The sequence below is a fragment of the Saccharomonospora sp. CUA-673 genome (assembly GCF_001942305.1).
GTDB lineage: Bacteria > Actinomycetota > Actinomycetes > Mycobacteriales > Pseudonocardiaceae > Prauserella.
On record NZ_MKKE01000011.1, the window covers coordinates 168,736 to 283,169 of the forward strand.

Below are 114,434 nucleotides of genomic sequence, written 5' to 3' on the forward strand. Positions count from 1 at the left end.
GCAAGCGGACCGAGTAGAGGCCCTAGCACATGGGGCCGACAGTGTCGGACGTTCGACGGCGCCCGCAGCCCGAACCATCCACACCGGCACTGCCTGTCCACAGATTTCGGCTCGGCCCGCCGACGGGCCTTCTCGCGGTGCACGGTGGAAGCCATCCAGCACATCCGTCGAGAAAGGCAGTCCCATGGCGATCGGTGAAACCGTCGTGACGGTGGTCGGCAACATCTCCAGCGAGCTGAGCAGCAGGCAGACCGACAACGGCCGCGTGGTCGGCTTCTGGCTCCGCAGCAACGAACGGCGCTACGACAAGGACGCCGACGAGTGGGTCAACGGCCGTTCCCTGGGCGTGCGGGTGTCGTGCTGGCGGCGGATCGCCGACAACGTCGCGGCGTCGCTGTCGAAAGGCGACCCCGTGGTGGTTACCGGACGAATGCACACGAACGAGTTCGTCACCGACGGCCGGTCGCGCAGCGTGGTCGAACTCGAGGCGCAGGCGGTCGGGCCGAACCTGGCGTGGTCCAGAAGCAACGTCCAGCGCCGGCCGCCATACCCGAAGCCCGAGTTCGACTCCGGCACCGGAACCGTTGCCTCCCCTGGTCACGAGGTCGCGGCGGCGCGGGAACCGACGCCGGTGCCGGCCGCGTCGGTGTGATGGACCCCGCCCGGGCACGGGCCGTGGTCGGCCCGGATGGTGACCGCCGTCGGCCGACTCGCGGCACGGCTCTACGATCGTTGTATGGCCGAGTTCATCTACACCATGAAGAAGGTGCGCAAGACCGTCGGGGACAAGGTGATCCTCGACGATGTCAGCACCGCGTTCTTCCCCGGCGCCAAGATCGGTGTCGTGGGCCCGAACGGTGCGGGCAAGTCGACCGTCCTGAAGATCATGGCGGGACTCGAGCAGCCCAGCAACGGCGAGGCGTTCATCCAGCCGGGTGCGAGCGTGGGCATCCTCCAGCAGGAGCCTCCGCTGAACGAGGAGAAGACCGTTCGCGGCAACGTCGAGGAGGGCCTCGGCGAGATCAAGGTCAAGCTCGACCGCTTCAACGAGATCGCGGAGCAGCTCGCGACCGACTACACCGACGAGCTCATGGCCGAGATGGGCAAGCTGCAGGAAGACCTCGACCACGCCGACGCATGGGAGCTCGACTCCCAGCTGGAGCAGGCGATGGACGCCCTGCGCTGCCCGCCGAGCGACGAGCCGGTGACGCACCTGTCCGGTGGCGAGCGCCGCCGGGTCGCCCTGTGCAAGCTGCTGCTGTCCAAGCCGGACCTGCTGCTGCTCGACGAGCCCACCAACCACCTGGACGCCGAGAGTGTCCTGTGGCTGGAGCAGTTCCTGGCCAGCTACCCGGGCGCCGTCCTCGCGGTGACGCACGACAGGTACTTCCTGGACAACGTCGCCGAGTGGATCATGGAGCTCGACCGCGGTCGGGTCGAGGGTTACGAGGGCAACTACTCGACGTACCTCGACAAGAAGCGCGAGCGACTCGAGGTCCAGGGCAAGAAGGACGCCAAGCTCGCCAAGCGCCTCAAGTCGGAGCTCGAGTGGGTGCGCTCCAACGCCAAGGCGCGGCAGACGAAGTCGCGCTCGCGTCTCGAGCGGTACGAGCAGATGGCCGAGGAGGCCGAGAAGACCAAGAAGCTCGACTTCGAGGAGATCCAGATCCCGCCCGGCCCGCGGCTGGGCAATACGGTGGTCGAGGTTGAGAACCTGGTGAAGGGCTTCGACGACCGCGTGCTCATCGACGGTCTGTCGTTCACCCTGCCGCGCAACGGCATCGTGGGCGTCATCGGCCCGAACGGCGTCGGCAAGACCACGCTGTTCAAGACGATCGTCGGTCTGGAGAGCGCCGACAAGGGCGACGTCAAGATCGGCGACACCGTCCAGCTGTCCTATGTGGACCAGAGCCGTGGCGGCATCGACCCGGACAAGACGGTGTGGCAGGTCGTGTCCGACGGCCTCGACTACATCAACGTGGGTCAGGTCGAGATGCCGTCCCGCGCCTACGTCAGCGCGTTCGGCTTCAAGGGCCCCGACCAGCAGAAGCCGGCCGGCGTGCTCTCCGGTGGCGAGCGGAACCGCCTCAACCTCGCGTTGACCCTCAAGCAGGGCGGCAACCTGCTGCTGCTCGACGAACCGACCAACGACCTGGACGTCGAGACCCTCGGTTCGCTGGAGAACGCCCTTGAGCAGTTCCCCGGGTGCGCGGTGGTCATCTCCCACGACCGCTGGTTCCTGGACCGCGTCGCCACGCACATCCTCGCCTGGGAGGGCAACGACGAGAACCCCGCCAAGTGGTTCTGGTTCGAAGGCAACTTCGAGGGCTACGAGAAGAACAAGATCGAGCGCATGGGGCCGGAGGCGGCCCGTCCGCACCGGGTGACTCACCGCAAGCTCACCAGGGACTGATCACCCGGGCCGGCCGCGGGTGACGCATTGGATATGGTCGGTCACCCGTGAGCCCGAGACGGGGCGTCGGTGCCGGCGACCGGGCCGGACACGGTCCGGTCGCTCGCTGGCACGTCGTCCTCACCGAATGTGACGCCTTCACAGAGCGGAGTTCCCGTGGTTGCCACTGAGTCGGCCAGCACGAACGCGGCTGCCCGCCGCGATCCGGCGGTTCCTCATCGTGGGTCCCGCGGCACGCACGGTGCTGGGGACCTGCAGGCCGTGGAACGGCTGCTCGAGCGCGCCGACGCCATGGAACTACGGGCCCCGGAACTGTCGGTGGTCCTCGGTGAACGTGCGGCGTCACTGGCCGAGGCCGCCGGCGCCAACAGCCTGTGGGTGCGGGCCGAGGCCACCGCGGTGCACGCGCGGGTGCGGCTGGGACATCGGGCGTCGACCGTCGGCCGGGCCGTCACCGCCCTGCGCGCTGCGGAGGACGCCGGACTGCACGCCGTCGCGGCCGGGTTACGCACCGACCTCGCGGTCTGTGCCCGCAGCGTCGGTGCTCCGCTGACCGGGCTGGCGATCCTGCGGCCCGTGTTGACCGTGGGCGGACTGTCGGCGGGCCAACGGGCGACGGCGCTGTGTCACCTCGTCGGTTGCCTCGGCACGCTCGGCCGCAAGGCCGAACTCGACCGCGTGCTGCTCGAAGGCGACCGGCTGGTCGCCTCGGACGGCTCGATCGGCGAGGACGACCGGCTGATGACCCGGGCGCTCATCCGGCTCGCGGTGTCCGGACATCGCCGCCGGCACGGCGACGTCATGGGCGCGGCCGACGCCGCCCGGACCGGCATCGGCTTCCTCGACAAGCTGTCCGACCCCGCCACGGACGGTGGACTCGCCCGGATCCGACTCGTCCTCGAACTCGTGTGCTCGCTGCTCGACCGCGGTGACGGCGAGATGGCGCTGGACGCCGCCCAGCCGTTGCTCGACGCGCCCGAACGCGCCGCGTCGGTCGCGCCGGCCGCCTGGCTGCGCACCGCCCTCGCCACGCGTGTGCTGATGCGCGGCGGCTCCGCCGAATCGGCGGCCACCATGCTGCGCGACGCCCTGTACAGCGTCGGCAGGCACGACCTGGACGCCCTGTCCGCACGACTGTGGCTGGAGCTGGCCAACGTCGAGGAACACATCGGCAATCCGGCCGAGGCCGTGACCTGCCTGCACAACGCCCGCGCCGCCGAACAGCGCTACGCCCGCGCCCGCAGCCAGGCCCGCGCTGTCCTGCACGGCGAGTTCGGTTCCGGGGAACAGGCACCGGTCGACCTTGCCGAGATCGTCACCTCCGCCCGTCCCTCCGCGCCCGCCTCGACCACCGCCGCCGCGCAGGCGCACCCGCGTCCGGCACGAACGGCCACGCCGTGCGCAGCGCCGAACCGGACTTCGGCGGCCACGAGAGCACCCACCGGGCGGCCGCGAACGGTGCCGCCGCGCACGCCGCCGGGACCAACGGCGCAGCGACCAACGGTGCCGCGGCTCGCGGTGCCGGATCCGACGGCGCAGCGGCGCACGGTGCCGGGACCAACGGGGCAGCGAGCAACGGGGCAGCGGCTCGCGGTGCGGCCCGGGCCGGGACGCCGGCCGCCGGGACCAACGGGCACGCGCCGGCGGAGCGCAACGGAGCCCGGTCCGGCACGTCGTCCACGGCGCCGGAGGAGACACCTGCCGAGGCGACCACGGTGATGCCCGCGCTCTCCGCGTTGCCCGACCTCCCGAAACCCGCCGACCCCGCCGAGCTGCACGCCCCCGCCGAGCCGACCGACGCAGCGGACCTGAACGACGCAGCGGAACAGGACGACGCAGCGGAGCTGAACCGTCCTGCGGAGTCGGCCGCGATCCTCGCGCCGGAACCCGACCCGGAGCAGGAGGACCGTGCGGCGTCGGAACCACGGCGACGTCGTCGGCACGACACCGAGCACGGGTCGGTCACCGCACGGTCGGTGCTCGACCGGCTCGGGATCTCGGCGTCCGGAGGTGGTCGCCGCCGCGCATCCGCCGAGGCCGAGGGACGCGAGCCCACCCCGGCCGAGACCTCCGAGCGCGGCCTCGAACCCGCCGCCGACACACCCGCGTCGACCCACGCCGCGTCGCGCACGTCCTCGACCAGAGCCGAGGTACTCGACTCCGGTGCGGCGGGGGCGAGCGTCGAGCCGATCCTGGCGGCCGCAACGGCCTACACCCCGGCCTCCACGCCGGAGCAGGCGCCGGAGCAGGCGCCCGAGTCGACGACGGTGCTGCCCGCGGTCACCGACCACGACGCATCCGGAACGACGTACGACGGCGCAGACGGCTCGGACAACGTAGACGGCGCGGACGACAACGGTGCCGGCGGCGCTCCGCACGACGGCGACACGTGGTTGCCGCGACTGAAACTGCCGCCGCCCCTGCTGCCGCTCGAATCGCTCGTCGACGACCACACCGGCGCGACGACACGCCCGATCACGCCGACGCTGCCGCAGCGACCGAAACCGCAGCGACCGAAACCGCAGTGACCGAAACCGCAGCGACCGGAGCGGTGCCCTCGGAAACGCCGTCCTACGACGAGGTGTTTCACGAAGCGCCGTCCCACGACCTGCCGAGCAGCGATCTGCCCGCCGGTGACGTCCGAACCAGCGACATCCCGAGCTACGACATTCCGGCCTACGACATCCCGCTCGAGGAACCCCCCGAGGACGCGGGCCTGGCCGAGCTGCTCGCCCGAGCGCTCGCCGAGCACCACAACTCGTCGAGCGCGCTGGCCGGCACCGGAGCCTCCGAACGGGACCGGCCGACGAGCAGCGCAGCAGCGGCAACGGCGTCGACGGCGTCGACGGCGTCGACCGCCTCGGCGGCGCCGGGCAGCGGCGGCATGAACGGCAGGCGTCGCCACGGCACGTCGAACGGTCGGGGTTTCGGCGGCTCGTCCAACGATCGGTAGCTGCGCGCCCATTGCCGTCCCACTCCCGTGGCACACAGATACAGTGGCCACGACAGAAGGCACGATGCCGTGCCATCGCCAGAGTGGAGAGTTGCGTTGCCCGACATGAGCTCGACCGGTGTGCACGTCCCCGCCAACGGGCGGAGCGAGACAGGCCATCCGCCCAACCGGCGCAGCCCTGAACAACTTCGTGACGACCTCGTCGACACGGCCGCCGCCCACGCTCCCGACATCGCCGATCTCATCGGTGTGTACTACCGGCTGATCCCGGCCGAGGAGATCGTCGGCGAGGAGCCGGAGGACCTGGTCGGCGCCGTGCGCTCGCATCTCGACCTCGCGCGCAACCACGTGTCCGGCCGCCCCGTGCTGCGCCTGTTCAACCCGACGGTCGCCGAGGACGGCTGGTCGAGCGAATCCACCGTCATCCAGGTCGTCACCGACGACATGCCCTACCTCGTCGACTCGGTCGTCGCCGAACTGTCCCGCGGCGGTGCCGCGGTCCAGCGGGTCGTGCACCCGATCATGATGGTCACGCGCGACGTGTCCGGCACGCTCCAGCAGGTGCATCCCGACGCCGACGTCGCCGCGCCGGGGTCGGCCGCGACGATCGAGTCGTGGATGTATTTCGAGATCGACCTGATCACCGACCCCGCGCGTGCCCGTGACCTGCAGGCACGGCTGCTGACCGTGCTCGAGGACGTGCGGGAGGTCGTCGAGGACACCGAACGCATGGAAGCCGCGGCCCTCGGACTCGCCGACCAGCTGGAGTCGAGCCCGCCCCCGGTCGACGACCAGGACGTCCAGGACGCCGCGCAGCTGCTGCGCTGGCTGGCCGACGGTCACCTGACCTTCCTCGGCTACCGACACTACGAGGTGATCGACGACGAAGGGCACCCCGCGTTGCGGGCCGTGCTCGCCTCGGGGCTCGGCGTCCTGCGGCACGACAACCTCGCCGCGGGCAAGCTCACCGCGGGCCCGGATTCCACCGCACAGGCGTTGAAACCGGAACTGCTCGTCCTCACCCAGGCAGGCGCACCGTCCACAGTGCACCGTCCGATCTATCCGTACTACATCGGCGTGAAGACGTTCGACGACGACGGCAACGTCACCGGCGAGCACCGGTTCCTCGGCATGTTCACCACCACGGCGCTGCACGAGGACGTGCTCGACATCCCCGTCGTGGAACGCCGGGTGCGCGAGGTCATCCACCGCGCGGGCTTCCCCATGCAGTCCTACTCGGGCCAGCGGATGCTGGAGGTACTGCAGAACTGGCCGCGCGCCGACCTGTTCTCCGCCGACCCGGACTCGCTGTACTCCACCGCGACGGGCGCGATCACGTTGGCCGACCGGCGCAGGCTCCGCCTGTTCCTGCGCCGCGACTCCTACGGACGTTTCTACTCGTGCCTGGTGTTCCTGCCGCGCGATCGGTACACCACCCGCTCGCGGCTGGCGATGCAGCAGGTCCTGCTCGACGAGCTCGACGGCACGCACCTCGAGTACGCCACGCGGCTGGGGGAGACCCAACTCGCGCAGGTGCACTTCACGGTGCACACCGACCAGGGCGCGATCTCCGAACCCGACACGCTCCACATCCAGGAGCAGCTGGCCGAGGCGATGCGCACCTGGGACGACCTGATGGTCGAGGCCATCCTTGACGAACGTCGCGGGCGCGCCGACGACGGCAAGGCGGTCACGTTCGCGGGCGAGGAATCGGCGACCCAACAGGCGCAGCGGTACGCCACGACGTTCCCCGAGGCGTACAAGGAGGACTTCGACGCGACCGCGGCGCTACGCGATCTGCGGCTGCTCGAATCGCTCGAGGGGCCCGACGACGTGCGTATGTCGTTCTACCTGCCCGAGGGCGCCGCGCCGGGGGAGCGTCGGTTCAAGCTCTACACCGAGGGTGAGGGCGTCACGCTGTCGACGATGCTGCCGTTGCTGCAGCGCATGGGCGTCGAGGTGATCGACGAGCGGCCGTACGAGCTGACCGGTGAGGACGGCACGCGGCTGTGGGTCTACGACTTCGGGTTGCGCATCGACCCTGCGGTGCTCGACGCGGTCGACTCCGAGGACGACCTGCAGGTGCGTTTCCAGGACGCGTTCGCCGCCGAATGGCGCGGGCTCACCGAGGTCGACGGGTTCAACGCGCTCGTCCTGCGCGCCGGCCTCGACTGGCGTCAGGTCACCATCCTGCGCACGTACGCGCGGTACCTGCGGCAGGCGGGCTCGCCGTATTCGCAGGACTACATCGAGACCACGGTGCTGGCGCACACCGACATCGCCACGGCGCTGGTCCGGTTGTTCGAGACCCGCTTCGGCGCCGACGACACCGACCGGCAGCGCCGGTCGGAGGAACAGATCGCCGAGATCAACACGCTGATCGACGAGGTCACCAGCCTCGATCAGGACCGCATCCTGCGGCGGCTGCTCACGTCCATCATCGCGACGCTGCGCACCAACTACCGGGTCACCGCGCGACGGGCAGCCGCATCCGTACCTCGCGTTCAAGCTGGACCCGCAGCAGATCCCGGACCTGCCCGAACCGCGGCCCGCGTACGAGATCTTCGTCTGCTCGCCGCGCGTCGAGGGCGTGCACCTGCGGTTCGGGTCCGTCGCGCGCGGCGGTCTGCGCTGGTCGGACCGCAAGGAGGACTTCCGCACCGAGGTTCTGGGCCTGGTGAAGGCGCAGGCGGTGAAGAACTCGGTGATCGTGCCCGTCGGCGCGAAGGGCGGTTTCGTCGTCAAGCGGCCCCCGGCCGCGACCGGCGACCCGGGCGCCGACCGCGACGCGCTGCAGGCCGAGGGCATCGCCTGCTACCGCATGTTCATCTCCGGACTGCTCGACCTCACCGACAACCTCGTCGACGGCGTGACGGTGCCCGCCAAGGACGTCGTGCGCTACGACGGCGACGACAACTACCTCGTGGTCGCCGCCGACAAGGGCACCGCGACGTTCTCCGACATCGCCAACGAGGTCGCGCAGAGCTACGGTTTCTGGCTCGGCGACGCGTTCGCGTCGGGCGGCTCGGTCGGCTACGACCACAAGGCCATGGGCATCACCGCCAAGGGTGCGTGGGAGAGCGTCAAGCGCCACTTCCGCGAGCTCGACATCGACACGCAGAGCCAGGAGTTCACGGTCGTCGGCATCGGCGACATGGCCGGCGACGTGTTCGGCAACGGGATGCTGCTCTCGCGCCACATCCGGCTCGTGGCGGCGTTCAACCACCTGCACGTGTTCCTCGACCCGAACCCGGACGCGGCGACGTCGTACGCCGAGCGGGCGCGGTTGTTCGAGCTGCCCCGGTCGTCGTGGGAGGACTACGACCGTTCGCTGATCAGCGAGGGCGGCGGGATCTACCCGCGCAGCGCGAAGACGATCCCCATCACCCCGCAGGTGTCGGAGGCTCTCGGCCTGCCGGAGGACGTGACGAGCATGTCGCCCGCCGAACTCGTGCACGCGACCCTGCAGGCGCCCGTGGACCTGCTGTGGAACGGCGGCATCGGCACCTACGTCAAGGACTCCGAGGAACGGCACGCCGATGTCGGCGACAAGGCCAACGACGCCGTCCGCGTCAACGGTGCCGAACTACGGGCCAAGGTCGTCGGCGAGGGCGGCAACCTCGGACTCACCCAGCGCGGGCGCATCGAGTTCGCCCGCCACGGCGGCAAGGTCAACACCGACGCGCTCGACAACTCCGCCGGCGTCGACTGCTCCGACCACGAGGTCAACATCAAGATCCTGCTCGACAAGCTCGTCGAGCAGGACCAGCTCGACACCGCCGCGCGCAACGAACTGCTCGAGGTCATGACCGACGAGGTCGGCGAGCTGGTGCTGCTGGACAACTACACGCAGAACCGGGTGCTGGGCGTGGCACGCCACCACACCGAGGCGATGGTGTCGGTGCACCGCAGGCTCGTGAGCGAGCTGGAGGGCAAGGGCGCGCTGGACCGCGAACTCGAGGCCCTGCCGCTCGATGCCGACTTCGGCGACCTCGAGAAGGCGGGCCGTGGGCTGACCTCGCCCGAGCTGGCGACGCTGCTGGCGCACGTCAAACTCGACCTCAAGGACGAGGTTCTCGCCAGCGAACTGCCCGACGCCGAGGTGTTCAGCCGCCGGGCCGCCGAGTACTTCCCGACCCCGCTGCGGGAGCGGTTCGGCTCCGCGGTCGACACGCATCCGCTGCTGCGCCAGATCACCACGACGTGGCTCATCAACGAGGTCGTCGACGGCGCGGGCATCACGTACGCGTTCCGGCTCGCCGAGGAGCTGAACGCCACGGCCACCGACGCGGTGCGCGCCTTCGCAGTCGTCACCAACGTCTACGGGCTGCGGGAACTGTGGCGGGCCATCGCCGACCTGGACAACGTCGTGCCGACCGGGATCGCCGACGAGATGATGCTGGAGACGCGCCGTGTGCTCGACCGGGCGTCGCGGTGGTTCCTGACCAACCGGCCGCAGCCACTGCCGGTCGGCGCCGAGATCAGCAGGTTCGGACCGCCGATGCGGGCGCTGGCCGGCGAACTCGGCAAGCTCGTGCGCGGCAGGCAGGCCGAGAAGGTGCGCGCCGAGACGGACCGCCTGATCGCGGCCGGGGTCCCGGAGAACATCGCCGCGCGGGTCAGCGAACTGCTGCTCAGCTACGCGCTGCTCGACATCACCGAGGTCGCCGAGCTCGCCGACCGCGACGGCGACGGCGCGCCCGTCGACGTCGCGGACCTGTACTTCGCGCTCTCCGACCACCTTGGTTTCGACCACATGCTCGCGTCGGTCAACGAGCTCGAACGGGACAACCGCTGGCATGCGCTCGCCAGGCTGGCGCTGCGCGACGACCTGTACGGTTCGCTGCGCAGCATCACGCTCGACGCCCTGCGGCACAGCGACCCCGGGGACGCAATCGAGGACAAGATCGACAAGTGGGAGCAGGCGAACGCCTCACGTCTGGCCCGGGCCCGCGTGACGCTCGACGAGATCTCCCGGTCCGGTCGCATCGACCTGGCCACGTTGTCGGTCGCGGCACGGCAGATCCGCAGCACCGTCGGGTGAGGCGGCGCGGCATGACACCCCACGGCACGACACGGAACGGCATGGCACAGCACGCCACGAACGGACCCGACATGAACGAGTACGTGACCCAGGTGCGGCCGAGATGGTCGGACATGGACGTGTTCGGGCACATCAACCACGCCCGCACGGTGACCCTGCTCGAAGAGGCGCGGGTACCGTTGTTGTTCGACGACGCGACCGCGAAAGGGCTCGGCGACTTCGCCAAGGGCACCGTCGTGGTGCGCCTCGGAGTGGACTACAAACGGCCGATCGTCGTCGACGGACAACCGCTGCGCGTGGGCATCACCATGACGCAGCTGCGCACCGCGTCGTTCACGCTCGCCTACAGAGTCCACACCGGACCGTCCGAACAGGACCCGGTCGCCGTCACCGCGTGGACGCTCCTGGCGCCCTACGACACCGGAGCGGCCCGGCCGCGCCGCCTGAACGAGGAGGAACGAGCCTTCCTCCTCGCACACATCCCGGAGGTATCCGGTGCCTGAACTGAGAATCCCCGACCCCGCCGACCGCGAATCCCTGGGCGCATTCATCGCCAGGGCCGTACGCCTCGACGCACAAGCCGCCGTACGCCTGCGCATGCGTAGGCCCGGCGTCCTCGAAGCCTGGGCCGCCACCCCGTTCGAAGTGCTCGTCACCCGAGCCGTCGAGGGCGACATCGACCCCGGCGACATCACCGTGTCCGGCTCGGAACTGCTCGCGGCACTCACCGTCACACCCGGGCCCGTCATGGACCCCGGACCCGCACGCGACCTGCTGTGGCGCTCCGACCTGCCCACCGGCACCACCGGCTGGCGCGCCGTCGAAACCCTGCCCGCCACCGTCGTCGCCGACCTCGCCGACCGCGGCGTCACCGTCGCCAGGGAGAACGTCGGCCCCCAAGGCACCCCGCCCGCCTCCCTCATGGACCAAACCGTCCTGACCGTCTCCGACGACGACCAGAAATCCATCGAAGTACCCATGCGATTCCTGTTCGCCATGTCCGGCATGGGATTCGTCGACTCCTCCATCGACGGCGACGTGGTCCGCATCACCGCCAGCGACGCCTGGCTCCGCCTCGACGCCCGCTACGGCGCCGTCGTACGCCGCCGCCAGGCCCTCCTGCCGCTGTTGTTCTAGGCCTCGGGGCGGGTTGGGGCGGCCGGCGGGGGTGCGGTGCGGGTTGGGTGCCGTGTCAGCACCTCACGTCGCCGTGTTGGCATCCTGCGTCGCCGTGTCAGCATTTCGCGTCGTTGTGTTGGCAGTTGGTGGCGCTGTGTTGGCGTTTCGGGGGCAGAGGGGTGCCTCGCCGGCGGGCAGGTCTCCGGGATGTTGGGCGGCGTTGCCGCCGGGGAAGTGTCATCCCGTCGACTTCGGCTTTGGGGTATCACACTGCAGTCAGGGCGCAAGGTTTTCGTTTCTTGGTTTCTGTTTGGGGGGTTGGTTGCGCCTGACTGCAGTGTGATTGTTGCTGTTTAGGTCGACGGGATGACGCTTCGGGGTGCGGTTTTGTGGGTGGGGTGGTTGGCGGGGGTGCCTTGCTTCGCTTCGGCGGTGGGCGTTTGTTTGTGGGGTGTTGGGGTTACTTTGGGTCAGGGGTTCTGTCACCTAGTGGGTGATGTGCCTCGCTCAATTGTTCGGTAGTGTTGGTGTTGTGAGAGATGTTGAGGGGATCGTTGATGAGGCTCGGTCGGTGCTTGCTTTGCGGGCTCGGGCTGATGCTGCTGAGGTGTCGTTTCTGGCCTCGTTGGATGCTGGGTCGTCGTCGGATTCGTGGGAGCGGCGGTCGTTGGCTGAGGCGTTGGCGCCTGAGCTTCGGTTGTCGCCTCAGGGGGTTTTGGATCGGATTCATACCGCGCTTGCTTTGACTTATCGGATGCCTCGGCTGTTGCAGGCTATGCGGGAGGGGCAGGTGGATCGGTATGGCGCCGAGCGGGTGCTGAATACTGTCGCGCCGGTTTCTGATTCTGATGCTCTTGAGGTTGATCGGCTGTTGGAGGAGAAGCTTTCCCGGTTGTCGTTGACGGCGTGGCAGCCTCGGAATATGGCTTGGCATGCTTCGCAGATCGTCAAGCAGGTTGATCCTGGTGCCGAGACCGCTGCCGCTCGCATGGCGCATGAGGGACGGAAGGTCACGTTGGATCACGGGGTCTACGCGCAGTCGCGCCTGTCGGCAGATCTGCCGTCCGACGTCGCCTCGGCCGCTTACGCCCGCGTCGACGCCATGGCTCGCAAGCTTCGACTCTCCGACTCGGCGCGCAATCTCGACCAGCTGCGAGCGGACGTCTTCGCTGACTTGTTGCTGGGCAACGATCCTGGTGTGACCGTGCCTCAGTCGGCGGCGATGGTCTATCTCCACATGCCCATCGACACCGCGCTCTCGATGTCCGAGACCGGAGCGTCGATCGACGGGATCGGGCCCGTACCCGCTGCTTACGCGCGGGAGATCATGACGAACCCGAAGTCGGTCTGGCGGAAGGTGCTCTGCGATCCCGCCACCGGCAACCCTGTCGATCTCGGCCGTACCTCGTATCGTCCGAACTCGACGATCCGCAAGCTCGTCGAGGTCCGCGACCGGATGTGTGTCGTGCCCTGGTGTCGACGTCCCGCCCGGCACTGCGACTTCGACCACCAACAACAGTGGTCCAAAGACGGCGGCACCACCGCCGTCGACAATGCCGCACCCCGCTGCCGCCGACACCACCGACTCAAGAACGCACCCGGTTGGATCCACGCCTACGACCCCACCCACGGCACCTCGGCGGTGACCACACCGCTGGGCGTCACCTACGAAACCGAAGGCGACACCGTCCTGCCACCACGATCGTCGGATCCCGACAACGAAGCCGACAACGAACCGCCACCGTTCTGACCTCGCCGAATCGGTGGTCACGGCAGCATCCAGGTGGGATCGTGGAGGCATGACCGACGACACGCGCCCCTCGGGTTCGCCGACGCCGGAACCGGAGGAGGGGGACCCTACGGCCGAATTCCTCGACCAGGTTCGGCCCGAAGAAACGCCGTGGCGGGTAGACCGCACGCCCGACACCGCACCCGACGGGAACGGCGCCGAGCAGTACGAACCGCAGTCGTACTTCAACCGCGCCACCGACGCCGTCGGGCGGGCCGCGCCGATGATGGCGCTCGGCGGCGTCGCCGGAATCGCCGGCGCCGACGCATACCACCGATTCAACCGGGCCGACCACACCCAGGACGCAGCCGACGGAGACCACGGCGACCCCGACGACCTCGGTGACCTCGACATGGGCGGCGGAATCTGACACCAAACGTCAACCAGCGGTTGACGAAGGCGACCGGGTCAACCTATGGTTGACGCATGTCCGAAACACGCCAGCCCGCATACCCCATCAAGCTCGACGACCTGATCAACGCGATCAAGAACGCGCGCAGCGACGTCCTGGAACAACTGTCCGACGCAGTCCTGGCCGGGGAACACCTCGGCGAGATCGCCGACCACCTCATCGGCCACTTCGTCGACCAGGCCCGCCGATCGGGTGCATCGTGGACCGACATCGGCGCCAGCATGGGCGTCAGCAAACAAGCCGTGCAGAAACGCTTCGTCACCAAAGGCGACGACGTCATGAACCCCGACGAAGGCTTCGCACGGTTCACCCCACGCGCCCGCAACGCCGTCATGGCCGCCGGCGACGCCGCCCGCGCACACGGCAACACCACCGTCACCACCGAACACCTCGTGCTCGGCCTGCTCAGCGAACCCGAATCACTCGCCGCCAAAGCGCTCGCCGACCACGGAATCACCGACAACGCCCTGCGCGAGGCGGCCACCGCCGCCCTGCCCGACGCCGCCGGCGACGAAGCACCCGAACTGCCGCCGTTCTCGGCCGACGCGAAGAAAGCACTCGAACTGACCTACCGCGAAGCACTCCGCCTCGGCCACAACTACATCGGCACCGAACACATCCTGCTCGCCCTGCTCGAGAACGAACACGGCACCGGCGTACTCAGCGACCTCGGCATCGACAAGGCCCGCATCGAGGACTTCGTCAACGCGGCCCTGCAACAACTCCTGCCTGAGGCCACCGACGACTGACGGCCGGACGCGTCAGAGTCGATCGAGGATCCGCTCCATGTGGCCGATCTCGCTGGTCTGACTCGTCACGACATCCTGCGCCATCGTGATCGCCCGCGGCTCGATACCGTTCGCCAACTGATCCTCGGCCATCGTCAACGCACCCTCGTGATGCGTGATCATCAGCTCGAGGAACAACCGATCGAAGTCGGCACCCTCGGACTCCCGCAGTTCCTGCAACTGCTCCGGCGTCGCCATCCCCGGCATGTCCGCATGATCGTGCCCGCCATGATCCCCATGGTCGCCGTGATCACCGTGATCACCGTGGTCGTCGGGCGCGTGGCCGAAGTCCTCGAGCCACGTCGTCATCAACGTGATCTCGGCGTCCTGGGCGGCCGCGATCCGGCTCCCGAGTCGCTTCACCGCATCGTCCTGCGCCCGTCCCTCGATCATGTCGGTCATCACCACCGCCTGCTCGTGGTGGGGAATCATCATCTGCACGTACTCGACGTCGGCATCGCTCGCCCGACCCTCGCGGTCGTCGTCGCCCGCCGCCTCGGCAGCCGGCATCGTCGACGCCTCCTCGCCGGGAGCGCCGGGGACGATCACGTCGGGACCGGCCGACGCGGCGTCCTGCTCACCGCTGCCGGTGCACGCAGCGAGCGAGAGGCAGCACACGGCTGCGAGGACAACGGGAACGGTGGATGCACGCCTGGTCATGCGAGCCAGGGAACCGTCTCGAACGCCGGCCGTCAATCGACAGGTCGGCGGTTTCTACCACGAGTGGCCCTATGCAGCAGCTAGTTAGCAAAAAACCATCCTTTCGTATCTAGATTTCATCCTTTCGTAGGGCGAAGGATGGTTGCTTCGCCGGAAAACGGAGAAGGAGCCAGGATGCGAAGGACGCGATGGCGCCGCTTGGGCGCGCTCGCGGCAGGTGCTGCGGTGGTGGCCGCAAGCGTGGTGACCCCCGCTGCTGCCGCTCAGGACGAGATCCCCGACGTGGGCGAGATCGTCCACAGCGACAACATGCAGCACCTAGCGAACGTGCCGAAGCAGCCGCCGTTCGACAACCAGGATGCCTACAACAGCGACATCGCGTTCACCGGGAACTACGCGATCGTCGGCAACTACGACGGCTTCACGATCTTCGACATCAAGCAGCCGCGGAAGCCGGAGATCGTCAGCACGGTGCACTGCCCCGGTGGGCAGAACGACGTGTCGGTCCACGGTGACCTGCTGTTCATGTCGACCGACTATCCGCGGACCAACGACACGTGCGTCAGCGAGCCCACGGAAGGATCCGACCCGAACGGCTGGGAAGGCATCCAGGTCTTCGACATCAGCGACAAGACCGCGCCGAAGTACGTCTCGGCGGTGCGCACCGACTGCGGCTCGCACACGCACACGATGATGCCCGACGGCGACTCGGTGAAGCTGTACGTCTCCTCCTACAGCCCCGCGCCGGAGCTGCCGAACTGTCAGCCGCCGCACGACAAGATCTCCATCGTCGACGTGCCGATCGACACCCCCGAGGACGCCAAGGTCATCGCCACGCCCGTGGTGTTCCCCGACGGCGGCAACCCCGGTGGGGAGAACCCCGACGGAACGCAGCGGTCCGAGACCACCGGCTGCCACGACCTCACGGTCTACCCGGAGAAGAAGATCATGGCCGGCGCCTGCATGGGTGACGGCGTGCTGTTCGACGTGTCCGACCCGGCCGACCCGAAGGTGACCGAACGGGTCCAGGACAACGAGAACTTCGCGTTCTGGCACTCGGCGACGTTCAACAACGACGCCACGAAGGTGATCTTCACCGACGAGCTCGGCGGCGGTGGCCTCGCGACGTGCAACGACACGTTCGGACCCAACCGCGGTGCCAACGGCATCTACGACCTGACCGGCGAGGGCAAGCTCGACTTCCAGAGCTACTACAAGATCCCGCGGAACCAGGCGGACACCGAGAACTGCGTCGCGCACAACGGTTCACTGATCCCGGTCCAGGACCGCGACATCATGGTCCAGGCCTGGTACCAGGGCGGGGTGTCGGTGTTCGACTTCACCGACGCCGCCAACCCCGAGGAGATCGCGTTCTTCGACCGCGGACCGCTGTCCGAGGACGAGAACATCACCGGCGGATCCTGGTCGGCGTACTACTACAACGGCTACATCTACTCGGCCGACATCCAGAAGGGTCTCGACGTGCTCGAGATCAGGGACCCACGGACGGCACCGGCGAAGTCCGTGAAGTTCGACGAGTTCAACCCGCAGACCCAGCCCAGCTACTGACGGGCAGGGCCTCGGAGCGGGCTCGGACGACTCGATGACAACAACGAAGGGGCGCTGTGGTCACGTGCCACAGCGCCCCTTCGTGTGTCGGTCGACCGTTCAGACCCAGCTGTTCATCATCGACTGGGCAGCCATCTCCATGTAGTTCCACAGCTGGGTGCGGTACGGCTCCTCGATGCCGCTCTCGTCGACGGCGATCCGCATCGCGCGCAGCCACGCGTCCCGCTCGATCGGGCCGATCTTGTACGGCGCGTGCCGCATCCGCAGACGCGGATGTCCGCGTTGATCGGAGTAGGTCTGCGGACCGCCCCAGTACTGGATGAGAAACAGCCGCAACCGCTCCTCGGCAGGGCCCAGATCCTCTTCCGGGTACAGCGGTCGCAGGACCTCGTCCTCGGCGACCTCCGCGTAGAACCGGGCGACCAGGGCGCGAAACGTCTCCGCACCGCCCACCGCGTCGTAGAACGTGTGCGGGCCCGCGGGATCGCCGCCGGACACCTGGGACATCTCGGCCACCTTTCGACTCGAGTCCGTTGATTAGGGGTTGCCGGCTCCGGGGAACAGGCGCTTGAGCGGAGGTTGGAAACCGGCCCGTTCGAACGCGGCCATGGCGTCGGCGCGCAGCGCGCGCTGCACCGCCCACTGCCGACCCGGCCGCACCTTCACCGTCAACCGCAGCTGCACCGCCTCGGGCGTGACGCCCTCGACGCCGAGCACCGTCGGCGGTTCGAGGATGTCGGCCGCGAGGTCCTCGCGTTCGGCCGACTCGGAGACGACCTCGTTGAGCAGTTCCGTCGCGCGGCCCAGGTCCGCGTCGTAGGACACCGGGATGTCGACGACGCCCACCGCGAAGCCCTGACTGAAGTTGCCGACGCGCAGCACCTCGCCGTTGCGGACGTACCAGACCGTGCCGTTGAGGTCGCGTAGCGTCGTGATGCGCAGTCCGACCGCCTCGACCGTGCCGGTCGCCTCGCCGACGTCGACGACGTCACCCACGCCGTACTGGTCCTCCAACATCATGAAGATGCCGGACAGGAAGTCGCGGACGAGGTTCTGCGCACCGAAACCGACGGCGACGCCGACGATGCCCGCCGATGCGATGATCGGCGCCAGGTTGATGCCCAGTTCGCCCAGGATGAGCACGAACGCGATCGAGTAGACGACCACGGTGGTGATCGACTTCAGCACCGAGCCGATCGTCTTGGCCCGCTGCCTGCGCCGTTCCACGACCGCCGGTCCGACCAGTTCGGGGGCCTTCTCGCGCAGCGGCTTCAGCAGGGCCGGGGTCTTCTTGGGGTCACCGTCCTCGGGTTCGCGCGTCGTGCGGTCGATGACCCTGCGGATCGCGAAGCGCACCACGAAGGCCAGGATGGCGATCAGCAGGATCGTCAGCGGCTTGGCGATGAGCCAATTCGCGGAGCCGGCGAGCCATTCGTTGTGCGTGATCTGCCAGACCTGCTGGCACCACGTCCCGCCCTCGTGAATGCAGGACGGCGGCTCGCTGAGCAACTGGTCCACTTGGCGAACGAGTCCTTCCCCTGAGTTTGTGACGCCGCCCACTTCGCTTGCCTCGGAAGGGCGCCGGTGAGGCATGTTGACCACGTCGAGTTCCACAGTCACGGTACTGGCAATCGACACGTGTGTTCACACACGTGCGTTTCGGTGCCGATGTGTGGTCGACTAGGGCAGCACCGGTGGAGGTGGTCGCGTGCCAGACCGACAACCGAGCCCTCACGGCGCTCATTCCCGGCAGCCGGCCGGGCAGGCGTCGGAGGTGATGTTGTGCGCGCCGGGATCCGGCGTGAACCGCGGAACGGTCCCCAGCGGACCGCAGCCGACCGGGCCCCCGCGGGCCGGCCGGGTCACGCGGTCGCACGGCCCGTGGCGTTCCCGCGAGGCCGGCTCCGGTTCGTCGGGCCCCGGATGGGGCAAACGCCGTGTGCTCCTGCTCAACGCGACCTTCGAGCCGCTCACCGCGCTGCCGTTGCGGCGCGCGATCGTCCTGCTCGTCTGCGGCAAGGCCGAGGTCGTCCACGAGGATCCGTCCGGACTCACGCTGCATGCCGCCACCATGACCGTCGACGTTCCGTCGGTGATCAGGCTGAGCAACTACGTCCGCGTACCTTATCGCGCGCAGGTTCCGCTGACTCGTGCAGGGTTGATGCACCGGGACCGGTTCCGGTGCGCCTACTGCGGAGGGCGCGCCGAGACGATCGATCACGTGCTTCCCCGCAGTCGCGGTGGACCCCACTCGTGGGAGAACTGCGTCGCCAGCTGCGCCAAGTGCAACCACCGCAAGGCCGACAAGCTGTTGTCGGAACTCGGCTGGAGCATGCGGACCGTGCCGCGCGCGCCGCACGGTCCGCACTGGCGGCTGCTCGCGCACGCCAAGGAGACCGACCCGTTGTGGCACCGGTACCTGGGAGCGCCCGCGGCCTGATCGGTTTCCGATACCCGCACGAACATCCCGACTCACACGTCGCAACGTGTGGGCCGGGATGTTCGCGGTGATTTTCCGGCGCGGTGATTCCTGGCGCGGTGGTTCCTGTTGCGGTGGGCTCAGGCGGTGACGCGGGTGCCCATGGTCACGCGGGTGCCGCGCGTGACGCGCGTGCCGCGGGTGACCCGGGTGCCCATCGTGACGCGGGTGCCGCACGTGACGCGCGTGCCGGCCTCGGCCGTGACCCGAGTCCCGGCCTGGGAGGTCACGCGGGTGCCGGCCTGAGCCGTGACCCGGGTACCACGGGTGACGCGCGTGCCCATCGTGACGCGCGTGCCGGCCGTGACCCGAGTGCCGCGCGTGACGCGGGTGCCATCGTGACGCGCGTGCCGCGGGTCACTCGAGTACCGCGCGTGACGCGGGTGCCCATGGTCACCCGGGTGCCGCAGGTGACGCGAGTACCGCGCGTGACGCGTGTTCCGAGCTCGGCGGGGCGGGCGATGTCGAACGTGGCGGCGTTGTTGCTCGTCTCGGCGGGGCTCAGAACGTGAAGCATGTGGTCCTCCTGTGGCCGGCGGAAAATCAGCGGGTTTGAGAGCTTGGGCACAAGAACCCGTACAGGTGAAAAACCTACGAGGCCGATCGAAGGGGTACAAGCGCGCGGCGCCGGGTGCGGCCGGGTGTACGTCGAGCTGCAACCTTCTGCGAACACGTCTTCGGCCGGGCGTGCTATCCCGCGTCCGTCAAGCGGCGGACGGTGGGTCAAATACGACGAGCGGTCGTGAAATCGACTCCAGGTGGTACCGAGACGGGGCAGGTCAGATACCCTGCGGCCGTGAGCATCCTCGAGACGACCCTGGTCTACGTGGGTATCCCGTTCGCTATCTGTGCCGTCTTTGTCCTGGCGACCATGCGTTCCCCGTTCGCAGGTCGGCCACGGTATCGCCCGGGACAGGAGTGGGACCACCCTCCTACGTGGTGGAGTGCCAACCCGGTCAGCGCCGGTGGATCCGGCCGACCTTCGACGGAGCGAGGAGGTGCCCGTGGCAACTGGTGAAGCGACCCGCTATGAACCCGTCGACCCCGCCGACCTGCCGGTCGGTTCGGTCGTTACGGGAAGTGGACGCATCTCGAGCGCGGAGATGTACGAGCCCACTGCTCCGAACGGTCCATTCACGACCAAGCAGCTCAGTCGCCTCGACGAGGCCCTGGCGCTCGCGACCCGTGACACCGGCATCGAGTTCAGCATCTACCTCGGCCCGCTCGGCGAGGACAGCCGCGCCGGTGCCGAGCAGCTGCACGACAAGCTCGGTGACTCCGGTGACGACGCGATCGTGATCGCCGTGTCGCCCGGCCAGCGGGTCGTGGAGATCGTGACGGGCGCGAAGACGACCCAGCGCGTCCCCGACCGTACCGCGAAGCTCGCCGTGATGAGCATGTCGGCCTCGTTCAAGGAGGGCGACCTCGTCGGCGGTCTCGTCAGCGGTCTGCGCATGTTGGCCGACCAGGCCGGCACGACGGTCTGAGAGCTCCCACCTCGAACCACAGTCCGCACCAAGCACAGCGCCCCCGGCACCGCATCGGTGCCGGGGGCGCTGCGTTTCGCGGTCGCTTGCGGGTCAGCTCTCGTCGAACTCGCGGGCTGCCAGCGCGCGCACGACGCCCGCCCGGCCCTCGGACACGAGTCGGTACAGCGCGGGGGAGTGCTCGCCCTCCAGCCAGGCGTCGGCGGCGGCCACGCACTCGCGCGTCACCGCGTGCGACGGGAACAGGCCGACGACGGTCGGCTGGGCGCGCTCGCTGGAACTCGCGACCACATCTCGTCGAGCATCGCGAAGTACTCCTCCACGTAACCGCCCAGCAGATGCTTCTGCGCGGGGTGCGCGAAGCCGGTGATGATGGCCTCGTTGACCGCGTTCGGCAGTTCGTCGTCGTGGACGGCGCGTTGCCACGCCTCGGCCTTCGCCTCGGCGGTCGGGCGCAGCGCGCGGGCACGTTCGGCGTGCCGGCGGCCCGCGGCCGTGTCGTCGCGTTCCTGCTCGGCGGCGATCTCCGCCTCGCCGGCCCGGCCGTGGGCCACGAGGGCGTGCAGGAGCCGCCACCGCAGGTCCGTGTCGACGACGAGACCGTCCAACGGCGCCGATCCGTCGAACCAGCCGGCCAGCACGTCGAGCGTCGCGTCGTCGAGCATCGATCCGGTGAGCGCGTTGGCGAACGCCAGCTGGTGGTCCGAACCGGCCTCGGCCTCGCGCGCCAGCTCGAGGATGCGCGTGGTGAACGCCGCCCAGCCCTGCTCCTGGGCCCACGTCGGCTGGGCGTAGGAGTTCAGGGCCGTCTGCGCCTGCATCAACAATCGCTGCACCACGCCGACCTCGGTCTCGGCGCCGATCCCGCGCAGCACCAGGGTGACGAAGTCGCGGGCCTTCAACTCGGCCTCGCGCGTCATCTCCCACGCCGCCGACCAGCACAGTGTGCGGGGGAGCGGGTCGGTGATGTCGCCGATCCGGTCGATCAGCGTCACGAGCGAGTCGGGGTCGAGGCGCATCGTGCAGTAGGTGAGGTCGTCGTCGTTGACGAGCACGAGCTTGCCGCGGCTCGCGCCGACGAGCTCGGGCACGTCGGTGCGCTCGCCGTCGACGTCCAGCTCGACGCGCTGGATGCGGACCAGCTTGCCGTCGACGTCGTCGTAGATGCCGACGGCGGTGCGGTGCGTGCGCAGCTCACCGGCGCCGGGCTTCGCGCCGCCCTGCACGATCGCGAACGACGTGAACGCGCCGTCGGCGTCGGTCTCGAACGACGGGCGCAGCGAGTTCAGGCCCGTGGTCTCGAGCCACTGGGCGCTCCACCACGACAGGTCGCGTCCGGAGGCCTCCTCGAGCGCGGCCAGAAGGTCGGCCAGCGTCGCGTTGCCCCACGCGTGCCGGTCGAAGTACACCTTCAGGCCGGACAGGAAGTTGTCCTGACCGACGTAGGCCACGAGCTGCTTGAGCACGCTCGCGCCCTTGGCGTAGGTGATGCCGTCGAAGTTCACCTCGACGGCCTGCAGGTCCACCATGTCGGCGGCGATCGGATGGGTCGAGGGCAGCTGGTCCTGCCGGTAGGCCCACGACTTCTCGATGTTGGCGAAGCTCGTCCACGCGCCCGTGTACTCGGTGGCCTCGGCCTGGGCGAGCACGCTGGCGAACGTCGCGAACGACTCGTTCAGCCACAGGTCGTCCCACCAGCGCATCGTGACCAGGTCGCCGAACCACATGTGCGCCATCTCGTGCAGCAGCGTCTCGGCACGGCGCTCGTAGGAGTAGCGGGTGACGCGGCTGCGGAACACGTAGTCCTCGCGGAACGTCACCGCGCCCGCGTTCTCCATCGCGCCGGCGTTGAACTCGGGCACGAACAGTTGGTCGTACTTCGAGAACGGGTAGGCGACGCCGAAACTGCGGTGGAAGAAACCGAAGCCCTGCTTGGTCTCGGTGAACAGGCGGTCGGCGTCCATGTACTCCGCCAGCGAGCTGCGGCAGTAGATGCCGAGGGGAATGGTGCGGTGCTCGTCCCGGTACTCGTCGCGCCACTCGGCGTACGGGCCGGCCACGAGCGCCACCAGGTAGGTCGAGATGCGTTCCGACTCGGCGAACACGGTGCGGACCGCGCCCTCCGGCGTCTCGGTCTCCGACTCGACCAGTGCGTTGGACACGACCTTCCAGTCCTTCGGCGCGATCACCGTGAGGCGGTAGGTCGCCTTGAGGTCGGGCTGGTCGAAGCAGGCGAACATGCGCTTGGCGTCGGCCGTCTCGAACTGGGTGTAGAGGTACACCGCCTCGTCCACCGGGTCGACGAAGCGGTGCAGGCCCTCGCCGGTGTTCATGTAGCTGCAGTCGGCCTCGACGACGAGCTCGTTGGTCTCGCGCAGGTCCGGCAGCGTGAGCCCGTCGTCCTCGACGTAGCCCTCGACGTCCAGCGTCGTGCCGTTCAGCGTCGCCGAACGCACGCCGTCGGCGACGATGTCCACCCAGGACTCCGCGCCGGCCTCCGCGGCGGAGAAGGTGATCGTCGCCTGCGAATCGAACGTCTTCTCGCCGGGACGGCCGTGGCCGTCGGTCAGGTCGAGGACGATGTCGTAGGACTGGACGTCGAGCAGCGCGGCGCGTTGCGTCGCTGCGTCACGCGTCAGGTTGGGGGCGGGCACGGACACCTCGGTCTTCGGTCGTGGGTGGACATCGGACGATTTCCCGATCCAATCATGCGCGCCGGGGCCGGTGTGACGGGGAACAACGGATCCGCGGGTGATGTTGGCCGGGATGTAGTCCCGAGTGAGGAGCCGTGTGCCATGACCGAGTCCCGTACCCGCGTCGACTTCTACTTCGACCCGATGTGCCCGTTCGCCTGGATCTCCTCGCGGTGGATCCTCGAGGTGGAACAGCAGCGGAACATCGACCTGAACTTCCGCGTGATGAGCCTCGCCGTGCTGAACTCCGGTCGCGACCTTCCCGAGGAGTACGTCGAGCTGATGCAGCGGGCGTGGGGCCCGGTGCGCGTGGCCGTCGCTTTGGCCCAGCAGCAGGGCGAGCAGGTGCTGCGCGACTACTACACCGCGTTCGGCACGCGCTATCACAAGCAGGGCAACCGGGACGTCGACGTCGTGCTGAAGGAGGCGCTCGCGGAGATCGACGCGCCCGCGAACCTGATCGAGGCCGCCACGTCCACCGAGTACGACGAGGCGCTGAAGAAGAGCCACCACGAGGGCATGGACCCCGTCGGCATGGACGTCGGCACCCCGACACTGCACGTCAACGGCGTCGCGTTCTTCGGGCCGGTGCTCTCGTCGATCCCGCGCGGCGAGGACGCGGTGCGCATGTTCGACGGCGCCGTGGCCATGGCCAGCTACCCCGACTTCTTCGAGCTGAAGCGCACCCGAACCGGCGACCTCAACTTCGACTGACCCGTCCCACTCGGTGCTCCCGAGGGCCCCATAGTCGCGTTGAACGCGACTATGCCCTCGGGAGCTTCTTCCTGACCGCGTGCTACTCATAATGTGGAAAGGAGTTCCACTCATTCGGGTGGCGCAGTAGCCTCGGCGGGGTCCGATATGTCCGACACCTCGCGTTCGGCCGGTGTCGGCGTTGGCCCACGTCAGGGAGCTGCGATGTCCCCATCCGAATCCGACCGCGGCGAGGTCGGCCGCGCGAACCGCATCCATCTGAACGAGGACTGGCTGGCCACGATCGTCGGCCTGACGCTGTTGCTACTGGTGCTGGCCGGCGTCATCCCGCAGGGACTGGTGCCCTGATGAGCGGCGGCGAGCAGGAGACGGCACACGAAGCCGACGAGGAGGCTGCCGAGCCTGCGGGGTCGGCGTGGTGGGTTGTCGGTGGCCTCGCGGTGGTCCTGGGGCTGGCGGGGCTGACCCGGTATCTCGAGAGCGCGGTCCCGGAGTGGACCGAGGGCACGGGGCTGGCGAACCTCGGCGACAGCATCGAGTTCCCGGTGTACGCGATCATCCTGGGCCTGCTCGGGAACCTGGTGTTGACGGTGACGGGGGTGCGTGCGCGGTTGGCGCCGGCGTTCCGCACGGAGTTCTTCATCAAGACCGGCCTGGTGTTGCTCGGTGCGTCGGTGAACCTGTCGGTGATCGTCACGGCGGCGGGGCCGGCGATCGGGCAGGCGATCATCCTGATCACGGTCGTGTTCGCGTTCACCTGGTGGCTCGGCGGGAAGGTCGGCCTCGGGGACAAGTTGCGGGCCCTGTTGGCGTCGGCCGCGGCGATCTGCGGTGTGAGCGCGGCGATCGCGGCGGCGGGTGCGGTCCAGGCGAAGAAGGAGCAGCTGGCCTACACCGCGAGCCTGGTGATCCTGTTCGCGTTGCCGTCGATCTTCATCATGCCCGCGTTGGCGAGCGCGTTCGGGTTGACGCCGGAGGTCGCCGGCGCGTGGATCGGCGGCAACATCGACACCACGGCGGCGGTGACGGCGGCCGGTGCGTTGGTGGGCGAGGAGGCGCTGCAGATCGCGGCGATCGTCAAGACCACGCAGAACGCGTTGATCGGTCTGGTCGCGGTGGCGTTGGCGGCGTTCTTCGCGCTGCGGATCGAGCGCAAGCCCGGTTCGGCGCGCCCGACGGCACGTCAGCTGTGGCAGCGTTTCCCGAAGTTCGTGCTCGGCTTCATCGCCGCGTCGATCATCGCCACGATCTACCTGGGTGCCGTCGGCGAGCAGGCCGGTGAGCCGGTGATCGACGTGGTCAACGATCTGCGGACGTGGTTCCTGATCCTGGCGTTCGTCAGTATCGGACTGGAGTTCCGCGCGGCGTCGTTGAAGGAGGCCGGCTGGCGTCCGATCGGGGTGTTCGGCGCGGCCACGGTGGTGAACGTGGTCGTCGCACTCGGCACCGCGAGCCTGCTGTTCGCGACCGTCTCGGTGCAGTGACCGGTGCGCTCCGGCCGGCGTCGACAGCGCCGGCCGGAGCGAAGCCGGTGTCAGCGGCGCAGGGCCCGGCGGGATGCGTAGTTGCCGAGGAACTGCACGAGCTGCACCAGGATCACGATGATGATCACCGCGGTCCAGGTGACGACCGTGTCGAACTGGCGGTAGCCGTACTGCTGGGCGAACGTGCCCAGACCGCCTGCGCCGATCAGCCCGGCCTGTGCCGAGAAGTCGACGATGGCGACGAACGCGAAGGCATAGCCCAGGATCAGCGGTCCCAGCGCCTCGGGGATGAGGATGGTGCCGATGATCCGCAACCGGCTCGCGCCGGTGGCACGTGCGGCCTCGATGACCCCCGGGTCGACCGTCACGAGGTTCTGCTCGACGATGCGGCTGATGCCGAACATCGCGGCCAGGGTCAACGCGAAGATGATCGCCGGGGTCCCGATGCCGGTGCCCACCACGACGCGCGCCGCGGGCTGCACCGCCGCGATGAAGATGACGAACGGGATCGGCCGGAAGAAGTTCACCAGCAGGTTCAGCACGAAGAACACGGGCCGGTTCTCGTACAGGCCGCCGCGGCGCGTCACGTACAACGCCATGCCGAGCGCCAGGCCCAGTGCGCCGCCCAGCACGATCGTCACGCCGACGATGTAGAGCGTCTCTCCCACGGCCTGCCACAGCAGCGGCCACAGCTCGCCGAGTTGCGTGTCCATCAGCGCCCTCCGCTCGCGTCGGTCAACGCCGAGTGCGCCGCGATCGCGGCGTCGATGTCGGCGTCGCTGCCGCGCAGCGACAGCGTGAGGTTGCCGAACGTGCTGCCTGCGACCTCGTCGACGCCGCCGTGGACCACCTCGAACCGCACGCCGCGCGCCGCGAGGTCCGCGAACACGTCGGCCTGACCGACCTGCGGATCACGCAACGCCAGCCGCGCGATGCGGCCGCCGTGTTCGGACCGCAACTGCGCCAGCTGCTCGTCGGTCGGCGCGCCGTGTACGGCCGACCGGACGAACCGTTGCGTCACCGGCTGCTGCGGCCGGGCGAACACGTCGAGCACGCGGCCGTGTTCGACGACGCGGCCGCTGTCCATGACCACCACCGAGTCGGCGATGGCCTTCACCACGGCCATCTCGTGGGTGATCACCACGATCGTCACGCCCAGTTCGGCGTTGATCCGCTGCAGCAGCGCCAGCATCTCGTCGGTGGTCTCGGGGTCGAGCGCGCTCGTCGACTCGTCGGCGAGCAGGACCTTCGGCGACGTGGCCAGCGCCCGCGCGATCCCGACCCGCTGCTTCTGCCCACCGGACAGTGCGGACGGATACGCGTGCGCCTTGTCGGTGAGGCCGACGAAGTGCAGCAGTTCGGAGATCCGCCGCTGATGCTCGGACTTCGGCACCTTGGCCACCTGCAACGGGTAGGCGATGTTGCCCCACACCGTGCGGGAGCGGAACAGGTTGAACTGCTGGAAGATCATCCCGATGTTCGTGCGCACCGCACGCAGCGCGCGATCACGTTGTCCGGTCAGCAGCGTGCCGTCCACCGTCACCGTGCCTGACGTCGGTTGTTCGAGCGCGTTGATCAGGCGCACCAATGTGGACTTGCCCGCACCGGAATAGCCGATGACACCGGTGATCTCGCCCTCGGCGATGTCGAGCGTGACATCGTCGAGGGCGAGCACGGGTCGTTCCTTCCTGGACGCCGCGGGGAATTCCTTGCGGACGTCGCGGAACTCGATCAGAGCCATTTACCGCGCGGCCCTCGCATCGGCCTCGGTGTCGTCGAGGGACTTCTGCAGCGTCTCGACGGGGGTCTGCTCGAACTGCGCGGTGCCGCCGTTGACCTCCTGCACGCCGTCCTTGACGGCCTGCGAGTTCTGGAAGATCTCCACGAGCTTGCGGTACGTCGGGTTGTCGCGGTCCTCGGCGCGGACGGCGAAGATGTTGACGTAGGGCAGGGCCTTCGGGTCGGCGGGGTCGTCCTTGGCGATGGCGTCCTCGAACCGCAGGCCGGCCTTCTCGACGAAGTCGTTGTTGATGATCGCCGCCGCCACGTCGGGCAGCGAGGTCGGCGTGAGGTCGGCCTTGATGGCGCGCACGTTGACCTTGGAGGCCGATTCGTCGATGTCGGCGATGGTGGAGAAGGCATCGCCGCCACCCTCGAGCGTGATCAGCCCGGCCGCCTGCAGCACGAGCAGACCGCGCGCCTGGTTCGAGTCGTCGTCGGGCACGACGACGGTGTCGCCCTCGGCGATGTCGTCGACCGAGTCGACCTTCGACGAGTACAGGCCGAGCGGGTAGGTGGCCGTCGCCCCGATCGGGGCGAGGTCGTCGCCGGAGGCGACGTTGTGCTCGGCGAGGTAGACGAGGTGCTGGAACTGGTTGATGTCGATCTCGCCCTCGGCCAGCGCGGGGTTCGGCTGGGCGTAGTCGGCGAAGTCGCGGATCTCGAGGTCGATGCCTTCCTTCGCGGCTTCCTCGACGTAGGTGTTCCAGAACGGGTCGCTGGCGCCGACGGTACCGAGCGTGACCGTGGTGCGGTCGGCGGCCGCGTCGTCGCTGCCCGTGACGGAGTAGATGCCCACGACGGCCGCGATCACGACGACGGCCGCGATCGCGATGACGATCGGCGTCCGCCGCGATTTCGGCGGCTCGACCTGCGGGATCTGCTCGGGCTGGTCAGATTGGTCAGTCATAGGGGTCTCCTCGCTGCACGCAAAACTGCCATCAATCTAGGTCACTCTGCGTGGCAGCGGGAAACCGTTTCACACTATAGGATTGATGTGGTCCAGGGCACTGTGCGGCCCTGTCTCGGGGTCAGGCGACCTGGACGGTCACGTCGGTCGGGTTGGTCAGCGCGTCGAACACGGCCGAGCGCTTCTGCGACTGGGCGACGAGCGCCTCGATGTCCTCGGTGGAGGCGTCCGCGTCGATCCGGAACGTCACCGCGATGCCGTTGTAGCCGTTCCGCACGTCGCTGTCGGCGCCGAGGATGCCGCGGATGTCATGGGCGCCCTCGAGGGTGGCCTCCACCGAACGCAGCTGGATGCCGCGGTTCTGAGCCACCGACGCGACGCCCGCGGTCAGGCAGCTGCCCAGGCCGACGAGCAGGTACTCGATCGGGGTGATGCCGTTGTCCTCCGCCGCGAAGACCTCGGGGTGATCGGCGGTGAACGTCGACTCGCTCTTGTGGGACTGCTCGGCGCCGAGGCCCGCGAAGTCCTTGACCGTGGACGTCGTGTGCACGCCGTTCTTCCAGCGGGTCGTCGAGCGCCAGGTGAACTGCGCCGCCTCCGGGACGCCCTTGAGGGTTTCGCGCGCCTCGAGCAGCGCCGGCACGTTGACGCCGTTGTCCACACTGTCGGTGTTGCTGGGGCTCTGCGTGGTGGTCATCCGAATCCGCCTCCGTCGGTGTCGTGAGTGTTGTGCGGCGACCGTAACTCGGCGCGCCGCATCGTGAGATGTCATCTCATAGTGCGGCATGAGATGGCATGGGTCGATCGTACTTCCATAGTGTGGGAAGCAGTCCCGCAGAATTGACGACGTGGCGGCGGGCTGCGACGGTCGGGCCGATCCGACCCCGTTCCCAGGAGGTTTCGATGAGCAGTCCGGCATCCACGACCGCGGCCGGCTCCACAGTGGACGATTCCGGCGTCGAGGTGTATGCGCCGGTCGACGGTCCGGTCCTGCGCGGCCTGCTGTATCCGCGCCGGCGCCGATGGACCGCCTCGCAGCTGCGCGAACTGACCACTCGTGCCACCGACCTGCTGCGCGACGAGCTGACCGGCGCCGCGCGCTACGTGCCCGATCAGCGGTGGTGGGCGCGGCTGGCGTTGACCGACGGCGTCGAACTGTGGCTGCTGACCTGGCTGCCGGGCCAGCACACCGAACCGCACGACCACGGCGGTGCATCCGGCTCGTTCACGGTGCTGTCGGGCGAGCTGGGCGAGTCGTACCGGCTGCCGCCGGACCGGGTCCGCGAGGCCGACCGGACGGCGGGGGAGACGGTGGCGTTCGGTCCGTACTACGCGCACCAGGTGCACAACCGGTCGGCCGCGCCGGCCGCGAGCGTGCACGCCTACTCGCCGCCGCTGCTCGACACTCGCACCTACGCCAGCCTCGCCGACGTCCCGACCCCGGCCGGCCGCGACTCGGGAGTGCAGCGGTGATGGGCTCGGGGATCGGGATCGACGGGTTCGTCGCGCAGGCCAGGGCCGAGCTCGACCGGGTGGAACCGGAGGAGGCGGCCGCGCGGCAACGTGACGGGGCGCTCGTCGTCGACATCCGCCCCGAACGCAATCGGGCGGCCGAGGGCGAGATCCCGGGCGCGTGCCCGTCGAACGGATCGTGCTGGAGTGGCGGCTCGACCCGCGCGGCGCGCACCGGCTGCCGCAGATCGACGTCGACACGAGCGTCATCGTCGTCTGCAACGAGGGGTGGGCCTCCAGCCTGGCGGCCCGCGATCTGCAACGCGTCGGCCTGGCCGACGCGACCGACCTCGTCGGTGGGTTCCGCGGCTGGGCCGCGGCGGGCCTGCCGGTGTCGCGGGAGCTCTCGCCTGTCGTGTCGTGATCGCGGAACGACTTACCGACGATGTGAAAAGATGCCGCTGTGGCAGAACCGACCAGGACCCGTTCCGGTGCGCAGGCGATCGAGCGCGCGCTCGCGGTGTTGCACTGCGTCGAGACCGCGGACGATCCGGTCAGCGTCACGGAACTGGCGCAGCAGACAGGACTGACGGTCTCGACCGCGCACCGGTTGGCGCGTGCGCTGACCGACGGCGGGTTGTTGTCGCAGGAGGCGCGCAGCGAGCGCTACCAACTCGGGCCCGTGCTCGTCGTGCTGGGCCGCAAGGCCGAGCAGCGCCTCGGCTACGGCCAGGCCCTGCCCGCGTTGGAGGGACTCGCCGCGTCGACGGGCGAGTCGGTGAACCTCGGCATCCGCACCGGCAGCGAGGTGCAGGTCGTGCTCGACGTGCCGTCGAGTCAGCCGCTGCGGTTCGACCAGGCGTCGGGGACGCGGGTGCCGATCCACACCTCGGCGATGGGCAGATGCCTGCTGGCGTTCGGCGACGACGTCGACGCGCGGTTGACCGAGCTCGACGACCTGCCGCAGTTCACCGAGCGCACCATCACCGACCGCGAACGCTTGCGCGAGGAACTCGACACCGTCGCCGCCCGCGGATGGGCGCTCAACGACGAGGAACGCAACCCGGGTGTGCGCGCCATCGCCGTCCCGGTGCGTGACCCGGACGGCCGCGCGCTGGCCGGGATCGCCCTGCAGGGACCGACCGTGCGCCTCACCGACGACCGCCTCGACGCGCTTGCCGCCGAGCTGCACCGGACCGCGGCCGACGTCGCCCCGATGCTCACCGGCCACCGCACCCCCCGCTGAGCTACTCCTCGAGGAGGCCGGTGGTGTCCTTGAGGCGGATGCCGGTGGCCTCGATGCGCCGGGCGCCGGTGATCAGCCGGGCGAGGGTGCGGGCCGCGGCGGCGTGGTCGAGGCCGTGGGGCGGGCGGATGTTGGACACGCAGTTGCGCGCCGAGTCCGCGACCCCGGGCGCGGGCGCCCACGTGAGGTAGGCGCCGAGGCTGTCGTGGGCCGACAGGCCGGGGCGTTCGCCGATCAGCACGAGCGCCAGCGTCGCCTGCTGTGCCGCGCCGATGTGGTCGCCGATCGCGACCCTGGCCTGCGTCGCGATCACCGGCGGGCCGATCACGGCGTCGTCGCCCGCGGAGCGCAACTCGGGCAGCAACGCGGTGAGGACCCCGGTCGCGTGCCGGGCGGTGGCCTCGGCCGACAGTCCGTCGGCGACGATCACCGCGAGGTCGGCGGCAGGCAGGTCGCGGGGTTCGGCGGCGGGTCGCCTGCCGAGGTCGGGACGGCTCAGGTACGTCGCACGGTCCGGGGCCGCCGACGGCACGTGCACCGGTTCGCCGAGGCCGAGTCCGCGCAGGTCGCCCGCGAGCGCGTCGACGTCGAGGGCGCCGTGCACGGCGTCGCGGGCCAGGGCGAGGGCCTCGGCGGATTCGAGGACGTGCCGGGTCGCGGCGGCGTCGCCGACGCGGTCCAGGCCGATGCGGGCGGGGGTGCGTCCGCGCAGCGGGTCCCAGAACGTGCTCATGCGCCCGCCTCCGTCAGTGCGCGCAGGGGCGATTCGGCCGGGTCGACGGCGCGCATCCGCCCGTCGCCGTCGAGCATCCCCAGTTTGTCCAGCCACGCCTCGAACTCCGGGGTCGGCCGGGTGCCGGTGACCCGCCGGGTGGTCAGCACGTCGTGGAACGACGCCGACTGGTAGCCGAGCATGACGTCGTCGGCGCCGGGCACGGTGATCACGAACGTGCAGCCCGCGGACGTGAGCAGCAGCAGGAGCGTGTCCATGTCGTCCTGGTCGGCCTCGGCGTGCGTGGTGTAGCAGACGTCGACGCCCATCGGCACGCCGAGCAGTTTGCCGCAGAAGTGGTCCTCGAGGCCGGCGCGGATGATCTGTTTGCCGTCGTAGAGGTACTCGGGGCCGATGAATCCGACGACCGTGTTGACGATGAACGGGTCGAACGCGCGCGCCACGCCGTAGGCGCGTGCTTCGAGGGTCTGCTGGTCGACGGGCCGTTCGCCGGTGCCGAGGTGGCCGTCGGACGAGAGCGCCGCGCCCTGGCCGGTCTCGAAGTACATGACGTTGTCGCCGACGGTGCCACGTCCGAGTGCGCGGGCGGCGTCGTTGGCCTCGGCGAGCATCGCGAGGGTCACGCCGAAACCGTCGTTGGCGCGCTGGGTGCCGGCGATGGACTGGAACGGCAGGTCGACCGGCGCGCCGCGCTCCATCAGGTCGATGGTGGTCGTGACGTGGGTGAGCACGCTCGACTGGACGGGGATGTCGTAGCGGGTGCGGATGTCGTCGAGCAGGTGCAGCAGGTCGGACACCGTGCGCGGGTTGTCCGACGCGGGGTTGACGCCGATCACCGCGTCGCCCGCGCCGAGCAGCAGGCCGTCGAGCACGGCGCGGCGACGCCGGCAGGGTCGTCGGCGGGGTGGTTGGGCTGCAGCCGGGTGGCGAGCCGGCCGGGCAGGCCGAGCGTCGTGCGGAACGCGGTGGTCACGGACGTGGCCGCGGCGACCGATACGAGGTCCTGGTTGCGCATCAGCTTCGACACCGCGGCCGCCATCTCGGGGGTGATGCCGGGCGCGACCGCGGCGAGCCGGGTCGCCGCGTCACCGCGGGTGGCGGTGTCGAGCAGCCACTCGCGCAGCTGTCCGACGGTCTGGTGCCGCAGGGGCGCGAAGGCCTCGTCGTCGTGGGACTCCCAGATCAGCCGGGTGACGTCGTCGGTCTCCGGCGGAACGACCGGTTCGTCGAGGAACGTCGTCAGGGGGACGTCGGCCAGCGCCCATTGGGCGGCGACGCGTTCGGCGTCGGACTCGGCGGCGCAGCCGGCCAGCCGGTCGCCCGAGCGGTCCGGGGTGGCCTTGGCCAGCAGGTCGACCAGTCCGTCGAAGGCGTAGGTGCGATCGCGGAGCGAGTGCGAGTACCGCATGTGCCGAGGGTAGACGCCATCGGGGACCGCGGGCCCGTGGGAACGAGTCGGTGGTGTTACACGGGTGCGCGCGAACGGGGGTGGGGCTGGTACCACCCTGACGTCGGGGGTCTGCGGGATGTCCAGGTCGGCGCGGGGACGGGACCGTTCGAGGTATGACCTCCAGCACGGCAGAAACCTCCGACGTGCGGCGCGGCAGCGACTTCGCCGTGCTGTCGAAACGCATCGCCGCCGCGGGCCTGTTCGCCCGGCGGCCCGGCTACTACACGGTCCGTGTCGGCATCCTCGCCGCCCTCTACGGCGGTGGGCTCGCCGCGTTCGTCGCGCTCGGTGACACGTGGTGGCAGTTGCTGCTGGCCGCGTTCTTCGCGGTGGTGTTCGCGCAGGTGGCGCTGGTCGCGCACGACGTGGCGCATCGGCAGGTGTTCCGCACGCGCCGGGCCAGTACGGCCGTCGGGCTGGTCGTGGGCAACCTCGCGATCGGGCTGAGCTACGGCTGGTGGATGGACAAGCACACGCGGCATCACGCGCATCCGAATCACGAGGAGCGCGATCCGGACGTGGCTCCCGACATCCTGGTGTGGTCGCGCGAGCAGGCGGAGGAGGCCACGGGTGTGCCGCGCGCGATCGGCCGGTGGCAGGCGTTGTTGTTCTTCCCGCTGTTGACGTTGGAGGGCTTCAACCTGCATGTCGCGAGCGTGCGTGCGTTGGCGAACCGCCGGTTGAAGCACCGCGTGCTCGAGGCGACGTTGCTGGCCGTGCACGTCGCCGCCTACCTCGGTGCCCTGTTGCTGGTGCTCTCGCCGCTCAAGGCCCTGGTGTTCCTCCTTGTGCACCAAGCATTGTGGGGTGTCTACATGGGATCGGCGTTCGCTCCCGGGCACAAGGGGATGCCGACGCTGAAGGAGGGCGAGTCGTTGGACTTCCTGCGGCGCCAGGTGTTGACGACGCGCAACGTGCGCGGCGGGATCGTCGTGGACAACGTGATGGGCGGGCTCAACTACCAGATCGAGCACCATCTGTTCCCGAGTCTGCCGATGCCGCATCTGCGCCAGGCGCAGCCGATCGTGCGGGACTACTGCGCGGAGATCGGGGTGCCGTATCACGAGACCGGGTTGCTCGAGTCGTGGCGGGAGGCGCTCGGCCATCTGCATCGGGTGGGCGAACCGATCCGGGGTTGATCAGGCGAGTGCCGCGCGGGTGGCCTGCGCGGACAGGGGGGAGGCGGCGACGGCGTCGGCGGCCGACAGGGTGCCCGCGCGCACCGCGTTGCGCAGATCCGCCAGCGCCCGCAGCTGGCCTTGTGCCCGTTGGACGAACGCGGTGTCGACGGGCTCGCCGTGGCCGGGCACGACGACCCGCGGCGTCCGGGCGAGGATCGCGTCGAGTGCGGCGGGCCAGGAGTCGAGGCTGGTGTCGGGGCCGAACGATTCGGCCGTGAACGATCCTCCGGGTTCGTGTTCGACGAGGTCGCCGGCGAACACGATGTCGTCGGCGACGACGAGCACGTCGTGGTCGGTGTGTCCGCGGCCGGGGTGGACGAGTTCGACGACGCGGCCGCCGAGGTCGAGTTCGGCGGTGTGGTCGAACGTGTGGGTGGGTTTGGTGATGGGCGTGGCGGTGAGGTCGTCGGCCAGGTCGTGACGGCCTTCGTGCCGGTAGCGGTCCGTCCATTCGCGACGGTCCTGGGTGCGTGGTCGGCGAGGGCGGTGCGGCAGCGGGTGTGTGCCCAGATGGGGTGGTCGACGAAGGCGGCGGCGCCGAAGGCGTGGTCGAAGTGGGCGTGGGTGAGGACCACGGACGGTGGCAGTGGGGTCACGTCGGGTATGGCGGCGGCGAGTTCGTGGCCGTGGGCCAGGGAACCGCGCGTGTCGATGAGCAGGCAGCGTTCGGTGCCGACGACGAGTCCGACGGTCAGGTCGAGTTCGGTGTGGCGGCGCACGAGGATCCCGGGTGCGAGTTCGGACCACTCGGACATCGGGTTCGACACGGTCATGCGCGACACCTTGCCGGGTGGGCCGGTGTCGTGACCAGAGGCAATGGCACACTTCGCCTTGTGCGTGTCTATCTTGGATCCGACCATGCCGGCTTCGAGCTGAAGAATCACCTCGTCGCCCACCTCGAGAAGCAGGGCCACGACGTCACCGACGTCGGGCCGCACGTCTACGACGCTGCCGACGACTATCCGCCGTTCTGCATCGAGGCGGCCCGCAGGACCGTCGCCGACGATGGCAGCCTGGGTGTCGTCATCGGCGGTTCGGGCAACGGCGAGCAGATCGCGGCGAACAAGGTGCCGGGTTGCCGTGCCGGTCTTGCCTGGAGTGTCGAGACGGCGCAGTTGACGCGTCAGCACAATCACGCCCAGGTGATCGGTGTGGGTGCGCGGATGCACAGCGTCGACGAGGCCACGGAGATCGTCGAGGCGTTCCTGGCCACGGAGGTCGACGACGACGGCCGGCATGTGCGCCGGGTTCAGCAGCTCACCGATTTCGAGCGGACGGGCGAGGCTCCCGCGCTGCCCGAGAGCTGATGCCCGAGGGGCACACCCTGCACCGGCTGGCCCGGCTGCATCAGCGGCGTTTCGCGGGCCGGCCGGTGCGGGTGAGTAGTCCTCAGGGCCGGTTCGCCGTCGAGGCGCAGCAGCTCGACGGTGCCACCCTGGTGCGCGCCGACGCCCACGGCAAGCATTTGTTCCACGATTACGGCCCGGCCGGTGTGGTGCATGTGCATCTGGGGCTGTACGGCGCGTTCACCGAGGGCGCGGCGCCGGAGTCGCCGCCGGTGGGTCAGGTTCGGATGCGCCTGGTCGGCCGTACCCATTGGGCCGATTTGCGTGGGCCGACGAAGTGCGAGTTGCTCACCGAGCCCGAGGCCGACGCGATCGTCGCGCGTCTCGGTCCTGACCCGTTGCGCCGCGATGCCCGCCCGGAGTTGACGTGGGATCGCATTTCGCGATCGCGCACGTCGATCGCGGCGTTGTTGATGGATCAGAAGGTCCTGTCCGGTGTCGGCAACGTGTATCGCGCCGAGGTCTTGTTCCGCCACGGTGTCGCCCCGACGATCCGGGGTCGGGATGTCGACGAGGCGTTGTGGAAGGACATGTGGGACGACCTGGTGGTGCTCATGCGCCAGGGCGTGCGCACGGGCCGGATCGACACGGTCGCCGACGAGCACCTGCCCGAGGTCACGGGCCGCGCGCCGCGTCAGGATCGGCACGGGGGAGAGGTGTACGTGTACCGCCGCGCCGGCCTGCCGTGTCTGGTGTGCGGGACGTCGGTGGCGCAGAGTGAGCTGGTCGGCAGGAACCTCTACTGGTGTCCGACCTGCCAACCCACCTGATCGCGTGAGCCGCCGCGTTCAGAACGGTGGCGGTTCGGGGTCGGGCGCGTCGTCGTCGGTTTCGGGCGATCGTGGTGGCAGGACGGTTTCGCGTTTGTCGGTATAGGTGACACCGAGCGGTGTGGTGATCGACGAGGTGCCGTGGGTGGGGTCGTAGTCCTGGATCCAGCCGGGTGCGTTCTTGAGTCGGTGGTGTTTGCGGCAGCGGGGTGCGGCGTTGTCGACGGCGGTGGTTCCGTCGTCTTTGGACCACTGTTGTTGGTGGTCGAAGTCGCAGTGCCGGGCGGGCCGTCGGCACCAGGGCACGACACACATCCGGTCCCGCACCTCGACGACCTTCCGGATCGTCGAGTTCGGACGATACGACGAGCGACCCAGGTCGACGGGGTTCCCGGTGGCGGGATCGCACAGCACCTTGCGCCAGATCGACTTGGGGTTGGTCATGATCTCCCGCGCGTAAGCAGCGGGCACCGGCCCGATCCCGTCGATCGACGCTCCGGTCTCGGACATCGACAGTGCTGTGTCGATCGGCATGTGCAGATAGACTATCGCCGCCGACTGAGGCACGGTCACACCAGGATCGTTGCCGAGCAACAGGTCCGCGAAGACATCCGCTCGTAGTTGGTCGAGATTGCGCGACGAGTCGCCCAGGCGAAGCTTGCGAGCCATCGCATCGACCCGCGCGTACGCGGCGGAAGCAACGTCGGAAGGAAGATCGGCCGAGATCCTCGACTGGGCGTAGACCCCATGGTCAAGCGTGACCTTGCGCCCCTCATGCGCCATGCGAGCGGCAGCAGTCTCGGCACCAGGATCAACCTTCTTGACGATCTGCGACGCATGCCAAGCCATATTCCGAGGCTGCCACGCCGTCAACGACAACCGAGAAAGCTTCTCCTCCAACAGCCGATCAACCTCAAGCGCATCAGAATCAGAAACCGGAGCAACCACATTCAACACCCGCTCAGCGCAATACCGATCAACCTGCCCTTCCCGCATAGCCTGCAACAGCCGAGGCATCCGATAAGTCAACGCCAGCGCGGTATGAATCCGATCCAACACACCCTGCGGAGACAGTCGAAGCTCAGGCGCCAACGCCTCAGCAAGCGACCGCCGCTCCAGAGAATCCGACGACGACCTATCATCGAGCGAAGCAAGAAACGCCACCTCAGCAGCATCAGCCCGAGCCCGCAAAGCAAGCACCGACCGAGCCCGATCAACAATCCCGTCAACATCTCTCACGCACCCAATAATACCGAACAACTGATCGGACCTCGCCACCCAGAAGCATGACGAGGAACCATCACGCAAAGTGACCTAAACATCCCCACAAGAAACGACACTGCCGAAGCGAAGCAAGGCACCCCCGTCAACCTCCCCCACCCACAAACCCGCCCCCGCGAAGGGTCATCCCGTCGACCTAAACAGCAACAATCACATTGCAGTCAGGGCGCAACCAACCCCCAAATAGAAACCAAGAACGAAAACCTTGCGCCCTGACTGCAGTGTGATACCCCAAACGAGAGGTCGAGGGATGACACTTCCCCGGCGGCAACGCCGCCCACCATCCCAGAGACCTGCCCGCCGGCGAGGCACATCTCCACCCACGCCCCGAAACGCCAACATAACGACGCGAGCTGCTGACACGACGACGCGAAATGCTGACACGGCGCCGCAGAACGCTGACACGGCGACGTGAGTTGCTGACACGGCGTCGTGGGGTGCTGACACGGCCCCCAACCCGCCCCGAGCCCCGCCAAAGCCCCCGAACGCAGGTGGGCCCGGATCTCCGGGGAGATCCGGGCCCACCTGGCGGTGCTGCCTACCTCACTTGGGCCGAACAGCCTCGAGCTCGGCCTGCTCGGGGGTGTCCTCCATGGCAACCGCCTTCTTGCTGCGGCGGTTGCGGGCTTCGAGCCAGCGTGCGACGCCGGTGAGGGCGAGGCACATGATGATGTAGATGCTGCCGACGACGATGGTGACCGGAACCAGCGGCTGGTTGAACTCGATGAGTCCGCCGAGGTAGCGGGCGTAGCGCAGGAGTTCCTCGTAGGTGATGAGGAAGCCGAGCGCGGTGTCCTTGAGCAGCACGACCAGCTGGCTGACGATGGCCGGGAGCATGGCCCGCAGGGCCTGCGGCAGGAGCACCAGGCGCATGGTCTGGGTCTTGCGCATGCCGATGGCGTAGGCGCCTCGCTCTGGCCCTTGGGGAGGGAGAGGATGCCGGCGCGGAACACCTCGGCGAGCACGGCGCCGTTGTAGAGCGTCAGGCCGAGCACGACGGAGTGGAACGGTGCGCCGAGTGCGATGCCGTAGTGGAAGAAGAAGATCATCACCACGAGCGGCACGGCGCGGAAGAACTCGACGATCAGGGCCGCGGGCACGCGGATGAACGCGTGGTCCGACAGGCGTGCCGCGGCGAACACCGCGCCGAACAGCAACGCCAGCACCGACGCGACGGCGAACGCGCGCAGCGTGTTCAGCATCGCGTCGAGGATCCCGTACTGCACCGCCTCGTACTGCAGCCAGATCCACATGTCGGCCTCGAACTGGCCGGCATCGTAGAACTTGTAGATGACGTAGCTCAGGAGCGCGACGATGCCGACGACACCGAGCGCCGCGTAGATGTGGTGCCGGGTGCGCGCCTTCGGCCCGGGCAGGTCGAACAGAACGGAGTTCATCGGGCCACACTCCAGCGCTTCTCGAGGTTGCGTTGCAGCAGCGTCAGCGGCGTCACGAGGATGACGAAGCCGAGGGCCACCCACAGCAGCCCGACCATGACGTTGTAGCCGCGCTCGGACAGGTAGCTCGAGATCGCACCCGCCTCGACGACGGAGAAGCCCGCGGCGATCGTGGTGTTCTTCAGCAGCGCGATCATCGTGCTCATCATCGGCGGCATCACCGAGCGCATCGCCTGCGGCAGGATGACGTTGCCCAGGTTCTGGCCGAAGGACAGGCCGATGGCGCGGGCCGCCTCCGCCTGGCCGACGGGCACCGTGTTGATGCCCGAGCGCACGACCTCGCAGACGAACGCGGCCGTGTACGTGGTGAGTGCGACGGCCGCGGCGGTGAAGTACGACAGGTCGATGATGTCGAGGAACGGGTACGCGAAGACGAAGAAGAAGAACAGCAGCGTCAGCGGCGTGTTCCGGAACAGCGTCACGTACACCGATCCGGCGCCACGGAGGATCGGCACGGGGCTGACCCGCAGCATGGCCAGGATCGTGCCCAACACCAACGAACCGATCGCCGCGATGACGAACAGTTTGATGTTGTTGAGAAAACCCGGCCCGTACAGGTCGAGATTGTCGAGCAGGACGTCCATGTTTCCCTCGGGGGAGGCGGTGTTTCAGGGGATGACGCGCGCGGCCCTCGGCGGTGATCTTCGCGGATCACCGCCGAGGGCCGACGTGGTGCGTCAGTAGCGGTCGAGCTCCGGCATCTCGGCCTCGGTGCCGGACTTGCCGAGCGTGGCGTCGTAGATCTCCTGCCAGGTGCCGTCCTCCATGGCCTCCTGCAGGATGTCGTTGACCTTGTCGCGCAGGGCGTCGTCGTCCTTGGGCAGGCCGATGCCGTAGGGCTCCTCGGAGAAGGTCTCGCCGACGACCTTGAGGTTCTCGGGGTCCTCGGCGGCGTAGCCGAGCAGGATGGCGTCGTCGGTGGTCACCGCGTCCACCTGGCCCTGGTTGAGCTGGGCGATGCACTGCGAGTACTGCTGCAGCTCGACGATCTCGCCGCCCGGCTCGACGAGGCCCTCCTCGCGGACCCGCTCGACCGGCGTGGAGCCGGTGACCGAGCAGACCTTCTTGCCGGCGAGGTCGTCCTTGCCGTTGATGTCGTTGTTGTCCTCGGCGACCAGCAGACCCTGACCGGCCTCGTAGTACGGGCCGGCGAAGCTGATCTGGTTCTTGCGCTCGTCGTTGATCGTGTAGGTGCCGACGTAGTAGTCGACGTCGCCGTTCATGATGGCCTGCTCACGACCCGCGGACGGCACGGCGCGGTACTGGTTGTCGCCGAGCTCCTCGGGGTCGAAGCCGAGCTTGGCCGCCACGAGGCGGGCGATCTCGACGTCGAAGCCGCTGTACTCGTTGGTGGCGCCGGACTTGTAGCCCAGGCCGGGCTGGTCGTCCTTGACGCCGATGACCGGTCCGCCGTTCTGCTGCATCTTCTCGAACGTCGGCGAGCCCTCGACCTCGACGTTCTCGGCGACCTCGTAGCTCAGGTCGGCCCCTTCGCCGCCCGTCTCGCCCGCCGGCGAACCCTCCCGGCCGCACGCGCTGAGTGCGATGCCGGCGACCAGCAGGCCCGCAGTAACCTTGCGGATCTTCATGTGCATCTCTCCTGTCGAACGCTCGGGCGGCGGGCGCCGCCACGGCTGAGTGAGTGTGGTCAGTGGGTGAGGATCTTGCCCAGGAAGTCCTTCGCCCGCTCCGATTTCGGCGCGGTGAAGAAGTCGTTGGGCGTGGAGTCCTCGACGATCTCCCCGTCCGCCATGAACACGACGCGGTGCGCCGCCCGGCGGGCGAATCCCATCTCATGCGTGACGACGAGCATCGTCATGCCCTCGTCGGCGAGCTCGGTCATCGTGTCGAGCACCTCCTGGACCATTTCGGGGTCCAGCGCGGAGGTGGGCTCGTCGAAGAGCATGACCTTCGGCTTCATGGCCAGCGCCCGTGCGATCGCCGCGCGCTGCTGCTGTCCACCGGACAGCTGGGCCGGGTACTTGTCGGCCTGGTTGGCGATGCCGACGCGTTCGAGCAGCTGCATCGCGGTCTCCTTGGCCTCGGCCTGGGAGACCCTGCGAACCTTGACCGGACCCAGCGTGACGTTGTCGACGATCGTCTTGTGCGCGAACAGGTTGAACTGCTGGAACACCATGCCGACGTCGGCGCGCAGGGCCGCGAGTGCCTTGCCCTCGGCGGGCAGCGGCTTGCCGTCGATGGCGATCTCGCCGGAGTTGATCGGTTCGAGGCGGTTGATCGCACGGCACAGGGTGGACTTACCCGACCCCGATGGGCCCAGGACGACCACGACCTGGCCCTGCGGGACCTCCATGTTGATGTCCTTGAGCACGTGCAGGTCGCCGAAGTACTTGTCCACCTCGGTCGCCCTGATCATGGGCTCGGAGGACGTGGGTGTGCCGCCGGGGCCCGGGGTGGCCGGGGGTTCCGGGGACGCCGCATCCGCCTCGGTACTCAATGTTGCCTCCATAACGGTGAGCTGCCGGTTCGACGAGCATGTTCCGGCAACCCCGGGATTGAACACCATCAGGTCAATCCCGGTGCGCCATTTAAGTCAAATCGCAATGTCGGGGTCCGCCGTTCGCTCACGGTGCGTGAGGTGACCCCGTTGGCGGGAGAGCCTAGCTACCCGGGGTGTCATCGGCCCAGTGAGGTGCCTGTTTACCCTTGACGGTGTGACCCGTTCGTACTCGATTCGCACATTCGGCTGCCAGATGAACGTCCACGACTCCGAGCGGCTCGCGGGCCAACTGGAGGAGGCGGGCTACGTTCCGGCGACCGAGGGCGAGGCCGCCGACGTCGTCGTGCTCAACACGTGCGCCGTCCGGGAGAACGCCGACAACAAGCTGTACGGCAACCTGGGTCATCTGCGCGCCCGCAAGAACGAGAAGGCCGACATGCAGATCGCGGTCGGCGGGTGCCTGGCCCAGAAGGACCGCGGCGAGATCGTCAAACGCGCGCCCTGGGTCGACGTCGTGTTCGGTACCCACAACATCGGATCGCTGCCCACGCTGTTGGAACGAGCCCGGCACAACGCCGAGGCCGAGGTGGAGATCCTCGAATCGCTCGAGACGTTCCCGTCGACGCTGCCGGCCCGGCGCGATTCGGCCTATTCGGGGTGGGTGTCGATCTCGGTCGGCTGTAACAACACGTGCACGTTCTGTATTGTCCCGTCGCTGCGCGGCAAGGAACGCGACCGACGGCCGGGAGAAGTGCTGGCCGAGGTCGAGGCGCTCGTCGCCGAGGGCGTGCTCGAAGTGACCCTGCTGGGGCAGAACGTCAATTCCTACGGTGTCGAATTCGGCGACCGGCAGGCGTTCGGCAAACTGCTGCGGTCGTGCGGTTCGGTCGAGGGTCTCGAGCGGGTCCGGTTCACCTCCCCGCACCCGGCCGCGTTCACCGACGACGTCATCGACGCGATGGCCGAGACCCCGAACGTGTGCCACCAGTTGCACATGCCGCTGCAGTCCGGCTCGGACCGGGTCCTCAAGGCGATGCGCCGCTCGTACCGATCCGACCGGTTCCTGTCCATCTTGGACAAGGTGCGCGCGGCGATGCCGGACGCGGCCATCACCACCGACATCATCGTGGGCTTCCCCGGCGAGACCGAGGAGGACTTCCAGCAGACCCTCGAGGTCGTGCGGCAGGCGCGGTTCTCCAGCGCGTTCACGTTCCAGTACTCGAAGCGCCCCGGCACCCCGGCCGCCGACCTCGACGGCCAGCTGCCGAAGGAGGTCGTGCAGGAACGCTACGACCGGCTCGTCGCCCTGCAGGACGAGATCTCCTGGGAGGAGAACCGCAAGCAGGTCGGCCGCCGGGTGGAGCTGCTGGTCGCCGCGGGCGAGGGCCGCAAGGACGTCGAGACCCGGCGCATGAGCGGCCGTGCTCGCGACGGACGGCTCGTGCACTTCACGCCGACCGGTGACGTCGTCGACCGGGCGGTGCGCCCCGGCGACATCGTCGAGACGACCGTGACCTACGCCGCCCCGCACCACCTGGTCGCCGACGGCGATCTGATCAGTCACCGCCGGACGAGCGCCGGCGACAATGCAGAGGCCGGACAGCGGCCGAAAACCGATGGCGTGAGCCTCGGACTGCCGAGCTTCGGCAAGCCAGCGCAACCGCTGGTCGCAACGTCGACGGGATGTGGATAGTGACCGAGGAACAGCGAGCCGTCCAGGAACTGGGCGAGGACGTCGACTCCACGGTGGAGCAGGCTGCCAAGACGATCGAGCCGGGTCGCACCGGTTTCTTCGTCGCGGTGGTCTCCTTCGTGGCCCTGGTGGCCGTGCTGCTGCCCTGGGTCGACGGCCAACCCGGCTGGCGCATGTTCTTCGGCGACGGCGGTTCGATCCCGATGCTGTTCGCCTACACCGCGACCTTCTCGGGCGTGCTGGCCTCGGCCGCGGCGCTGGTCACCCGGCGCTGGTGGCTGGCGTGGGTGTGCACGGTCGGCTGCTGGGTGTCCTCGGTCGACGGCATGCTCTCGCTCTGGTCGCAGCAGTCCTCGTCGGTCAGCGGCATGCCCGGCCAGGGGCCGGGTATCGGCATGATCATCATGTGGATCTGCATGGTCGTGCTCGCCGCACAGTGGACCCGGCTGGCCTGGTCGCGGACCTGACGCCGCCCCGCTGACGGGGCGAGCGCCCCGTCAGCGGTCGGCGATGGCCCCTTCGGCGGCCTGGAGCCATTCGCGCCACTGGGCGGCCTGCTGCTCGGCCTTGGCGGCGCGCTTCTCGTCACCCGATTCGCGGGCCTTCGCGGCCTGGTCCTCGAACTGCTGGACCCGTTCGCGGAACTGGTCGACGCGGGCCTGCGCCTCGGGGTCGGTGCGCCGCCACTGGGCGTCCTCGGCGCCGCGCACCCGGTCCTGCACGGCCTTGAGCCTGCCGTCGAGTTCGCGGATGCGTTCGCGCGGCACCTTGCCGATCTCGTCCCACTGCTCCTGGATCCGGCGCAGCTGGGCGCGGGCGGCGTCGAGGTTGGTCGAGGCGTCGATCTTCTCCGCCTCCACGAGCAGCTCCCCCTTGCGCGTGGCGTTCTCGGCGAACTCGGCGTCCCGTTCGGAGAACGCGGCCGAGCGCCGGGAGAAGAACGTGTCCTGCGCGGCGCGGAAGCGCTGCCACAGCGCGTCGTCGGCGTCCTTCGGCGCGCGGCCCGCGGCCTTCCAGTCGGCCATGAGCTGTTTGTAGCGCGCCGCCGTCGGACCCCAGTCGGTCGACGCCGTCATCGACTCGGCTTCCTCGATGAGCTCTTCCTTGCGCCGCTTGGCCGCCGCCCGCTGCTTGTCCAGTTCGGCGAAGTGTGAACCGCGGCGCCGGTTGAACGCCTCCCGCGCCTTCGAGAACCGCTTCCACAATTCGTCGTCGGTCTTGCGGTCGATGCCCTTGACGGTCTTCCACTCGTCGAGGATCGCCTTGAGCCGGTCGCCCGCCCATTTCCACTGGGTCGACGACTCGGCGATCTGCTCGGCCTCCTCGGCCAGCGTCTGCTTGCGGGCGACGGCGTCGGCGCGTGCCTGCTCGCGCTTCTCCTTGACCTGCGACAACGAGCGCTGGGCGTGGGCGATGACCGCGTCGAGCTTCGCGGCCAGGGCGTCGATGTCGCCGACGATCGCCGCGTCGGCGAGGCCCTCCTTGAGCTGTGTCGCGCTGGCCAGCGCCTGCTTGGGGTCGCCGGCACCGGAGGACAGGCGGGTTTCGAGCAGCTCCACCTCGGTGCGCACGTCGTCGAACCGCCGGGCGAAGTGGGTGAGCCCCTCGGCGGCCGTGCCGGCCTGCCACACGCCGACCTGACGTTCGCCGTCGGCCGTGCGGACGAACACCGCGCCGTCGTCGTCGATCCGTCCCCAGTTCTCCGGATGCGACTCCGCGGTCGGGACCGTCGAGGCGGGCTGTGTGTGCGGCACCTCGCTGGGTGCCGGCACGTGCGCCGGTTCGGGAGGTCGGCCCGGCTCGGTGGCCGGCGTCGGGTCGGCCGCCGCCGTGTCCGCCGTGTCGGCGGGGTTTGCCGTGTCCGCCGGGTCCGCCGTGGTCGCCTGGGTCTCCGTCCCGGCGTTGCGGGGGGCGTCCGTGTCCGGTGTGTCCTGCTCGGCCATCGCCGGCTCCTTCTCACCTAGGCCCGCAGGGCGGGCGCCGCGGGCGGCGGGGCCGGGTGTTGCTGTGTCGACAGGTCTGCTGCTGTGCGCTGTTCTCTGGGGTGGTGCTCGGGATTGTTGTCCGCATTCAAACAGGTCAGCGCGTTTCTCGGTACTCCAATGCCGCAAGACGTACCTCCGAGAGTGTGCCCGGTAACCTCCGATGCGTGATCTCGTGTGCCGTGGTGGTCCCCTCCGCGCCGCTGTTGGTGCCCCGGTTGGTGCCGGGTTCCCGGCTCGGGGACGAGGTGCGGGCCGCGGCGGTCACGGCCGCCGCCCGGCTGCCCGAGCGTTGGATCGCGGTGGGCGCCGGCGAGGGTCGGGTCGAGGCCGACCGGGTCGGCACGTTCCGCGCGCTGGGTGTCGACGTCGTCGCGGCCCTGAGCGCCTGGGAACCGTCGGAGCTGTCGGGGCCGTCGGACACCGGATCGGGCGAGGGCAAACCCGAGGATCTGCCGTTGCCGGTGTTGATCGCCGCGTGGTTGCGCGAGCAGGTCGGTGCCCGATCGGTGCGCGCGCGGCTCGTGGCCGCCGATGCCGCGCCGGGCGCGTGCGCCGCGTTCGGCGCGGAGCTGGCGGCGGATGCCGAGGTCGCGGACCCGACGACCGAGTACGGACTGCTCGTGCTCGGTGACGGGTCGGCCCGGCGGGACACGGCCCCGCGCGGCGACGCGCACGAGGGCGCGGAGCCCTTCGACACCGCGGTCGCCGCGGCGCTGGCCGAGGCGGACCTGGCGGCGTTGGCGGACCTGGACCCCGCGGTGGCCGTCGACCAGCGCGCCGAGGGCCGCGCGCCGTGGCAGGCCCTGGCGGGCTTCGCCCTGGCGACCGGCCGGAGCTGGCGTGGCGAGCTGCTGTACTCGGGCGCGCCCAGGGGAGTGGGCTATCACGTGGCCATCTGGAGTGGGTCGTGAGCGGGGTTCGGCCGGTTGCGGTGGTGGGGCCGACGGCGACGGGCAAGACGGACCTCGGGGTCGAGCTGGCGCTCTCGCTCGGCGGGGAGGTCGTCAACGCCGACGCGATGCAGCTGTACCGGGGGATGGACATCGGCACGGCGAAGGCCACCGTCGAGGAACGCCGGGGCGTGCCGCACCACCTGCTCGACGTGCTGGACGTGACGGAGACGGCGTCCGTGGCGGCCTATCAGCGCGACGCCCGCGCGGAGGTGGAGCGTCTGCTGGCGGCGGGCCGCGTGCCGGTGCTGGTGGGCGGTTCGGGCCTGTACGTGCAGGCGGTGCTCGACGATCTGCGGTTCCCCGGCACCGACCCCGAGGTGCGGGCCGCGCTGGAGGCCGAGGCCGACGGCGCCGGCGCGCGGGCCCTGTACGAACGCCTGGAGCGGCTCGATCCGGCCGCGGCGGCGGCGATCCTGCCCGGCAATGTGCGGCGGATCGTGCGGGCGCTGGAGGTCATCGAGATCACGGGGGAGCCGTTCTCGGCGAATCTGCCGACCCCGGGCCCGCCGCGCTACGACACCGTGCTGGTCGGGGTCGACCGGGACGTCGCCGAGCTCGACGAGCGCGTCACGCTGCGGGTCGATCGGATGTTCGCCGCCGGACTCGTCGACGAGGTGCGCGCACTGGAGGCCAGGGGGCTGCGCGAGGGCAGGACGGCCTCGCGCGCGCTGGGGTACCAGCAGGTGCTGGCCGCGCTGGATGCCCACGAGGCCCCCGAGACCGGCACCGACGCCGCAACCGACGTGGACCCGTTCGCGCAGGCCGCGGACGAGACGGCGCAGGCCACCCGGCGCTTCGTGCGCAAGCAGCGCAAGTGGTTCCGGCGGGACACGCGGATCCGGTGGTTCGACGGGGCCGATCCGCACCTGGGTGATCATGTTCTCCGCGCGGTGACACCGTAATCTGGAGGGCATGGGTGGAATCGAGTTCCTCAAGGGGCACGGCACGCAGAACGACTTCGTGCTGCTGCCCGACGCCGGCGGTGCGCTGGACCTGACGCCGGAGCGGGTCGCCGCGCTGTGCGACCGCCAGCGCGGCCTGGGTGCCGACGGTGTGCTGCGGGTCGTGCGGACGGCGGCCCTCGGTGAGGACGTCGACACCTCGGCCACGTGGTTCATGGACTACCGCAACGCCGACGGTTCCGTCTCGGAGATGTGCGGCAACGGGGTGCGCGTGTTCGCCCGCTACCTCGTCGAGGCCGGTCTGGAGGAGCGCGGCGAGTTCGTCGTCGGCACGCGGGCGGGCGACCGGCCGGTGCAGGTGCATCCCGACCTGTCGGTGACCGTCGAGATGGGCCCGGCGCGGATCACCGGCACGTCGGTGGCGATCGTGGGCGACCGGGAGTTGTCCGGGGTGGCCGTGAACGTCGGCAACCCGCATCTGGTGTCCACAATGGAGGACGACGTCGCCGATCTCGACCTGCGCGACGCCCCGCGGTTCGACCACCACGTCTTCCCGGACGGGGTGAACCTGGAGTTCATCAACGTCCTCGAGCCCGGCGCGCTGCGCATGCGTGTGCACGAACGCGGCGTGGGGGAGACCCGGGCCTGCGGCACCGGAACCGTGGCCGCGGTGGCCGCGTCCCTGCACCTGGCCGGCACCGACCACGGATCATCCACAGTGGACATCCCGGGTGGCAGGGTGACCGTCACCGTCGACCGCGAGGGCTCGACCCTCACCGGCCCGGCGGAGTTCGTCGCCCGCGGTGAGCTCGACGCGAGCTGGTGGGCCACGCTCGCCTGACCGGCGAGAGCTGCACCCGGCCCCGCGAGACGGCCTGACGAGTGCGCCGCGGGTCGCACGTAGACTCGAACGGCGAACGTAAGAGCTGCAGGGAGTGTGTGCGTGTCGGACGACGACCAGGAGTTTCCGCCCGAACTCACCGAGGGCGACAACTTCATCGCCGGTCCGCTGCCGGACGACCCGGAGCCGGTCAGCGAGGAGGAGGAAGCGGCCATCGCGGCCCAGTCGCGCCGCGAGCTGCAGGTCGTCGAGGCCGCCCTCAACGAGCGGTGGCCGGAGACGAAGCTCGAGCCCTCGCTGACGCGGATCTCGACGCTGGTGAACCTGCTGGGCGACCCGCACACGACCTACCCGGTGGTGCACGTCGCGGGCACGAACGGCAAGAGCTCGGTCTCGCGCATGATCGAGGCGCTGATGACGCAGATGAGCCTGCGCGTCGGCCGGTACACCAGTCCGCATCTGCAGCTGGTCACCGAGCGCATCAGCATCGACGGGCAGCCGATCTCACCCGAGCGCTACGTCGACACCTACCGCGACGTCGCGCCGTTCGTGCAGATGGTCGATCAGGCCGGCGGCCCGGACGCGCCGGCGATGAGCAAGTTCGAGGTGCTGACGGGCATGGCGTTCGCCGCGTTCGCCGACGCACCGGTCGAGGTCGCCGTGCTCGAGGCCGGCATGGGCGGGGCGTGGGACGCCACCAACGTCGCCCACGGCGAGGTCGCCGTGATCACGCCGATCGGCGTCGACCACGCCGAGTACCTGGGCGACGATCGGGCGAGCATCGCCGCGGAGAAGGCCGGCATCATCAAGCCCGGATCGGTCGTCGTGCTGGCCGAGCAGGAGCCGGACGCCGAACGCGTCCTGCTGGAGCGTGCCGTGGAGGTCGACGCGACCGTCGCGCGCGCGGGCAGCGAGTTCACGGTCCTGGAGCGCACCATCGCCGTCGGCGGGCAGCTGCTGAGGATCCAGGGCCTCGGCGGGGTGTACGAGGAGGTCTTCCTGCCCCTGCACGGCAAGCACCAGGCCGACAACGCGGCGTTGGCGCTGGCCGCGGTCGAGGCGTTCTTCGGTGCGGGCAAGGAACGGCAGCTGGTGCAGGACTCGGTCCGCGCGGCGTTTGCCGAGATCGTCACGCCCGGCCGGTTGGAACGCGTCCGGGCCGCACCCGCGGTCATGATCGACGCGGCACACAATCCGCACGGGGCGGCCGCGCTGGCCGCCACGATCGACGAGGAGTTCGCGTTCCGCAGGCTGGCCGCGGTCGTCGGCGTGCTGGGGGACAAGGACGCGCGCGGTATCCTCGAGGCACTCGAGCCCGTCGTGTCCGAGATCGTTGTGACGACCAACTCGTCGCCGCGTGCGCTGCCGGCCGAACAGCTCGCCGAGCTGGCCGTCGACGTGTTCGGCGAGGAGCGGGTCACCGTCGAGGCGCAGCTGGACACCGCCATCGAGATCGCCGTGAGCCTCGTCGAGCAGCCGGACGACCCCGAGGAACCCCTTGCGGGCGGCGGCGTGCTCGTCACCGGCTCGGTCGTCACCGCGGGTGATGCCCGCACCCTGTTCGGCAAGGAGCCCGCATGAGCGAAGACAAGACCGGCACCCCGGCGGCCGCCGAGACGGCCGAGGGCGCAGCGGCCGAGGGTGAAGGGGCCGAGTGGCCCGCGCCCGTCGACCCGATGAAGGGTTTCCGCGGGGTGCAGGCGGGCACGCTCGTCATCGAGGCGATCGTCGTCGCGCTGTCGCTCCCGGTCGTCGCGACGCTGGGCGCCGGCATCACGAGCTTCCAGGGCTGGACCGTGATGGGCGTGGTCGCCGCGCTGCTCGCGCTGTGCGCGTTCCTCACCAAGCCGTGGGCCACCGGCGTGATCCTCGGTCTGCACGCGGTGCTGTTGGCGTTCGTCATCGCCCTGCCGTCGATCGCGACGATCGGCCTGATCTTCCTCGGCGTGTGGCTGTGGCTGCTGTGGCTGCGCCGCGACGTCGAACGGCGCATGGCCCGCGGCACGCTGGCGAGCCAGCAGCCGCCGGAACAGGAAGCAACACAGTAGCTCGCGATCCGGAAAACGGGTGCCAGTTCACCGGCAGTACAGCCGGAATTGATCCTGGTGCAGTCACCGCGGGGTATTCATGTCCGCATGACTGATCTCCCTTCCCACCCGTTGAACGGCTCGGCGGCGAACCGGCCGGGCATGGACCGCCGCAGCGTGCTGCGCGCCGGTGTCGTCGGCACCGGCCTGATCGCCGCCACCGCCTTCGCGGCCGGCCGAGCCAGCGGTCTGGTCCGCGGCGACCGGCCCGTGCTGACCCATGGCGTGCAATCCGGCGACGTGGACCGGCACTCGGCCATGATCTGGACCCGCGCCGACCGTCCGGCCCGCATGAAGGTCGAGGTGTCGGCCGACCCGTCGTTCGCCGACAGCCGCATCGTGCCGGGCCCGCTGCTCACGCCGAAGACCGGCGGTACCGGCAAGGTGCGGGTGCGCGGCCTGCCGACGGGCGAGGACGTGCACTATCGCGTCATCGCCGAGGACCTCGACGGCCGGGCCACGTCCGAACCCGTCGTCGGCCGCCTGCGCACCGCGCCCACCGGACCCGCGGACGTGCGGCTGCTGTGGGCCGGTGACGTCGCGGGCCAGGGCTGGGGCATCAACCCCGACATCGGCGGCATGCCGGCCTTCTCCGCCATGGCCGCCCGCAGGCCCGACCTGTTCCTGCACAGCGGGGACGCGGTCTACGCCGACGACCCGATCGAGGAGACGGTGACCCTGCCCGACGGGCGCGTGTACCGCAGCCTCGTCACGGAGGCCAAGTCGAAGGTCGCCGAGACCGTCGACGAGTTCCGCGGCCAGTACGCCTACAACCTGATGGCCGAGAGCATGCGCGAGTTCAACGCGCTCGTGCCCAGCTACGTGCAGTGGGACGACCACGAGGTCGTCAACAACTGGTACCCGGGCGAGATCCTCGACCTGCCCGAGTACACCGAGAAGCGGGTCGACGTGCTGGCCGCGCGGGCGCTGCAGGCGTTCCACGAGTGGCACCCGATCGACCAGAAGCGCGCCGAGGACGGCCGCATCCACCGCAACTTCTCCTACGGCGACCACGTCGAGATCTTCGTGCTCGACATGCGCAGCTACAAGGACCGCAACGACGCCGACCAGCGCGGCGACGGCCACGTCCTGGGCGAGCGGCAGGCCGACTGGCTGCTGCGTTCGCTCAAGCAGAGCAAGGCCACGTGGAAGATCATCCAGGCCGACCTGCCGATCGGCCTGATCGTCCCGGACGGCGACGACGTGCCGGACCAGGAGGGCGTCGCCAACGGTCTGCCCGGCCAGCCCGGCGGCCGCGAGGTCGAACTGGCCCGGATCCTGTCGGGCATCGCCCGCATGGACATCCGCAACGTCGTCTGGCTGACCGCCGACGTGCACTACACCGCCGCGCACCACTACTCCCCGGACCGGGCCGCGTTCGGCGACTTCCTCCCGTTCTGGGAGTTCGTCTCCGGCCCGATCCACGCCGGCGCGTTCGGGCCCAACGACCTGGACCCCACGTTCGGGCCGGAGGTCGTGTTCAAGCACCACCCGGAGGAGGCCAACCTCTCGCCGATGGAGGGCTTCCAGCACTTCGGCGAGGTCAACGTCGACGCGGCGAGCGGCGCGCTGACCGTCGACCTGCGCGACGGCACCGGCGCCTCGCTGTGGTCGAAGACGCTCCAGCCGGAATGACGCACGGCTGAGGCGAGAACTGGTCTCGCCTCATCGCGGGGTGCGGATCCCGTCGATGATGCGGGACCAGTTCTCCGTGCCGTGGCCGTCGGCGAGTGCGCGGTGATAGTGCCCCTGGACGGCGTGCGGCAGCGTGAGGTCGATGCCGGCGTCCTCGCTCGCGGCGACGATGTGGTCGGTGGTGGCGCCCATCATCGCGGCGGTGCTGAGATGCCCCGGATGCTCACCGGCGTCGATCTCCGCGCCGAGGTCGCCCCCGGCCGAGAGCATCGCCGGAATGCCGGTGACGGTCGGCCAGACCTCCGGCAGGAACTCGCGGGCGCTCACCCCGGCCGAGCCCACCAGCGCGGTGGCGTGCATCAGGGCCGACAGCGTCGTGAGGAAGACGTCCAGATGCGCCTGGTACATCAGCTGCGCGAGCCCGGGATCCGCACCGAGATACCGGGGCTCGGCGATCAGGGCCAGGACCTCGCGCGCCTTGTCGAAGTCGGCGCGGGGGCCGCTGTAGTAGGCGAAGGCCGCCTCGGTGCCCAGCATGGGCGCCGGCACCATGAGCCCGCCGACCAGCAGGCGGGCGCCGTGGCCGGCGGCCCACTCGGCAGCCTCGCGGGTGCGCGCGGGGGAGTCGGAACTGACGTTGATGAGGGTGCGCCCGGACAGCTCGGCCTCGGAGCCGTCGAGGATCTCGTCCATGGCGCGGTAGTCGGTGAGGCTGAGCAGGACCAGCTCGCCGGCGGTCAGCGCCTCGCCGGGGGTGGCCGCGAGACGGGCGCCTCGGCGACGACGCCCTCGGCGCGGCTCGGTGTGCGGTTCCAGACCACCACCTCGTGCCCGGCCTTCAGGAGGCACCGGGTCATGGTCTGCCCCATGGGCCCCAGGCCGATCACGCTGATGGGTGCCGGGTCGCTCGTCATGGCGGGTTCCTTCGTTGAGGTTGTCGCTGTCCTCGTTCATGCTTGGCCAGTACGGAAAAATCAGGAAGTACGCACTAATTGCTGCGGTACTTACTTTCTGGTAAGTGCCTCGAGGGAGCGGCATGCCGAACACACCGAGATGCGGGCCGTACATCTGCGGGATCGACGCCGCGATGGACGTCGTCAGCGTCAAGTGGAAGGGCCTGATCCTCTGGGAGCTGGAGGAGCACGGCGTCCGGCGCTTCGCGCAGCTGCGGCGCGGCCTGGTCGGGGTGAGCGAGAAGATGCTCACCCAGCACCTGCGGGAGATGGAGCAGGACGGCCTCATCCACCGCGAGGTCTACCCCGAGGTGCCGCCGCGTGTGGAGTACTCCCTGACCGAGCACGGCCGGACGCTGAACCAGGCTCTCGCCCCGCTCGGGGACTGGGGACGCGAGCGGATCCGCCGCGAGGAGTCCGAACTCGTCGAACACCCCGAGGCCGAGTCGATGCCCCGGCCGTGAACCCGCCGCACCCCTGACCGACGGGGCCTCCCTGCGAAAACTCGACGGGACGGCCCCCGATACGCTGTGCCCGTCCGCCGGCGCGGGGCACAGTCCGCCGGCACCTCAGACATCGTTTCGAGAAGGAGTACTACCCCGTGACTGAGCGCACGCTGGTTCTGGTCAAGCCCGATGGCGTCAAGCGGGGCCTGGTCGGTGAGGTCATCTCGCGCATCGAGCGCAAGGGACTGTCGCTCGCCGCGATGGACCTGCGCACCGTCGAGCGTTCCGTGGCCGAGGAGCACTACGCCGAGCACAAGGACAAGCCGTTCTTCGGCGAGCTGCTCGAGTTCATCACCTCCGGCCAGGTCGTGGCCATGGCCGTCGAGGGGCCGCGGGCCATCACCGCGTTCCGTCAGCTCGCGGGCGGCACCGACCCCGTCGAGAAGGCGACGCCCGGCACGATCCGCGGCGACTTCGCCCTCGAGACCCAGTTCAACCTGGTGCACGGTTCGGACTCCCCGGAGTCGGCCGAGCGCGAGCTGAAGCTGTGGTTCCCCAACAGCTGAGCGATTTCGAGCGGTAGCCACGGCGGCCGTCCTCCCACTCGGAGGGCGGCCGCCGTTCGTGTGCGAGGGGCGTATTTCCGTCGTTTCGTGTCGGGGGTTCGTGGCAAGGTTCTGCGGGTGAGCGGTGAACACACGGACCTGGCGATGGTCGAGGCGAAGGCGCTGGTGAAGCGCTTCGGCGAGTTCGAGGCCGTGCGCGGTGTCGATGTCCAGGTGCGGCGCGGGGAGGCGTTCGGGTTCCTGGGGCCGAACGGCGCGGGCAAGTCGTCGACGATGCGGATGATCGCCTCGACGTCGCCGCGCTCCGACGGGCACCTGTCGGTGCTGGGGATGGACCCGGACGTCGAGGGTCCGCGGATCCGCGCCCGGCTGGGGTCGGTGCCCCAGCAGGACAACCTCGACACCGAACTGACCGTGCGGCAGAACCTGCACATCTACGGCCGCTACTTCGGATTGTCGCGGGCGCAGGTCCGCAGCAAGGCGACCGAGCTGCTCGAGTTCGCCCAGCTGACCGAGAAGGCCGACGCGCTGGTCGACACGTTGTCCGGCGGCATGAAACGGCGGCTGACGATCGCCCGGTCGCTGGTCAACGACCCGGACCTGCTGCTGCTCGACGAACCGACCACCGGCCTCGACCCGCAGGCGCGGCACATGCTGTGGGACCGGCTGTTCCGGCTCAAGGCCGAGGGCGTCACGCTGATCATCACGAGCCACTACATGGACGAGGTGGAACAGCTCTGCGACCGGCTGGTCGTCATGGACGACGGCCGCATCGTCGCCGAGGGCTCGCCCGCCGAGCTGATCTCCCGGTTCTCCACCCGCGAGGTGCTCGAACTGCGGTTCCCGCCGGGGGAGCAGGCCGGCGTGGTGGATGCGGTCGCCGAGTTCGGCGAACGCATCGAGGATCTGCCCGACCGCGTGCTCGTCTACACCTCCGACGGCGAACGCGCGCTCGAGGGCGTGCACGGCCGGGGGCTGCGGCCCGTGTCGAGCCTGGTGCGACGCAGCACCCTCGAGGACGTCTTCCTGCGTCTGACCGGCCGGACGTTGGTGGACTGACATGGCCTCCACCTCGACGCCGACCTCCGGCCCGTCGCCCGCAGCGTCGGCCGAGCCGTCGCGCGCGAGCGGGCGGGTGCTCGGTTCCTGGCACGCGGCCTGGCTGCGGGTCGAAGCGCACTGGACGTGGTACCGCCGCTACTGGCGCTCCAGCCTGTACTCCTCGGGCCTGCATCCGGTGCTGTTCCTGGCCGCGATGGGCCTGGGATTCGGTTCGCAGGTCGAGGCGGGCCCGGCGACCGGTGGACTGGCCTACGTGCACTACGTCGCGCCCGCGCTGCTCGTCGCGGGCGCGCGCAGAACGCGGTCGGCGAGTCCAGTTATCCCGTGCTGTCGGGGTTCAAATGGCAGAAGGACTACTTCGCCGTGACCGCGACGCCGGTGACCGCCGGACAGCTGCTGGGCGGGCAGATCATCTGGCTCACGTTGCGGGTGGGTATCGCCTGCGTGGTCTACGTCCTCGTCGCGACACTGTTCGGTGCATGGCTGAATCTCGGCGCGCTGCTGGTGATCCCCGTGGGCATCCTGGCGGCGCTTGCGTGCGGGGTGCCGATCATGGCCGTCGCGGCGACCACCTACAACGAGGGCGAACGGTTCGCCTCGATCTTCCGGTTCGTGGTCATGCCGATGATCCTGTTCTCCGGCACGTTCTTCCCGATCGAGCAGCTGCCCGGCGTGGTGCGCTGGCTGGCGTGGATCTCGCCGGTGTGGCACGGCAACGAACTCGCCCGCGGCGTGACCCTCGGCGGGCTCGACGTGCTGCCCGCGCTCGGCCACCTCGCGTTCCTGGGTGCGGTGCTGTGCCTCAGCGCCGTCGCCGCGCGGCGGTACTTCTACCGACGGCTGGTGGTCTGAAATGACGACCGACATCGGCACCGACACCGCCACCGCCGCCACTACGCCGAGCCGCCGCGGGCTGCTGTTGCGGATGCTGCCCGCGTCCGTCTACACCGGACGCGCGCGGATGCTGCTCGAACGGTCGGCGCTGGTGTACTCGCGCGCCTGGCTGGTGTTCGTCTCCGGCGTGGTCGAACCCGTGCTGTTCCTGTTGGCGTTCCAGGTGGGGTTCGGCCGACTCGTCGGCGACGTCGTCGGCCCCGGCGGCGAACCGATGAGCTACGTCGCCTTCGTCGCGCCCGCGCTGCTGGCGGCCTCGGCGATGAACGGCGCCGTGTTCGACTCGACGTTCAACGTGTTCTTCAAGTTCCGCTACAACAAGACCTACGACGCGATGCTCGCGACGCCGTTGGGTCCGCTCGACATCGCACTCGGCGAGATCAGCTGGGCCGTGCTGCGCGGCGGGTTGTACGCGGTGGCATTCCTCGGCGTCATGGCCGGATTCGGACTGGTCACCTCGCCGTGGGCGCTGCTGCTCGTCCCGGTCGCGTTGTTGGTGTCGTTCGCGTTCGCGGCCGTCGGCATGGTGTGCGCGACGTTCCTGAAGTCGCCGGCCCAGTTCGAGTTCGTGCAGCTGGCCGTGATGCCGATGTTCCTGCTGTCGACCACGTTCTACCCGCTGGCCGTCTACCCCGAGCCGCTGCAATACCTCGTGCAGTGCCTGCCGCTGTACCACGGCATCGAACTGGCGCGTGGGCTGTCGATCGGGGTGCTCGACGTCAGCATGATCGGCCACACCGCCTACCTGCTCGCGCTCGCCGCGGTCGGGGCCTACTTCACGGCCAAGCGCCTCGCGCGCCTGCTGATCACGTGATCAGTCGCGGCTCGCCGCGTGCGCCCGGAGCCCGGACAGGATGAGCTCGACCGACTCGTGCAGGCCCGAACGGCCGGCGGGCGGTGCGTCGATGCGCCCGCGCTCGCCGCCTGCAGCGCGGTCTGCTCCTCGACCGTGTGGCCGAACACGAGATGCAGCAGTCCGCGTGCTCCGACGTCGACGAGGTCGGCGGGCAGATCGGCCTCGGCGAGCGCGGCGCGCAGCCGGTGTCCGGGGTCGCCGGCGCCGAGGCCGAACGTGTGCGCGGTGACGACGACCTCGGCGCCGTCGCGGTAGGCGAGCATCGCCTCGCGCAGCTCGGTGCAGAGCTCGACGACCCGGGCGTCCCAGCGTTGCGCGCGTTGCGGCCGGCGGCCTCGTTCGAGGATCTCGTCGGCGACGGCGGCCAGCAGGGTCTGTTTGTCGGCGACGTGGTGGTACAGCGCGCTGGGGCGCACGTCGAGTTCGGCGGCCAGCCGGCGCATGGTCAGCGATTCCAGCCCGTACTCGTCGAGCACGCTGATCGCGCGTGCGACGACGTCGGCCCTGCGGTGACGCACGCGATCCCTCCCGGGCGAGCGGTGGCGTTGACCCGGACTGTCTATCACCCTAACCTGAACGCCGTTCAACTGAACGGTGTTCAGGTTGGAGGGATCGATGACCGACTTCCAGGGACTCGTCGACGCGGTGCTGGCCGGCACGCCGGCCGGCGACGACGACGCACGCGCCGTGCTGCTCGCCGACGACGAGCGCCTGCTGGAGGTGGTCGCCGCCGTGGGCAGGCTGCGGCGCCGGCACTTCGGCAACACCGTCAAGGTCAACTACCTCGTCAACCTCAAATCGGGCCTGTGCCCCGAGGACTGCGGGTACTGCTCGCAGGCGCTCGGCTCGGACGCGCCGATCCTCAAGTACTCGTGGCTCTCGACCGAGGAGACGCTCGCGCAGGCGGCCGCCGGGCTCGGCGCGGGCGCGAGCCGGGTGTGCCTCGTGGCCTCGGGGCGCGGTCCGTCCGACCGGGACGTCGAGCGTGTGGCCGACGCGGTCGGTGAGCTGCGGGCCCGGCACCCGGACGTCGAGGTGTGCGCCTGTCTCGGACTGCTGCGGGAGGGCCAGGCGCAGCGCCTGGCCGAGGCGGGGGTAGACGCCTACAACCACAACATCAACACCGCCGAGAGTCACCACGACGCCATCGTCGGCACGCACACCTACGCCGACCGCGTCGACACGGTGCGCAAGGCGGCCGGCGCCGGCCTGTCCCCGTGCTCCGGGCTCATCGCCGGCCTCGGCGAGACCGACGAGCAGCTCGTCGAAGCGCTGTTCGCGTTGCGGGAACTCGGCTCCGAGTCGATCCCGGTGAACTTCCTGATGCCCTTCGACGGCACGCCGATGGCGGGCACCTGGGAACTCACGCCCACGCGGTGCGTGCGGATCCTCGCCGCGGCGCGGCTGGTATGCCCGGACCGGGAGATCCGCATCGCGGGCGGCCGGGAGATGCACCTGCGGTCGCTGCAGCCGATCGCGCTGCATCTGGCCAACTCGATCTTCCTCGGCGACTACCTCACGTCCGAGGGCCAGGAGGTGAAGGCCGACCTGGAGATGATCGCCGACAACGGCTTCGTGGTCCTCGGCGCGGACCGGCAGCGGGCCCGGGCGACCACGCCTCCGGCGACCCAGGGCACTGCCGGCGATCTCGCGATCCGGCGCCGCGCGCGGGCACCGAGCAGCTGCCGAACGCCTGACGAGCGCCCGGCCGGTCCTCGTCGGCTCAGTTGTCGGTGCTGAGCAGGACCGACAACTGGTGGACGGTCCGTGCGGCCTTGGCGTCGACCATGCCGGCGCCGTGGAAGGCGTCGTCGCCGCGGGGGCCGCTGCACTCGCCGTCCTCACGCGCCGCGGACGGGCAGTCGAGCGGCCGTGCCTGCCGGCCCAGCAGCTGCCGGATCTCGTCGGGGGAGCGGTCGGTGGCCAGCAGTGCCGCGGCGCCGGAGACGTGCGGGGCCGCCATCGACGTGCCGCACAGCCGGTCGTAGCCGCCCGGAACGGTCGACACCACGCAGTCGCCCGCCGTACCGCCGGGCGCGGCCAGGTCGATCACGCCGCGGCCGTAGGAGCTGTAGTCGGCCTTCTCCGCGTGCCGGTCGACGGCCGAGACCGTGACCGTCTCCTGCAGCGCGGCCGGCACGGCCACGCACGCCCGCGCGAGGGCCTCGTCGGCGCCGGAGGTCCGGCCCGAGTGCTCGCTGCCCGGCAGCGGTGCCAGTTCGAGGCCGTCGTTGGTGGCGGCGGCGACGTTGAGCGTGCCCGCCTGATCGGCGAACTCGACCGCCCGCGCGACGGCCTCGTGCACGACCGCGCGCCCCGGTCCCGCCGTGCACGCCACGCCCGTCGGCGCGACCGTGAAGCTCGCATTGGTGACGTCCAGGCCGTGGCGGGCCGCCCACACGTAGCCGCAGACCGCGGCCTCCGGCGTGACATACCCGTCGGCGCCGACCACGCGCACGGAGGCGAGCCGGGTCCCCGGCGCCACGCCGGTCACGCCCGATCCGTCGTCGGCGGCGGCCACGATCCCGGCCACGTGCGTGCCGTGCGGTGACGGCTCGGATTCCGGCGACCGGTCCGCGTGCGGCGGTTCCGGCGACCAGGCGGCCGGACGCGGTCGGGGACGCCGGTCAGACAGCCGGCGGAGGCGGCCGGGTCGATCGCGCCGGCCAGGTCGGGATGCGCGGCGTCGATGCCGGAGTCGAGGACGCCGACCGTGACCTCGTCGAGGCCGTCCGGTTCGGCGGGCTTCAGGCGCGCGCCGGTGAGGTGCATGTCCCACTGCCCGTCGCCGAGGTCCGCGTGTTCGGTCGGGTGCGTGACGCTGGGTCCGGCGAGTGCGGATCCGGACGGTGCGGGCGTGGACGGCGCGGGCGTGGACGGCGCGGGGACGGACAGGGTCGAGCCGTAGGCACGTTCGTGGCGGGCGCGGTCGGCGCTGAACGCCCGATCGGTGCCCAGGGTCGCGTCGAACTCCGGATCGGCGGACGTGGCGACGGCGACGGCTATGTCGGGGTGGTAGCCGGCCAACTCGCCGCACGCGGAGCGGATCACACGTTCGGCCTGGTCGGCCGGGGTGCCCTCGTCGAACAGGACCACGTACCGCCACGCCCGGGAATCGGTGTGACAGGCCTCACCGTCTCGAGCGTGGGCCGGTGCGGTCATCGCGAGCTGACCGGCGAGCACGAGGACGGCGCAGGCAAGCAGTGCGTTCCCGCGGCCGAGCACTGGACCTCCGTGGATGTCGTCGCGATGAGGAGTGCCTGCAGGCGGCCTCCCGGCCAGTCCGCGACTGCCTCATGACGCACCGTAGCCACCGCGGTATGAGGGGACAACTCTCGCTCACCACGCGGGTGACCTGCCGGCTGCGGTGCTTGGAGGCCGCGCTCCGCGGTGCGGCAGGCGTGGTGTGGGATACTGAAGCAGGCCGTCGAGCCGTCGGCGCTGGGGTGACACCGGCGACCGGGCGGGCGATGGCCCGGTGACGTGCTGATTCGGAGATCCTCGTCGTCGCCGCGGGCACGCGCCATGTGCCTGGCGGCTGGGACGACGCAGGTCCTCGGAAGCAGTGTCGACGTCGACGGCTCGGGAGGCACCGAGATGTCGCGAGCACTGACGGCCGCGTCGCCGCGGGACCCCGCCACGTCGGGAAGGTCGGAAGATCCGGCGCCCACGTGGTACGAGTGACAAAGGATTCCCGCCTGTGGTGAGCCCACCACGGCGGTCAACAGGAACGGCCCCTGTGCGGCCGCGTCCTGCGTGCCGGTACCGGCAGCGAGGTGACCGATCTCGCCCGGACGGACGCAGGCGCGCCCGGGGGCGGAGGAGACATATGTCGAACGCGGAGACACCCGCCGAGAACACCGGCGGGACTGCCGCCACATCCATCACAAGCGCACTGGAGGAGCTGCCCAACCGGGTTCGCGTCCACGCATTGGCCAAACTTCTCGGCTCCAGCAGTCGAGAGGTGCTCGGCATGCTGTCCGAGCTCGGCGAAGCGGCGCGGAGTCCCCAGTCGAGCGTGACCAAGGACGTGGCGCGGAAGGTGGCCGAGACTGCCGGCGCCGTGCCCGGCGCAGACCAGGCCGAGGGCGGCGACACCGCCGAGGCCGGGTCCGAGACGAGCGCTGCCGAGCCTGTCGAGACGAGCGCTGCCGAGACAAGCGCTGCCGAGCCTGCGGCGGACACGCCGCAGGCGCCCGCGGCCGTGCTGTCCGCACCCGCCCAGCCCGATGAGCCGTCGCTGCCCGCGGCCGGGCCCGCCGTGCACACGCCCGTGTTCGCGGCGCCGTCCCCGGTGTTCCTGCCGCCGGACCCCGTCGAGGACGCCGCGGCGACCTCGGGGTCTGCCGCGGCCGGCTCGGCCACGGCGTCGTCGGCACCGGCCACCTCGACCGACACGGACGAGGACGGGGACACCGACGGGGACCAGGGCTCGTCCGACGGTGACGGCGACCAGTCGGGTGACGGTGGCCGTCGCCGGCGGCGGCGTGGCCGCCGCGGTCGTGGCCGCGGCAAGGGCGGCGACGACAACGGCGAGGCCGGCGAGGCCGGCGACGTCGACGGCGCCGAGGACGGCGACGACAACGCCGGGAGCGCGGACGCGGCCGAATCGGGCAAGAGCTCGAAGGACGGCAAGAGCGGCAAGGACAAACCCGGCAAGTCCGGCAAGGGCTCGAAGGACGCCAAGGAGTCCGGGGGCGAGGGCAAGGGCGGTGGCGCCGACGAGGGCGACGCCGACCGGTCCACGGACGACTCGGGCGCCGACGCCGACGGCGAGGGATCCGAATCCGGCAGCAAGCGTCGCCGCCGGCGTCGCCGCCGCAAGGGCGGTGGCGGCGACGACGCCGACACCCAGTCCCAGGACGACCCGCCCAACACGGTGGTGCACGTCCGCGACGGCAAGCAGAACGACAAGAGCGGCCACGGCGACGGCGTGCGCAGCGTGCGCGGCTCGACCCGCCTCGAGGCCAAGCGGCAGCGCCGCAGGGACGGCCGCGAGGCCGGTCGCCGGCGCGCCCCGATCCTGTCCGAGTCCGAGTTCCTCGCCCGTCGCGAGTCGGTCGAGCGCACCATGGTGGTGCGGGAACGCGGCGACGCGACCGAGATCGGCGTGCTCGAGGACGGCGTGCTCTGCGAACACTTCGTCACCGCCCAGGGCAGCGGCTCGATCGTCGGCAACGTGTACCTCGGCCGGGTGCAGAACGTGCTGCCGTCCATGGAGGCGGCGTTCATCGACATCGGCCGCGGCCGCAACGCGGTGCTGTACGCCGGCGAGGTCGACTGGGACGCGGCGGGCCTCGAAGGCAAGTCGCGCAAGATCGAGCAGGCGCTGACCAGCGGCGACCAGGTCCTGGTGCAGGTCACCAAGGACCCGCTCGGGCACAAGGGCGCGCGGCTGACCACGCAGATCTCGCTGCCCGGCCGCTTCCTGGTCTACGTGCCTCCGGCGGGGCCACCGGCATCTCGCGCAAGCTGCCCGAGAACGAACGGCGGCGGCTCAAGGACATCCTCAAGCGGATCGTGCCCGAGGACGCGGGCGTCATCATCCGCACCGCATCCGAGGGCGTCAGCGAGGAGGAGCTCGACCGCGACGTCCGCCGGCTGCAGGCGCAGTGGGAGATCATCAAGAGAAGTCCGAGGCATCGGCCTCCTCCGGCAAGAAGTCCGGCGCGCCGACGCTGCTGTACGAAGAGCCCGACCTGCTGGTCAAGGTCGTGCGCGATCTGTTCACCGAGACTTCGTCAAGCTCGAGGTCCAGGGCGACACCGCGTGGGAGACGATCAGCGCGTACGTCGAGCACGTCGCCCCCGACCTGATGGAGCGCGTCAAGCGCTACGTCGGCAACGGCGACATCTTCACCGACCACCGCATCGACGAGCAGATCACCAAGGCGCTCGACCGCAAGGTGTGGCTGCCCTCCGGCGGCTACCTGGTGATCGACCGCACCGAGGCGATGACCGTCATCGACGTCAACACCGGCAAGTTCACCGGCTCCGGCGGCAACCTCGAGGAAACGGTCACCCGCAACAACCTCGAGTCGGCCGAGGAGATCGTCCGTCAGCTCCGGCTGCGCGACATCGGCGGCATCATCGTCATCGACTTCATCGACATGGTCCTGGAGTCGAACCGCGACCTCGTACTGCGCAGGCTCACCGAATGCCTCGGCCGGGACCGCACCCGGCACCAGGTCGCCGAGGTCACCTCGCTCGGACTGGTGCAGATGACGCGCAAGCGCGTCGGTACCGGACTGCTCGAGGCGTACTCGTCGACCTGCGAGCACTGCAAGGGCCGCGGCATGTTCGTCTCGTCCGAGCCGGCCAAGAACGGCGGCCAGGGCCACCAGCACGGCGGCAACGGCAACGGCGGTAACGGCGGCGGTAACGGTAACGGCGGCGGTCGCAAGCGCGGCGGCCGCGGCAAGGGCAGCGACAAGGCCGGTGACTCCGGCGCCCAGGCCAAGAGCGTCGACCAGGGCCCGACGCCGGAACAGCGTGAGTCCGTCGTCTCGGCGGTCCAGGCGATGGCCAACGCCTCGAAGGTCGCCAAGGACGACGAGCCTGCCGAGGGCGAGACCTCGGCGGCCGGGGACGAGACGGCGCCGGCGCCCACCGACGCCGGCAGCCCCGACGCCGGTGTTTCCGATGCTGCCGACGCCGAGACGGCCGAGGAGCAGGAGACCACCGGTCGCGGTCGCCGGCGCCGTGGCCGGCGCAGCGCCCAGCGTGCCCAGTCGGCGCCCGCCGAGTCCGTGGAGCCCGCTGCAGCGGTCGACACCGCCGCGGCCCCGGCCGCGGCGGAGGTGGTGACCGATGCGGCACCGTCGGAGCCGGCTGAGCAGCCCGCAGCGGCCGACACGCCCGACACTCCTGCGGCCCCGGAGTCGGCAGCCACCACGGAGTCGGCGGCCACCACGGAGCCGGGGGGCGCGCAGGAGCAGGCAGGGGCGCAGGAGCCGACGCCGCGGCGTGGACGTCGCGCGGCCCGGCGTGCCGCGGGTAGGCCGACCGGCCCCGCCGAACCCGTCGACGGGGCCGAGGTCCAGCCGGTGCTGACGAGTACTCTGGGCACGCAGGCCACCGAGCCTGCACAGACCAACGGGACGTCCGATTCGGGCGGACCGGACACCACCGGCGCGGGTGCGGCGTCCGCCGCGGCCGTGTCGACGGTGCGGAGCAGGACCCGGCGTTCCCGCAGGGCGGCAGGCCGCCCCACGGGCCCGCCGGTGGACGAACACAGCAGCTGATCGTGACCCCGGTGCTCTGCTGGGCACCGGGATCCCGTAAGCTGGAGCGCGGCCTGCTGTTGGAGCGGGCCGCTCCACGCGAACCACGGATAGCTCAGGGCAGTCTGATCGCTCGAAGCAGTCGGACCACTCAGGGCAGTCCGCTCGCGTGAGCCCCCACCCACAGTCGAGCAATGCAGGAGACTTCCGTGTCGGCGTATGCAGTCGTCCAGACTGGCGGCAAGCAGTACAAGGTCGCCGTTGGTGACGTCGTCGAGGTCGAGAAGCTCGAGGGCGAGCCGGGCACCGAGCACACCTTCCCCGCCGTGCTTCACGTAGACGGCGGCAAGGTCACGTCGGACGCCGACGCGCTGGCGAAGGTCTCGGTCACCGGCAAGGTCGTCGAGCAGACCAAGGGTCCGAAGATCCGGATCCACAAGTTCAAGAACAAGACCGGTTACCACAAGCGGCAGGGTCACCGTCAGAAGCTGACCCGCATCGAGGTCACCGGAATCAGCAAGTAAGGCTTTCGCCTTTTTCCAGAGGAGACTGAGCTCAGATGTCAACCAAGAAGGGCGCTTCCAACTCCAAGAACGGTCGGGATTCCAACCCGCAGTACCTGGGTGTGAAGCGGTTCGGTGGCCAGGTCGTGAAGGCCGGTGAGATCTTGATCCGGCAGCGCGGCACCAAGTTCCACCCGGGTGACAACGTCGGCCGCGGCGGTGACGACACGCTGTTCGCCCTGGCCCCTGGCTCGGTCGAGTTCGGCGAGAAGCGTGGCCGCAAGATGGTCAACGTGGTTCCGGGCGAGGGCTGACGGCCCGTCCAGCACCACCAGTAACTCCGACGAGGGGCGGGGCCGGAACATATCCGGTCCCGCCCCTCGTTTGTCGTAGTACGCGGTTGTCCGCGTACATCGTCGTACAGGAAGGCACACCATGACAACCCGATTCGTCGACCGGGCGGTGATCCACCTCGCCGCGGGCTCGGGCGGCAACGGATGTGCCTCCGTGCACCGCGAGAAGTTCAAGCCGCTCGGCGGGCCCGACGGCGGAAACGGCGGCCAGGGCGGGGACGTCCGGCTCGTCGTCGACCCGGGTGTGCACACGCTTCTCGACTTCCACTTCCGTCCCCACGCCCGGGCCGGCAACGGCAAGCAGGGGCAGGGCGGGCACCGCAACGGCGCCGCCGGCGAGGTCCTCGAGCTGCACGTGCCCGAGGGCACCGTCGTGCTCACCGAGGACGGCGAGGTGTTGGCCGACCTCATCGGCGCCGGCACCACGTTCGTCGCCGCGAAGGGCGGCCGCGGGGGCCTCGGCAATGCCGCGCTCGCCTCGCGCGCCCGCAAGGCACCCGGCTTCGCCCTGCTCGGCGAAGAGGGGGAGGAGCGCGACCTCGTCCTCGAACTGCGGTCGATGGCCGACGTCGGCCTCCTCGGCTTCCCGTCCGCCGGCAAGTCGTCGCTGATCTCGGTGCTGTCCGCGGCCAAGCCGAAGATCGCCGACTACCCGTTCACCACCCTCGTGCCGAACCTCGGAGTCGTCACCGCGGGCGAGACCGTGTTCACCATGGCCGACGTGCCGGGGCTGATTCCCGGCGCGAGCGACGGCAAGGGCCTCGGCCTCGATTTCCTCCGCCACATCGAACGGTGCTCCGTGCTCGTGCACGTCATCGACTGCGCCACCTACGAGGCGAACCGCGATCCGCTGTCCGACCTGGACGCACTCGAGGACGAGCTCGCGCGCTACACGCCGGCGCTCGGCGACTCGATGGAGGACCGGCCGCGGGTCGTCGTGCTCAACAAGGTCGACATCCCGGATGCCGCCGAGCTCGCCGAGTTCGTCCGGCCGGAGCTCGAGGCGCGTGGCATGCGCGTGTTCGAGATTTCGACCGTCTCCCGTGCGGGCCTGCGGGAGCTGAGCTTCGCCCTCGGCGACATCGTCGAGCAGACGCGTGCGCAGCGGCCCGCGTCCGAGCCGACGCAGATCGTGCTCGCGCCGCCCGCGGTCGACGACAGCGGGTTCTCCATCGAGCCCGATCCCGCCGACGAGGGCGCCTTCATCGTGCGCGGTGTCCGGCCCGAACGGTGGGTGCGGCAGACCGACTTCAGCAACGACGAGGCCGTCGGCTATCTCGGCGACCGGCTCAACCGCCTCGGCGTCGAGGAGGAGCTCGCACGCATGGGCGCCGAACCGGGTTGCTCGGTCAGCATCGGCAACTACACGTTCGACTGGCAACCGTCGACGCCGGGAGCGATCACGCATCTGGCGGGCCGCGGCAGCGACCCCCGCCTGGAGCAGACCGACCGCGTGAACGCCTCCGACCGGAAGCAGGCCCGCCGGGAACGGCGCGCCGAGCGCTGGGCCGAGATCGACGCGGCCGAGGAGAAGGGCAAACGGTGAGGACGAGGGTGACCGGGCGGGCGGAGTCGACCGTGGGCGCGGTGGTGAGTCGTCGGTGAGCGACGTGCGCGAGGCGATCGCGGCGGCGAAACGTGTCGTGGTCAAGGTCGGATCGTCGTCGCTCACGACGGCGGGTGACGGGCTCGACGCCGCCCGGCTCGACGCCCTCGTCGACGCCGTCGCCGATCGGGTCGGACGGGGCAGCCAGGTGGTGCTGGTCTCGTCGGGCGCCATCGGCGCGGGGCTCGCCCCGCTGTCTCTGGGTGGGCGTCCGCGCGACCTCGCGACGCAGCAGGCGGCGGCCAGTGTCGGTCAGCTCGCGCTCGCCCACGCCTACGCCGCCTCGTTCGCCCGCTACGACCTCACGGTGGGGCAGGTGCTGCTGACGTCCAACGACGTCGTGCGCCGTGCGCACTATCGGAATGCCGAGCGGACCCTGGGCCGCCTGCTGACCCTCGACGCGGTGCCGGTGGTGAACGAGAACGACACGGTCGCCACCGAGGAGATCCGCTTCGGCGACAACGACCGGCTCGCCGCGCTCGTGGCGCATCTGGTCCGGGCCGACGGCCTGATCCTGCTGTCCGATGTGGACGCCTTGTACGACGGTGATCCCCGTGCCGGTGGGACGCGGAAGATCTCCGAGGTGGCCGACGAGTCCGATCTGGACGGTCTGAAGGTCGGGATGTCGAGCTCCGGTCTCGGTACCGGGGGGATGATGTCGAAGGTCGCCGCGGCGCGGACCGCCGCCTCGGCCGGGATCCCCGCCCTCATCGCCGCGGCCGCCCAGGCTGTCGACGCGCTCGGCGCCGCCGATGCCGGCACGGCGTTCCGGCCCGCGGGCAAACGCCTGTCGGCTCGCCGGTTCTGGCTCGGCTACGCCGCCGGCACGCACGGCAGGCTCTACCTCGACGACGGTGCCGTGAACGCGGTCGTGCGGCGGCGCCGGTCGCTGCTGGCCGCCGGAATCGTCGGCGTGGACGGCGATTTCGACGCCGGCGACGTGGTCGACCTCGTCGACCCCGCGCAGCGGGTCGTGGCCAGGGGCGTCGTGAACTACGACGTGGCCGAGCTGCCCGACATGATCGGCCGCTCGACACACGAGCTTCCCGACGAACACCGCCGGGAGGTCGTTCACGCCGACGACCTCGTGCCGCTCGGCCGCCGCTGACGGTGCGGTTGACGGGTGCCGCGCCGCCGGACGGTTCAGCGCAGTTCGGAGCCGCGCGTCTCCGGCAGGCGCAGGATCACCAGGAACGCCACGGCCGCGGCGGCGGCGACGTACCAGAAGAACGCCACGGCCATGCCCGCGTCGGACAGTGCGGTGATCACCAGCGGCGCCGTGCCGCCGAAGACCGCGACCGTGAGGTTGTACCAGGCGCCGATGCCGAGCGCGCGTACCGACGTGGGGAACAGTTCGCTCATGATCGCCGGCGCGATCGAGGTCATCGCGGTGTAGAGCGTCAGTCCGACGCCGAACACGACGAGCAGTCCCCAGAATCCGGGCCGCACGAGGCTCGACAGCGGCACGATCAGAATCGCCGTCGCCGCCGACCAGGCGAGCAGTTGGGGGCGGCGGCCGTAGCGGTCGGCCAGGGCGCCCATCGGGTACTGCAGGAGCACGAACAGTGCCGTCGCGAGGGACAGCGCGAGGAACACGTCCACGTCGTCGGCGCCGCGCGTGTTGACCGCGAACGGGGTGAGCGCGCTGAAGAACGTGTAGTAGCACAGCGTCGAGAGCATCGTGAAGCCGACGAGGTAGCCCACGGCCTTCGGATGCCGGCTCAAGGTCGTCAGCAGGGGCCTGCGCACCCGGCGTGCGGTCGACTTGTTGTCCTCGAACTGCTCGGTCTCGGCCAGGTTGGTACGCAGCCACAGCGCCACGATGCCGAGCACGCCGCCCAGGATGAACGGCAGTCGCCAGCCCCAGTCGTACAGCGCCTCGTCGCTCATCACGCGCGCGAGCGTGAAGCCGAGCAGCGAGGCCAGCAGCACGGCCGTGCCGGTCGAGATGTAGAAGAACGACGAGTAGCGGCCGCGGCGGTCCGCCGGTGCGATCTCGCCGAGATAGGCCGAGGCGTTGGACACCTCCCCGCCGAGTGACATGCCCTGCGCGATGCGGGCCAGCAACAGCATGATGGGCGCGAGCCAGCCGACCTGGTCGAAGGTCGGCAGGACGCCGATGACGATCGATCCGCCCGCCATCAGCACGATCGTGAAGATCATGGCCGGCCTGCGGCCGCGGACGTCGGCGAACCGTCCGATCAGGAGTCCGCCGAGCGGGCGGAAGAAGAACGCCAGCGCGTAGGTCGCGAACGTGTTGATCGTGGCGAGCTCTCCGGGAAAGAACGCACTCGCGAAGTAGATGCTGAACGTGGCGTAGATCGTCCAGTCGAACCATTCGAGCGCGTTGCCCGCGCTGGCGGCGACGAGGCGCCGCACCGGCAGCCTGTGTGGTCTGGACACGTGGGTATCCGGCTCGGCCATGTCGCTCCTCCACATCGGTGTGGCATCGCACAGGTGCCCGGCGCGGGCGCAGGGCATCGGCACTGTGCCACAGCGCGAAGAAACGCGGAAGTGCTGACATGGCGGGAAAATCCGTTCTGTCCTGAGTGTCCGAAAGTGCGATCACCGGCCGTCGGTCAGGGACGCCGGTCGCGGGTTTCGGGGTCAGCTCGTGGACGCGAGCGCGAACGGCAGCACGGCGTCGGCGCCGGCGCGGCGGAGGAGTCGCCCGGCGACGGTCATCGTCCATCCGGTGTCGACGAGGTCGTCGACCAACAACACGGGACCGTCGAGCTCGCCCACGCCCTCCTGGACGTCGGCGGGCACGTGAATGCGCTGCCACAGGTCGGCCAGTCGGACGGCGCTGTTGGCGCGCCGTGGTGGCGGCCCGTCGGCGTCGAGCGTGCCGATCAAGCGCAGCCTGCCGGTCGAGGCCAGCCTGCTCGCGAGGTCGGCCACGAGCCGCCCGCGGCGTCCCGAGCCCATGGCGACCACGCCGACGGGCCGGGTCTGCCAGTCCCACGACGCCAGTACGTCGATGCAAGCTTTGAACAGGTCGTCGGGCACCGGTCCGTCGGGCGCCTCGGGGCCCAGCAGGTCGCGCAGTCGTCCGCCCCAGGCGAGATCGGTCAGCCTGCCGACGACCCGGCCCGGTGCGGATTGCTCGTCGGCCGCGATCCGGCCGGACAGGGGTACCTCCAGCGCGGCCAGTCCGGTCGGCCACTGCTTGCGGGGTGCGAGCTCGACCCCGGGCCGGGCCAGCGCCTCCGCGGTCTCGGTGGCGACGTCGCCGGAGACCTCGGCCGACCAGCGGGTGTCGGTGCAGTTGTCGCACCGGCCGCACGGGGCGGCCTCCGGATCGTCCAACTGCGTGCGCAGGAACTCCATCCGGCAGGACCGGGTCGCGGCGTAGTCGAGCATCGCCCGCTGTTCGGCCTCCCGGGCGGTGCGGACGCGCTCGTACCGCTCGGCGTCGTAACTCCACGCCTGTCCCGTGCCGACCCAGCCGCCCTTGACGCGTCGCACGGGCCGTCGACGTCGAGGACCTTGAGCACCATCTCCAGCCGGGAGCGGGACAGTTCGACCCGCGGTTCGAGTGCGGCTGTCGACAGTGGACGGTCGGCCACCGCGAGCGCGTCGAGCACCTGCGCGACGCGTTTCTCGTCGGGGAAGGCGAGCGATCCGAAGTAGTCCCAGATCGCCCGGTCCTCCGGACCGGGCAGCAGTACGACCTCGGCCCGCTCGACGCCGCGGCCCGCGCGGCCGACCTGTTGGTAGTAGGCGATCGGCGAGGACGGCGCTCCCAGGTGGACGACGAAGCCGAGGTCGGGCTTGTCGAAACCCATTCCCAGCGCCGACGTGGCGATGACGGCCTTGACGCGATCGGCGAGCAGGTCGTCCTCGATGCTCTGCCGTTCGGTGGGGTCGGTCTTACCGGTGTAGGCCGCGACCGCGTGGCCGCGGCGGGCCAGCAGCGCCGCGGCGTCGTGGGCGGCGGCGACGGTGAGCGTGTAGACGATGCCGGATCCGGGCAGCTCGCCCAGGTGTTGCGCGAGCCAGGCGAGCCGGGCCGTCTCGGTGGGCTGGTCGACGACCGAGAGGCGGAGACTCGCGCGATCAAGCGGTCCTCGCAGCACCAGCGTGCCGGACTGGCGACCGATGCCGAGCTGCTCGGCCACGTCGGTGGCGACCCGGTCGTTGGCCGTCGCGGTGGTGGCGAGCACCGGAACGCCGTCGGGCAGCTCGGCGAGCAGGGTGCGCAGGCGCCGGTAGTCGGGGCGGAAATCGTGGCCCCAGTCCGAGATGCAGTGCGCCTCGTCGACCACCAGCAGTCCGGCGCTCGCGGCGAGCTTCGGCAGCACCGCGTCCCGGAAGTCCGGGTTGTTCAGCCGTTCGGGGCTCACCAGCAGCACGTCGACGTCGCCGGCGTCGACGCCGGTCTGCACCTCGTCCCACTCCTGTTGGTTGGCCGAGTTCATGGTCGCGGCGCGGATGCCGGCGCGGGAGGCGGCCGCGATCTGGTTGCGCATCAGCGCCAGCAACGGCGAGATGATCACGGTCGGCCCCGCGCCGCGTTCCCGCAGCAATGCCGTGGCCAGGAAGTACACGGCCGATTTGCCCCAGCCTGTGCGCTGCACGACGAGTGCGCGCCGCTTCTCGGCGACGAGGGCCTCGATGGCGGTCCACTGGTCGTCGCGCAGGCTCGCGTGCTCGCCCGCCAGGGCCCGCAGGAGTGTGCTCGCTCGGTCACGAAGTTCGGTGCTCACGGGTCCAGCTCTACACGCCCGGACCGACAGGACGCGCGCCGCGCCCGAAATCGGTGACGCGAACGGACCGTTCGCGCCGGAATGTGTCCCAGGTCACCATGCGATCGCGTCATGGGGCGCGTCCGGGGAGGTCTCCTCCGCGCCGGACCGGGGAGCCGGCGGCGCGCGGCGCGTCCCCCAGATCGCCGCGCGCACCCCCGCGCCGTGCGGTTCGACCCCGCAGGGAGGCCGAACCGCACGGCGCGGATCTGGGGTCGACCGGGCGTCGATCGGGGACTCGCGGCACGTCGTGCGAGGTCGGATAAGGTAGGCAGTCATGTCGCCGCGTCGCATTGGGGTGATGGGGGGCACCTTCGACCCCGTGCACCACGGCCACCTCGTCGCAGCCAGTGAGGTCCAGGCCAGGTTCGAACTCGACGAGGTCGTGTTCGTCCCCACCGGCCAGCCCTGGCAGAAGACCGATCGGGTCGTGACCCCGGCCGAGGACCGCTATCTGATGACGGTCATCGCCACCGCGTCCAACCCGGTTTTCTCCGTCAGCAGGGTCGACATCGACCGCGGCGGGCAGACCTACACGGTCGACACGCTGCGGGACCTGCGCCAGGCGTACCCCGACGACGACCTGTTCTTCATCACCGGCGCGACGCGCTCCAGCAGATCCTCACCTGGCGTGCGGCCGACGAGGTCTTCGCCAACGCGCACTTCATCGGCGTCACGCGGCCCGGCTACAGGCTCGACGACGACCATCTGCCGCCCGGCAAGGCCACGCTCGTCGAGGTCACGGCCATGGCGATCTCGTCGACCGCCCTGCGGGAGCGGGTCGGGGCGGGGGAGCCCGTCTGGTATCTCGTGCCCGACGGCGTCGTGCGCTACATCCACAAGCGCGGCCTCTATCGCCCGGATCACGTCCAACGGGGCGGAGCGGACTGACGTGTCGGGCCCTGCGGGTACCCTGCATCCCGCGTACGAACCGATCCCGGAGGGCACCACCGTGGCAGCGACGGCCGAAGCACGAGACCTCGCGAACGTGGCCGCGCACGCGGCCGCGGACAAGAAGGCGACCGACATCGTCGTGCTCGACGTCTCGGACCAGTTGGTCATCACCGACGCGTTCGTCATCGCCTCCGCGGCCAACGAGCGCCAGGTCGGCGCGATCGTCGACAACGTCGAGGAACAGCTGCGCAGGGCCGGGCACAAGCCCGTGCGCCGCGAGGGGACCCGAGAGGGCCGCTGGGTGCTGCTCGACTTCGTCGACGTCGTCGTCCATGTGCAGCACGACGACGAGCGCTCCTTCTACGGCCTCGAGCGGCTGTGGAAGGACTGCCCGCGGATCGAGATCGACGGACTCGAGGCCGCGGTGGCCCGCGCCGCCGAGGACACGGACGACTCGTGAGCGTCGAGCGCCTCGTTCTGTGGCGGCACGGCGAGACCACCTACAACGCCGCCGGCCGCATGCAGGGACATCTCGACTCGGCCCTGACCGAGGTCGGATGGAACCAGGCGCGGTTCGCCGCGCCCGCGCTCTCGCGGTTCGAACCGGAGCTGGTGATCGCCTCCGACCTGCGTCGGGCCACCGACACGGCCACCGTGCTCACCGAGGCCATCGGCGTGCCGCTGCGCCTCGACAAGCGCTTGCGCGAGACGCACCTCGGCGAGTGGCAGGGTTTGACCGGCGCCGAGGTCGACGCGCAGGCGCCGGGGGAGCGGGAACGGTGGCGCCTCGACGCGACGTGGGCACCGCCGGGCGGGGAGAACCGCATCGACGTGGCCGAGCGTGCCGCCGACGTCGTGGGCGACCTGCTGCGCGACGAGCACGACTACGGCACGGTGTTGCTGGCCGCCCACGGCGGGCTGATCGTGGCGCTGACCGCCTATCTCGTCGACCTGCCGGTCGCCGTGTGGCCGTCGCTCGGCGGCATCGGCAACTGCCACTGGGTCGACCTGCGCTACCGCGACGATCGCTGGCGGCTGCACGCCTACAACGCCGGCATCACCGGCTGAGCGCGCATGGCCGGATCGCCGTCGACGTCACCGCCGCGGTCGACTCCACCGTCACCGTCGCCGCGGATCCTGGTCCTCGGTGATTCGCTGAGCTTCCACGGCCCCGACAGCGGCCATCCCTCCGACGAACCCCGGCTGTGGCCGAACGTGTGCGCCCACGAGCTCGGCGGGGAAGCGGTGCTGTTCGCCGGGTTCGGCTGGACGGCACGCGACGCCTGGTGGGCGTTGATCGGCGATCCCCGGCTGTGGGCCGAACTGCACCGGGCCGATGTCGTCGTCCTGGCCGTGGGCAGCATGGACACGCTGCCGTCGCCGTTGCCGACCTATCTGCGTACGGGGTTGCGGTACCTGCGCCCCGACCGGCTGCGCCGGCTCGCCCGCGGCGGGTACCGGGTGGCGCAGCCGGTGCTGGCGAAGCTGACCCGCGGCCGCCCGGCCGTGCTGCCGGCCCGCCTCACCGAGCGGTACCTCGACACGTCCGTCGGGGCGTTGCGGGTGCTGCGCGACGACCTGCCGATCGTCGGCTGGCTGCCGTCGGTGCACCGTTCGGCAGCCTACGGCGGGGTCCACACCGAACGCGCGGCGACGCACGGCCGGCTGGTCGCGTGGGCCGAACGGACCGACGTGCCGATGGTGGACATCGGCGCGGTGGTCGGCGAGCACGTGCTCGGCGGGCACGGCAACCCGGACGGTATGCACTGGGGCTGGGACGGTCACGCCGCGGTCGGTCGGGCGATGGCCGCGCGGATCGCACCGTTGGTGGCGAGCGCGAACTCCGCGGGTTCCGAAATGGGGCCTTTGGGCCCGTAAGGTGGCGCACGTGCCCGTCGCCGTCGTCACCGACACCACCGCCCACCTGCCCGAAGGCTTCGCCGAACGACTCGGCATCCGGGTCGTGCCGCTGCACGTGCTCGTCGACGGTGCGCCCGCTCCGGGTGGCGCCGAGTTCGGACCGGAGGAGCTGGCCGACGCGTTGGCGCACAAGCGCATCGTGACGACCTCACGGCCGACCCCGGGAGAGTTCGCGTCGACGTTCCGCGCCGCCCTCGACGCCGGCGCCGACGCGGTCGTGTCGATCCATCTGTCGAAACGGCTGTCGGGCACGTGGGAGGCGGCGGTCCTGGCGGCCCAGGAGGTCGGGTCCGAGCGGGTGCGGGTGGTCGATTCGCGGACGACCGCGATGGGCCTCGGGTTCGCCGCGATCCACGCCGCCACCGCCGCCCGGGACGGCGCGGACGCCGTGGCCGTCGAGGAAGCGGCGACGGCGACGGCGACACGGTCGCGCACGTTGTTCGTGGTCGAGACGCTCGAACATCTGCGGCGGGGCGGCCGGATCGGCCACGCCGCCGCGCTGCTCGGGACGGCGTTGCTGGTCAAACCCGTGCTGCACATGGAGGGCGGGGAGATCACCCCGCTCGAGAAGGTGCGGACCACGAACAGGGCGATGGGACGGTTGGTCGCCCTCGCCGAGGAGGCCGCCGGTGACGAGCGGGACGTCGAGGTCGCCGTGCACCACCTGGCCGCCCCGGAGCGCGCGGCCGAGCTCGCGACGCGCCTCGAGGAGCGGCTGCCCACCTCGAGCGGGTGTGTCGTGACCGAGCTGGGTGCCGTGATCGGCGCGCACACCGGCCCCGGTGTGCTGGGTGTCGTCGTGCAACGTCCGGTCACCTGAGCCAGGTCTGTCCGAGCGGCCCCGGTGGGTGGGGCAGGGCATCGTAGTGGGCCCCGCCGACAGTCCCGGTTCGTCCGGGCGTGTGCGGCGTGAGTTGTCCACAACGCCCCGCTTGTCCACAGAATGCGAGATTGCCACTGCCGTGTGCGTCGCTGTGTTCCTAGCGTCGAGCGTGTGTTCGAGCAGACAACGCAGAAGCAAGGTCGGGACGGTACGACGCAGCGTCGGCTCGCCGACATCACCGACATCGCAACCGACACCGACAGTGCCGAGGGGACCGGCGGCACCGACGCTGCCGAGATTTCGCCGGAGGCCCGTGATCCGGTCGGTGGGCGAGTGGGTCGCTGGGCGGAACGATGGCTCCCACCGCGCGTCGCCGACGTCCTCGGCGACATGCCTGTGCGGATGCGGCCGCGTAATTCCGGTCCGCGACGGCGGCGCGTCGCCCTGAGCGTGGTGGCGGGGATCGCGGTCGCGTTGGGGGCCGTGGTCGTCGTGCTGGTGGGTCGGCCGTCGAGCGAGGCGCCGCCACCGTTGCCGGTGGCGCACGAGCAACCCGCGAGCCCGGCGGCCACTCCGGAGCCCGACCCCGATGCCGGAACCGAGGACGCCGCGGTGGACCCCGGCCCCGAGGGCGATTCCGAACCCGACGAGCTCGTCGTCAGCGTCGTCGGCAAGGTGCGCGAACCCGGACTGGTCACCCTGCCCGCGGGCGCGCGGGTGGCCGAGGCGGTCGAGGCCGCAGGCGGCCCGCGGCCCGGGGCCGATCTGCTCTCGGTCAACCTCGCCCGCAAGCTCGTCGACGGCGAACAGCTCTACGTCGACGTGCCCGTGCCGCCGGGAATGGAGCCCCAGCCCGGTGACGGCGCCGAGGACGGGTCCGCTGTGGACGGTGCGGACGGCGACGGCGACGGCGGTCTCGTCTCGCTCAACTCCGCGGACCAGGACGAACTCGAGACGTTGTCGGGCGTGGGGGAGGTGACCGCGCAGCGGATCATCGAATGGCGCACCGAGCACGGCGGGTTCACCGCGATCGAGGAACTGCGTGAGGTCGACGGCATCGGCGACAAGAAGTTCGAATCGCTGCGCGAGCACGTGAGCGTCTCGTGACGGCCCGGCTCGGCACGGCCGCGGACGTGCGGGCGGCCGCGCGCGGGGAGGACGGCAGGCGACCGCGCGACCTGCGGCTGGTGCCCGCGGCGCTCGCCGTGTGGGCGGGTGCGCTCGCGGGGCTGATGTGGGGCTGGGCGGCCGCGCTGGGGGCCGGTGTGGCGGCGGTGGTCGCCGGAGCCTGCTGTGCGGCCGCTGCCGAACCCGCGATGTCGTCGGCGCCCGCCCGCGGTTGCTGCCCGCGGCGCTGGCCCTGCTCACCTGCGGCCTGCTGGTGGCGGGCCCGCTGTCGGTGCGGCTCCACGCCGCCGAACACGATCCGATGCGCGCCGTCGCGGACGACGGGGCCACCGCCGACCTGCGGGTGGAGTTGCGGGAACGCCCGCGTCCACTGCGCACCGACACCGACGACGGCCTGGGCGCGGACTCGGTCGCCGACGAACGCCGCTCGGTGCTCGTCCCGGTCGAGGTCGTCGCGGCCCGCAGCCGCGGTGACGTCGTACCGAGCACCGGTCGCATGCTGGTGATCGCGCCAGCCGCAGGGTGGGGCGAACTGCTGCCCGGACAGCACGTGAGCACCGAGGCGTCGATGGCGCCGGCCCGGCCGGGGGAGCTGACCGTGGCGGTCGGTTACGTGCGCGGCCCGCCGGAACGGGTCGGCCCCGCGTCGTGGTGGCAACGGGGTGCGGCATCGCTGCGGGAGGGCCTGCGCGAGGCCTCGTCCGTGCTCGGTGACAGCGACGGCACCGGAGGCGTCAGCGACGAGGCGGGTCTGCTGCCCGGCATCGTCACCGGTGACACGAGCGGACAGTCCCAGCAGGTCCGCCAGGACTTCCTCGACTCGGGCCTGTCCCACCTGACGGCCGTGAGCGGGACCCACGTGGCGATCGTGTGCGGCGCGGCCCTGCTGCTGGCGCGACTGCTGCGCTGCGGTCCCACCGGTTCGGCGTGCGTGGCGGGCGTGGTGCTCGTCGGCTTCGTGGTGATGGTGGGTTACCAGCCCAGCGTCCTGCGGGCCGGCGTGATGGGTGCCCTGGCGTTGGCGGCGCTCGTGCTCGGCAGACGCCGCTCGGCCGTGCCCGCGCTGGCCGTGGCGGTCTGCGTCCTGGTGCTCTACGACCCGGCGATGGCGACGAGCATGGCGTTCACGTTGTCGGTGGTCTCGACCGCCGGTCTGGTCTTCCTCGCCCCGCGCTGGGCCGCGTCACTGGGCCGGCGTGGCGTCCCACCCGGCGCGGCCGAGGCGCTGGCGGTGCCGGTCGCGGCGTTCCTGGTGACGGTGCCCGTGCTCGCCGGCATGGTCGGCGAGATCAGCATCGTGTCCGTCGTGGCGAACCTGCTGGCCACGCCCGTCGTGGCACCGGTCATGGTGCTCGGCGTGCTGGCCACGGCCGTGGCGCCGCTGTGGCTCGGCGCGGCGAGGTACTGGTGCACCTCGCCGGACCCGGCGTGAGTTGGCTGCTGTGGGTCGCCCGGTACTCGGCGGCCGTCCCGGGCGCGTCGTGGACTGGCCACCCGGGTGGTCGGGCGGTCTGCTCGCGGCGGTGGTCACGGTCGCAGCGGTCGGCGCGCTGCGGTACCGCCCCGCGCGGATCGTTGTCGCGGTGGCCGTGGTCGCCGTGCTGATCGCGCTCGCGAGCGTGCGCGTGGTGGCACCCGGCTGGCCGCCCACCGGATGGTCGGTCGTGGCCTGCGACGTCGGACAGGGCGACGGGCTCGTGCTGTCCACCGGCGAACCCGGCCGCGCGGTCGTCGTCGACACCGGACCCGAACCCGGATCGCTCGGCGGCTGCCTGGATCGGCTGGGTGTCGAGCGCGTGCCGCTCGTGCTGATCACCCACCTGCACGCCGACCACTTCGGTGGGCTGTCGGCGGTGTTCGACGGCCGGGCCGTCGGCGCGGTCGGGGTGGGACAGGGCCGGACGCCGTCGTGGGCGTGGCGCGCGGTCGTCGACGAGGCCCGCGCGAATCGGGTGCCGGTCGTCGAGCTCAACGTCGGCGAGCAGGTGCGCTGGAACGAGCTGACGCTGGACGTGCTCGGTCCGCATTACGTCGCACCGGCGGCGCGCGAGGAGGCGGGCGACGGGACGGAGCACACGGAGTCCAGCGCGGACGGCACGGCGGTCAACGATGCCTCGGTGGTGGCTCGGGCCTCGACCCCCGCCGGGCGGGTGCTGCTGACCGGGGACATCGAGCTGGCCGCGCAGAGCGACCTGCTGGCACGTGGGGTCGACGTGGAGGCGGAGATCCTGAAGGTTCCGCACCACGGCAGCAGGCACACCCACCACGAGTTCCTGACAGCGGTGCGTGCACGGGTCGCGCTGGTCAGCGTGGGCGCCGACAACACCCACGGTCATCCGAACGACGAGATCATCCGCACCCTTCGCGGCGACGGTGCGCTGATCGCCCGCACCGACGAGGGAGGTGACATCGCGGTCGTGCCGGACCCCGACGACGGGGAGCGCGGACCCCATGTCGTGCGACGGGGCCCCGACCGGCGTTGACCACCGATCAGGGCCCCGTGCGCGGACGTGGGGGTCGGGCTCAGCTGCCCAGGACCTCGTTGACCGCGGCCGCCGACGGCGGGACGGTCGCCTTCGGGCCGACCCGGTCCTCGACCGCGTCGAGGGTCTTCAGACCGTCGCCGGTGATCAGCAGGACCGTCTCGGCGTCCGGGTCGATCTTGCCGGCCTCGATGAGCTTCTTCGCCGTCGCGACCGTCACGCCGCCCGCGGTCTCGGTGAAGATGCCCTCGGTGCGCGCCAGCAGACGGATGCCCTCGACGACCTCCTCGTCCGAGACGTCCTCGATCGCCCCGCCGGTGCGGTTGACCGTGTCGAGCACGTACGGACCGTCGGCCGGGTTGCCGATCGCCAGCGACCGCGCGATCGTGTCCGGCTTCACCGGCTGCACGACGTCGTGACCGTTGCGGAACGCGGCCGACACGGGGGAGCAGCCCGTGGCCTGCGCACCGAAGATCGTGTACGGCGAGTCGTCGACCAGGCCCAGCTGTGCCAGCTCCTTGAAGCCCTTGTCGACCTTCGTCAGCTGCGAACCGGAGGCGATCGGGACGACGATCTGCTCGGGCAGTCGCCAGCCCAGCTGCTCGGCCACCTCGTAGCCGAGGGTCTTCGAACCCTCCGAGTAGTAGGGCCGGACGTTGACGTTCACGAACGCCCAGGACTCGTGCTCGGCGGCCAGCTCGGTGGCCAGTCGGTTGACGTCGTCGTAGTTGCCGTCGACCGCGAGCAGTGCACCGTCGTACACCGCCGTGGTGAGGATCTTCGCGCGCTCGAGCGACGACGGGATCAGCACCACGGACTGCCAGCCCGCACGGGCGGCGGCCGCGGCCACGGCGTTCGCGAGGTTGCCGGTCGACGGGCACGCGAGCGTGTCGAAACCGAACTCGCGCGCCGCGGCCAGCGCCACGGCGACCACGCGGTCCTTGAACGAATGGGTCGGGTTGCCGGTGTCGTCCTTCACCCAGAGACGCTTCACGCCGAGCGCCTTCGCGAGGTTGTCGGCACGCACCAGCCTCGTACAGCCCGGTTCGGTGTTCGGGATCTCCTCGACGTTCGAGGGCACCGGAAGCAGCTTCTTGTAACGCCAGATGTTGCGCGGCCCGGCCTCGATGTCCTCCCGGCGCACCCGGCCGAAGTCGTAGGCGACCTCGAGCGGCGAGAAGTCTTCGGCGGACACGAACTCCGGCGCCAGTGGCTGCCGGTGCCCCTCTTCCTTCGACACCAGTTCGACGGCCGGACCGAGGTCGACGGCGCGCGTGGTGGAGGTTGTGAGGGCTGCGGTCATCGCGAGGTTCCTTTCCTCATCTGCCCCGCTGGCACGGGTCGGAATTAGCACCGTTGTCGTCAGCTACCTCGCGGGATCGAGATGACAGGCTGACGCCGGTTGCCGGGGCTTCGCAGGGCCGTTCCCTCTGCCCCTCTTGATGAGCGGTATTCGATTGTCGGCCGTATGCCTGCGCGGCGCGTTGTGCGTCCAGCCTAGGCCATCGGGTTCGGCGGCTGCCATGCCTGTGCGGTCCGGATCACCGTGGGATGATCGGCGTGTGACAGCTTCCCCCGCCCCCGGATCGCCGCTTCACCTCGTGCTCGGCGACGAGGATCTCCTCGTCGACCGTGCCGTGCAGGCTGCCGTCGACGCCGCGCGGAAGGTGGACGCCACGGCGGAGCTGACCCGCACCAAGGTCTCCGACATCACCCCTCCTGAGCTGGCAGAACTCGTCAGTCCGTCGCTGTTCAGCGAGGGCCGGGTGATCGTCTTGGAGCAGGCCCAGGACATCGGACAGGAGCTCGCCGACGCCGTCGGCGGGTATCTGAAGGACCCCGCCGACGGCATCACGCTCGTCGTCGTGCACTCCGGCGGCGGCCGCAGCAAGGCCGCGAAATCGCTGCCGGCGGCACTGCGGAAAGCCGGCGCCGAGGTCACCGAATGCCCGAAGATCACCAAACCGGCTGAACGGGAGTCGTTCGTTCGGGCCGAGGTCAAGCGCGTGGGCGGCCGGATCGACGCCGCCGGTGTGTCCGCGCTCGTCGACGCGGTTGGCTCCGACCTGCGGGAACTGTCGTCGGCGGCCACTCAGCTGGTCGCGACTCCGGTGGGCGGATCGACGAGGAGGCGGTGCGCCGGTACCACCGCGGGAAGGCGGATGTCACCGGCTTCCTCGTCGCGGAGAAGGCCGTCGGCGGCGACCGCGCGGCCGCGCTCGAGACGCTGCGGTGGGCCCAGCAGATCGGGGTGCCGCACGTGCTGATCGCGGACGCCCTCGCCGACGCCGTCCGCACCGTCGCCCGCGTGTCCGCAGCGGGCCGGGGGAACCCGAACCAGTTGGCCGGCGAGCTCGGTATGCCGCCGTGGAAGATCCGCAAGGCGCAGGGGCAGACCCGCGGCTGGAGCGCCGGCGGTCTCGCGGAGGCGATGCGCACCGTCGCGCGTGTCAACGCCGAGGTCAAGGGCGCCGCCGCCGACCCCGACTACGCCCTGGAACGCGCCGTCCTCGACGTCATCGGTGCGAAGGAATCGCGCTGAACCGCCAACACCGCGACACAGGCTGCCAACACGGCGACGCGAACTGCTGACACGGCGACGTGGGGTGCTGACACGACTGAGGCCCGGTTCCCTGTGGGAACCGGGCCTCAGTGGTCACGAGGGGAAGCTCAGAGCTTGTTCACGCGCTGGGCCATGGCCGACTTCTTGTTCGCGGCCTGGTTCTTGTGGATGACGCCCTTGCTGGCGGCCTTGTCGAGCTGGCGGCCCGCGGCCTGCTGCAGCGTGACGGCCTTGTCCTTGTCACCGGACTCGGCGGCCTCGCGGAACTTGCGGATCGAGGTCTTCACCGCGGACTTGACGGCCTGGTTGCGCTGACGGCGCTTCTCGTTGGTCTTGATGCGCTTCATCTGCGACTTGATGTTTGCCACGGGGGCACTCCTTCGGTTCATGCGGCCGCCACGATCGGCGGTGCGGATTCGCGATTCGTCGCCGCGCTCGTGTCGGCACCGGCTGAGCCGGTCTTCCTCCCTGGCGGAATGCCGCACGGCAACGATCGTCAAGCCTAACAGCCCTGGTCGGAGGGCCTGCGGCCAGGGCGCTCGCCCGCGTCCGGGGCGCTGAATCATGAGACATCGTGGGCGATCGTGAGACGCTGCCGGGCATGGACGTGCTCAGTAGTCGCATCCTGCTCATCCCGGCCGACCGCGAGGTCACGACGTCGTTCTACCGCGACACGCTGGGGCTCGCCGTGTACCGGGAGTTCCCGGGCGGCACGGTGTTCTTCACCGGCGGCGGCCTGCTCGAGATCGTCGGCGAGACCGGCGAGACCGGCACCGTGTCGGACCCGCCGCGCAAGGACATGGCGCTGTGGCTGCAGGTGCGGGACGTGACGGCGGAGCTCGCGGCGCTGCGTGCGCGGGGCGTCGAGCCGGATCGGGACGTGCAGCGCGAGCCGTGGGGCCTGGACGAGGCGTGGCTGCGCGATCCGGACGGCGTGCGCATCGTGCTGGTCGAGATCCCCGCCGACCACCCGCTGCGGGCCGACGTGCGCGCCGATCCCCGGTGACGGCATGGGACGATGGGGACGGCCAGACATGCCTCGGGCATGCCGAGTACCCCGCGTGCGACAGCCTCGTGCTGGAAGCCCGGAGTCCCTGACCGATCGAGGAACCGAGTGACACAGAATCGTCCGTCCGCCGAGAAGACGTTCACGCCGCCGGAGTTGATCCGCAACTTCTGCATCATCGCCCACATCGACCACGGAAAGTCGACGTTGGCCGACCGGATGCTGCAGCTGACCGGTGTGATCGAGCAGCGGGCGATGCGCGATCAGTACCTCGACCGCATGGACATCGAACGCGAGCGCGGCATCACGATCAAGGCGCAGAACGTCCGCCTGCCGTGGAGCGTCGACGGCGGTGACCACGTGCTGCACCTCATCGACACCCCGGGCCACGTCGACTTCACCTACGAGGTCTCGCGTGCGCTGGAGGCGTGTGAGGGCGCGATCCTGCTGGTCGACGCCGCGCAGGGGATCGAGGCGCAGACGCTGGCGAACCTGTATCTCGCGCTCGACAAGGACCTGCACATCATCCCGGTCCTGAACAAGATCGACCTGCCCGCCGCGGACCCGGACAAGTACGCGGCCGAGCTCGCGCACATCATCGGTTGCGAGCCGACCGACGTGCTGCGCGTGTCGGCGAAGACGGGGGAGGGTGTCGAGGATCTGCTCAACGAGGTGGTGCGGCAGGTGCCCCCGCCCGTGGGCGAGGCCGACTCCCCGGCGCGCGCGATGATCTTCGACTCGGTCTACGACACCTACCGCGGCGTGGTCACCTACATCCGTGTCGTCGACGGCAAGATCACCCCGCGCGAGAAGATCCGCATGATGTCGACCGGCGCGACGCACGAACTGCTCGAGGTCGGCGTGATCTCGCCCGATCCGAAGCCGTCGGAGGGGCTCGGGGTCGGCGAGGTCGGCTACCTGATCACCGGTGTGAAGGACGTCCGTCAGTCGAAGGTCGGCGACACCGTCACCTCGGAACGGCGGGGCGCCGAGCAGCCGCTGACGGGCTACCGCGAACCGCAGCCGATGGTGTTCTCCGGGCTGTACCCCATGGACGGGTCCGACTACCCGGTGTTGCGCGACGCGCTCGACAAGCTCCGGCTCAACGACGCGGCGTTGTCGTACGAACCCGAGACGTCGGTGGCGCTCGGCTTCGGCTTCCGCTGCGGCTTCCTCGGACTGTTGCACCTGGAGATCACCCGGGCGCGGCTGGAACGGGAGTTCGGCCTGAACCTCATCTCCACGGCGCCGAACGTGGTCTACGACGTGTTCCTCGACGACGGCACCGAGCACGTCGTCACCAACCCGTCGGACTGGCCCACCGCCGGCAAGATCGCCGAGGTGCACGAACCGATCAGCAAGGTCACGATCATCGCGCCGTCGGAGTTCGTCGGCGCGATCATGGAGCTGTGTCAGAGCAAGCGCGGCACCCTGCTCGGCATGGACTACCTGTCCGAGGACCGGGTGGAGCTGCGCTACCACCTGCCGCTGGCGGAGATCATCTTCGACTTCTTCGACTCGCTGAAGTCGCGCACCCGCGGCTACGCCTCGCTGGACTACGAGGAGGCCGGCGAGCAGACCTCCGATCTGGTCAAGGTCGACATCCTGTTGCAGGGCGAGGCGGTGGACGCGTTCTCGGCGATCGTCCACAAGGAATCGGCCTACACCTACGGCAACAAGATGGCCAAGCGGCTGCGCGAACTCATTCCGCGCCAACAGTACGAGGTGCCGATCCAGGCGGCCGTCGGTTCGCGGATCATCGCGCGCGAGACCATCCGCGCGATCCGCAAGGACGTGCTCGCCAAGTGCTACGGCGGTGACATCAGCCGGAAGCGCAAGCTGCTGGAGAAGCAGAAGGAAGGCAAGAAGAAGATGAAGACCGTCGGTCGGGTCGAGGTGCCGCAGGAGGCGTTCGTCGCCGCACTGTCCACAGACGACAATGCCGACGCCAAGGACAAGGGCAAGGGCAAGAAGTAGCGCCCCCGCGGGGGAATTCCCGCGCAGGAACCGGTCAGGGCCGCACGATCCAGGAGATCGTGCGGCCCTGACCGGTTGTGATGGGAGATCAGCTCACGCCGAGCAGGATCGCCAGCGCGTCCACCACCGACGCCGACGTCGCGGCGACCGTCTCGTCGAGGTACTCGGCGATCGGGGCCAGCTCAGCGGCGGATGCCGTACCACCGAGGATGGCGAGCATCGGAACGGTCAGGGCGCCCACGGCCAGTCCACGCTTCGTCCAGCGCTTCGCGGTGCCCGGGGCGGTCTGCGTCTCGTTCATGTGTTCCTCTTCCTCTCGGTTGTCACGCGAAGTGTTCTCGCGTCTGCGCAGCAGCCTGCACTGGTCCGAACGGCAGCAACAAGGTTCATCCGAGAGGCTTAGCGAGCCCGAAACGCGGGGTCGCTCGGCGGGGTGACGACGGCAACGCCGGCGTTACGCTCTCCGGACATCCGTCACACGGTCGCGATCTTGGTCCGGCCGCCGTGGGGACAGCGGTGCGGGCGCGACCCGGGGCCCACCGAGTCCGCATCGAGGTGCGCCGCGGGCGGTTCGTACGATGAGGGCCATGTTCGAGTCCTTGCGCGTCCCGGTGGTCGCAGCGCCGATGGCAGGAGGTCCGTCCACTCCGGAGCTGGTCGCTGCGGTCGCACGGGCGGGCGGGTTCGGATTCCTGGCCGGCGGCTATCTCACCGCGGCCACGCTCTCGGACCAGATCCACAAGACCCGGGAGACGGCGGGGGAGACGTTCGGCGTCAACCTGTTCGTGCCCGGGGTGCGGAGCATGGTGAACGTGACGCCGTACATCGAGCGGCTGCGCGGCGACGCCGAGCGGTACGGCGTCGAGCCGGGCCCGGGCCGGTGGGACGACGACGGCTACGCGGCGAAGCTCGACCTGCTCGTCGACGAACGTGTCCCGATCGTGTCGTTCACGTTCGGCACTCCCGTGGCCTCGGACGTCGAGCGCCTGCACGAGGTCGGCACGCGCGTGTCGGTGACCGTCACGACGCCGGCGGAGGCGCGCGAGGCCGCGGCCGCCGGCGCCGACATGCTGTGCGTCCAGGGCTTCGAGGCGGGCGGGCACCGCGGCGTGTTCGACGACGACCCCACGCAGGACGCGGGCGGGGCGCTGCTGGGGCTCCTGGCGGCGCTGCGGCTCGTGCGCGCCGAGACGGACCTGCCGCTCGTGGCCGCCGGTGGTCTGGTCCACGGCGCCGACGTGGCCGCGGTCCTGACCGCCGGAGCCGTCGCGGCCCAACTGGGCACGGCGTTCCTGCGGGCCGAGGAGGCCGGTACCAACGCCACGTATCGCGCGGCCCTGGACGCGGCGGGTCGGGACACGGCGATCACCCGCGCGTTCAGCGGCCGGCCCGCGCGCGGCCTGGAGAACCGGTTCCTGCGGGAGAACTCGGCCAACGCGCCGGCGTCCTACCCGCAGCTGAACAACATCACCAAGCCCATCCGGGCCGCCGCGACGGCGGAAGGCGACCCGGAGGCGATGTCGCTGTGGGCGGGCCAGACCTACACCCACGCCCGAACGGCCCCGGCCGCGACCCTCGTCGACGAACTCGCCGCGCAGGCCCGCGAGGCGCTTGCCGCGACGTCCCGCCGCCTCGGCTGAGCGGGGCCCGCACACGAACGGCCAGGCCGGGACGAGGAACCTCGTCCCGGCCTGGCGTTTGCGTGTCGAACGGGTCAGCCGACGCGCCGGCCAGTGCGGGCCTTCGGGTACGCCGCGAGGTGCTCTCCAGGCTCTGGGCGGCCATCGCGCTGGTCGCGAAGTAGCCGAGCGCCTGGGCGAGCCCGTGCGGGTCGTCCAGCTGGGGCAGGTGTCCCCAGTCGTCGCGGACCAGGAGCCTGCTGTGCGGCACGAGCGAGTGCAGGCGTTCGCCTGCGGTCGTGTTGACCAGCCGGTCCCGGCCGCACGCGACGGCGAGTAGCGGCAGCATGATGCGGTCGAGCTCGTAGGCGTCCTCGAGCTCGGTGAGCAGGCCGGCGGCCTGCTCGAGCCGTTCGGTCGTCGCCTTGAAGTCGGGGAACAGCTCGACGAACCGGGACACGTGCTCGTCGGTGGCGTTGCGCGAGTCGGCGTACAGCAGTCGCGGGACGACCTGCTGGGCCACGGTACGCACGAGGAAACGCGGCACCGGCACGGGCAACGACGAGGCGAGCCTCCGGGTCAACGAGTTGCCTGCGACGCCGCGCAGCAGCCACGAGTCCGACAGTCCGGGCGCGCCGATGGAGGTGACACCCGCCAGCGGCAGGTCGGCGTTCTGCGCCGCGCGCAGGGCCGTCGTGCCGCCGAGCGAATTGCCGACGAGCACGACTCCGCCGAGGGCGGACTGGTCGCGCACGACGGCCTCGGTGAAGGTGTCGTACTGGGGCAGGACGGCGCCGGGGCGCAGCGCCCCGGCCTCGCCCGAGCCGGGCAGGTCGACGGCCACGGCCGACACGCCCAGGTGGGCCAGTTCGGTCAGGACGGGCCGCCAGGTGTCGGCGCTGTCGCAGAAGCCGTGCAGCAGCACGAGGCGGGGCTCGTGGCGCCTGCGGTCGTCGGAGCGTCTGCGGAAGCGTCGGCCTGCGGGCCGTTCCACGGGTCGGGGTCCGGTTTCGAGGATGCGGGTCGAGTATCCGCCGAACCGGCGGTACCCGGCCCGGATATCGATGTCCGGGCCGGGTCCGGTGATGCCGTCCAGGTCCGGAGACTCCTCTCGGGGTGAGGAGTCTGATGCTTCCCGCTGGGATGCGATCATGACTCCAGGCTAAGCACAGATGGCCCAATCGCGACCCGTAACGAATGTCACGAACCGATATCGTAACAGAGCGTCGCGGTCATTTCCCCTGGTCGGCGGCGGTTATCGGGATTAACGGGTGAGGACGATCTTACCCGCTGTCCTACCTTCGAGCATGTCCTCGAAACCCTTCCGGGCGTCCTCGAACGGCAGCTCGGACCCGACCTGGGGGCGGATGCCGGCCAGGGCGGTGTAGGCGAGCAGATCGGCCAGCTCGTCCCGGGTTCCCATCGTCGAGCCCGCCACGCGCAGCTGGAGGAAGAACAGCCGCTGCAGGTCGGCGCTCGCGTCCGGGCCGCTGGTCGACCCGCACACCACGATGATCCCGCCCGGCTTGAGCGACTTCATCGAATGCGCCCAGGTGGCCTTGCCGACCGTCTCGAACACGGCGTCGACCCGCTCGGGCAGGCGCGCGCCCGGCTCGAACGTCTGGTGCGCGCCGAGCCGCTCGGCCAGGCCCCGCTTCTCCTCGGAACGGCCGGTGACCCATACGCGGATGCCCGCGGCGCGGCCGAGCTGCACGAGCGCGGTGGACACCCCGCCCGAGGCGCCCTGCACGAGCATCGTCTGACCCGGGCGCAGACCCGACTTGACGAACAGCATGCGGTAGGCGGTCAGCCACGCGGTGCCCATCGTCGCGGCCTCGGTCATCGACAGGCCGTCCGGCTTCGGCACGGCGTTGCGGGCGGGCACGACGACGGCGTCGGCGAAGGTGCCTTGGAACTTCTCGGTCAGCAGGGTGCGCTTGGGGTCGAGCGTGTCGTCCCCGCGCCACGACGGGTCGTTGACCACCGAGTGGATGACCACCTCGGTGCCGTCGTCGAGCACGCCCGCACCGTCGCAGCCCAGGATCATCGGGAACTGCTCTTCCTTGATTCCGACGCCGCGCAGGGTCCAGATGTCGTGCATGTTCAGGCTGGCGGCCTTGACGTTGACCTTCACCCAGCCTTCGGGGATCTCCGGGTCGGGGCGCTCGCCCACGACGAGCGAGGCCAGGGGGTCGTCGGCATTGGCTTCGTTGGCATAGACGGCGAACATGGCGCCAACCTACCTGCAGTAGGCTCTCGGTTGTGTTCGACGGAGTTGCCCGCTGGTGGGACGGGTTCGAGCTCTGGCTCGCGCAGCAGTGGTTCCCCGTCCAGTTCATGCTGGTCGTGGCCGTGCTGCTGCCGCTGTGTGTCGGCCTGACGTGGCTGCTCCGTCTCGGTGTGGACGTCGTGCTGACCCTGCCCGGCCGCCTGCGGCGCGGTCGCGGAGACGCGGCGACGTCCGAGCAGGCCCGGCGTGGCCGCCGGGTTTCCTAGGGAGGCGCGCGTGTTCTCGCGCAGGCGTATCAGTGTGGCGTTGGTCGGGCTCGTGCTGCTCGCGCTCGGCGGCTGGCTCGTGGGCCAGTTCACCTCGGACGGAGGCGAACCGGGCGGGGACGGTAGCGTGCCCGGCGCGGATTCGGGCCTCGAGGTGGTCGCGCTGGCCGATCTGCCTCCCGAAGCCGAGGAGACGTGGGAGCTCATCCAGAAGGGTGGGCCGTTCCCGTATCCGCACCGGGACGACACGGTCTTCGGCAACCGGGAGCAGTTGCTGCCGCAGGAACCATCCGGCTACTACCGCGAGTACACGGTCGAGACGCCGGGCAGCGACGATCGCGGCGCGCGGCGGCTCGTGGCCGGTAGCGAACAAGAGCTGTACTACACCAACGACCACTACGAATCGTTCGTGGTCGTCGACACCCGGACATGACTGTGACATCGACTCCGAACCCCGACAGTGGTGCGCTCGTCGCCGAGGCGAAGGCGCGCGGCGCGTTCACCTACGTGCTCGACGGAAGCGCACTGACCGACAAGGCGGCCACCCTCGGCGCGATCGCCGGGCTGCTGCGCTTCCCCGAGCACTTCGGCCGCAACCTGGACGCGCTCTACGACTGTCTGACCGACCTGTCGTGGCTTCCCGCGGGGGAGCACGTGCTCGTGTGGGTCGGCGCGAACGCGTTGAAGGACTCCGACCCGCGGACGTACCTGGCGGTGCACGGCACGCTGTCGGACGCCCAGCGGCGCTCGGCGCGGGCGGCGAGCGGGCGGCGAGCCGCCGGTTCACTGTTCTGCTGGCCGATTCCTGACGTTCGCCCGGCCGACACGCGCGCCCGATTCGATCAAGCTCCCACCGCATCGACGTGAGGAGCCCGAATGCACGCGTCCCGTGTCGCCGTCGTGACCGCGCTGGCGGCGGTGCTCGCCCTGGTCGCGCCCGGCGCCGCCCACGCGGCCGCCGCGCCGCGCGCGGACCTCGGTGAGCCGCTGGCCCAGGCGCACGCGCACAACGACTACGAGCACGACCGTCCCCTGTTCGACGCGCTCGAACACGGCTTCACGAGCGTCGAGGCGGACGTGTGGGCCGTCGGCGACGAGCTGATGGTCGCCCACGACTTCTGGGAGATCCGCCCCGAACGCACGCTGCGCAACCTCTACCTGGACCCGCTGCGGGAGCTCGTCGACGGCGGTTCCGAGGTGTATCCGGGCTGGGACGGCCAGTTCCAGCTGCTCGTCGACATCAAGAGCGCCGGACCGCGCACATGGGCGCTGCTCGAGGAGCAGCTGGCCGAGTACGAGGACATGTTCGTGTCGTACTCCGACGGCCAGGTGCAGCCGGGTGCGATCCAGGCCGTGGTGAGCGGCAACCGGCCGCTCGACGACATGGCCGCCGCCGACGAGCGCCTGTCGTTCTACGACGGCAGGGCCGGCGACCTCGGCGGCGACCTGCCTGCCGACCTGATGCCGCTGGTCAGCGACAACTGGTCGAACGTCTTCGACTGGAACGGCGAGGGCCCGATGCCCGAGGACGAGCGGGCGCGGCTGCACGAGATGACCGAACAGGCCCACGAGGCCGGTCAGCGCCTGCGGTTCTGGGCCACGCCCGACGCCGAGGGCGAGGCCCGCACGGCCGTGTGGACCGAACTCCGCGAGGCCGACGTCGACCACATCAACACCGACGACCTCCCCGGCCTGCAGGACTTCCTGAGCAACTGAGCCCGGCCGACCGAGGCCGGTGGAGCAACGGGAGCGCCGCGTCCGCGGCTGTGCGGGCGCGGCGCTCGCGCGTCGAGACGTGTTCGTGCGTTCGCCCGCGCAGATCCGCCCCGCCGTGCTCGACATCGCCGAGGGCGACGAGGTGACCGTGCGCGATCGGATCGTGTGCGCCGACGACGTGGCCGTTCAGCTGGCGCAGAGCCGCATCCCGCGCGTGTACACGCGCGGGATGCGGATCGAGGAGGCCGACACGGGCGACGGCGAGCATGTACGCGCGGCTCGAGGAGTCCGGGCGTCGCGTCGCCTCGTTCGCCGAGAAGGTGGGTTCGCGAATGCCGACCCCCGAGGAGGCGTCCCGCTTGCAGCTCGGCCAGGGCGTCACGGTCCTGACGGTGGCGCGCGTGGCCTACGCCCAGGACGGCACGCCCCTCGAGGTCAACGACATGGTCCTACCCGCCGACCGGTGCGAGCTGACCTACGAGTGGACGGCCGACTGAGGGGTCACGGAACCCAGCGGGGTGGGCGCTTCTCCGCGAACGCGGCGATGCCCTCCTGGCCCTCGTCGCTCGCGAAGTAGTGGGCCGACACGGCCTGCTTCTGCTCCAGTTCGGACCCGATCGTGCGGCCGCGTTCGCCGTGCAGCAGTTCCTTCGTCGCCGCCAGCGCCGTCGGCCCGCCGCGCACCAGCGAGCCGACGTACGCGTCGACCTTCGCGTCCAGTTCGGCGGCCGGCACGGCGGCGTTGAGCAGTCCGATGTCGACGGCGCGGGCGGCGTCGAACGTGTCTCCGGTGAGGAACAGCTCGTGCGCGGCGCGCGGCGCGAGCCGCGGCAGCACGGTCACCGAGATCAGCGCGGGCACGACGCCGATGCGCACCTCGGTGAACGCGAACGTGGCGTCGTCGACGGCGACCGCGATGTCCGCGGCCGCCACCATGCCCACCCCGCCCGCGCGCGCCGGGCCGGCGAGCCTCGCGACCACCGGCTTCGGACTCGTCCAAAGCTGTTCGAGAATGGCGGGGAAGCCGTTGACACCCTGATCGTCCGAACCCGCGCCCTTGGCCTCCTTCAGGTCCATCCCGGCGCAGAACACCGGACCGGTGTGGGTCAGCACGATCACGCGCGCCTGCTCCTCGTCGATCGCCCGTGTCAGGGCGGCGGTGAGTTCACGGCGCAGCTGCGCCGACAGGGCGTTGCGGTTGTGCGGCGAGTCGAGCGTGATCGTCGCGACGCCGGCCTCGAGGTCGTATTGGACGAGTTCGTCAGCCATGCGGACCACCTTGGCACACCGGGTGGTGCTGCCCGTGCGGGTCAGGCGGTGCGGGTGGCGGCGGCTCGGGCTTCGACGTAGCGGTCGAGCACGACGTCGGCGACGCGGGGGTCGGTGCCCAACGGGGCCGCGACGACACAGCCGGGGGCGGACTGCGCCGCGAGCTCGGCGATACGGTCGGGCAGCAGGCCCGGTGCGAAGAACCACGCGGCGACCGCGAACCGGCGTGCGCCGCGGGCCCGCAGCTTCGCCACGGCAGCGGGCACGTCCGGGCGGGCGGTGCTGGCGAACGCGGCCGTCACCCGTGCCGCCGTCGCACCCTCCCAGGAGCGCGCGATACGGGCCACGACGTCGTTCGCGGGGGCGTGCGACGACCCGACGGCCGTCAGCACGACACCGAGCTCCGGATCGTCCAGATCGGCACCGGTCTGGGCCAGCCGGTCGCGGGTCACGTCCTCGAGCAGCGGGTCGGGACCCAGCACGTCCGACACCGTCACCGACAGGCGCGGCAGGCGCGCGGTGACCTCGTCGACGAGCGCGGGCAGATCGACCCGCGCGTGGTAGGCGTGCCCGAGCAGCAGGGGCACCGCCACGACGTGCCGGTGCCCCTCGGCGTGCAGCGCGGTGAGCGCATCGCCCACCGACGGATCGGACAGGTCGAGGAACGCCACGCGCACGTCACGTCCCTCGCCCCGGCCGCGCACCACCTCCGCGAGCGCCCGCACGGTGGCCGCGGACCGGGGGTCCCGGCTGCCGTGCGCGACGATCAGCAGAGGCGGGTGCGCCGCCGGAACCGACGTCACTGGCCCTCGGGCTCCGTGACGCCCTTGAGCTGGCTGAACCGGTGCCCGACCAGGCCGGCGGCGAGCGTGTCGCCGTCCTTGGGGTCGATCACGATGAACGCACCCGTACGCGGGCTCACGGTGTAGTCGTCGACCGGGAGCTGCTCGGACAGCCGCAGGCTGACGTTGCCGATCTCGTTGAGATCCAGCTTCGCCGGAGCGTCCACGATGGACAGCGTCTGCTCGTCGAAGCGCGCGTTGAGCTCCTCGACCATCGCCTGCACCGTGCGCGTGCCCTGCTTGATCAGCACGCGCGCACCCGGCTCGAGCGACTTGCTCGACAGCCAGCACAGGGCGGCGGTGAACTCGTCGGTGACCTGCGGGGCGTTCTCGCTCGCGGCGATCACGTCGCCGCGCGTGATGTCCAGGTCGTCGGCGAGGACCAGCGTGATCGACTTACCCGTGCCGGCCTCGTCGAGCTGGGCGTCGGCCGTGTCGACCGACTCGACCGTCGACTTCAGACCCTGCGGCAGCACCACGACCTCGTCCCCGGGACGCACCGTGCCGGCCGCGATCTGACCCGCGTAGCCCCGGTAGTCCGGGTACTCGGGCGTGCGCGGACGGATCACGTACTGAACCGGCAGGCGGAACGGCGCCTCGTGCGGGTCCGGGGCCACCGGCACCTGCTCGAGGTGCTCGAGCAGCGTGGGGCCGGAGTACCACGGCGTGTTGTCCGACTGGCTGGCCACGTTGTCGCCCTGCAGGGCGGACACCGGGATGGCCAGCACCGTGCCCTCCGCGTAGCCCAGCGACGCGGCGTGCGTGCTGAACTCCTTGGCGATCACGGTGAACGCGGCCTCGTCGTAGTCGATGAGGTCGACCTTGTTCACCGCCAGCACCAGCCGCGGCACACCCAGCAGCGCCAGGACGGCGGCGTGCCGGCGGGTCTGCTCGACGACGCCCTTGCGCGCGTCGACCAACAGCACGCCCAGCTGCGCCGTGGACGCGCCCGTGACCGTGTTGCGGGTGTACTGGACGTGACCCGGGGTGTCGGCGAGCACGAAGCTGCGCTTGGGGGTCGCGAAGTAGCGGTAGGCCACGTCGATCGTGATGCCCTGTTCCCGCTCCGAACGCAGACCGTCCACCAGCAGCGACAGGTCGGGGGTCGACATGCCGCGGTCGACGCTGGCGCGCTCGACGGCGTCCAGCTGGTCGGCGAGCACCGACTTGGTGTCGTAGAGCAGCCGGCCGACGAGCGTGGACTTGCCGTCGTCGACGCTGCCCGCCGTGGCGAGCCTCAGCAAAGAGCTCATGGTTAGAAGTACCCCTCCCGCTTGCGGTCTTCCATGGCGGCCTCGGAGATGCGGTCGTCGGCGCGCGTGGCGCCCCGCTCGGTGAGCCGGCTGGCCTGCACCTCGGCGATGACCTCCTCGACCGTCGACGCGGTCGACTCGACGGCGCCGGTGCACGAACCGTCACCGACGGTGCGGTATCGCACGGTCAGCTCGTGGACGTCCTCGTCCTCGCGCGGACCGCCCCACGGGCCCTCGGTGAGCCACATGCCGTCGCGCTTGTACACCTTGCGCTTGTGCGCGTAGTAGATCGAAGGGAGCTCGACCTCCTCGCGCGCGATGTAGTTCCAGACGTCGGCCTCGGTGAAGTTCGACAGCGGGAACACCCGGACGTGCTCACCCGGACGGTGCCGCCCGTTGTAGAGGTTCCACAGTTCGGGGCGCTGCCGGCGCGGGTCCCACTGGCCGAACGCGCTGCGGAGGCTGAAGATGCGCTCCTTCGCGCGGGCGCGCTCCTCGTCACGGCGTCCGCCGCCGAACACGGCGTCGAACTTGTTGTCCGTGATCGCCTCGAGCAGCGGCTGGGTCTGCAGCGGGTTGCGGGTGCCGTCGGGGCGTTCGACGAGCCTGCCGTCGTCGATGTAGTCCTGCACGCTCGCCACGACGAGACGCAGGCCGTACTTCTCCACCACGCGGTCACGGAAGTCGATGACCTCGTCGAAGTTGTGGCCCGTGTCGACGTGCAACAGCGGGAACGGCACGGGGGCGGGCCAGAACGCCTTGATGGCCAGGTGCAGCAGCAGCGTGGAGTCCTTGCCGCCGGAGAAGAGGATCACGGGACGGTCGAACTCGCCCGCGACCTCCCGGAAGATGTGAATGGCTTCCGACTCCAGCGCGGCGAGATTGTCGCGCGCAGCGTCGGCCGCGGCCTCAAGTGTGGTCATGACATCCTTCCTCAGGCGTGCAGCCCGCACTCAGTCTTGGACTTGCCGGCCCAGCGACCACTGCGTGGGTCGGCGCCCGGCGCCACCTTCGCGGTGCACGGGGCGCAGCCGATCGAGAGGTACCCCTCGCCGACCAGCGGATTCTGCAGGATCCCGTGTTCGTCGATGTAGCCGTTGAACTCGTCGTCGGTCCATGCCGCGATCGGGTTCACTTTCACCAGGCCATTGCGATCGTCCCATGTCACGATCGGCGTGTTCGCCCTGGTGGGTGCATCCACTCGGCGAACCCCGGTGATCCAGGCCGAGTAATTCGACAGGGTGTTTCGCAGCGGAACGACTTTACGCAGGTGGCAGCACTGGGCGGGGTCGCGGTCGTGCAGTTTCGGACCGTACTCGGCGTCCTGTTCCGCGACGCTCTGCTCGGCCTGCGCGTTCACGATGCGCACATCCGGGTAGATCGTCGCGACCGCGTCGCGCACGCCGAGTGTTTCCGCGAAATGATAGCCCGTTTCGAGAAAAAGAACATCGATGTCTGTTTTGACCTTGGTGACGACATCGATGAGAACGGCGTCCTGCATATTCGACGCGACGATGAGATCGTCGCCGAATTGCTCGACGGCCCACCGGATCGCCTCGTCCGTGGACGCGTCCGCCAGCTCCTCGGACGCCTTCTCGGCCAGCTCGCGGAGCTCGTCGCTCGTCCTGGTCGCGGTCATCGCTTTACCTCCGGAATCTGCAGTCCGACGAAGGACACCTTGAACACCCTCCGACAGGACGTGCACAGCCAAGCGCCGTCGTCTTCCGGACGGAGATCCTCGTCGGCACAGTACGGGCAGTGCATGGGTGCAGCCCTCGAGGGAGTGGCCTCACTCACTTCAGGTCTGCTTCCTCGGCCCGGGTGACCCACTGCGCGAACCGCTCGCCCTCGGTGCGCTGGTTCAGGTAATTCTTCACGACCCGCTCCACACAGTCGGTGAGCTCGGCGCTGGTGACCTTGTGACCACGTAGTTTACGGCCGAAGCCCGCGTCGAGTCCGAGGCCTCCGCCCAGATGCACCTGGAAGCCCTCCACCTGGTTACCCTCGGCGTCGGTGACGATCTGGCCCTTCAGGCCGATGTCGGCCACCTGGATGCGGGCGCACGAGTTGGGGCAGCCGTTCAGGTGCACCGACACCGGGTTCTCCAGGTCGCCCTGCAGGTCGGCCAGGCGGGTCTCCAGCTCGGCGACGAGGTCGGCGGCACGCTGCTTGGTCTCGACGATCGCGAGCTTGCAGAACTCGATCCCGGTGCAGGCCATCACGCTGCGCCGCCACGGGCTGGGCGTGGTGTCCAGTCCGGCGTCGGCAAGCTCGGCCTGGAGCGACTCGACCTCGGACTCCGGCACGTCGAGCACGACGAGCTTCTGCTGCGGAGTCAACCGCACGCGGCCCGAACCGGCCCGCTCGGCGGCCTTGGCCACCGACAGCAGCAGCGAACCCGACGCGCGGCCCGCGACGGGGGCACCGCCGACGTAGCGCAGCCCGTCGGTCTGCGGGTGGACGCCGATGTGGTCGATGGGACGCTCGGGCACCTCCGGCGCCGGACCGTCGACGAGCGTGCGGCCGAGGTACTCGCTCTCGAGAACCTCCCGGAACTTCTCCGCACCCCAGTCCTTGACCAGGAACTTGATGCGGGCGCGCGTGCGCAGCCGGCGGTAGCCGTAGTCGCGGAAGACGCTGATCACGCCTTCCCAGACGTCGGGCACCTCGTCGAGCGGCACCCACACGCCCAGGCGCTTGGCGATCATCGGGTTGGTCGACAGGCCGCCGCCGACCCACAGGTCGAACCCGGGCCCGCGGGTGGGGTGCTCGACGCCGACGAACGCGATGTCGTGGATCTCGTGCGCCACGTCCTGCTGACCCGAGATGGCGGACTTGAACTTGCGCGGCAGGTTCGCGAACTTCGGGTCGCCGACGTAGCGGCGCGTGATCTCCTCGATCGCGGGCGTGCCGTCGATGATCTCGTCGGTCGAGATGCCGGCCACCGGCGAGCCGAGGACGACGCGGGGGCTGTCGCCGCACGCCTCCAAGGTCGTCATGCCCGCGTCCTCGAGCTTCTGCCAGATCGTCGGCATGTCCTCGACACGGATCCAGTGGTACTGGATGTTCTGCCGGTCGGTGATGTCGGCCGTGTCGCGGGCGTAGGTCTGGGAGATCTCGCCGAGCACGGTCAGCTGCTGGGTCGTCAACGCACCGCCGTCCAGACGCACCCGCAGCATGAAGTACTCGTCGTCGAGCTCCTCCGGCTCGAGCGTCGCCGTGCGCCCGCCCTCGATCCCGGGCTTGCGCTGCGTGTACAGCCCGAACCAGCGGAACCGGCCGCGCAGGTCACCCGGGTCGATGCCCTCGAAGCCGGTGTGGGCGTAGATGTTCTCGATCCGCGCCCGCACGTTCAGCGGCGCATCGTCCTTCTTGGCACGCTCGTTGGGGTTGAGCGGCTCGCGGTAGCCCAGGGCCCACTGGCCCTCGCCGCGGCGCTGCTTCGGGCGGGTGGGTCGGCCTGTCTCGGCGGCCATGGCGGTGTCCTCCAGGGCGATCTGTTCGGGCGGTGCGGCGGGCCTCGTCGTCGAGACGCTGCGGTGTCGGCGTGGCTGTGCGCGGGTGTGCGGTTGTGGCTGAGGCACGGCGCGGACGGTTCGCCCGGGCTGGAGGAGAGACCCTGGTGGTGCGCCTGCCGGCGAGGACGGCGTCACACGTGGTGGTGCCGGCGCTGGCTGTCGGGTCGCCCGAAGGCCCGGAACGCGCTCGACCGCGGCGGGAGCGCGAAGGTCAGAACCGGCAGAGGCTGCTGGACACACGCAGGTAGTCGACGTGGCGTCGGACCACGAGCGCTACTCCGGTGGTTGTCACAGTCACGGGAACCATCGTGTCACGGGTTTCAAAAAACGGTCCAGGGGAGTCCGCATCGTGGGAGCAACGTCACCTGCACCGACACCGGAGGTGCTCCCGAGGGCCCCTTGGTCGCGCCCGCCCGTCGCCCGACCGCCGCCCCCCAATGGCGCGCTGACGCGCGGCTGCGCTCGATGCGACCAAGGGGCCCTCGGGAGTGTCACTTGGCGGAGTGGGGTGTCTCAGGATGTGGGTTGGTGGGTGCGTTCGGCGGCGCCGACGGCCGCGCGGCAGCCTTGGCCAGGCGGCGGTGCCTGCGCGTGCGGGCCAGCAGGCCCAGCGGCGGCAGGTCGGCGCCCGGTTCACCCGACCGGGCCGCCACGTGCAGCGCCCCGCGGGTGACCGTGCCGGACAGCGTCCACGTCTCCCAGCGTTCGAGGTCCGGCATCGTGTAGTCGTAGCCGAGCAGCAACGCCGCGCCGTCACCGAGTTGTCCACCGGCCAGGTTCCGCACCTGCGGCGCCGCCTCGCTCGCCGCCCCATCACCCGGCTCGCCGATGTCCACACAGTGCACGTCGGGGGCCGCGCCGCGGGCGCCCGTGACCGCCAACGCGTGCCGTGCGGGGTTCGTCCGCGCCGGCAGCGACGTCTCGGACACGTCCTCCACGCCCCCGACGTCGGCGCCCAGGCGCACGATGATCCGCGGCAACCACCACCAGTGCTCCCGGCGCAGCAGCACGCTGTCGGCCAGCGCCCGCGACGGCGGGTACTTCGCCAGCTCCTGATCGAGCAGCCCGTCGACGAACTCCTCGCCCTCGAGATCGTCGATGATCGTCACCGGCCCCGACCCGGCCACGCCCGGACGGTCGTCGAGCGAGCGCGAGTCGGTCACGGCGAACGTGGCGGCGCCTGCGGCGCGCAAGTCCGCGACCTCGTGGGCCCGCGCGTACGGCAACGCCACGCACACCGTCGACGACTCGACCAGCGGCGTCACGGCGATCGCCGCGGGGGTTCCGTCGGCGCCCGTCCAGCACAGTTCCGCCGTCACGGCTTTCCGCCACGCCTGCACCAACCGTGTCACGCCGGCCCCACTTCCACGTCGAAGGAACTCCCGAACCCGCGCCCCGAGGCCGCCCCGAGGGCCGTTCCGATAACACTGTGCCGAAGAACCACCTGTGGCTCTTACTTCCGACGCGCGGTGCTGTTACCGTCCCACGTCGCCTGACCACCGTGTCAACGTCGCTCACGGGAAGGGAACTGTCCATGCCGGCCATCGTGATGGTCCTGATCGTCGGGGTGCTCTTCTACCTCGGATATCGCTACTACTCCGGATATCTCGCCCGGCGGGTCTACGCGCTGGACGACAGCAGACCGACCCCGGCGCACGCGATGCGCGACGGGGTCGACTTCATCCCGACCAACAAGCACGTCCTCTTCGGACACCACTTCACGTCGGTGGCCGGTGCGGCTCCCATCGTCGGCCCGGCCATCGGCGTGTTCTGGGGTTGGGGGCCGGCGCTCGTGTGGGTCGTGGTGGGCACGATCTTCGCGGCGGGCGTGCACGACTTCGGCGCGATCGTCGTGTCGGTGCGACACAAGGCGCAGAGCATCGGCACCCTCACGCGCGAGGTGATCAACACTCGGGCGCGGGTGCTGTTCCTGCTGATCATCTTCTTCCTGCTGACGCTCGTGAACGCCGTGTTCTCGGTGGTCATCGCGAACCTGTTCGTGGCCAACCCCGAGGCCGTGCTGCCGATCCTGCTCGAGATCCCGTTGGCGATCGCGATCGGCCAGTACATCTACCGCACGCGCAGCGCGGCGCTGGTCCCGTCGATCATCGGCGTGATCGTGCTGTACCTGTCGATCCTGCTCGGCCAGATCATGCCGATCTCGCTCGCCGGCATCGCCGCCGAGGACGGGCTGTTCACCGAGCGCAACATCTGGATCATCCTGCTGTTCGTCTACACGTTCGTGGCCTCGCGCATCCCGGTGTGGGTGCTGTTGCAACCGCGCGACTACATCAACTCCCACCAGCTGTTCATCGCACTCGGCGTGATCGGGCTCGGGGTGTTGATCGGCTGGGACACGATCGTCGCGCCGATGGTCAACGACCAGTTGCCCGACAACTCGCCGAGCTGGTTCCCGCTGCTGTTCGTGACCATCGCGTGCGGTGCGATCTCCGGGTTCCACAGTCTGGTGTCGTCGGGGACGACGTCGAAACAGCTCGACAAGGAGACCGACGCGCGCTACGTCGGCTACTTCGGCGCGATCGGCGAGGGTTCGCTGGCGCTCGGCTCGATCCTGGCCTGCACCGCCGGCATCGTCGCCACCACCGCCGACTGGCACGCGGCCTATCCCGACTTCTCCACGGCCTCGGGTGATGCGACCGCGAACTTCGTCAACGGTGTCGGCCACTTCGCCAGCAACCTCGGGGTGCCGCATGCGACGGCGGTGGTCTTCGCCGCGGTCGTGGTGATCAGCTTCGCGGCGACCACAATGGACACCGGCGTGCGCTTGCAGCGCTACATCGTGCAGGAGATCGCCGAGATCGTGCGGATCCGGCCGGTCGCCCGCAACCTGACGCTGTCCGGTCTCATCGCGGTGCTGATCCCGCTGACGCTGGCGCTGCTGCCCGGCGGCGGCGACGACGGCTACACCTTCGGTGTGCTGTGGCAGCTGTTCGGCACGACCAACCAGCTCACCGCGGGTCTGGCACTGTCGGTCGTGGCGGTGTGGGTGACCAAGAACCGCCGCAACCCGATCGCCGTGCTGGTGCCGCTGGTGTTCCTCGTGTCGATGACCACGTGGGCGCTCATCGACAACCTCATCACGTTCGTGGCCGAGGGCGAGTGGGTCCTGGCGCCGCTCGACGCGATCATCTTCGTCCTCGCGGTCTGGCTGATCGTCGAGGCGGCGTTGGCGCTGCGGCGGGCGTGGGGCGTGGCCGCCGAGGAGCCCGACCGCACGGAGGTGTCGTAAGCACGTGTCGATGCGGGCGCGGTTCGGCGACTGGTGGCGGCGGCTCGAACGCGGCCACGAGTTGCTGTTCGTCGCGCGGTGGCGGCAGGGTCTGCGCAGGGAGGCCCGCCGCCAGGACGACACACTGCGTGCGTTGCTGCTGCTCGAATCGCTCGGTGTCGACAACCCGGTGGCGTACGAGACGTTGGACGTCGTGCCGTATCTCGTCGCGGATTTCCACGCGTGGCATCAGCGCATGGGCCGGGACGAGTTCGGCGACGCCGGGGTGTGCTGTTGATCCGGTTCTTCGGCGGTAAGGGCGGGGTCGGCAAGACGACCCTCGCGGCGGCGTTCGCGGCGCGGCAGGCGAGCCGCGGCGTGCGCACGCTCGTCGTGTCGACCGACCCCGCGCATTCGCTCGGGGACGTGCTGGACGTGCCGTTGTCCGACGAGCCGCGGCCGGTCGCCGACGGCCTGCTGGCCGCGGAGATCAGCGGGGAGCGGCAGGCAGGCCGGCGCGTGGCCGAGGTGCTGGAGGACGCGCGGCACGCCGTTCCCCGCGAGGTGCTGCCCGCCGTGGAGCGGCATCTGCGGCGCGCGGTCGACAGCCCCGGCACCGTCGAGTCGGCGTTGCTCGACCGGTTGACCGACCTGGTCGAGGGCACCGGCGGCGACTGGGACCTGCTCGTCGTCGACAGCGCCCCGACCGGGCACATGGTGCGGTTGTTGAGCCTGCCGGAACTGCTCACGCCGTGGATCGAGGGGCTCACGCGCAATCGCCGCACCGCGCGCAACGTCGACCGCTACGCCGACGCCCTGTTCGGCGAGAACACCGACGAGGCCGATCCGCTGTTGGACCGGTTGCACGCGCGGCGCAGGCGGCTCGACGACCTGCGCACGCGGTTGCAACGGGACGCACGGGTGCATCTGGTGCTCGTGCCCGAACGCCTGCCGCTCGCCGAGACCGAACGGGCCGCCGACCAGCTCGGCGAGGCGGGACTGCCGCTCGGGGCGGTGCTGGTGAACCGCGTCGCGGGCGACGGTGAGGCCGGGGTGCTGGCGAGGCGCCGTGACCAGGAGGCCGCCGTGCTGGCGCGGGTGCGGGAGCGGTTCGGTGACGTGGTGACGGTGCCGTTGCTGCCCGGTTCACTCGCGGGCCTGGCCGAGCTCGGCGAACCGGGGGAGTGGCTGGACGCGCTGTAGGCCCGCTCAGCCGGACGGCGCGTGGTCGGTGCGCTCGCGGAGCAGCCGGGGGACCAGCCGCACGAACACCACCATGACCACCAGTTCCACGAGGGTCTGCGTCACCACGACGAGCGGGGCGAGGTCGAACGCGGCCGGCAGGGCGAGCACCAGCGGCAGGACGACGAGGGAGTTGCGGGTCGCGCCGCTGAACAGCACAGCGCGGCGGCCGGCGACGTCGAACCCGCCGACCCGGCCCGCCGCCGCGCCGAGAACGGTCATGACGACCGCGAACAGGACGTAGACCGGCACGACGAGCAGCAGCGATCCCAGTCGCGCGCCGACGCCGGCGATCTGCGAGGCCACCACCACGGCCAGGGTCGCGACCATCAGCGGCACCATCGCCTCGAGCACCAGGCGCTGCCACACCCGGCCCGCGCGCGTGCGTGCCGCCGCGAACTGCGTCACCGCGGCCGCGGCGAGCGGCAGCGCGATCATCACCACGAACGCCTCGACGAACGGTCCGAACTCGACGGTGTCGACGAACTCGGCGCCCACGAACAGCCACAGATACACCGGCAGCAGGACCATCTGCGCGAACATCAACAGCGGCGCCGCGACGAGCAGCCGCTCGCTGTCGCCGCCGGCGAGCCCGGCGAACACGATCACGTAGTCGATGCACGGGGTCAGCAGCACGAACAGCACGCCGATCAGCAGCACCCGGTCGTGGGCCACGATCCGCGACAGCAGCCACACCACGATCGGCACGACGAGGAAGTTCAGCACCGACACGGTCGTCAGGAAACGCCAGTCGCGCAGTGCGCGGCCCATTCCGCCGAACGGGATGCCGAGGAACGTCGCGTACAGCAACAGGGCCAGCACGGGCAGGATCGCCGCCTCCGCCGGAGCGGCCGCGCCCTCCCACGACAGCCCCACGGCGGCGCCCAGCGCCAGACCCGCCAGATAGAGCGGAACCTGGTGCCGTTCCATCCACTGCACAGGTCCCGACATGCCTCGCCCCGACTCCCCGCCCTTGTGCTCGCTCGACCGCGCCGTCACGGTAGCCGGTCGGCCTGCGGCGGCCCGCGCGGCCGTGGTGGGAGACTGGAGGGGTGAGCACTCCCGAGGATCTTCATCTGCCCGACTCCGCACTGGAGGGTCTGGGCACGCGGCCGTTCGGGGTGTACGTGCACGTGCCGTTCTGCGCCACGCGCTGCGGCTACTGCGACTTCAACACCTACACGGCCGGTGAACTCGGTTCGGGCGCCGCGCCCGAGGACTGGCTCGAGGGCGTGCGCCGGGAACTGGACCTAGCGGCACGGCGGATGCCGGGTGCGCCCGCGGTCGACACGGTGTTCGTGGGCGGCGGCACCCCGTCGCTGTTGGGGGCCGACGGACTCGGCGCCGTGCTGGAGGCCGTGCGCGGGGCGTTCGGGCTGGCCGCCGATGCGAGGTGACCACCGAGTCCAATCCGGAGTCGACGTCACCGGAGTTCTTCGCCGGACTCCGCGAGGCCGGCTACACGCGCGTGTCGCTCGGCATGCAGTCGGCCGCGCCGCACGTTCTGCGGATCCTCGACCGGGTGCACACGCCGGGCCGGCCGGTCGAGGCGGCGCGGGAGGCCAGGGCGGCCGGCTTCGAGCACGTCAACCTCGACCTGATCTACGGAACGCCGGGGGAGCGCACCGAGGACCTGCAGGCCTCGCTGGATGCCGTGCTGGCCTCGGGGGTCGACCACGTGTCGGCGTACGCGCTGATCGTCGAGGACGGCACCGCCCTGGCCCGGCAGGTACGGCGGGGCGATGTTCCCGCCCCGGACGACGACGTGCTCGCCGCCGACTACGAGCTCGTCGACGCGATGCTCGAGAAGGCAGGCCTGCGCTGGTACGAGGTGTCCAACTGGGCCGCCTCGGAGGACGCGCGCTGCCGACACAACCTCGGCTACTGGCTCGGCGGCGATTGGTGGGGCGTCGGCCCCGGCGCGCACTCCCATGTGGGCGGACTGCGGTGGTGGAACGCCAAACATCCCGCGCGGTACGCCGCGACCCTCGCCGGCGGCGCGCTGCCCGTGGCCGGTCACGAACTGCTGACCACAGAGGACCGTCACCTCGAACGCGTGATGCTCGAACTCCGCCTCGTGGAAGGACTCCCCGTCGACGCGCTCGACGCCGACGGCCTCCGCGAGGCCCGCGGGGCCGCCGCCGACGGACTGCTGTCCACAACGGACCTGGACGCCGGTCGCGCCGTGCTCACCGACCGCGGACGCCTGCTCGCCGACGCGGTCGTCCGCCGCCTCGTCTCCTGACCGGCACCGGTCGAGGCGGTGCCGCGGCGGGCTACTCGTCGAGGACGCGGATGCGCAGACCGGCGTTCTGGAGACGTTCGACGAGCGGGTCGCCCATTGCGACCGCGGTCGTCAGCTGACCGGAGCCCGACGGCACGTCGTCGAAGGCCAGGCACAGCGCCGACTCGGACATCATCTTCGCGGTCTCGTCGTAGCCCGGGTCGCCTCCGGCGAACTCGGTGACGACGCGCCGGCCGGCGGCCTCACCGGTGAAGCGCACCTGGAACCACGAGCGGGCGCGCCGCTGCGCGCTCGGACCCTCACCGGGCTTGCGGATCTTGCCGAGCGCGTTGCGCACCGGCGGGATCTGCGCGGCCACGCCCATCACGCCCAACCCGGCGCCGGTCGCGACCAGCGTCGTCAGGCGCTTCATGGCCGCGGTCTGGTGGTAGGTGAAGCGGCGACCGTAGGCGGGCATGGCCGCCGCCGAGCGGCCCACGATCTGCGGATCGAGCGTGGGCATCGGCACCAGCCATTTGCCGGTCTCGGCGTCCCGGGTGGGTGTGCCGAGCGGGGTGTGGATCGACCGCTCGGTGGGCCACGGCTCGGCGGCCTTGCGGCGCTTGGCCACCGCCGACATCTGGCGCGCGCGGGAGAACGCCGTCAGCGCCGAGGCGTACGTGCCGCCGGAGAACTCGGCGTTGGCGCGGATCTGGGCGCGCACCGTGACGTCGGCGTCCTTCGCGGCATCACCCAGTTGGCCGATCGTGAAGTAGACGCCCAGGTCGTACGGGATCGAGTCGAACCCGCACGCGTGCACCAGGCGCGCGCCGTGCGGCGGGCGGTCTCGTGGTGGGCCAGGTACATGCTGTCGACGAACTCGGGCTCACCCGTCAGGTCGATGTAGTCGGTGCCCGCGGCGGCGCAGGCCGCGACGAGCGGCTCGCCGTACTCGACGTACGGCCCGACCGTCGTCACAACCACCCTGGCCGCCTCGGCAACCTTCGCCAACGACGCGGCGTCGGTGACGTCCGCCTGCAGCAGCGGCAGGTCGGCGCACTCCGGGTTGATCGCGGTCAGCCGCTCGCGCACCGCCTCCAGCTTGGCCGGGTTGCGGCCGGCCAGTGCCCAGCGGCACCCGTCCGGAACGTGTCCCGCGAGGTACTCGGCGACCAGGCCTCCGGTGAATCCGGTGGCTCCGAACACCACGATGTCGTACTCGCGCTGCGGCATGTGCGTCCTCCGGCGTCGCTGCTCTACGGCGTAGCCGGAGCGTACCGGAGCTGCCGGGGCCGCGGCGAAGATCCTGATCTCGTGGGCGTGATTGAACCGTCGGCAGGCGGGGTACCACGTCGATCATGACGGACAACGCGCTCGTGGTCCGCGACGACGCCCGCGGGTTCCGGGCAGGTGTGAGTTCCACACCTGTCGGGTACACCGCGCACCGCACAGCTTCACGGAGGTGATCACCCATGGCCGACACGTCCCGTCTGCCGACGCCGGTGGCCGAGATCTGGGAATGGCAGCGGAACGGCAACTGCCGAAACCTGGACAGCTCGGTGTTCTTCCATCCCGACGGTGAACGCGGCTTTGCCCGCGCCGACCGGGTCGCCAGGGCGAAGGAGGTGTGCCGCACCTGCCCGGTCATCGTCCAATGTCGACGTCACGCGCTGAACGTCCAGGAGCCGTTCGGGGTCTGGGGTGGACTCGACGAGACCGAACGCCGCGAGGCCATCGCCCGCCGCAAGCGGTTCGACGCGCCCGAACGGGAGCCGGCCCTGCACTGAGGGACCGCGGCGACCCGACAGAACAGGACAGCGGATCCGACGATCTCGCGTGGCGAAGGGCGACGCGAGACAGGGGGAAGTGTGCGTTTCGGCTATACCCTGCTGACCGAACAGACCGGACCGAAGCAACTCGTCACCGATGCCGCGAAGGCCGAGCAGGCCGGCTTCTCGTTCGAGGTCATGAGTGATCACTACTCGCCGTGGCTCGACGAACAGGGGCATTCCCCGTACGCGTGGTCGGTGCTCGGGGCCGTCGCCCAGGCGACCGGCGACGTCGAGCTCATGTCGTTCGTGACGTGCCCGACGATGCGGTACCACCCGGCTGTCGTGGCGCAGAAGGCCGCGACCGTGCAGGAACTGTCGGACGGGCGGTTCCTGTTGGGACTCGGGGCCGGCGAGAACCTCAACGAACACGTCGTGGGGCGCGGCTGGCCCCCGGTGAACGTGCGCCACGAGATGCTCTCCGAGGCACTCCAGATCATCAACTCCCTGTTCGACGGTGGGTACACCAACCTCTCCGGCGAACATTTCCGGGTGGACTCGGCCACGCTGTGGGACCTGCCCGCGACGCGGGTACCGATCGGGGTGGCGGTCTCGGGCGCGCAGTCGGTCGAGAGGTTCGCGGCCGCGGCCGACGCGATGATCGCCGTCGAGCCGAAGGACGACCTGTGCCGCCGGTGGGACGATACGCGGGCGCAGCTGGGCGTCGGCAAGTCCCGGAAGGTGGGCCAACTTCCGGTGTCGTGGGACCGTGACACCGACGCGGCCGCGCGCCGTGCGCGGGAGCAATTCCGGTGGTTCGCGGGCGGCTGGAAGGTCAATGCCGAGCTGCCCGGCACCGCGGCGTTCGCCGCGGCGACCCAGTACGTCCGCGAGGACGACGTGGCCTCGGCGATCCCGTGTGGAGCGTCGCCGCAGGCCGTCGTCGATGCGGCACGGTCGTTCCGCGACGCCGGCTTCACCGATCTGGCGTTGGTGCAGGTCGGCGGCGATCAGCAGGACGAGTTCCTCGCGGCGGCCGAGGACGAGATCCTGCCCGCACTGCGCGAGCAGCTGGGCTGACCTCCCGCCTGCGGTGTGGCAGACGCGAGCGGTGCGGTCAGTGCGGGACGAGGATCGCGACCAGTCCGGCGAGCGCGGTGAGGGCCACCAGCACCGTGGCCGTCGCCGCGACGCCGGCGTGCAGCGGCGGTGTGCCGCTGCGCAGGGCGCGGGACCGGGCCAGACCGGCGATCGACAGGACGGCGGTGCTGAGCACGGCGACGGGCGCCGCGGTGCTCAGCACCGCCGAACCGTGTGTCACGGCGGAGTGCACGAGCAGTCCGGTGCACGCCGCCGACGCCAGCGCCGTGCGCTGCCACGCCAGTCCCGTCCGCTCCGGTTGGGCCTCGTTCACTCCGGCCCCGCTCAGCCGACCAGGACCAGGACGAGCGCGACGACGGTGATCGCGAGGATCCCTCCGGCCAGCACGCCGAGCAGCAGGTTGTGCGGCATGGGCGTGCCCCGGCGCATCGCCCGCTGCACGGCGCGCCACCGCGGGTAGGCGGCTGCGGCGAGCACCAGCGCCAGCCCGATGCACAGCGCGGCGAGCACGGTCCGTGGACCCTGTTCGGCCAGGCCCGGCACGAGTTGCTGCACCGCCACCCCGCCCGCGACGAGACCGAGCGCCGTGCGCAGCCAGGCCAGGAACGTCCGTTCGTTGGCGAGTGTGAAGCGGAAATCGGGTTCGCGGTCGGCAGGGTGGTCCGCGGCGGTCGGGTCCGGCGCCGGGCCGCCGGTCGGGCGGCCGTCGCTCACGGGTCGCCTCCGCCGTCGCGGCGCCACACGAACACCCACCAGCGCAGCACCAGGAACCGCAGGATGCCCCCGACCAGGCTCGTCGTGACCAGGACCGTCGCCTCGGTCGCGGGTTCGGGAGAGTCGGCCAGCAGGTGCAGCAGCCCCAGCGCCGCGGTCCCGGCGCACGCGTAGAACAGGAAGGTGCCGACGGTCTGCAGATGCTGCCGTGCCCGCGGGCCGGTGACGTCGTTGAACGTGATGCGCCGGTGGAACTCGGTGTTGAGCACCGTGGTGATCCCGATGGCGACCGGGTTGGCCAACGGCGCGGTGAGCGGTTCGCGCAGCATGAGGAACAGCACGCCCTGCAGCGCCGTGCTGATCGCGCCGCCCACGACGTACAGCGGGACGTGCCGCGCGAGCCTGGGGTGGTGCCGCCGGTGCGGCCGCCGGGCGCCGGTGGGCGGCAACAGGCGGGGTCGCACCCGGACCCGGGGCCGCGCGAGGTTCATGCCTAGACGATACGTGTAACCCGCTGACCGGCGGGAACGACGCCCCCGCCGAAGTAGCCGGTGGTGCTTACGCAGCCGGACCGTTCATGTGCGGACCGCTTCGACCGCGCTGTCCAGATCGGCGTGCAGAGGCATTTGCTCGGCCAGGCCGGTCGCCTCGAGGGGGCGCAGCACCACCCGGGTTCCGGCGACGATCGCCCAGGTCAGGCGGTCACCGGACGACGCCTCGACGAGTTCGGCGAGGACGGACAGTCCCGCCGAGCCGAGGAACTCCACCCCGTCGAGGTCGAGGACGAGGCGTGCCGGCGTGGTGAGTTCCTCCTGGATCCAGCTGCGCAGGTCGGGTGCGGACAACAGGTCGACCTCGCCGCTGACGCGGGCGAGCACGATGCCGTCGGAACGGCGTTCGGCATCGATGCGCATGGCGGCGTTGTCGGTCGTGGCCGTCGGCGCGGCGGTCGTTGCGGCCGTGCCGGACGTGGGTTCGGGGGTGTCGATGTTGTGCACTGCTGGTCTCCCTTCGTCGATGGGCCGGAAGTGCTCATCGACGCAAGATCGGGTCCGATGAATCGGTCCTGACGGAAATTATGTACCGGCTGCGCAAGGCCCACCGTAGAAACCTCGGCCGCAGCTTTCAACTCCGACCATGCGCGGAGGCGTGTGACTAATGCCGGTCGGTGATGTTGTTTAGGGCCACGCCATCGGGGTATCCGGGACGTCGGCTGCAGGAAAAGTTCCGGCTGTCCACTTTCAGAAAGTGGTGGACGTGGGCGCCGGGAAATGCCCGATGTTCGCCGTTGTAAGGCTGTGACAGGGCAGGTGCGAGCTGGTGGCGGGGGTGCGGAGTCGGCGGACTTCGACCCGGCCCGAACCCGGGTGTCGTGGATTTTCCTGATGGCCCGACGTGGTGCGGAAAATGGGCGTGCCGGTAGCGCAGCGCGGTCCCGGGACCTTTACGGTGGGAATGGCAGCCTCAAGCAACCGAAGGGAAATAGCGACCATGCTTGCGATGACTGACGCTGCCGTGGAGGCGATCAGTGCGCTGACCGCTCAGGACGGTCAGGACGCCGCCGGTCTCCGGTTCGCGGTCCGGGAGGAGACGGAAGAGGGAGCGCAGCTCGCCCTGTCGGTCGCCCCGGGGCCGGAGGAGGGCGACCAGGTGCTGGGAACCGAGAGCGGGGCCCGGGTCTTCCTGGAAGCCAAGGCGTCGACGTTCCTCGACGACAAGGTCCTCGATGTCCAGCAGGACGAGCAGGGACAGCTGAACTTCGCGGTGATGCAGCAGCCGGAAGGCTGACGCACCCGTCCTCGACGTTCTCCGTGTGCCGGCGCCGCCCTTCGGGTGCGCCGGCACACGTGTGTTCGGGGTCGGTGATCGCGGGTAGTCGCAGCCGACGAGAGTCGACCGCCGATCCGAAAGGGCATCCGTGATGAAGGCTGCGACCTGGCAGGGTAAGCGTGACGTCCGTGTGCAGGAGGTTCCCGACCCGCGCATCGAGGAGCCGACCGACGCGATCGTGGAGATCACCTCGACCGCGATCTGCGGTTCCGATCTGCATCTGTACGAGGTGCTCGGTCCGTTCATGACGCCGGGGGACGTCCTCGGCCACGAACCGATGGGCATCGTGCGGGAGACGGGTAACGCCGTGCCGAACCTGAAGCCCGGAGATCGGGTCGTCGTTCCGTTCAACATCTCGTGCGGGCAGTGCTACTACTGCTCGCAACGCCTCTACACGCAGTGCGAGCGCACGCAGGTGCGCGATCAGGGCAAGGGTGCCGCGTTGTTCGGTTACACGAAGATGTACGGACCGGTACCGGGTGGTCAGGCCGAACTGCTGCGCGTGCCCCAGGCGCACTTCGGTCCGGTGAAGATCCCCGAGTCCGGGCCCGACGAACGATTCCTGTTCCTGTCGGACGTGTTGCCCACGGCGTGGCAGGCGGTGGAGTACGCCGACGTGCCCGTCGGAGGCAGCTGTGTCGTCCTCGGACTGGGGCCGATCGGGCAGATGTCGGCGCGCGTCGCGCGGCACCGCGGGGCGGGGTCCGTGCTCGGCGTGGACCTGGTCGACGAGCGGCTGCAGATGGCTCAGCGGCACGGTGTGGACACCCTGGATCTGCGTACGGTCAAGGACGTCGGCGAGGCGGTGCGCGAGCGCACCGACGGCCGGGGTGCCGACGCGGTGATCGACGCCGTCGGCATGGAGGCCCACGGAGCCCCGGTGAGCACGTTGGTGCAGCAGTTCGCGACGTTGCTGCCCGACAGGGTGGCGGAGAAGGTGTTCGCCAAGGCCGGCCTCGACCGGATGAGCGCGCTGTACACGGCGATCGACGCGGTGCGCAGGGGTGGCACGGTGTCTCTGTCGGGTGTCTACGGCGGCATGGCCGACCCGATGCCGATGTTGACAATGTTCGACAAGCAGATCCAGCTGCGGATGGGTCAGGCCAACGTGCGTGCGTGGACCGACGACATCCTGCCGTTGCTGACCGGTGACGGCGATCCGCTCGGGGTGGACGATCTCACCACCCATCGCGTACCGCTCGACGACGCATCCGATGCGTACGGCATGTTCCAGGCCAAACGCGACGGTGCCATCAAGGTGGTGCTCGAGCCCTAGCCCGGCACCGGTGCGGATGGTCGATCCCCACGATGTGCCCGTGTGTTCGGGGCCGGTCGACGGCGTCCGGGGTGTAGGGTCACTCGACCCGGTGAAAAGCGTGGTATGTCGGTATCGGAAGATTCGACCGGCGTGAGCCGGGCTCGGGGGCCGGCTGTGACCCGGTGAACGGACGCGCCGCGATCCGGAACCGACGCACGTTCGCGCCCGTCGGTCGTGGTGACGTCGTGGGGACGGGAGTGAGCGTCGTGTCATGGGCTGGGGTGTCGTCGGCCGGACGGGTGCGGCGACGGTGGGCGAGCGCGGGATGCGCGGCTGCCCTCGTCGTGGTCGGCCTGCCCGGCGCGGCTGCCGGGCAGGCGGCGGAGGAGTCGACGTCGTGGACGGTCGAGCACGTGGCGGGCGGCACCGAGGCGGGGTTCTCCGGGGACGGGCACGCCGCGGTCGATGCGAGGATCGGGGGAGGCGGCAACCTGGCCGTCGGCGCCGGTGGTGCGGTCTATCTGCCCGATGACGACGGCGATCGCGTGCGCGTGATCGGTACCGACGGTGTCATCGACACGGTGCCCGGGACGCGTGCGGCCGACAGCGCGACCGGTACGCCGCGCGCGGTCGCGGTCGGCGACGGCGCCCTGTTCGTCGCCGGCGACGATGCGGTCGTCCGCCGGTCGGGCGGGAACGAGTCGGTGCTGGCCACGGTGGGCGATGTCGTGCCGAGCGCCGAGGATCTGGCGGTCGACGACGACGGCAACGTCTATGTCGCCGGGTCCGACACGGTGGCGCGGATCCCCGCCGGCGGCGGGGAGCCCGAGGTGATCGCCGGTGGCGGCCGGGTCCCACCGCAGCGCCTCGACGGTGCGGATGCGACGCGCGCGTCGTTGCCCGCCCACCTGCAGATGGCGGTGCGTGGTGACGGCACGGTGTACCTGCGTCCGGGGGAATCCGAGCTGTATCGGGTCGATCCGGACGGCGCGCTGCACACGCTTCGCGGACCGCATCGGGAGTCCGGGTTCGCCGGTGACGGGGGACCGGTGGACGAGGCGCAGTTCGGTGGGCGCCTCGCCGGTCCGGCGATCGGTCCGGACGGCCGGCTGTACGTGCTCGATGCCCGCAACAGCGTGGTGCGGGTGATCGGCCGGGACGGGGTGGTGACGTCATTGACGCCGCCGGCCATCACTCCCGACGAGGCCGGCGCGCGGTTGGCCGTGTCGGCCGAGGGTGCGGTGTACGTGCGGAGCGGGCCGTCCGTGGAGCGGCTGGTCGAGGTGGACCGCGGTGCGGCCGGGCAGGGCAGGGCGCATTACCCGTCGCATTACAGCGCGGAGGAACCGGGAACGGTGTATCCGGTTGCCGGTGCGGACGAGGGCGCCACGGTCGGCGAGGAGCTGCGGCAGGCGCGGCAGGCGGGTTCGCCCGACCCGGATGTGGAGCAGCGGGTGCGGGTGGCGACGGGTCCGCGTGGGGTGACGTATTACGCCGATTCGGCCGCGCACCGGGTGTGGCGGGTCGAACGGGACGGCGGGGTGGAGGTCGTCGCGGGCACGGGTGAGGCCGGGTTCGCGGGTGACGACGGTCCGGCCGGTGAGGCGCAGCTCGACGAGCCGACGGGCGTGGCGGTCGGCCCGGACGGTGCGGTCTACATCGCCGATTCGGCCAACGACCGGGTACGCCGGGTCGGCGGCGACGGGGTGATCACGACGGTCGCCGGGGATGGCTCGCGGGTCGAGGACGACGCGGACGGGCGGGCTCTCGACGATGAGCGGGCGACCGAGGTTCCGGTGAGTCCGACCGATGTGGACGTGGCCGGCGACGGTGTGGTGTACGTGGCGGAGGGGCCGCACGACCGGATTTCACGGGTCGGTACCGACGGCACGATCGACATCGTGGCGGGGTCCGGTGAGCGCGACGGTGCGGAGGCGGACGGTTTCGCGGCCACGGAGGCGCTGGTGCGCGGGCCGCATGCGTTGACGGTGTCGCGGGAGGGGCGGGTGTTCTTCCTGGAGGGGGGCGACAGGCTCGTGCGGCCGGCGGTGCGGATGGTCGATGCCTCGGGGGTGCTGTACACGGTGGCGGGCACGGCGTCGCCGGGGCAGCGTTTCGGCGCGGACGCGGGCTTCGCGGGTGACGGCGGGCCGGCGAGGGATGCGTTGTTGAACGGTCCGCGGGATCTGGCGGTGCGTGCGGACGGGACGTTGTACGTCGCGGACACCGACAATGCGCGGGTGCGGGCGATCGATGCGGGCGGCACGATCCGCACGGTGGCGGGTACGGGTGAGCGTGCCGACGGCGAGGACGGTGCGCGGGCGCGGTCGGCGCCGTTGGACGCGCCGCAGTCGTTGGATGTGGCGGCGGACGGTTCGTTGCGGTTGGCCGCGGGGTCGGCGGGTGCGGTGCGCGCGGTGTCCGGTGGCGAGTTGGACACGGTGGCGGAGTTGGACGTCGATGGTGGGGTGGGGGTGCAGCGGCCGGCGACGGAGGTGGTGTTCCACCCGCGGATGGTTGACGGGTTGGCGGTGGATCAGGACGGGTCGTTGTTGCTTGTGGACGGTTCCGGCCCGTTGATGACGGTGAACCGGCACGGCATGTTCGACTTCGAGTCCGATGTGGACGGGTTGGGGTCGGGACCGGTGTCGGCGGTCGATGTGGGGCCGGACGGTGCGTGGTATGTGGCGGTGCAGAACGTCGTGTATCGCGTGATGTCGGGTGCCGATGGCGATGGCGATGTCGTGGCGGTGCCGGTGGCGGGCGGTGGTCTGGAGCGGGACGAGGATGTGGGCGTGGACACCTGGACGCCCAGGGCCGCGCGACGATGTCGCACTGACCGACGTGACCGGGTTGGCGGTGGGGGAGAACGGGCTGTTCGTGGCGACGGCGAACAACGTGTATCGGGTGGATGCGGATGGGGGGATCCAGCGGTGGTTCCGTGAGGAGGGGGTTGAGGGGCCGCCGGTGGGGGACATGGCGGTGGGGGAGCGTGACGAGTTGTTCGTGACGGTGCCGGAGGCCGGGCAGGTGTGGCGGTTGGACGGCGAGGGGCGTGGGACGGCGTTCGCGGGTGTCGGTCAGGACGAGGACACGTATTGGGAGGGTGTCGACGGGCTGAATGCGGGTGAGGTGGCGTTGGAGGATCCGCGTGGGGTGGCCGTGGACGGGGGCACGGTGTATGTCGGGACGGCGCACGGTGTGGTGCGGATCGACGAGTCGGGTACGGCGTTGACGGTGGCGGGTGCCGATCGTGCGGTGGGCGCGGTGGGTGCGCTGGCGTTGGATCGGCACGGCGATCTGTATTTCTCGGATTTGAGTTCGGCTCAGGTGAGCGTGTTGATCCAGCCGACGCGCATCGAGGATCCGTTCCATTGGGAGCACATTGTGGGAATCGCCGCGGTGGGTGTGATCGTACTGTTCGGTGTGGTCCGGTTCGGACCGTCGTTGTGGCGGCGGGTGATGGGCGGTCAGGACGCGTCGGCGCGGGACGAGGCCGAGAACTCGGCCGCGGAGGTGCGTCCGGGCGGGTCCGATGTGGACACCGATGATGGGGATGACTGGTTCGACGACAGGTCGCAGCGTTAGAACGGCGGTTTGTCGGGGTCAGGTGGTCGGCCGGGTTGCTGGCCGGGCGGTTCGCCGGGTCGTGGTTTCGGTGTCGGGGTGAGGACGGGTGTGCGCCGTCCGGTGTGAGGGGTTCCGAGTGGTGTGGTGACGGTTGTTGTGCCGTGGGTTGGGTTGTGGGTGGTGGTCCAGCCGCGGGTGTTTTTCATGCGGTGGTGTCGGCGGCAGCGGGCGGTGAGGTTGGCCAGGGATGTGGGTCCGTTGTCGCGGGCCCATTCCTGCTCATGGTCGGTATCGCAGTGCCGCGCCGGTCGGTGGCACCAGGGGACGACACATTCGCGGTCCCGCACCCGCATGGCCTCGCGGATCGTGGCCGTGGGTCGGTAGCGGGACCGGCCCAGATCAACCGGATCGCCAGTCGCCGGGTCGCAGAGCACCTTCCGCCAGGTCGACTTGGGGTTCGTGGCGATCTCCCGCCCGATGGCGCCAGGGATAGGCCCGTAACCATCGAGCTCGGCGCCCGACTCGGACATGGACAGGGCGGTGTCGACGGGCATGTGCACATAGACCACCGCGGCAACCTCGGGCGTCTTCGCGCCGGGGTCGTTGCCCAGCAGCAGGTCAGCCACCACGTCCGCACGCAACTGGTCGTAGCTGCGCTTGTGCCCGTCGCGCTTACGTTGCCGGGCCAACGAATCCACCCGCGCGTAGCAAGCCGCGGCGACCTCGGACCGCATCGTGGTTACGAGCCGCGACTGGCAGTTCTCGCCATGCTCAAGCGTCACCTTCCGACCCTCGTCGGCCTTGCGAGCCCGCTCGACCCGACCGGCCGGGTCCACTTTGTCGACGAGCCGCCGAACGGCCCGAACGAGGTTGTGCGGCAACCACATCGTCTCGGCAGCCGAAGCAAGCTTGTCGACCAACAACGAGTCGACCTCGCGAGCGTGCTCATCGGACAGCACACCCGTCACCTCAACGACCCGGGACGCGGCGTAATACTCAACCTTCCCGTCCTCCA

96 protein-coding genes, 19 pseudogenes and 1 riboswitch (1 of these 116 running past the window's edge) are annotated in these 114,434 nt (G+C 70.4%); of the genes and pseudogenes, 69 read left to right on the forward strand and 46 right to left on the reverse strand.

All coding sequences use genetic code 11. The features are described from left to right. The 12 genes and pseudogenes from BJF85_RS06915 to BJF85_RS06970 form a co-directional block, all read left to right on the forward strand. A pseudogene (locus tag BJF85_RS06915) lies at positions 1 to 17 on the forward strand (cytochrome c oxidase assembly protein); it begins 1,932 nt to the left of the window's first position. 167 nt (positions 18 to 184) lie between these two features. Beyond that, entirely contained in the window at positions 185 to 652 is a 468-nt protein-coding gene (locus BJF85_RS06920) for a single-stranded DNA-binding protein (protein WP_075846229.1), read from the forward strand. 84 nt (positions 653 to 736) lie between these two features. Continuing rightward, positions 737 to 2,413: an energy-dependent translational throttle protein EttA gene (gene ettA / locus BJF85_RS06925; protein WP_075846319.1), complete on the forward strand. Its 1,677-nt coding sequence runs from the start codon at positions 737 to 739 to the stop codon at positions 2,411 to 2,413. Positions 2,414 to 2,674: 261 nt separating this feature from the next. Then, a complete protein-coding gene (locus BJF85_RS06930; protein WP_075846230.1) occupies positions 2,675 to 4,132 on the forward strand; it encodes a hypothetical protein in 1,458 nt (485 codons plus the stop codon). Then, positions 4,132 to 4,941: a hypothetical protein gene (locus BJF85_RS06935; protein ID WP_139320505.1), complete on the forward strand. Its 810-nt coding sequence runs from the start codon at positions 4,132 to 4,134 to the stop codon at positions 4,939 to 4,941. The genes BJF85_RS06930 and BJF85_RS06935 overlap by 1 nt, the downstream gene beginning before the upstream one ends. Beyond that, on the forward strand, positions 4,938 to 5,366 hold the full coding sequence (locus BJF85_RS06940) for a hypothetical protein (protein ID WP_075846232.1): 429 nt from the start codon (positions 4,938 to 4,940) through the stop codon (positions 5,364 to 5,366). The genes BJF85_RS06935 and BJF85_RS06940 overlap by 4 nt, the downstream gene beginning before the upstream one ends. A 105-nt stretch (positions 5,367 to 5,471) precedes the next feature. Beyond that, positions 5,472 to 10,410, forward strand: a pseudogene (locus tag BJF85_RS06945) (NAD-glutamate dehydrogenase). Between the two features lie 71 nt (positions 10,411 to 10,481). Then, positions 10,482 to 10,913 carry a thioesterase family protein gene (locus BJF85_RS06950; RefSeq protein WP_158056812.1) on the forward strand — a complete coding sequence of 144 codons (432 nt, stop codon included), beginning with the start codon at positions 10,482 to 10,484 and terminating at the stop codon, positions 10,911 to 10,913. Then, positions 10,906 to 11,547 carry a hypothetical protein gene (locus tag BJF85_RS06955; RefSeq protein ID WP_075846234.1) on the forward strand — a complete coding sequence of 214 codons (642 nt, stop codon included), beginning with the start codon at positions 10,906 to 10,908 and terminating at the stop codon, positions 11,545 to 11,547. Before BJF85_RS06950 ends, BJF85_RS06955 begins: the two co-directional genes overlap by 8 nt. Before the next feature lie 478 nt (positions 11,548 to 12,025). Further along, positions 12,026 to 13,279, forward strand: coding sequence for an HNH endonuclease signature motif containing protein (locus BJF85_RS06960; RefSeq protein WP_083666035.1), 1,254 nt, complete (start codon positions 12,026 to 12,028; stop codon positions 13,277 to 13,279). A 49-nt stretch (positions 13,280 to 13,328) separates the two neighbouring features. Then, positions 13,329 to 13,688 (forward strand): hypothetical protein, encoded by a 360-nt coding sequence (locus tag BJF85_RS27890; protein ID WP_075846236.1) that lies wholly within the window; start codon positions 13,329 to 13,331, stop codon positions 13,686 to 13,688. 56 nt (positions 13,689 to 13,744) lie between these two features. Then, positions 13,745 to 14,479, forward strand: coding sequence for a Clp protease N-terminal domain-containing protein (locus BJF85_RS06970; RefSeq protein WP_075846237.1), 735 nt, complete (start codon positions 13,745 to 13,747; stop codon positions 14,477 to 14,479). 12 nt (positions 14,480 to 14,491) lie between these two features. Here the strand turns inward: BJF85_RS06970 and BJF85_RS06975 are convergent, their stop codons facing one another. Further along, positions 14,492 to 15,178: a DUF305 domain-containing protein gene (locus BJF85_RS06975; protein WP_075846238.1), complete on the reverse strand. Its 687-nt coding sequence runs from the start codon at positions 15,176 to 15,178 to the stop codon at positions 14,492 to 14,494. A 174-nt stretch (positions 15,179 to 15,352) separates the two neighbouring features. Here BJF85_RS06975 and BJF85_RS06980 point away from each other — a divergent pair, with 174 nt between their 5' ends. Then, complete coding sequence (locus tag BJF85_RS06980; RefSeq protein ID WP_075846239.1) at positions 15,353 to 16,747, forward strand: LVIVD repeat-containing protein; 1,395 nt, start codon at positions 15,353 to 15,355, stop codon at positions 16,745 to 16,747. Between the two features lie 99 nt (positions 16,748 to 16,846). Here the strand turns inward: BJF85_RS06980 and BJF85_RS06985 are convergent, their stop codons facing one another. Next, entirely contained in the window at positions 16,847 to 17,254 is a 408-nt protein-coding gene (locus tag BJF85_RS06985; RefSeq protein ID WP_075846320.1) for a globin, read from the reverse strand. A 30-nt stretch (positions 17,255 to 17,284) separates the two neighbouring features. Continuing rightward, positions 17,285 to 18,265, reverse strand: a complete 981-nt coding sequence (locus BJF85_RS06990; RefSeq protein ID WP_075846240.1) for a mechanosensitive ion channel family protein — start codon at positions 18,263 to 18,265, stop codon at positions 17,285 to 17,287. Between the two features lie 190 nt (positions 18,266 to 18,455). On the opposite strand from BJF85_RS06990, the gene BJF85_RS06995 reads away from it, so the two are divergent. Further along, positions 18,456 to 19,187 carry an HNH endonuclease gene (locus BJF85_RS06995; protein ID WP_255375454.1) on the forward strand — a complete coding sequence of 244 codons (732 nt, stop codon included), beginning with the start codon at positions 18,456 to 18,458 and terminating at the stop codon, positions 19,185 to 19,187. A 119-nt stretch (positions 19,188 to 19,306) separates the two neighbouring features. On the opposite strand, the pseudogene BJF85_RS31215 reads toward BJF85_RS06995, so the two are convergent. Continuing rightward, positions 19,307 to 19,617, reverse strand: a pseudogene (locus BJF85_RS31215) (hypothetical protein). A gap of 613 nt (positions 19,618 to 20,230) precedes the next feature. Here BJF85_RS31215 and BJF85_RS07010 point away from each other — a divergent pair. After that, positions 20,231 to 20,713, forward strand: a complete 483-nt coding sequence (locus tag BJF85_RS07010) for a DUF5130 family protein (protein WP_075846242.1) — start codon at positions 20,231 to 20,233, stop codon at positions 20,711 to 20,713. Positions 20,714 to 20,806: 93 nt separating this feature from the next. Here BJF85_RS07010 and pepN read toward each other — a convergent pair. Beyond that, a pseudogene (pepN, locus tag BJF85_RS07015) lies at positions 20,807 to 23,367 on the reverse strand (aminopeptidase N). A gap of 141 nt (positions 23,368 to 23,508) precedes the next feature. On the opposite strand from pepN, the gene BJF85_RS07020 reads away from it, so the two are divergent. The 3 genes from BJF85_RS07020 to BJF85_RS07025 all read left to right on the forward strand — a co-directional run bounded on the left by BJF85_RS07020 (position 23,509) and on the right by BJF85_RS07025 (position 25,604). Next, positions 23,509 to 24,120, forward strand: coding sequence for a DsbA family protein (locus tag BJF85_RS07020; protein ID WP_075846243.1), 612 nt, complete (start codon positions 23,509 to 23,511; stop codon positions 24,118 to 24,120). 204 nt (positions 24,121 to 24,324) lie between these two features. Next, positions 24,325 to 24,468, forward strand: a complete 144-nt coding sequence (locus BJF85_RS28395) for a hypothetical protein (protein WP_187346873.1) — start codon at positions 24,325 to 24,327, stop codon at positions 24,466 to 24,468. After that, on the forward strand, positions 24,468 to 25,604 hold the full coding sequence (locus tag BJF85_RS07025) for a YeiH family protein (RefSeq protein WP_083666038.1): 1,137 nt from the start codon (positions 24,468 to 24,470) through the stop codon (positions 25,602 to 25,604). Before BJF85_RS28395 ends, BJF85_RS07025 begins: the two co-directional genes overlap by 1 nt. Positions 25,605 to 25,654: 50 nt before the next feature. On the opposite strand, the gene BJF85_RS07030 is transcribed toward BJF85_RS07025, so the two are convergent. From BJF85_RS07030 to BJF85_RS07045, 4 genes are all read right to left on the reverse strand, one after another. Beyond that, positions 25,655 to 26,317 carry a methionine ABC transporter permease gene (locus BJF85_RS07030; protein WP_075846244.1) on the reverse strand — a complete coding sequence of 221 codons (663 nt, stop codon included), beginning with the start codon at positions 26,315 to 26,317 and terminating at the stop codon, positions 25,655 to 25,657. Beyond that, on the reverse strand, positions 26,317 to 27,345 hold the full coding sequence (locus BJF85_RS07035; protein ID WP_075846245.1) for a methionine ABC transporter ATP-binding protein: 1,029 nt from the start codon (positions 27,343 to 27,345) through the stop codon (positions 26,317 to 26,319). The genes BJF85_RS07030 and BJF85_RS07035 overlap by 1 nt, the downstream gene beginning before the upstream one ends. Beyond that, the gene (locus tag BJF85_RS07040) at positions 27,346 to 28,293 is read right to left on the reverse strand and encodes a MetQ/NlpA family ABC transporter substrate-binding protein (protein ID WP_075846246.1); all 948 of its coding nucleotides are present in this window, start codon (positions 28,291 to 28,293) and stop codon (positions 27,346 to 27,348) included. 121 nt (positions 28,294 to 28,414) lie between these two features. After that, a complete protein-coding gene (locus BJF85_RS07045) occupies positions 28,415 to 28,990 on the reverse strand; it encodes an OsmC family protein (protein ID WP_075846247.1) in 576 nt (191 codons plus the stop codon). Between the two features lie 206 nt (positions 28,991 to 29,196). Here BJF85_RS07045 and BJF85_RS07050 point away from each other — a divergent pair, with 206 nt between their 5' ends. The 3 genes and pseudogenes from BJF85_RS07050 to BJF85_RS07060 all read left to right on the forward strand — a co-directional run bounded on the left by BJF85_RS07050 (position 29,197) and on the right by BJF85_RS07060 (position 30,991). Further along, positions 29,197 to 29,766 carry a cysteine dioxygenase family protein gene (locus tag BJF85_RS07050; RefSeq protein ID WP_075846248.1) on the forward strand — a complete coding sequence of 190 codons (570 nt, stop codon included), beginning with the start codon at positions 29,197 to 29,199 and terminating at the stop codon, positions 29,764 to 29,766. Further along, a pseudogene (locus BJF85_RS07055) lies at positions 29,766 to 30,169 on the forward strand (rhodanese-like domain-containing protein). Before BJF85_RS07050 ends, BJF85_RS07055 begins: the two are co-directional and overlap by 1 nt. Before the next feature lie 39 nt (positions 30,170 to 30,208). After that, positions 30,209 to 30,991, forward strand: coding sequence for an IclR family transcriptional regulator (locus tag BJF85_RS07060; protein ID WP_083666040.1), 783 nt, complete (start codon positions 30,209 to 30,211; stop codon positions 30,989 to 30,991). Position 30,992: 1 nt separating this feature from the next. On the opposite strand, the gene eutC is transcribed toward BJF85_RS07060, so the two are convergent. After that, the gene (eutC, locus tag BJF85_RS07065) at positions 30,993 to 31,724 is read right to left on the reverse strand and encodes an ethanolamine ammonia-lyase subunit EutC (RefSeq protein ID WP_075846249.1); all 732 of its coding nucleotides are present in this window, start codon (positions 31,722 to 31,724) and stop codon (positions 30,993 to 30,995) included. Next, positions 31,721 to 33,132, reverse strand: a pseudogene (locus BJF85_RS31220) (ethanolamine ammonia-lyase subunit EutB). The gene eutC and the pseudogene BJF85_RS31220 overlap by 4 nt, the downstream one beginning before the upstream one ends. A 155-nt stretch (positions 33,133 to 33,287) precedes the next feature. Here BJF85_RS31220 and BJF85_RS07075 point away from each other — a divergent pair. Continuing rightward, a complete protein-coding gene (locus BJF85_RS07075) occupies positions 33,288 to 34,313 on the forward strand; it encodes an acyl-CoA desaturase (protein ID WP_075846250.1) in 1,026 nt (341 codons plus the stop codon). On the opposite strand, the gene BJF85_RS31225 is transcribed toward BJF85_RS07075, so the two are convergent. Both BJF85_RS31225 and BJF85_RS31230 read right to left on the reverse strand, forming a co-directional pair. Further along, positions 34,314 to 34,640, reverse strand: a complete 327-nt coding sequence (locus BJF85_RS31225) for a hypothetical protein (RefSeq protein WP_369822115.1) — start codon at positions 34,638 to 34,640, stop codon at positions 34,314 to 34,316. A gap of 146 nt (positions 34,641 to 34,786) precedes the next feature. Next, a pseudogene (locus BJF85_RS31230) lies at positions 34,787 to 35,215 on the reverse strand (MBL fold metallo-hydrolase); the annotation flags it as partial. Between BJF85_RS31230 and BJF85_RS07085 the strand changes: the two are divergent. Next, positions 35,189 to 35,662 (forward strand): ribose-5-phosphate isomerase, encoded by a 474-nt coding sequence (locus BJF85_RS07085; protein WP_075846251.1) that lies wholly within the window; start codon positions 35,189 to 35,191, stop codon positions 35,660 to 35,662. The pseudogene BJF85_RS31230 and the gene BJF85_RS07085 sit on opposite strands and share 27 nt — an antisense overlap. Further along, the gene (locus BJF85_RS07090) at positions 35,662 to 36,471 is read left to right on the forward strand and encodes an Fpg/Nei family DNA glycosylase (protein ID WP_075846252.1); all 810 of its coding nucleotides are present in this window, start codon (positions 35,662 to 35,664) and stop codon (positions 36,469 to 36,471) included. The genes BJF85_RS07085 and BJF85_RS07090 overlap by 1 nt, the downstream gene beginning before the upstream one ends. Before the next feature lie 18 nt (positions 36,472 to 36,489). On the opposite strand, the gene BJF85_RS07095 is transcribed toward BJF85_RS07090, so the two are convergent. From BJF85_RS07095 to BJF85_RS07115, 5 genes and pseudogenes are all read right to left on the reverse strand, one after another. Next, positions 36,490 to 37,749, reverse strand: coding sequence for a DUF222 domain-containing protein (locus tag BJF85_RS07095; RefSeq protein WP_369822110.1), 1,260 nt, complete (start codon positions 37,747 to 37,749; stop codon positions 36,490 to 36,492). Between the two features lie 546 nt (positions 37,750 to 38,295). Then, positions 38,296 to 39,149 (reverse strand): annotated as a pseudogene (locus tag BJF85_RS07100) (amino acid ABC transporter permease). Further along, entirely contained in the window at positions 39,146 to 39,793 is a 648-nt protein-coding gene (locus BJF85_RS07105; RefSeq protein WP_075846253.1) for an amino acid ABC transporter permease, read from the reverse strand. Before BJF85_RS07105 ends, BJF85_RS07100 begins: the two are co-directional and overlap by 4 nt. 93 nt (positions 39,794 to 39,886) lie before the next feature. Beyond that, on the reverse strand, positions 39,887 to 40,798 hold the full coding sequence (locus BJF85_RS07110) for a glutamate ABC transporter substrate-binding protein (RefSeq protein ID WP_075846325.1): 912 nt from the start codon (positions 40,796 to 40,798) through the stop codon (positions 39,887 to 39,889). A gap of 59 nt (positions 40,799 to 40,857) precedes the next feature. Next, the gene (locus tag BJF85_RS07115; protein ID WP_075846254.1) at positions 40,858 to 41,586 is read right to left on the reverse strand and encodes an amino acid ABC transporter ATP-binding protein; all 729 of its coding nucleotides are present in this window, start codon (positions 41,584 to 41,586) and stop codon (positions 40,858 to 40,860) included. A 298-nt stretch (positions 41,587 to 41,884) separates the two neighbouring features. Here BJF85_RS07115 and miaB point away from each other — a divergent pair, with 298 nt between their 5' ends. Next, positions 41,885 to 43,363 carry a tRNA (N6-isopentenyl adenosine(37)-C2)-methylthiotransferase MiaB gene (miaB, locus tag BJF85_RS07120; protein WP_075846255.1) on the forward strand — a complete coding sequence of 493 codons (1,479 nt, stop codon included), beginning with the start codon at positions 41,885 to 41,887 and terminating at the stop codon, positions 43,361 to 43,363. Further along, positions 43,354 to 43,830 carry a hypothetical protein gene (locus tag BJF85_RS07125; RefSeq protein WP_139320506.1) on the forward strand — a complete coding sequence of 159 codons (477 nt, stop codon included), beginning with the start codon at positions 43,354 to 43,356 and terminating at the stop codon, positions 43,828 to 43,830. The genes miaB and BJF85_RS07125 overlap by 10 nt, the downstream gene beginning before the upstream one ends. 30 nt (positions 43,831 to 43,860) lie before the next feature. On the opposite strand, the gene BJF85_RS07130 is transcribed toward BJF85_RS07125, so the two are convergent. Beyond that, positions 43,861 to 45,306 carry a DUF349 domain-containing protein gene (locus BJF85_RS07130; protein ID WP_083666043.1) on the reverse strand — a complete coding sequence of 482 codons (1,446 nt, stop codon included), beginning with the start codon at positions 45,304 to 45,306 and terminating at the stop codon, positions 43,861 to 43,863. A gap of 206 nt (positions 45,307 to 45,512) precedes the next feature. Between BJF85_RS07130 and BJF85_RS07135 the strand changes: the two genes are divergently transcribed. From BJF85_RS07135 to BJF85_RS07160, 6 genes are all read left to right on the forward strand, one after another. Further along, positions 45,513 to 46,259, forward strand: coding sequence for a hypothetical protein (locus BJF85_RS07135; RefSeq protein ID WP_075846257.1), 747 nt, complete (start codon positions 45,513 to 45,515; stop codon positions 46,257 to 46,259). Continuing rightward, entirely contained in the window at positions 46,256 to 47,203 is a 948-nt protein-coding gene (gene miaA / locus BJF85_RS07140; protein ID WP_075846258.1) for a tRNA (adenosine(37)-N6)-dimethylallyltransferase MiaA, read from the forward strand. The genes BJF85_RS07135 and miaA overlap by 4 nt, the downstream gene beginning before the upstream one ends. 10 nt (positions 47,204 to 47,213) lie before the next feature. Beyond that, positions 47,214 to 48,044 carry a diaminopimelate epimerase gene (gene dapF / locus BJF85_RS07145; protein ID WP_075846259.1) on the forward strand — a complete coding sequence of 277 codons (831 nt, stop codon included), beginning with the start codon at positions 47,214 to 47,216 and terminating at the stop codon, positions 48,042 to 48,044. A gap of 102 nt (positions 48,045 to 48,146) precedes the next feature. Continuing rightward, positions 48,147 to 49,625, forward strand: coding sequence for a folylpolyglutamate synthase/dihydrofolate synthase family protein (locus BJF85_RS07150; protein WP_075846327.1), 1,479 nt, complete (start codon positions 48,147 to 48,149; stop codon positions 49,623 to 49,625). Next, positions 49,622 to 50,092, forward strand: a complete 471-nt coding sequence (locus BJF85_RS07155; protein WP_083666045.1) for a DUF4233 domain-containing protein — start codon at positions 49,622 to 49,624, stop codon at positions 50,090 to 50,092. The genes BJF85_RS07150 and BJF85_RS07155 overlap by 4 nt, the downstream gene beginning before the upstream one ends. Before the next feature lie 87 nt (positions 50,093 to 50,179). After that, a complete protein-coding gene (locus tag BJF85_RS07160; RefSeq protein WP_083666047.1) occupies positions 50,180 to 51,766 on the forward strand; it encodes an alkaline phosphatase in 1,587 nt (528 codons plus the stop codon). A gap of 30 nt (positions 51,767 to 51,796) precedes the next feature. Here the strand turns inward: BJF85_RS07160 and BJF85_RS07165 are convergent, their stop codons facing one another. Both BJF85_RS07165 and BJF85_RS31235 read right to left on the reverse strand, forming a co-directional pair. Next, a complete protein-coding gene (locus BJF85_RS07165; protein WP_369822111.1) occupies positions 51,797 to 52,459 on the reverse strand; it encodes an NAD(P)-dependent oxidoreductase in 663 nt (220 codons plus the stop codon). A gap of 44 nt (positions 52,460 to 52,503) precedes the next feature. Next, positions 52,504 to 52,680, reverse strand: a complete 177-nt coding sequence (locus tag BJF85_RS31235; RefSeq protein WP_369822112.1) for an NAD(P)-binding domain-containing protein — start codon at positions 52,678 to 52,680, stop codon at positions 52,504 to 52,506. Between the two features lie 122 nt (positions 52,681 to 52,802). On the opposite strand from BJF85_RS31235, the gene BJF85_RS07170 reads away from it, so the two are divergent. From BJF85_RS07170 to BJF85_RS07190, 5 genes and pseudogenes are all read left to right on the forward strand, one after another. Beyond that, on the forward strand, positions 52,803 to 53,183 hold the full coding sequence (locus BJF85_RS07170; RefSeq protein WP_075846260.1) for a helix-turn-helix domain-containing protein: 381 nt from the start codon (positions 52,803 to 52,805) through the stop codon (positions 53,181 to 53,183). A gap of 137 nt (positions 53,184 to 53,320) precedes the next feature. Beyond that, positions 53,321 to 53,731: a nucleoside-diphosphate kinase gene (gene ndk / locus BJF85_RS07175; protein ID WP_075846261.1), complete on the forward strand. Its 411-nt coding sequence runs from the start codon at positions 53,321 to 53,323 to the stop codon at positions 53,729 to 53,731. Between the two features lie 144 nt (positions 53,732 to 53,875). Next, a complete protein-coding gene (locus BJF85_RS07180) occupies positions 53,876 to 54,790 on the forward strand; it encodes an ABC transporter ATP-binding protein (protein WP_075846330.1) in 915 nt (304 codons plus the stop codon). Between the two features lies 1 nt (position 54,791). Beyond that, positions 54,792 to 55,645: pseudogene (locus BJF85_RS07185) on the forward strand (ABC transporter permease). Between the two features lies 1 nt (position 55,646). Continuing rightward, positions 55,647 to 56,501 (forward strand): ABC transporter permease, encoded by an 855-nt coding sequence (locus BJF85_RS07190; protein WP_075846262.1) that lies wholly within the window; start codon positions 55,647 to 55,649, stop codon positions 56,499 to 56,501. Here BJF85_RS07190 and BJF85_RS07195 read toward each other — a convergent pair. After that, a complete protein-coding gene (locus BJF85_RS07195; RefSeq protein ID WP_255375460.1) occupies positions 56,459 to 57,061 on the reverse strand; it encodes a TetR/AcrR family transcriptional regulator C-terminal domain-containing protein in 603 nt (200 codons plus the stop codon). The genes BJF85_RS07190 and BJF85_RS07195 overlap by 43 nt on opposite strands. A 97-nt stretch (positions 57,062 to 57,158) precedes the next feature. Between BJF85_RS07195 and bioB the strand changes: the two are divergent. Further along, positions 57,159 to 58,240: pseudogene (gene bioB, locus BJF85_RS07200) on the forward strand (biotin synthase BioB). Between the two features lie 26 nt (positions 58,241 to 58,266). Here the strand turns inward: bioB and BJF85_RS29810 are convergent. Both BJF85_RS29810 and BJF85_RS29815 read right to left on the reverse strand, forming a co-directional pair. After that, positions 58,267 to 59,076: a S8 family serine peptidase gene (locus BJF85_RS29810; protein WP_255375461.1), complete on the reverse strand. Its 810-nt coding sequence runs from the start codon at positions 59,074 to 59,076 to the stop codon at positions 58,267 to 58,269. Next, on the reverse strand, positions 59,034 to 59,768 hold the full coding sequence (locus tag BJF85_RS29815) for a hypothetical protein (protein ID WP_255375462.1): 735 nt from the start codon (positions 59,766 to 59,768) through the stop codon (positions 59,034 to 59,036). The genes BJF85_RS29810 and BJF85_RS29815 overlap by 43 nt, the downstream gene beginning before the upstream one ends. A gap of 604 nt (positions 59,769 to 60,372) precedes the next feature. Here BJF85_RS29815 and BJF85_RS07210 point away from each other — a divergent pair. From BJF85_RS07210 to proB, 5 genes and pseudogenes are all read left to right on the forward strand, one after another. Then, positions 60,373 to 63,786, forward strand: a pseudogene (locus tag BJF85_RS07210) (translation initiation factor IF-2 N-terminal domain-containing protein). A gap of 188 nt (positions 63,787 to 63,974) precedes the next feature. Then, positions 63,975 to 64,289, forward strand: coding sequence for a 50S ribosomal protein L21 (rplU, locus tag BJF85_RS07215; RefSeq protein WP_075846331.1), 315 nt, complete (start codon positions 63,975 to 63,977; stop codon positions 64,287 to 64,289). Between the two features lie 35 nt (positions 64,290 to 64,324). Continuing rightward, on the forward strand, positions 64,325 to 64,582 hold the full coding sequence (gene rpmA / locus BJF85_RS07220; RefSeq protein ID WP_075846263.1) for a 50S ribosomal protein L27: 258 nt from the start codon (positions 64,325 to 64,327) through the stop codon (positions 64,580 to 64,582). A gap of 121 nt (positions 64,583 to 64,703) precedes the next feature. After that, positions 64,704 to 66,167 carry a GTPase ObgE gene (gene obgE, locus BJF85_RS07225; RefSeq protein WP_075846264.1) on the forward strand — a complete coding sequence of 488 codons (1,464 nt, stop codon included), beginning with the start codon at positions 64,704 to 64,706 and terminating at the stop codon, positions 66,165 to 66,167. A 55-nt stretch (positions 66,168 to 66,222) separates the two neighbouring features. Then, a complete protein-coding gene (gene proB / locus BJF85_RS07230; protein WP_075846265.1) occupies positions 66,223 to 67,335 on the forward strand; it encodes a glutamate 5-kinase in 1,113 nt (370 codons plus the stop codon). A 35-nt stretch (positions 67,336 to 67,370) separates the two neighbouring features. Here the strand turns inward: proB and BJF85_RS07235 are convergent, their stop codons facing one another. Then, entirely contained in the window at positions 67,371 to 68,651 is a 1,281-nt protein-coding gene (locus BJF85_RS07235; RefSeq protein ID WP_075846266.1) for an MFS transporter, read from the reverse strand. Positions 68,652 to 68,834: 183 nt separating this feature from the next. Continuing rightward, a pseudogene (locus tag BJF85_RS07240) lies at positions 68,835 to 70,936 on the reverse strand (RecQ family ATP-dependent DNA helicase). Between the two features lie 340 nt (positions 70,937 to 71,276). On the opposite strand from BJF85_RS07240, the pseudogene nadD reads away from it, so the two are divergent. The 7 genes and pseudogenes from nadD to BJF85_RS07275 all read left to right on the forward strand — a co-directional run bounded on the left by nadD (position 71,277) and on the right by BJF85_RS07275 (position 78,223). Next, a pseudogene (gene nadD / locus BJF85_RS07245) lies at positions 71,277 to 71,866 on the forward strand (nicotinate-nucleotide adenylyltransferase). A 61-nt stretch (positions 71,867 to 71,927) separates the two neighbouring features. Then, positions 71,928 to 72,329 carry a ribosome silencing factor gene (rsfS, locus tag BJF85_RS07250; RefSeq protein ID WP_075846332.1) on the forward strand — a complete coding sequence of 134 codons (402 nt, stop codon included), beginning with the start codon at positions 71,928 to 71,930 and terminating at the stop codon, positions 72,327 to 72,329. Further along, positions 72,326 to 72,937, forward strand: coding sequence for a histidine phosphatase family protein (locus tag BJF85_RS07255; RefSeq protein WP_075846267.1), 612 nt, complete (start codon positions 72,326 to 72,328; stop codon positions 72,935 to 72,937). The genes rsfS and BJF85_RS07255 overlap by 4 nt, the downstream gene beginning before the upstream one ends. Positions 72,938 to 72,943: 6 nt before the next feature. Next, on the forward strand, positions 72,944 to 73,747 hold the full coding sequence (octT, locus tag BJF85_RS07260) for a diglucosylglycerate octanoyltransferase (protein ID WP_075846268.1): 804 nt from the start codon (positions 72,944 to 72,946) through the stop codon (positions 73,745 to 73,747). Positions 73,748 to 73,757: 10 nt separating this feature from the next. After that, positions 73,758 to 74,609 (forward strand): DegV family protein, encoded by an 852-nt coding sequence (locus BJF85_RS07265; protein ID WP_075846333.1) that lies wholly within the window; start codon positions 73,758 to 73,760, stop codon positions 74,607 to 74,609. A gap of 174 nt (positions 74,610 to 74,783) precedes the next feature. Continuing rightward, complete coding sequence (locus BJF85_RS07270) at positions 74,784 to 75,719, forward strand: ComEA family DNA-binding protein (RefSeq protein ID WP_255375463.1); 936 nt, start codon at positions 74,784 to 74,786, stop codon at positions 75,717 to 75,719. Positions 75,720 to 75,844: 125 nt separating this feature from the next. Next, positions 75,845 to 78,223, forward strand: a pseudogene (locus BJF85_RS07275) (ComEC/Rec2 family competence protein). Positions 78,224 to 78,263: 40 nt separating this feature from the next. On the opposite strand, the gene thrC reads toward BJF85_RS07275, so the two are convergent. After that, positions 78,264 to 79,526, reverse strand: a complete 1,263-nt coding sequence (gene thrC, locus BJF85_RS07280; protein ID WP_075846269.1) for a threonine synthase — start codon at positions 79,524 to 79,526, stop codon at positions 78,264 to 78,266. Between the two features lie 13 nt (positions 79,527 to 79,539). Further along, a riboswitch (SAM riboswitch) is annotated at positions 79,540 to 79,672 on the reverse strand. A gap of 74 nt (positions 79,673 to 79,746) precedes the next feature. Here thrC and holA point away from each other — a divergent pair. Continuing rightward, positions 79,747 to 80,765, forward strand: a pseudogene (gene holA, locus BJF85_RS07285) (DNA polymerase III subunit delta). 128 nt (positions 80,766 to 80,893) lie between these two features. Here holA and rpsT read toward each other — a convergent pair. After that, a complete protein-coding gene (gene rpsT / locus BJF85_RS07290) occupies positions 80,894 to 81,154 on the reverse strand; it encodes a 30S ribosomal protein S20 (protein WP_075846270.1) in 261 nt (86 codons plus the stop codon). 233 nt (positions 81,155 to 81,387) lie between these two features. Between rpsT and BJF85_RS07295 the strand changes: the two genes are divergently transcribed. Together BJF85_RS07295 and lepA are read left to right on the forward strand one after the other, a co-directional pair. After that, a complete protein-coding gene (locus BJF85_RS07295) occupies positions 81,388 to 81,792 on the forward strand; it encodes a VOC family protein (RefSeq protein ID WP_075846335.1) in 405 nt (134 codons plus the stop codon). 108 nt (positions 81,793 to 81,900) lie between these two features. Beyond that, positions 81,901 to 83,769 carry a translation elongation factor 4 gene (gene lepA, locus BJF85_RS07300; RefSeq protein WP_075846271.1) on the forward strand — a complete coding sequence of 623 codons (1,869 nt, stop codon included), beginning with the start codon at positions 81,901 to 81,903 and terminating at the stop codon, positions 83,767 to 83,769. An 88-nt stretch (positions 83,770 to 83,857) separates the two neighbouring features. Here lepA and BJF85_RS07305 read toward each other — a convergent pair whose 3' ends face one another. Continuing rightward, a complete protein-coding gene (locus tag BJF85_RS07305; RefSeq protein WP_075846272.1) occupies positions 83,858 to 84,070 on the reverse strand; it encodes a hypothetical protein in 213 nt (70 codons plus the stop codon). 286 nt (positions 84,071 to 84,356) lie between these two features. On the opposite strand from BJF85_RS07305, the gene BJF85_RS07310 reads away from it, so the two are divergent. Beyond that, complete coding sequence (locus BJF85_RS07310; RefSeq protein WP_075846273.1) at positions 84,357 to 85,409, forward strand: nitronate monooxygenase family protein; 1,053 nt, start codon at positions 84,357 to 84,359, stop codon at positions 85,407 to 85,409. Between the two features lie 94 nt (positions 85,410 to 85,503). On the opposite strand, the pseudogene BJF85_RS07315 reads toward BJF85_RS07310, so the two are convergent. Continuing rightward, a pseudogene (locus BJF85_RS07315) lies at positions 85,504 to 86,541 on the reverse strand (alpha/beta fold hydrolase); the annotation flags it as partial. A gap of 111 nt (positions 86,542 to 86,652) precedes the next feature. Next, positions 86,653 to 87,618 (reverse strand): zinc-binding dehydrogenase, encoded by a 966-nt coding sequence (locus BJF85_RS07320; RefSeq protein WP_075846275.1) that lies wholly within the window; start codon positions 87,616 to 87,618, stop codon positions 86,653 to 86,655. 32 nt (positions 87,619 to 87,650) lie between these two features. Between BJF85_RS07320 and BJF85_RS07325 the strand changes: the two genes are divergently transcribed. From BJF85_RS07325 to BJF85_RS31240, 5 genes and pseudogenes are all read left to right on the forward strand, one after another. After that, positions 87,651 to 87,884 (forward strand): hypothetical protein, encoded by a 234-nt coding sequence (locus tag BJF85_RS07325; RefSeq protein WP_075846276.1) that lies wholly within the window; start codon positions 87,651 to 87,653, stop codon positions 87,882 to 87,884. A gap of 10 nt (positions 87,885 to 87,894) precedes the next feature. Beyond that, positions 87,895 to 88,317 carry a ribonuclease domain-containing protein gene (locus tag BJF85_RS07330; RefSeq protein WP_075846277.1) on the forward strand — a complete coding sequence of 141 codons (423 nt, stop codon included), beginning with the start codon at positions 87,895 to 87,897 and terminating at the stop codon, positions 88,315 to 88,317. After that, positions 88,314 to 88,693 (forward strand): annotated as a pseudogene (locus tag BJF85_RS07335) (barstar family protein). The gene BJF85_RS07330 and the pseudogene BJF85_RS07335 overlap by 4 nt, the downstream one beginning before the upstream one ends. A gap of 67 nt (positions 88,694 to 88,760) precedes the next feature. Further along, a complete protein-coding gene (locus tag BJF85_RS07340; RefSeq protein ID WP_075846278.1) occupies positions 88,761 to 89,600 on the forward strand; it encodes a phosphatidylinositol-specific phospholipase C/glycerophosphodiester phosphodiesterase family protein in 840 nt (279 codons plus the stop codon). A gap of 266 nt (positions 89,601 to 89,866) precedes the next feature. Then, positions 89,867 to 90,097, forward strand: coding sequence for a UTRA domain-containing protein (locus tag BJF85_RS31240; RefSeq protein WP_075846279.1), 231 nt, complete (start codon positions 89,867 to 89,869; stop codon positions 90,095 to 90,097). A 4-nt stretch (positions 90,098 to 90,101) separates the two neighbouring features. Here the strand turns inward: BJF85_RS31240 and BJF85_RS07350 are convergent, their stop codons facing one another. The 8 genes from BJF85_RS07350 to BJF85_RS07385 all read right to left on the reverse strand — a co-directional run bounded on the left by BJF85_RS07350 (position 90,102) and on the right by BJF85_RS07385 (position 97,834). After that, on the reverse strand, positions 90,102 to 90,869 hold the full coding sequence (locus BJF85_RS07350) for an enoyl-CoA hydratase-related protein (protein ID WP_075846280.1): 768 nt from the start codon (positions 90,867 to 90,869) through the stop codon (positions 90,102 to 90,104). 41 nt (positions 90,870 to 90,910) lie between these two features. After that, the gene (locus BJF85_RS07355; protein ID WP_075846281.1) at positions 90,911 to 91,672 is read right to left on the reverse strand and encodes a sirohydrochlorin chelatase; all 762 of its coding nucleotides are present in this window, start codon (positions 91,670 to 91,672) and stop codon (positions 90,911 to 90,913) included. After that, complete coding sequence (locus tag BJF85_RS07360) at positions 91,669 to 92,964, reverse strand: sulfate adenylyltransferase subunit 1 (RefSeq protein WP_075846282.1); 1,296 nt, start codon at positions 92,962 to 92,964, stop codon at positions 91,669 to 91,671. The genes BJF85_RS07355 and BJF85_RS07360 overlap by 4 nt, the downstream gene beginning before the upstream one ends. A 2-nt stretch (positions 92,965 to 92,966) precedes the next feature. Then, a complete protein-coding gene (cysD, locus tag BJF85_RS07365) occupies positions 92,967 to 93,887 on the reverse strand; it encodes a sulfate adenylyltransferase subunit CysD (protein WP_075846283.1) in 921 nt (306 codons plus the stop codon). 11 nt (positions 93,888 to 93,898) lie between these two features. Beyond that, entirely contained in the window at positions 93,899 to 94,603 is a 705-nt protein-coding gene (locus BJF85_RS07370) for a phosphoadenylyl-sulfate reductase (RefSeq protein ID WP_075846284.1), read from the reverse strand. Next, complete coding sequence (locus tag BJF85_RS29820; protein WP_075846285.1) at positions 94,600 to 94,728, reverse strand: Insertion element protein; 129 nt, start codon at positions 94,726 to 94,728, stop codon at positions 94,600 to 94,602. The genes BJF85_RS07370 and BJF85_RS29820 overlap by 4 nt, the downstream gene beginning before the upstream one ends. 29 nt (positions 94,729 to 94,757) lie before the next feature. Beyond that, a complete protein-coding gene (locus BJF85_RS07380; protein ID WP_075846286.1) occupies positions 94,758 to 96,440 on the reverse strand; it encodes a nitrite/sulfite reductase in 1,683 nt (560 codons plus the stop codon). A 533-nt stretch (positions 96,441 to 96,973) separates the two neighbouring features. Next, the gene (locus BJF85_RS07385; RefSeq protein ID WP_075846287.1) at positions 96,974 to 97,834 is read right to left on the reverse strand and encodes a hypothetical protein; all 861 of its coding nucleotides are present in this window, start codon (positions 97,832 to 97,834) and stop codon (positions 96,974 to 96,976) included. 182 nt (positions 97,835 to 98,016) lie between these two features. Here BJF85_RS07385 and BJF85_RS07390 point away from each other — a divergent pair, with 182 nt between their 5' ends. From BJF85_RS07390 to BJF85_RS07400, 3 genes are read left to right on the forward strand one after another with little or no spacing between them, the layout of a single operon-like run. Then, entirely contained in the window at positions 98,017 to 99,732 is a 1,716-nt protein-coding gene (locus BJF85_RS07390; protein ID WP_083666050.1) for a carbon starvation protein A, read from the forward strand. Positions 99,733 to 99,742: 10 nt separating this feature from the next. Continuing rightward, positions 99,743 to 100,009, forward strand: a complete 267-nt coding sequence (locus BJF85_RS07395) for a cory-CC-star protein (RefSeq protein WP_075846337.1) — start codon at positions 99,743 to 99,745, stop codon at positions 100,007 to 100,009. Beyond that, a complete protein-coding gene (locus BJF85_RS07400; protein WP_075846288.1) occupies positions 100,000 to 100,914 on the forward strand; it encodes an ArsA family ATPase in 915 nt (304 codons plus the stop codon). The genes BJF85_RS07395 and BJF85_RS07400 overlap by 10 nt, the downstream gene beginning before the upstream one ends. Before the next feature lie 6 nt (positions 100,915 to 100,920). Here the strand turns inward: BJF85_RS07400 and BJF85_RS07405 are convergent, their stop codons facing one another. After that, positions 100,921 to 101,904, reverse strand: coding sequence for an arsenic resistance protein (locus BJF85_RS07405; RefSeq protein WP_075846289.1), 984 nt, complete (start codon positions 101,902 to 101,904; stop codon positions 100,921 to 100,923). A gap of 101 nt (positions 101,905 to 102,005) precedes the next feature. On the opposite strand from BJF85_RS07405, the pseudogene hemW reads away from it, so the two are divergent. After that, positions 102,006 to 103,198: pseudogene (gene hemW, locus BJF85_RS07410) on the forward strand (radical SAM family heme chaperone HemW). A gap of 31 nt (positions 103,199 to 103,229) precedes the next feature. Here hemW and BJF85_RS07415 read toward each other — a convergent pair. Beyond that, positions 103,230 to 104,410: pseudogene (locus BJF85_RS07415) on the reverse strand (trans-acting enoyl reductase family protein). 239 nt (positions 104,411 to 104,649) lie between these two features. Between BJF85_RS07415 and BJF85_RS07420 the strand changes: the two are divergent. After that, positions 104,650 to 104,964, forward strand: a complete 315-nt coding sequence (locus BJF85_RS07420; protein ID WP_075846290.1) for a WhiB family transcriptional regulator — start codon at positions 104,650 to 104,652, stop codon at positions 104,962 to 104,964. Positions 104,965 to 105,045: 81 nt separating this feature from the next. After that, on the forward strand, positions 105,046 to 106,026 hold the full coding sequence (locus BJF85_RS07425) for a TIGR03557 family F420-dependent LLM class oxidoreductase (RefSeq protein WP_075846291.1): 981 nt from the start codon (positions 105,046 to 105,048) through the stop codon (positions 106,024 to 106,026). Positions 106,027 to 106,063: 37 nt separating this feature from the next. Here BJF85_RS07425 and BJF85_RS07430 read toward each other — a convergent pair whose 3' ends face one another. The 4 genes from BJF85_RS07430 to BJF85_RS07445 all read right to left on the reverse strand — a co-directional run bounded on the left by BJF85_RS07430 (position 106,064) and on the right by BJF85_RS07445 (position 107,759). After that, the gene (locus tag BJF85_RS07430; RefSeq protein ID WP_075846292.1) at positions 106,064 to 106,360 is read right to left on the reverse strand and encodes a DUF202 domain-containing protein; all 297 of its coding nucleotides are present in this window, start codon (positions 106,358 to 106,360) and stop codon (positions 106,064 to 106,066) included. Positions 106,361 to 106,371: 11 nt separating this feature from the next. Next, positions 106,372 to 106,761, reverse strand: a complete 390-nt coding sequence (locus BJF85_RS07435) for a YidH family protein (RefSeq protein WP_075846293.1) — start codon at positions 106,759 to 106,761, stop codon at positions 106,372 to 106,374. Further along, complete coding sequence (locus BJF85_RS07440) at positions 106,758 to 107,252, reverse strand: GtrA family protein (protein WP_075846294.1); 495 nt, start codon at positions 107,250 to 107,252, stop codon at positions 106,758 to 106,760. The genes BJF85_RS07435 and BJF85_RS07440 overlap by 4 nt, the downstream gene beginning before the upstream one ends. Positions 107,253 to 107,336: 84 nt before the next feature. After that, complete coding sequence (locus BJF85_RS07445) at positions 107,337 to 107,759, reverse strand: STAS domain-containing protein (RefSeq protein ID WP_369822113.1); 423 nt, start codon at positions 107,757 to 107,759, stop codon at positions 107,337 to 107,339. 493 nt (positions 107,760 to 108,252) lie between these two features. Here BJF85_RS07445 and BJF85_RS07450 point away from each other — a divergent pair, with 493 nt between their 5' ends. The 4 genes from BJF85_RS07450 (at position 108,253) to BJF85_RS07465 (ending at position 113,437) form a co-directional block, all read left to right on the forward strand. Then, positions 108,253 to 108,549, forward strand: coding sequence for an iron-sulfur cluster biosynthesis family protein (locus BJF85_RS07450; protein WP_075846295.1), 297 nt, complete (start codon positions 108,253 to 108,255; stop codon positions 108,547 to 108,549). Positions 108,550 to 108,682: 133 nt separating this feature from the next. Next, positions 108,683 to 109,867: a zinc-dependent alcohol dehydrogenase gene (locus BJF85_RS07455; RefSeq protein ID WP_075846296.1), complete on the forward strand. Its 1,185-nt coding sequence runs from the start codon at positions 108,683 to 108,685 to the stop codon at positions 109,865 to 109,867. A 239-nt stretch (positions 109,868 to 110,106) separates the two neighbouring features. Continuing rightward, entirely contained in the window at positions 110,107 to 112,794 is a 2,688-nt protein-coding gene (locus BJF85_RS07460) for a hypothetical protein (protein WP_158056818.1), read from the forward strand. 31 nt (positions 112,795 to 112,825) lie between these two features. Beyond that, entirely contained in the window at positions 112,826 to 113,437 is a 612-nt protein-coding gene (locus BJF85_RS07465; protein ID WP_075846298.1) for a hypothetical protein, read from the forward strand. Here BJF85_RS07465 and BJF85_RS07470 read toward each other — a convergent pair. Further along, a partial coding sequence (locus BJF85_RS07470; RefSeq protein ID WP_139320510.1) for an HNH endonuclease signature motif containing protein occupies positions 113,434 to 114,434 on the reverse strand: 1,001 nt, incomplete at its 5' end. The two genes, BJF85_RS07465 and BJF85_RS07470, sit on opposite strands and share 4 nt — an antisense overlap.

What these genes read in the sequence shown, in the direction of transcription:
- BJF85_RS06920 (WP_075846229.1), top strand. Translation starts at nt 185, where the DNA reads ATGGCGATCGGTGAAACCGTCGTGACGGTGGTCGGCAACATCTCCAGC.
- ettA (WP_075846319.1), top strand. Translation starts at nt 737, where the DNA reads ATGGCCGAGTTCATCTACACCATGAAGAAGGTGCGCAAGACCGTCGGG.
- BJF85_RS06935 (WP_139320505.1), top strand. Translation starts at nt 4,132, where the DNA reads ATGCCCGCGCTCTCCGCGTTGCCCGACCTCCCGAAACCCGCCGACCCC.
- BJF85_RS06950 (WP_158056812.1), top strand. Translation starts at nt 10,482, where the DNA reads ATGAACGAGTACGTGACCCAGGTGCGGCCGAGATGGTCGGACATGGAC.
- BJF85_RS06960 (WP_083666035.1), top strand. Translation starts at nt 12,026, where the DNA reads ATGTGCCTCGCTCAATTGTTCGGTAGTGTTGGTGTTGTGAGAGATGTT.
- BJF85_RS27890 (WP_075846236.1), top strand. Translation starts at nt 13,329, where the DNA reads ATGACCGACGACACGCGCCCCTCGGGTTCGCCGACGCCGGAACCGGAG.
- BJF85_RS06970 (WP_075846237.1), top strand. Translation starts at nt 13,745, where the DNA reads ATGTCCGAAACACGCCAGCCCGCATACCCCATCAAGCTCGACGACCTG.
- BJF85_RS06975 (WP_075846238.1), bottom strand. Translation starts at nt 15,178, where the DNA reads ATGACCAGGCGTGCATCCACCGTTCCCGTTGTCCTCGCAGCCGTGTGC.
- BJF85_RS06980 (WP_075846239.1), top strand. Translation starts at nt 15,353, where the DNA reads ATGCGAAGGACGCGATGGCGCCGCTTGGGCGCGCTCGCGGCAGGTGCT.
- BJF85_RS06985 (WP_075846320.1), bottom strand. Translation starts at nt 17,254, where the DNA reads ATGTCCCAGGTGTCCGGCGGCGATCCCGCGGGCCCGCACACGTTCTAC.
- BJF85_RS07020 (WP_075846243.1), top strand. Translation starts at nt 23,509, where the DNA reads ATGACCGAGTCCCGTACCCGCGTCGACTTCTACTTCGACCCGATGTGC.
- BJF85_RS28395 (WP_187346873.1), top strand. Translation starts at nt 24,325, where the DNA reads ATGTCCCCATCCGAATCCGACCGCGGCGAGGTCGGCCGCGCGAACCGC.
- BJF85_RS07025 (WP_083666038.1), top strand. Translation starts at nt 24,468, where the DNA reads ATGAGCGGCGGCGAGCAGGAGACGGCACACGAAGCCGACGAGGAGGCT.
- BJF85_RS07030 (WP_075846244.1), bottom strand. Translation starts at nt 26,317, where the DNA reads ATGGACACGCAACTCGGCGAGCTGTGGCCGCTGCTGTGGCAGGCCGTG.
- BJF85_RS07035 (WP_075846245.1), bottom strand. Translation starts at nt 27,345, where the DNA reads ATGGCTCTGATCGAGTTCCGCGACGTCCGCAAGGAATTCCCCGCGGCG.
- BJF85_RS07040 (WP_075846246.1), bottom strand. Translation starts at nt 28,293, where the DNA reads ATGACTGACCAATCTGACCAGCCCGAGCAGATCCCGCAGGTCGAGCCG.
- BJF85_RS07045 (WP_075846247.1), bottom strand. Translation starts at nt 28,990, where the DNA reads ATGACCACCACGCAGAGCCCCAGCAACACCGACAGTGTGGACAACGGC.
- BJF85_RS07050 (WP_075846248.1), top strand. Translation starts at nt 29,197, where the DNA reads ATGAGCAGTCCGGCATCCACGACCGCGGCCGGCTCCACAGTGGACGAT.
- eutC (WP_075846249.1), bottom strand. Translation starts at nt 31,724, where the DNA reads ATGAGCACGTTCTGGGACCCGCTGCGCGGACGCACCCCCGCCCGCATC.
- BJF85_RS07075 (WP_075846250.1), top strand. Translation starts at nt 33,288, where the DNA reads ATGACCTCCAGCACGGCAGAAACCTCCGACGTGCGGCGCGGCAGCGAC.
- BJF85_RS07090 (WP_075846252.1), top strand. Translation starts at nt 35,662, where the DNA reads ATGCCCGAGGGGCACACCCTGCACCGGCTGGCCCGGCTGCATCAGCGG.
- BJF85_RS07105 (WP_075846253.1), bottom strand. Translation starts at nt 39,793, where the DNA reads ATGGACGTCCTGCTCGACAATCTCGACCTGTACGGGCCGGGTTTTCTC.
- BJF85_RS07110 (WP_075846325.1), bottom strand. Translation starts at nt 40,798, where the DNA reads ATGAAGATCCGCAAGGTTACTGCGGGCCTGCTGGTCGCCGGCATCGCA.
- BJF85_RS07115 (WP_075846254.1), bottom strand. Translation starts at nt 41,586, where the DNA reads ATGATCAGGGCGACCGAGGTGGACAAGTACTTCGGCGACCTGCACGTG.
- BJF85_RS07125 (WP_139320506.1), top strand. Translation starts at nt 43,354, where the DNA reads ATGTGGATAGTGACCGAGGAACAGCGAGCCGTCCAGGAACTGGGCGAG.
- BJF85_RS07130 (WP_083666043.1), bottom strand. Translation starts at nt 45,306, where the DNA reads ATGGCCGAGCAGGACACACCGGACACGGACGCCCCCCGCAACGCCGGG.
- dapF (WP_075846259.1), top strand. Translation starts at nt 47,214, where the DNA reads ATGGGTGGAATCGAGTTCCTCAAGGGGCACGGCACGCAGAACGACTTC.
- BJF85_RS07155 (WP_083666045.1), top strand. Translation starts at nt 49,622, where the DNA reads ATGAGCGAAGACAAGACCGGCACCCCGGCGGCCGCCGAGACGGCCGAG.
- BJF85_RS07160 (WP_083666047.1), top strand. Translation starts at nt 50,180, where the DNA reads ATGACTGATCTCCCTTCCCACCCGTTGAACGGCTCGGCGGCGAACCGG.
- BJF85_RS07165 (WP_369822111.1), bottom strand. Translation starts at nt 52,459, where the DNA reads ATGGACGAGATCCTCGACGGCTCCGAGGCCGAGCTGTCCGGGCGCACC.
- BJF85_RS31235 (WP_369822112.1), bottom strand. Translation starts at nt 52,680, where the DNA reads ATGACGAGCGACCCGGCACCCATCAGCGTGATCGGCCTGGGGCCCATG.
- BJF85_RS07170 (WP_075846260.1), top strand. Translation starts at nt 52,803, where the DNA reads ATGCCGAACACACCGAGATGCGGGCCGTACATCTGCGGGATCGACGCC.
- BJF85_RS07180 (WP_075846330.1), top strand. Translation starts at nt 53,876, where the DNA reads ATGGTCGAGGCGAAGGCGCTGGTGAAGCGCTTCGGCGAGTTCGAGGCC.
- BJF85_RS07190 (WP_075846262.1), top strand. Translation starts at nt 55,647, where the DNA reads ATGACGACCGACATCGGCACCGACACCGCCACCGCCGCCACTACGCCG.
- rpmA (WP_075846263.1), top strand. Translation starts at nt 64,325, where the DNA reads ATGTCAACCAAGAAGGGCGCTTCCAACTCCAAGAACGGTCGGGATTCC.
- obgE (WP_075846264.1), top strand. Translation starts at nt 64,704, where the DNA reads ATGACAACCCGATTCGTCGACCGGGCGGTGATCCACCTCGCCGCGGGC.
- BJF85_RS07235 (WP_075846266.1), bottom strand. Translation starts at nt 68,651, where the DNA reads ATGGCCGAGCCGGATACCCACGTGTCCAGACCACACAGGCTGCCGGTG.
- octT (WP_075846268.1), top strand. Translation starts at nt 72,944, where the DNA reads ATGGCCGGATCGCCGTCGACGTCACCGCCGCGGTCGACTCCACCGTCA.
- thrC (WP_075846269.1), bottom strand. Translation starts at nt 79,526, where the DNA reads ATGACCGCAGCCCTCACAACCTCCACCACGCGCGCCGTCGACCTCGGT.
- BJF85_RS07295 (WP_075846335.1), top strand. Translation starts at nt 81,388, where the DNA reads ATGGACGTGCTCAGTAGTCGCATCCTGCTCATCCCGGCCGACCGCGAG.
- BJF85_RS07305 (WP_075846272.1), bottom strand. Translation starts at nt 84,070, where the DNA reads ATGAACGAGACGCAGACCGCCCCGGGCACCGCGAAGCGCTGGACGAAG.
- BJF85_RS07310 (WP_075846273.1), top strand. Translation starts at nt 84,357, where the DNA reads ATGTTCGAGTCCTTGCGCGTCCCGGTGGTCGCAGCGCCGATGGCAGGA.
- BJF85_RS07320 (WP_075846275.1), bottom strand. Translation starts at nt 87,618, where the DNA reads ATGTTCGCCGTCTATGCCAACGAAGCCAATGCCGACGACCCCCTGGCC.
- BJF85_RS07340 (WP_075846278.1), top strand. Translation starts at nt 88,761, where the DNA reads ATGCACGCGTCCCGTGTCGCCGTCGTGACCGCGCTGGCGGCGGTGCTC.
- BJF85_RS31240 (WP_075846279.1), top strand. Translation starts at nt 89,867, where the DNA reads ATGTACGCGCGGCTCGAGGAGTCCGGGCGTCGCGTCGCCTCGTTCGCC.
- BJF85_RS07350 (WP_075846280.1), bottom strand. Translation starts at nt 90,869, where the DNA reads ATGGCTGACGAACTCGTCCAATACGACCTCGAGGCCGGCGTCGCGACG.
- BJF85_RS07360 (WP_075846282.1), bottom strand. Translation starts at nt 92,964, where the DNA reads ATGAGCTCTTTGCTGAGGCTCGCCACGGCGGGCAGCGTCGACGACGGC.
- cysD (WP_075846283.1), bottom strand. Translation starts at nt 93,887, where the DNA reads ATGACCACACTTGAGGCCGCGGCCGACGCTGCGCGCGACAATCTCGCC.
- BJF85_RS07370 (WP_075846284.1), bottom strand. Translation starts at nt 94,603, where the DNA reads ATGACCGCGACCAGGACGAGCGACGAGCTCCGCGAGCTGGCCGAGAAG.
- BJF85_RS29820 (WP_075846285.1), bottom strand. Translation starts at nt 94,728, where the DNA reads ATGCACTGCCCGTACTGTGCCGACGAGGATCTCCGTCCGGAAGACGAC.
- BJF85_RS07380 (WP_075846286.1), bottom strand. Translation starts at nt 96,440, where the DNA reads ATGGCCGCCGAGACAGGCCGACCCACCCGCCCGAAGCAGCGCCGCGGC.
- BJF85_RS07390 (WP_083666050.1), top strand. Translation starts at nt 98,017, where the DNA reads ATGCCGGCCATCGTGATGGTCCTGATCGTCGGGGTGCTCTTCTACCTC.
- BJF85_RS07395 (WP_075846337.1), top strand. Translation starts at nt 99,743, where the DNA reads ATGCGGGCGCGGTTCGGCGACTGGTGGCGGCGGCTCGAACGCGGCCAC.
- BJF85_RS07405 (WP_075846289.1), bottom strand. Translation starts at nt 101,904, where the DNA reads ATGTCGGGACCTGTGCAGTGGATGGAACGGCACCAGGTTCCGCTCTAT.
- BJF85_RS07420 (WP_075846290.1), top strand. Translation starts at nt 104,650, where the DNA reads ATGGCCGACACGTCCCGTCTGCCGACGCCGGTGGCCGAGATCTGGGAA.
- BJF85_RS07440 (WP_075846294.1), bottom strand. Translation starts at nt 107,252, where the DNA reads ATGAACCTCGCGCGGCCCCGGGTCCGGGTGCGACCCCGCCTGTTGCCG.
- BJF85_RS07450 (WP_075846295.1), top strand. Translation starts at nt 108,253, where the DNA reads ATGCTTGCGATGACTGACGCTGCCGTGGAGGCGATCAGTGCGCTGACC.
- BJF85_RS07455 (WP_075846296.1), top strand. Translation starts at nt 108,683, where the DNA reads ATGAAGGCTGCGACCTGGCAGGGTAAGCGTGACGTCCGTGTGCAGGAG.
- BJF85_RS07465 (WP_075846298.1), top strand. Translation starts at nt 112,826, where the DNA reads ATGGCGGTGGGGGAGCGTGACGAGTTGTTCGTGACGGTGCCGGAGGCC.